The following is a 113461-nucleotide window of genomic DNA, read 5'->3' as shown; positions in this document are numbered from 1 at the left end:
TTCACGCCCCAATCGAGTTTCGCCAGGAAGCTGACCAGGTCTGGTTCATTGCTGGTGACCTGCACATGCGGACGCAGCGTTTCAAGCGTGTCTGCCGGGAGAGTAATATTGAACTGGCGGCCAAGATCGAGAATGGTTTGGGCACGGATGTTGCCGTCAAGATGGCGGTGAATGTCAGTTAAAGGCAAAGTTGAATCAATCATGGACGCACTCGTTTTTTAGTTGAAGTGCACGACATTATACATCAGCAGCGGAACTGTTTAAAAGTAGGGAAAAAATCCTGTTGATACAGAGAGATGACTTGAACAAAGTCTGTTTTTGCGCAAATAAAGAGCCATTTTTTCTTTTTGTTGCGCAATTCGGCTGATGGACTGCCCGCCACAAAACTAACTGCGGGCCGCCTGAATATCCGGATGAGCGTTTAATAATTTCTGCGATTAAAAGGGCAGAATCATATTTTCCATATGCAATAACGTATTATCTTTTGACCAGTAATGGCGCGTTTTTTCATTAAGATCAACCACCCACTTGAATACCCCTGCATTTGCCAATTCAGCGCAATAGATATCAAAAGGGGTGATACCGCTAAAGTGGCGTCGCGCAGCTTCTCGGGTAAGCGTTCTGCAGGCCTGCGAGTTAACACGCAGCAACTTTCTGTTGCTTTTCAGGGAAACGAAAGTATCTGATGACATAACAAAATTCACATTCCCGGTAGCGACAAAATAAATGTAATAAGAGACATTATTTTCAATAAGTACTTCAGTAAATGAAATAAAATCCGCATCAGTACGTACTCGCTCAAAAATGGTTCTGAGCAAATCCAGAAGCTCCATGGTTTTCCTTGTGGGTCGTGTGCGCGCGTGAGACGGCTTCATATACGGTTGGTGTATATAAAACGTTCACATATCTATTTATTATAATGCTAATTATATAGGCTTAATTTTAATGTGTGTAATGGTGTTGGAACAGTGTTTCAAGTGTTACAAAATATTGCTTCAGCGTCAGATATCGCGGTTGAACTGGCAGGGAGTAAAACAGCGCGGCGACTTATCAATAGCATTTCGCTATTAGTCATAGAGAATCAGTATTTAATCTTAATATTCCGCTTTTATATAGTATCACGGACTACTATTCCTGCCATCGTTAGCAGGCTATTTTATAAAGGACGCTGGGAAAATGGCATTTACTCTGAAAAATTTGACGCATTCATTGGTTTTCGCTGGCGCATTGCTGCTGGCGGGCTGTGGGCCAAAAGATCAGGATCCGAATCATATTAAAGTGGGGATTAGCGCGGGGATAGACCAGCAAGTCTGGGCGGTGGTGCAAAAGGTCGCCAAACAAAAATATAACCTCGATGTCGAGGTGGTGACTTTCAATGACTTCGTCCTGCCAAACGAGGCGCTGAACAATGGCGATCTCGATATCAATGCTTTCCAGCATAAACCTTATCTGGATAAACAGATTCAGGAGCGCGGCTATAAGCTGGTAGATGTCGGTACCACATTTGTCTATCCGATAGCCGCTTATTCAAAGAAAATCACCGCCATTTCACAGCTTCCGGACGGCGCCCAGGTGGCGGTGCCTAACGACCCAACCAACCTTGGACGCTCACTGTTATTGCTGGAGAAGCAGGGACTCATCACTCTGAAAGAGGGGGTTGGCCTGCTGCCAACCGCGCTGGATATCGTGAAAAACCCGAAGAAGCTGAAAATCGTCGAGATTGAAGCGCCGCAGCTGACCCGCGCGCTGGATGATAAACAGGTGACCATGGCTATCATTAATACCACCTTTTCCAGCCAGATTGGCCTGTCGCCGACGCGCAATGGTCTGTTCATTGAGGATAAAAATTCGCCGTACGTCAATATCTTCGCCAGCCGTGAAGATAATAAAGACAGCGCAAAGGTAAAGAACCTGGTGAAAGCCTATCAGACCGACGAAGTCGCCAATGCCGCCGCCGAATTGTATAAAGGTGATGCGGTGAAAGGCTGGTAGCTATTCTTCCCTCGCGGTCTGGTTCTGTGCATCCAGCACCTGAGTTAACACGCGCCGCGCATTAGCGGCGCAGTCAATGTCATCCGGCTTCTGTTGTATCTCATCAATAACGCTTATCAGCTGCGCTTTGCTGTGCGCGAGTTTCTGTTCCAGTTTTTCAATATCCGCCACTTTTTGTTGCAGGGTGGTGAGAAGCGTTTGTCGGTCCCAGTGGTTGAGATCGGACGGTAACAGGGCGGCGATTTCTTCAAGAGTAAATCCCGCCGCCTGTGCGGTAGTAATCAATCCCAGCAACACCAGCGCCTCTTCCGGATAGCTGCGATAGCCATTGGCTTTACGCTGCACGGTTTTGAGGATCCCGGCGCGCTCGTAATAACGGATCCGCGAAGGCGTAAGGCCGCTGCGTTTTGCCAGAGTACCGATGTTCATTTTTATTCCTCATAAGCTGCTTGACCTTAAACTTAACTTTAAGGTTATGGTTTGTCCAGTACACTGACTGGAGCCCTGACATGACACTCTTTACTCCGCTGCGACTGGCCTCTGGCGTCGTCATTAACAACCGCATCGCTAAAGCGGCGATGGAAGAAAATATGGCCGATGCCGATCATGCGCCGTCAACGGAATTACTCACTCTCTATAAGGCCTGGGCGCAGGGGGGCGCCGGGGTGATTATTACCGGCAATGTGATGGTGGACGCCAGGGCGATGACCGGCCCGGCGGGCGTGGTGCTGGAAGATGAACGACATCTCGACAGGTTTCGCGCCTGGTCGCAGGCGGCGCGGGCGAATGGCGCGCAGGTGTGGATGCAGATTAATCATCCTGGGCGACAGATGCCTGCGGGCCTGGGACAGGAGACGCTGGCCCCTTCGGCGTTGGCGCTGGATCTTGGCTCGCAATCTTCGCGCTTTCGCCTGCCGCGGGCCATGGATGAGAAGGATATCGCCGATGTGACGCGACGGTTCATCACCACCTCCCGGCTAGCGGAACGCGCTGGATTTCACGGCGTCGAAATCCATGCCGCCCACGGTTATTTGCTGAGCCAGTTCCTCTCGCCGCTCAGCAATCAGCGCACCGATCGGTATGGCGGGAGCATTGAAAATCGCGCCCGTCTACTGCTGGATATCGTGCGCGGCGTACGCGAGACCGTGGCGGCGGATTTTACCGTTGCGGTCAAACTCAATTCAGCGGATTTCCAGCGCGGCGGATTTTCGATTAACGATGCGAAGAGGGTGGTGCAAATGCTGGCGGAAAGCGGCGTCGATCTGGTCGAACTTTCCGGCGGCAGTTACGAAGCGCCGGCGATGATGGGCGCCATGCGCGATGAGCGGACGCTGGCGCGGGAAGCTTACTTCCTGCAGTTTGCCGAGCAGATCGCCGAAGTGGCGACGATTCCTTTAATGGTCACCGGCGGCGTGCGGCGGCGTGAAGTGGCGGAAAGGGTGGTGAATAGCGGGGTTGCGCTGGTGGGGATCGCCACGGCGATGGCGATTGTCCCCAGTCTGCCGCAGTACTGGCGTGAGGGGGAGTTCGATGCGCCACTGCTGCGTCAGGGTAACTGGAAGAACAAGGCCATTGCCGCCACCGCGCATATGGCGGCGGTGAAATATCAGCTGCAGCGGCTAAGCCGCCACCGCGCGGCGCGGCCGCAGGGCTCACCGCTATGGGCGCTGCTGACGGCGCAACTGACGGCGAAACGGCAGGCTAAACGTTATCGGCGCTGGATGGCGGGCAAGTAATGACAGCCGGTAGCGTGCTACCGGCCCCTCGCGTCACTTTTGAATCAGATAGCGGATTGTCGGCCCGTCCTGCTGAATATCCAGCACGGTATAGCCGTGATTTTTAGCATCGTGCGGGATGTTGTTGATTGACTGCGGACAGTCGCTCACCACTTCCAGTATTTCCCCTTTTTTTAGTGCCGGCATCGCTTCAAGCGTGGCCACGGCTGGGTAGGGGCAAGGTTCGCCAACCATATCGAGGCGGTAATCAGGAACGATCTCTTTCATGCGGTTTCCTTAATACGGATCGCCGAAGTGTTTTTCTGGCGAAAGAAGTGTTTTTCCCAGGCGATGACCAACATCAGCGCGATAAACAGCAGCAGGTAGGTGATAAGCAGGCCGCCGAACGGACCAAAAGTCGTCAGCAGGTTAATCTTATCCCAGTTGGTGGCAAGCGTCGGCGATAAATCATCCCAGAAGTAAGCCAGCAGGGTGGAGCCGATAACGTTGCCTAACCCGACCCACCAATAATGTACCTGGCCTTCAACGGCGCGATACATCCAACCGGTTTCACAACCACCGGCCAGTACGATGCCAAAACCGAACAGCAGGCCGCCAATTACCGCGTTCGGCCCGGCCCACATGATTTTGGGCTCCATGCCGAGCTGCACATAGCTAAAGATACCGATAGCGCTGGCCGCCATCCCGAAGATGATTGCTTTGGCCATATAGGTGCGCCCGGTCACCCACATATCGCGAAAGGCGGAGGTGAAACAGATTTGCGCTCGCTCGATGAGCAGGCCAAAAGCAACGCCGAACAGCAGGGCCAGGCCAAGTTTAGGCTGATTGGCGGCGGTCAGTAGCCCCCAGCCGATCATAGCGACAAATACCAGCATTCCCAGACGAAAGCGGCGACGCGCCTGCGCGGGTTTTTGAGTTAACGGTGAGGCCGCGGAGACTTTCTCAATTTTGACCGGAATACGGAAAACAGGCAGCAGCGTAAAACGCGCGCCGAACCAGGTCCCGATGGCGGTGGCGATGGCGAAGAACCATGCGTGCAGGGAAAACTGCGGGATCCCGGTGAAGAAAGCCGCCAGGTTACAACCCATTGCCAGCCGGGCGCCGAAGCCAGCGATAATGCCGCCGGCCAGCGCCTGGAAAATGCGAATGCGGCTACGCGGCATCCGCAGCTTGACGTTATTCGCCCACAGCGCGGCGGCCAGGCAGCCGCCAAACATGCCAAGGATCATCATGCCGTCGATACGCGTTAACGGCGTACCTTCGAGATGGATTAATTGGTAGTAACCCCAGTTTTCGGCCGGAACGCCCATCATCTGCAGCAGTTGGCCGCCCCAGCGGGTAAATTCGCCGGTGACTGCCCAGAATGTACCGGTAATGCCAAAATAGTAAGTAGAAAGAATACCGGCGGCGATCACCGCAGGCGCTGGCGCCCAAAACTTAATTAGCCAGGCTTGTTTGAATTGTTGCCATGTCATAGAAATGCCTCTGAACTCAGAAGGTAATTCGCCCCGAAAGGGCTTGAAGAGCCGCGATAATACGCCGCTTAGCTTTCAGAATCACTCGACGAGATCAAAAGCGGGAAGAATGCCTCATGAAAAAGGCCGCCAGTCAGGGCGGCCTTAAATCAACAACGCTGGAATTAATTAAAGCCCAGGCGAATAAGATTCAATGGGCAATACAATTCATGGCTACCGTCTAATTCTACGCAGTCACTGCGGCGCAGCTGTTCGCTGTTTTTATTGGCGCCATGAATAGCCTTAATCACTCCCGTCGCGCCGCTGTCGGCCACCATGACCCGGCTGCCGGCATCAATAGCATTACGGTTACGATCGTAGGTTTTCATCATTTCCTCCTCTGCATTGTCATTCGGACGTGATTGTTTAGCGTTGTTTTAATACTCCTGTGTGGTTAAAAAGTTTTTGAGATATATCAAAATTATTTTAATTCAGGGCGCAATGACCGCAGAGCGGCAATCAATCCTTGAACCCCTTTCTCAAGCTTCACCCGCGGGCATCCGGCATTTAGCCTGATGAAACCGTTACCCTCTTCGCCATAGGTATAACCCGGCATGATCGCGAGTTTTTGCTCTTCAATCAGCGCTTTTTGCAGCGCGCGATCGTCGATACCGAGTGGACGCAGATCGATCCACGCCAGATAGGTGGCCTGTGGCGGCTGCCAGTTTAGCTGCGGGAAGGCCTGATTCAGCTGCCCGGCGATATAGCGCATGTTTTCCTGCAGATAATCGCGTAGCGCATCCAGCCATGGCGCGCCCTGACGATAGGCGGCGATATGCGCGACCAGCGCCGGAACCGACGGAGAAGAGAGTCCATCGCGGCCTTTCAGCGCTTGCAGATAGCCATCGCGCGAAGCAGTATCGGCGATGAGCCCATAGGCGCCGGTAAATGCCGGGATATTGAAACTTTTTGAGCCCGACGTGAACAGCGCCCAGGACCCCTGCGCAACGGCGCACCAGGGGGTATGATGGTGTTCGCCCCAGGTCATATCCATATGAATTTCATCGCTAATAACCCGGACGTTATGCTTCGCGCACAGTTGCGCCATGGTAGTCAGTTCATCGCGGCTCCAGACTTTGCCCGTCGGATTGTGCGGGCTGCACAGCAGCAAAATGCGGTTGTCGGGATGGGCGAGCGCGGCTTCCAGTTCGTTCATATCGCAACGCCACTCACCCTCATCAAGCTTGAGCGCCACCGGGGCAATGCGGCGCTGGTTGCCGTCGATAGTTTTGTAAAACGCGTCGTAAGCCGGAGTATGGACCACGATGCCGTCCCCCGGATTCGACCATTGCCGAATCATTTCGGCCACCATGTAGATAACCGACGGGCCGTAAACGATGGCGTCGTGGTCGATGGGGCTATGAAAACGGCTGGCGAACCAGTGGCTGACGGCCCCGAGAAATTCGTCGTTTTTCCAGCGGCTATAGCCAAAAACGCCGTGCGCCAGGCGCTGGCTGACGGCGTCGATAATACAAGGGGCGGTAGCGAAATCCATATCGGAGATAGTGAACGGCAGGAGGTCGGCGGCGCCGAAACGGTCGGCAACGTAATCCCATTGGGTGCACCAGGTACCGTGGCGATCGACTGGCGTGGCAAAATCAAACATCTGAACGTCCTTCGAAAATGCCCCCTACGCGTGGAAGGGGGCGTATGTTTAGGCCTGAACGGTATTCATCAGGGTGGCCATTTCATCTTTTACCGACTGAACCTGTGGGCCGATGACCACTTGCAGGTTGTGATCGTTAAGCTGGACCACGCCGATTGCGCGGTTGGCTTTCAGCGCGGCGGTATCGACTTTGCTCATGTCGTTCACCGACAGGCGCAGGCGGGTAATGCAGTTATCGAGCGTGACAATATTGTCGGCACCGCCGAGCGCGGCCAGAATCGCCGGCACGTTATAACCTGATTTGCCAATCGTTCCGGCAACCGCTTTTTCGATGTTAGTCGCCGTTTCGATATCGCGGCCCGGCGTTTTCAGATTGAAGCGGGTGATGGCGAAACGGAAGATACCGTAGTACACCGCGAACCAGATGGCGGCGACAACCGGCACCATATACCACTTGGTCGACAGCCCGTGCAGGATGCCAAAGACCACGAAGTCGATAATGTTGCCGTCGGTGTTGCCGATGGTGACGCCAAGTACCGCCATGATAGTGAAACCAAGGCCGGTCAGCAGGGCGTGGATGACGTACAGTACCGGCGCGACGAACAGGAACAGGAATTCCAACGGTTCAGTGGTACCGCCGACTACGCAGGCAATCACGCCGGAAATGAGCAGCCCTTTAATTTTATGACGGTTTTCTGGGCGGGCGCAGTGGTACATCGCCAGCGCCGCGCCGGGCAGGCCGCCGAGGAAGGCTGGCATTTTACCCTGTGACAGGAAGCGGGTCGCGCTTTCAGAGAAGCCGTGCGTCGTCGGACAACTCAACTGCGCCTGGAAGATGGTCAGCGCGCCGCTGACGCTGTGGCCGCAAACGTCCATGGTGCCCCCCGCTTCGGTAAAGCGGATCAGCGCCACCAGAATATGATGCAGGCCGAACGGCAGCAGCAGGCGTTCTCCGGTGCCGAAGATCATCGGGCCAAAATCGCCGGCGCTATTAATAACATGTCCTAGTCCGTTGATACCCATCGCGAACACCGGCCACACCAGTGGAATAACCAGGCCGACCAGGCCTAACACCACGGTGGTAATGATCGGCACAAAGCGCGTGCCGCCAAAGAAGGCCAGCGCGTCCGGCAGACGGATGTTGTGGAAGCGTTCGTGCAGCATCCAGACGATAATCCCGGCGATCACCGCCCCGAGGATCCCGGTGTCGATCGACTGAATACCGATAATATTCTGAATGTTGTTGGCCTTGAGGATCGCCGCGTCGGTCGTTGGCAGAATGCCTTTCGCCGTCAGCCAGAAGTTAACCGCGAGGTTCATTACCGCGTAGCCGACGAAGCCCGCGAAAGCGGCGACGCCTTTGTTTTCACGCGCCAGGCCGAGCGGAATAGCGATACAGAACATGACCGGCAGGAAGCTAAAAGCAAATGAGCCGACTTTACTCATCCAGACAAAAATCGCCTGCAGCAGCGGCACGTTTAGCCACGGCAGCAGCGTAATCACATCGTGGCTGCTTAACGAGCTGCCGATCCCCAGCATGATCCCGCAAAACGAGAGCAACGCCACGGGCAACATAAAGGTTTTTCCTAACTGCTGGAAAAACTCCCATAAGGTAATTTTTGGTGCTGTTTTCGCCGTCATACACGAATCCTGGTTCTGAAAAGGGTCGATAGGATGTAACGTAGCGGCAAGATAAAACGTTTTATCATTTTTTAGTGCGATAAAAATCACATAATCAAGCGATAATAAGGTTTATAAAGATAACATACTGATAAAACGTTTTATCGAAAGGCAAAGGGAGTCAGCCAGTCGTTATGGCTATCGCAAAAAAGACAACCATCAATGATGTGGCGCTGGCGGCTGGCGTCTCGGTTAGTACGGTATCGCTGGTGCTCAGCGGTAAAGGGCGCATCTCTTCGGCCACCGGCGAGCGCGTCAATCAGGCCATTGAGCAACTCGGTTTTGTGCGTAATCGCCAGGCGGCGTCGCTCCGCGGCGGGCAAAGCGGGGTGATTGGCCTTATCGTTAGCGATCTGTCGAAACCGTTTTATGCCGAACTAACCGCCGGGTTGACCGATGCGCTGGAATCACAGGGTAAAATGGTATTTCTGACCCAGGGCGGGCATCGCGGCGAGAAAATGCTCCAGCGTTTTGAAACGCTGGTCTCGCAGGGGGTGGACGGGGTGATTATCGCCGGCGCTATCGACAAGGGCGGCGAACTGCGCGATCGTGCCGCCGAAGTGGGGATGCCGCTGGTTTTTGCCTCCCGCGCCAGCTACCTGGACGATATCGACCTGATCCGCCCGGATAACATGCAGGCGGCGCAAATGGTGACTGAACATCTGATTCGCCGCGGTCATCAGCGCATCGCCTGGCTGGGCGGACAAAGCGCGTCCCTGACCCGCGCCGAACGGGTGGGCGGCTATTGCGCCACCTTATTGAAGTACGGGCTGCCGTTTCATAGCGAATGGGTTGTCGAGTGTGGATCCAGTCAGCAGCAGGCTGCGGAAGCCATGATCGCGCTGCTGCGGCAAAACCCGACCATCAGCGCGGTGCTTTGCTATAACAGCGTCATCGCCACCGGGGCGTGGTTCGGTCTTCTGCGCGCCGGGCGGCAGAGCGGCGAGGGTAGCGTGGAAAGTTATTTTGAGCAACGCATCGCGCTGGCGGCCTTTGCCGAAGTGCCGGAAGCGGCGCTCGATGATGTTCCCTTGACCTGGGTGACCACCCCCGCGCGTGAGATGGGGAACAGTCTGGCGGAGTGTATTTTACGCCGCCTTGAGGAGGGGCAAGGCAGCGCGCGTAATCAGATTATGCCGCCGCGGCTGGTTATTAGAAAATAGGGGCCGCCATCGATTAAGGTGGTTCCCGGGCTGCGGCTTACGCCTTGCCCGGGCAACCTGATTGCAGCCCGGTATGTGTTTTTACTGCTGCGGTTCGGCGGTGGGGAGCGTCAGGCCGAACATGGCGGCGAAATCAGCCAGCGGCATTTTCTGCCCGTTTAGCGTGACCTGGCCGTCGGCGTACTGCAGGCTGGAGGTAATCGCGTTATCTTCCATCGTGGTCAGACGGAACATCTGGCCCATCGCCGCCAGCCCTTTAACCTGCTGATCGGCAAGTTTTGCCGCATCCTCCGGCTGATAGCCTTCCAGCCCGGCAATCTGCGTCATCAGAGCGGTGGCCATATCCACCGGGATCACCAGCTTGCCGTCCAGCGATTTCACGCTGCGGTCCAGTTCATCGGCGACGGTCTGCGGCGCGACGGTCGTTTGCGCCGGATCCTGCATCAGCACCGACAGATTCAGGGTGCTTTCGCCTTTCGCATTTTGCCAGCTCAGCGGGGAAATCGTCAGCGACGGATTACCTTTCAACAGAATCGGCAGCGAGCTAAAGAAGATTTCGCTTAACGCCTGCTGATAGAGTTCCGGATTCTGCGCCAGCTCTGGCTTCGCCATCAGCGCCTGTGCCTGGGCGTTATACTGCTGGCTGAATTGATGCCACGCCTGTCCGTCGAGATTATCCAGCTTAACGGTGAGTTTGCCGCGGCCCATATCCTGGTTTTGCAGTTTCAGGCTGTTAAGGTTGTAATCAAGCTGGCTATTGATACGCTTGCCGTCATCGGAGAGCGTAGAGCGGCCGTCGATATTCATGCCTTCCAGCAGCGCCAGCTCTTTACCTTCAACGCCGATCGCCAGTTTATCAAGCGAGATCTTCTGCTTGCCGATACGCTCCTCAAAAGCGGTCATTTCGGTGGCGCCGTCAGCCTTCAGGTTGCTGAAATTGAGCTGAACTTTCTGGTTGTATTCGTTGACCGCGTTGATCTGCCCGCTGGCCGCTTCGCCGCTCAGGCTGATAGTTTTGCCATCGCGATCGGCATTGAGCTGGAACTGGCCGCCGCTAAAGATAACTTTTTCATTGTCTTTAGCGTAATCCAGCGGGTTAAGGAAGATGGCCGACTGGGTATCGCCGCTGTAGGCAATACGGGTGTCGATGTTGAACGGCGCTTGCCCTTTAGCAATATCGAACAGCGCTTTGCTGGCGTCGTTATTCACGAGGGTGGTGTTGACGGAGGCCATTGCCGGCACGAGGTTAAAAGATTTTAACGAGGCAAGCGGGAAGGGACCATGATCGACCTTCTCGTCAAACACCAGGCTTTGACCGGCGGCCAACAGGCTGTGTTCTTTACCGGCCTGCGGCTTTACCACCAGTTGCAGATGGCTGCTGAATAACCCGCGCTGGTAGTCCTGATAGCTCAGCTCTACGCCCGCTTCCGGCGCGTTGCTCTGCAGTTGGGCATTCGCCTGCTGCACCATTTCGGCAATACGGTTTTCCAGTTGCTTACCGGTAAACCAGGCTCCGCCTGTCCAGACGACTCCGAGCGCGACGATAACTCCCGCGGCGACCAACGTTTTTTTCATAGCATTTGTCCATAAATGAAACCAGGCGGAACATGCCGCCTGGTTGTGTTGTCATGATGGGGGAAGTCTAGCAACTGCGGATTAAAAGTTCAGTAACTTACTTAAGCTTATTGAACACGCGCGCCAGACGACCGTTGCCGCTGACCTGTACCGGCGATTCGTTGCAGGCGATAAACGCCGATTCACCCGGCTGCAGGGTCAGACGCTGCTCGCCTTTACGCAGCGTTGCTTCGCCTTCCACACAGAACAGAATCGCGGCGCTCTCTTGCGCCAGAGAGGCCTCATTAGTGGTCAGATCGTGCAACGAGAAGGCGAAATCATCGACCGGGATTGGGAAATCCAGCTCGCTACCGCGTTGTTCCGGCTGGGTCAGCAGCTCAGCGGCCGGTTTGGCGACAAATTTCACGTTCGCCACCAGTTCCGGAATATCGATGTACTTCGGCGTCAGACCAGCGCGCAGCACGTTATCCGAATTGGCCATTACTTCCAGCGCCACGCCCTGCAGGTAGGCGTGCGGGGTCTCGGCGAACAGGAACATCGCTTCGCCAGGATTCAGTTTCACCACGTTGAGTAGTAGCGGGGAGAAGAGGCCGCTGTCATCCGGGTAGAATTCAGCGATCAGACGAATGGTCTGCCACGGCTCGCCCTGCTGGCGGTCGAGGGCGTTTTGCAGCACGCTGAGCGCATGCGCTTTTTCTTCACCTTTCATATTCAGCAGGCTGGCGAATAGCTGGCTTAAATGCGCGGCATCCGGCTGTTGAATGAATTCGCCAATTGCCGGATGCGCCTCGGCAACCGGCTGCAGCAGCGCGACAATTTCATTAAATTCGCGGAACGCGTTCATAGCGAGGAACGGCGTCAGGGCGAAGACCAGCTCCGGCTTGTGGTTGGGATCTTTATAGTTGCGCTCGGCGGCATCCAGCGGAATACCCGCGGCGTTCTCTTTGGCAAAGCCAATTTCCGACGCGCGTTTATTCGGGTGAACCTGGATGGAGAGCGGCTGGGCGGCGCACAGTACTTTGAACAAGAACGGCAGTTCGCCAAAACGCTCGGCGACGTTAGCGCCGAGGAGGGCATTTTTATCGGCTTCAATGACCTCGCGCAGCGACTGCGGCTGGCCGTCGGCGTTAAGGATCCGCGAGCTGCTTTTCGGGTGTGCGCCCATCCACAGTTCCGCCATCGGCAGGTTGTCCGGATTGGCGATACCGTAAAGGTCGGTTAACGCGGTGTGACTTCCCCATGCATAGTTTTGCACGGAGTTAATGAGCTTCTGCATTCTCAATCCCTGTTTCCACATAAAAATGTTGGCTCTATTAAACCAACAAATCGTCGAGAAGCAACTGCTGAAAGAAAAAGTCGTCCTTGTCTCAGTTTTTGTTAAAAAATTGTGTAAGATTGATCGACTCGCTTTTCTACAGGCAAATGGAGTGTCTGCCTGAAACATAATCAGCCAAGCAGTAAGTGAGAGTACAATGTCGAACAAACCGTTTGTTTATCAGGATCCTTTTCCGCTTAAAAAGGATGACACCGAGTATTATCTCCTCAGCAGTGATTACGTCTCCGTCGCCGAATTCGCCGGCCAGGAAGTTCTGAAGGTTGAACCTCAGGCGCTAACCTTACTGGCCCAACACGCGTTCCACGACGCCTCCTTTATGCTCCGCCCGGCACACCAGCAGCAGGTCGCGGATATCCTCAACGACCCGGAAGCCAGCGAAAACGACAAATACGTCGCGCTGCAATTCCTGCGTAACTCCGATATCGCCGCCAAAGGCATTCTGCCGACCTGTCAGGACACCGGTACCGCGATCATCATGGGGAAAAAGGGACAGCGCGTTTGGACCGGCGGCGGCGATGAAGCCGCGCTGGCGCAGGGCGTGTACAACACCTATATCCAGGACAACCTGCGTTATTCGCAGAACGCGCCGCTGGACATGTATAAAGAGGTCAACACCGGTACCAACCTGCCGGCGCAGATCGATCTTTATGCAACTGATGGCGATGAGTATAAGTTCCTCTGTATCGCCAAGGGCGGCGGCTCCGCGAACAAAACCTATCTGTACCAGGAAACGAAAGCGTTAATCACCCCGGCGAAGCTGAAAAACTACCTCGTCGAGAAGATGCGCACCCTCGGTACCGCAGCCTGTCCGCCTTACCATATCGCCTTTGTTATCGGCGGCACCTCAGCGGAAGCCACGCTGAAGACGGTGAAACTGGCCTCGACCAAATACTACGATGGTCTGCCGACCGAAGGTAACGAACATGGCCAGGCGTTCCGCGATGTGCAGCTGGAGCAAGAGCTGCTGCTGGAAGCGCAGAACCTCGGCCTCGGCGCGCAGTTCGGCGGCAAGTACTTCGCCCACGATATCCGCGTGGTCCGCCTGCCGCGTCACGGCGCCTCCTGTCCGGTGGGGATGGGGGTTTCCTGTTCCGCTGACCGTAACATCAAAGCTAAAATCAACCGCGACGGCATTTGGCTGGAGAAACTGGAGAGCAACCCAGGGAAATACATCCCTGAGCACCTGCGCCAGGCCGGCGAAGGCGAAGCCGTGAAGGTGAACCTCAATCAGCCGATGAGCGAGATTCTGGCGCTGCTGTCGCAGTATCCGGTGTCGACGCGTCTGTCGCTGAGCGGCACGATCATCGTGGCCCGCGATATTGCCCATGCCAAGCTTAAAGAGCTTATCGATAATGGCGAAGCGCTGCCGCAGTATGTCAAAGATCACCCGATCTACTACGCCGGCCCGGCGAAGACGCCGGATGGTTACGCTTCCGGTTCTCTGGGGCCGACGACTGCTGGCCGCATGGACTCATATGTCGATCTGTTGCAATCGCACGGTGCGAGTAAAATCATGCTGGCCAAGGGTAACCGCAGCCAGCAGGTGACCGATGCCTGCCACAAACACGGCGGTTTCTATCTCGGTAGTATCGGCGGCCCGGCGGCGGTTCTCGCGCAGCAGAGTATCCGCAGCCTCGAGTGCGTGGCTTATCCGGAGCTGGGAATGGAAGCTATCTGGAAAATCGAAGTGGAAGATTTCCCGGCCTTTATCCTCGTTGATGATAAAGGTAACGACTTCTTCCAGCAGATCCAGACGTCGCAGTGTTCGCGCTGCGTGAAGTGAACGATGCCGCCCTTCGGGGCGGTTTTTGTTTGTGCCGCTTTAGCGGCACGAACGACTAAAACAACTAATAATTCTGGTTAATACTTAATCCTTTAAGCAGGTGAGCTTTGTCGCTATGACGCACTTTGAATCCAAGGAGAAAGTAATGACAACGCATCGCAGTGAAAAAGACTCGATGGGCGCCATCGACGTCCCGGCCGATAAACTTTGGGGCGCGCAGACCCAGCGCTCGCTTGAGCATTTCCGTATCTCAACGGAGAAAATGCCTGGTGAACTGATCTACGCGCTGGCGCTGACCAAACGCGCGGCGGCGAAGGTTAACCAGGACCTGGGGCTGCTGGCGGCGGATAAAGCGGGCGCCATCATCGCCGCCGCGGATGAAGTCCTCGCCGGCAAGCATGCGCAGGAGTTTCCGTTAGCTATCTGGCAAACCGGCTCCGGTACCCAAAGCAACATGAATATGAACGAAGTGCTGGCTAACCGTGCGAGCGAGTTGCTTGGCGGCGAGCGCGGCATGGGGCGCAAAATTCATCCCAATGATGACGTCAATAAAAGCCAGAGCTCGAATGATGTTTTTCCAACGGCGATGCACGTCGCGGCGCTAATCGCGCTGCGCGAAAAGCTGATCCCGCAGCTACAGGCGCTGCAGGCCACGCTACAGGAAAAGTCGCTGGCCTTCGGTGACATCGTCAAAATTGGCCGCACCCACCTACAGGACGCTACGCCGCTGACGTTAGGGCAGGAGATCTCCGGTTGGGTCGCGATGCTGGAACATAATATCCGCCATATTGAACACAGCCTACCGCATCTCGCAGAGCTGGCGCTGGGCGGTACGGCGGTTGGCACCGGCTTGAATACGCACCCGGAATATGCGGTGCGGGTGGCGGCGGAACTGGCGTCGCTTAGCGGTCTGCCATTCGTCACCGCGCCCAACAAATTTGAAGCGCTGGCCACCGTGGATGCGCTGGTTCACGCCCACGGCGCGCTGAAGGGGCTGGCGGCTTCGCTGATGAAAATCGCCAACGATGTGCGCTGGCTGGCCTCCGGGCCGCGCTGCGGCATAGGTGAAATCGCCATTCCGGAGAACGAACCGGGATCCTCCATTATGCCCGGCAAGGTCAACCCGACGCAGTGCGAAGCGTTGACGATGCTGTGCTGCCAGGTGATGGGTAACGACGTGGCGGTGAATATCGGCGGCGCGTCAGGGAACTTTGAGCTTAACGTCTATCGGCCAATGGTCATCCACAACTTCCTGCAGTCGGTACGCCTGCTGGCGGACGGCATGGAGAGCTTTAATGAGCACTGCGCGGTGGGTATTGAGCCGAACCGCGAGCGAATCAACCAGTTGCTGAATGAGTCGCTGATGCTGGTGACCGCGCTCAATACCCATATCGGCTACGATAAAGCGGCGGAGATCGCCAAAAAAGCGCACCATGAAGGGCTGACGCTGAAAGCCGCGGCGCTGTCGCTTGGTTACCTGACGGAAGCCGAATTCGATAGCTGGGTTCGCCCGCAGGATATGGTTGGCAGCCTCGCTACTCGCTAGCCAGCCATAAATGCAGACGCGGGATCAGTAATCGTAACGACTGCGCCTGCGGCTTGTGGCGATACTGCACGTTATCAGCATCGTAATTCAAAAGTTCGCCGAGATCCGGCACGCTAACCCCGTGGGTGCCGGAGATTAGCGCAATCAGCGGGCCGGGGCAGGCGTACTGCACCTGCTTCTGCTCGCCGGCATACCACACCCGGGCAATCGGCTGTACCTTGACCGGGCGTTTGATTTTCAATTTTGCCCGCTGCGGCAGGGCGGCGATATCCTGAAATTCCCGTTCCAGCTTGCTTTGCCACTGTTCGCGGGTCCAGGGCGGCACCGCGCGCGGCGATTGCAGGCTCTTCTCTAACTGCATTAATACTTCATCGCGGGTCAGATTTTTAATCACATGCTTATTGGCCCAGCCGAAGCGGATGGTGCTGGGATCGAGCAGCGGCGTCAGAGTACGATAGGCGCTAAGGGTAATCAGGCCGGGCAGGTGGCGGTGAACCCATTCGAAACGCGCGGCGGCCGGCAATCCGGAATCGACGGTCACTATTTTCTCAAACGCCGATTTCAGCGCGTTAATGGCGCTGATTTTCTCCAGCAGGTCTGCCTGCTGTTGCGTATCAACCGCCAGGCAAATCGCCCCGGGGAGGCGTACCGCCGCCTTGCTGCTGCGGTTTTCCGACTGCTGCTGTATAAACAGATGGCTGTAGTGCCTGAGCGCCATCTCCAGCGCGCTTTGCCCGACGTGCTGGGTGACCTGAATGGTATCCAGCGGTGCGTGCTCCGCCTCTTTACTCACCGCCGGTAATTCGAAAACCCGCGCCGCCAGCAGACGGCAGCGGCTCAGCGACGCTTTGAAGGTTTGTAGTTCGCGCTCAAGCTCACGAAAGGTGTCATTTAAGCGCGCAACGAGGTCGTAGCTTGCCATGATTACCGCCTTAGTTACAACATACTGTTTGAATATAAACTATACGCAGGCCGTAACGCCTGCGCAAGTTCGGTTAAGCAGAAGTAAAAGCGGGAAGCTGGTGGTAAATAGGCCAGCTGAAAATGAACGCCGCGCCGCCGAGCGAGCTTTCGTCGCAGCGGACTTCACCGGCCATCGCCTGAGCAATACTGTGTACGATAGCCAGCCCCAGGCCGCAGCCGCCGGTGGCGCGATCGCGGCTGGGATCGAGACGGACAAACGGCTCGAATACCCGTTCGCGTTCCTCGAGGGCGATACCCGGGCCATCATCTTCCACTCGCAGCGTCGCCCGTGAACCGGCCAGCGACAGGCTGATATGAATATGTTGATGGCTGTAGCGCAGGGCATTATTGACCAGGTTATCCAGCACGCGCTCCATTAAACGCATATCCAGCGCGCCGTAGTCGCCGGCCGTCAGCTGGCGCAACGCGACTTCACGCTGCGGATTGACCAGTTGAATGTCCTCGACGTGCGCGCGGATCCAGGCCGGGAAATCCGGGGTGGTCAGGTTGAGTTCGTTCTGCGGGCGATCGAGACGAGCGTAGGTCAGTAATTCTTCAATCAGCGCTTCCAGTTGCCCGATATCGCGGTTGAGAGCCTGCGACTCGGCCTCGGTCAGATTTTCGCTCATCTCCAGGCGATAGCGCAGGCGCACCAGCGGCGTGCGTAGTTCATGAGCGATACCGTCAATAAGCTGTTTTTTACTGGCTATCAGGGCGTTGATATTATCCGCCATTTGGTTAAAGGCCACGCCGAGTCGCTCGAAGCTCGACATGCTATCGAAATGGATGCGCTCGCTAAAATGGCCTTCGCCGAAGCGCTGTGCGGCGGTTTCGATACGCAACATATCCTGCCAGTGCGGACGCATCCAGATAAACACCGGAAAAGCCAGTGAAATAGCGATAAACGCCATCAGCGCGACGTCCAGCAGGCGCATCTCATGCAAAAAATAGAGATAGGGCACCGGGCCGACTGATAATACGTAATGGCTGCGCGGAATGCGTTGAATGAAGGTGTACTGATCGTCCAGCGCCACGATATCCCCCGCGCGCAGGTGCTGCATCGAGCTTTCCGACAGCTTGAATTTGCTTAACGGTTCAATGTGCAGATCGAAAGAGAGGTTAAGGTCCAGTTCTTTCAGCGTGTTGCTCCAGTCGCGCGGCGGGATCTCACGCAGTTCGCTGCGCATCAGATACAGCGAGCTTTTCATCAGATCGTCCAGCGACTGGCGACCGGCGCGCTCGGCGGTGAATTTATACACCAGGCCGACCAGCATGGTCATGACCAGGAAGCAGACGAACAGCAAAAGGTAAAACTGCACAAACAGTTTTTTCATAAAAAATCACCGTTACTTCAGCACGTTAGTTATTCCGCTGTTCCCTTTGGGGGCATCTGGGGGACATTGTTGTATCCACCGATACGTTGGTTAAGAAATGCAATCCGATCACCATCCAGCGCGTTTATCCAGGCAGAGTACACTGTATAAACCATTTCTGCATTCTCATGGCCGAGTTGACTGGCAATGAATGCCGGGTTTGCCCCTGCTGATAGCATCCAGCAGGCGTAGGTGTGTCGAAGTAGGCAAGATAGTCGAAGGTGCCCAGTTGGATACAGGGCCAGAAGATTGGTGATCTCTTCCAGTTGCAGATTTGCTTCTTTAATGCCTGCTGCGATTGATAAGATGCTGCCTGTCAATGGAGAGGACGGTAGGAATTAATTCGCACTGGCGCTGTCACTCGGTGTTGGGGTTTGACTGGCAGGAATGAGGCGGGTGGCCAGAGTACCGATTTGGGACTTCAGAAGGCGGACTTCGTCGAATGCCTGATCTGCATGCTACGTTTACGGCCGTAGCTGCCCCTTCTAATTTATGCATACCTGCTAGCCTTATTTGTGTGAAACGCATTGCTGCGTCAGGATTTTCAGGCCCAGCTTGTACGCTAAGTTATATTTCGCAACGGTACCGTCGCTTGCATTCCTTCCAGCGAGCAGATAAATAGCCTCTGCGCGCTGGATTATCGCCATGCAAATGGACATGTAGTCAGGCCGTGATATGCCCTTCGGAAGAACTGCGGGGTTGAGAGGAGTGTCACCGGCGGCGCTAAACCGCTCAGCCGCGGCGAAAAATGGCGGGCGGTAGAGATGTGGCCGATTGGTCATCGGCCCCGCAATATACACGATCATTTGCTAACCTCGTGAAATTCAGGCATGCAAACCCACAACAAGCCACCCTTGGTTTATCGGAAACGGATGTGCATGCCTCAATAACACTAGAAAAAAATAAGCCTACCGTGATATAAGCGCTACTTCTAAAAAAAAGGAGGGGCTATGTCTCCAGATACAAAATTGATTGTTGATGCAATTGAAAGTTTACGACAATCCAGTTCGTTTATAAAAAGCTACATTATGCCGTTCACGCCTGCAGTAATAACTGCAGTAATTGGCTTTTTTATTGCAAGCTACAATTTTAAATCGCAAGAAAAAATGCGTGCAGATGCGCAGAAAATTGAAAGTGCAAACAGATTTATGATTCAGATTGAGAGTGCATATCAAGCAGTATCGTCTGCTAAGCACTTTGTGACAAATGGATTAAATAATGACCCTGTCGCTAGACTGTTTCATTCTGGTGATATTGAAATCGATTTTGTTCCTATATATGGTGTGGAGAATATGGTCTTTCTTGCTAATGGGAACAAAAAAAATGGCAATCATGGGTCCTCAAATTCATGGAATAATGTAACTCGCATAAACACCATGGCAAATAACTATCGGTATTTAATTCAGAGAATAAATGTAAGGGCAGAGAGAAAAAAAGAATTTGATAAATATGTTTCCATAAATAAGAATGGAAAGATAACATTAAAGCATGATGAGTTGGAGCAGGTCAACAACTTACCTTTAAAAGATTTCATTAGGGAAAATGAAGCTGTTTTTATTTTACTTGATAGTTTACTTGTGGAGTTTCATTCTTTTTTATGTGAAATGCCTGAGGCTATATGTAAATCTTTGGATGTGAAAAAAGTTAAGCACTTAGCCACGGTCATGTCTTTCGTTAAAGGTGATAATTTTGATGACAGTGATTTGAAGCCATCGTTGCCACCTGACGTAAACAAGCTAGCTAAAATCTTTAATATTAATGTTGAGCTAGTGAAAAAAATGCTTCCAAGAGACTATTAACCAATATTGATATTGGTGATATAGATTGTGTATGAATAAGGGAATAACAATGAGAACATACTGATTGAGCTTTTCTGAAAGTTGCTCATAACCAGATTCAGCAAAGATGGATGCTATAGCTGCACTTTTACGATTATTTGACGAGAACTACCATACTCATGCAATGCATATGTATGCCAATCCTGTCGAACACACAAAGGGTTAAAACTGCTGTTTCATCCAATTCGGCGAATCTGGTTTTGAGAACACCTTAATTAATGCTATTGATTGTTCGCATACAGGCATTTATTGAGAAAGATCTCAATTGCGTGATGAATGATTAGCAGTATAAACGCTCGAGAAGATAGCCTGAATCAAGATATTATTTTACTGTAAATTAAAACAGTATCATGCCTGACAATGTTGGGAAAAGGATTAGGCCGCCGCGGAATTTATTATTCCAGATAGTAGCGGCTGGAATTAACGATTGCAGAGATAAAATACACAGTATCGATACTGTCAGCTGGTACCAGCTCGGGCATAGCGGACTTACCAGTGATGTCGACAACTTGTACATCACTACGCTGGGATGTGAGCGTTTTGAAAAGGTAACTGCCGTCAGTGAGGAGTACAACCACGTCGTCGCCAGGTTCAGCAGTAACGAGCTTCTCAAGCACGACAAACTCGCCATTTTTGACACGCGGCCAGAGGCCATTGCCGGCTATCCCCAAGGCAAAGCTGGAGTTGTCGCTATCGACTTTGAGCCAGCCATTACAGTTCACGACCCCACCAGCGACACCTAATTCGTTTGGCGATAGTTTTCCAATCACCATTACACGGCGAGCCATTTCTTCCAGTGTAAGAGAGTCCTTTAGCGCGCTTGCCTGGCGAGCAATCTCTCGGGCAAGAGAAGGGCTGATTTGCTCAGCCCCCACACCAAGGATACGGGCGAAATCCGACACGACGGGCGCATTAAGTGGCTGGCGGCCGGTGATGTAATGCCCCACGGCGCTCTGTGTCATCCCCATCTGATCGGCTATCAGTGTCTGGCTAAGCTTTAGCTCTTTTTTCAGTGACTGATAAAGGGATTTAAGGCGAGCCGCGTCGGCTTTATGTTCGTCGGTCAGTATTCTGCTCATATCCCATTGTTTTTGAATTATATTACTGGTTTTAAAGAAAATTGCGGGAACTCCAGTACCTAAAACTGCACAAACAGTTTTTTCATTAATCATCACCGGTCATTAACTGGGTTATCTCGCGTCAAAAGATTCTACAGGAGAAGGATCCCGCTCGGCAAAGTTCTCACAGAGGCGCCAGGCCAAATGGCCGATGGCCGTATTGTGCCATTTCCCCGGTCTGCCAGACGCCAGCCTCTCTGTTAATTTAAGCGCCCCTTAAATGATGGAGAGCGCCAGATGACTAAGCCCGTGTATTTGCATACTGATAATGATGTTGAGATTTTAAAAACCTTCGATATGGTTCTGAGCCATATGCAGGCGATTGCCGACCCTTATCAGTGGAAGTGGGTGATTACCGGCTGGCACAGCATCCTGCAGAACGCGATGGTTTTGGCGCTGTGTCAGGGCAATGACTTTCAGGTCTACCTGGTCGACGGTAAAGCGTCTACTCGCGCGATCTACGAGCAAATTTATAACGACGATTTTTCCAACATCGACAAGCTGCAACTGCCGTCCTTTATGACGCTATACCGTGCGACAAGGGAGAACAGCGCATTCGCACCCAGCGAAGACTGTACGGCGGCGATGGGCAAGCTTCACCAGCTGCGCAATGATTTCATCCACTATCATCCCGGAGGCTGGAGCCTGCAGGTCGATGGTTTACCGCAATGGATTCTGGCGAGCGGCGAACTGCTGGATCATTTCCTCGCCAGCCGTGAGGTCGTACGCTGGTATGGCGAAGACGATGAAATGGCATTCAGAGAGAAATACGCTGAATTTCAAGACCGACTACACGGCGTGATATCGGTCTATTCCTGACACCGATTAATTATCCCAGGCGTGCGGAGCGAACAGATAACCTTTGTTGCGCACCGTCTTGATGCGGTAGGGCTCGTTGGCGTTGTCGAGCAACTTTTTACGCAGGCGTGAAATCGCGACATCGACGCTGCGATCCATGCCGTCGTAGCTGACGCCACGGAGATTTTTCAACAGCGCATCGCGATCCATAATCTGCCCGGCATGGGTCGCCAGCTCCCACAGCAGGTCGAAATCGGCGGTGGACAACGCAACGTTGTCGCCACCGAGCAATACCTGACGGTTAACCGGGTCGATCGACAGCGAACCAAAGACAATGGCTTTATGCGGCGTCAGGGTTGCGGGAGCGGGCATCGACGGCGAAGCCACATGCTGGCGCAGATGCAAACGTAACCGGGCCAGCAGCACCGCAGGCGGGGTGGTCTTGAGGATATAATCACTGGCGCCCATCTCCAGCGACAGAATATGGTTCATATCGCTATCGAGCGAGGTCAGCAACACAATCGGACCCTGCCACTGGCTGCGCAGGTCGCGGCACAGCGTCATTCCGTCTTTGCCAGGCAGCATGATATCCAGCAGTACCAGATCGGGTTGTTCACGAGCAATAACCTCTTCGGCCCGGTCGCCGCGCGGTTCAACGACCACGTCCATATCATGCTTTCCCAGATAGGCGGCGATAAGCGCGCCAACTTCGGGCTCATCCTCAACAAAAACGATCTTATTCATATCTTACGCGTATAAATTAAAAAGCTAACATACACCGCCCGCAAATTGCCCGCCATTAATCTTTCATAAACAAATGTTCTTCCGTTATGCTGGGGGAATTGTTGTTCAAATGTTAAGGCATAAAATGGGGCTGTTGATTAAAGCGCTGCTGGGAGCGCTGGTGGTGGTACTGATAGGCGTACTGTCAAAAACCAAAAATTACTATATTGCCGGTTTAATTCCGTTATTTCCGACCTTCGCGCTTATTGCCCACTATATCGTCGCCAGCGAGCGCGGCATTGAAGCGCTGCGCACAACTATCGTCTTCGGCATGTGGTCAATCATCCCGTATTTTATCTACTTACTTTCGTTATGGTACTTCACCGGCGTAATGCGCCTGCCTTACGCGCTGGCAGGCGCGGTGATCTGCTGGAGTCTGGCGGCCTGGCTGCTGATCCTCGGCTGGAGCCGTTTCCACTAGCGCAGCGGTCGGCCGCCGTCGACCGCGAAAGAGCGGCCGGTGACGTAGCAGCTGGTGAACAGATAATCGATGAGGTCGATAATCTCTTTTTCACCCGGCGCGATTTTCATCAGCGATTTATCCAGCGCCTGTTTACGATATTCAGCGTCATCATGCTCGTTAAACATAATCAGCGATGGCGCGATGGCGTTGACCTTCACCTCCGGGGCCAGCTTACGGGCGAAAGAGCGGGTCATATTATCAAGCGCCGCTTTACTGGCGGCATAGGCGATATGCTTATCGCTGCCGCGTTCCACCACGTAGTCGGTAATGTGAATAATATCGCTGGCCGCGTGACCAAAACCGCGCAGCAGGCTCTCCAGCGCGTGGTTAAGCAGATAGGGCGCGTGGACGTGAATTTGCATCATCCGCGATATCACCGTGGATAACGGCACCCCCGGTTTCTCCGCCATCCAATCACTGGCGTTATGAATAATCGCGCGCAGGCCGCTGGTCTGCGCTTTCACGGCTTCCGCGAAGGTAAGAATACCGTCGTCGCTGCTGAAATCGGCCTGCAGACACACCGCGCCGGCGTCGCGCAGGGTGTCAATCGATGGATAATGCTGGCGATAGCTGACGATCACCGGTTGCTGCTGGTTTAAAAAATGGTGTGCCAGAGCGAGGCCGATACGGCGGCCTGCTCCCGTGATCAGGACCGGACGAGGCTGTGCTTCAGCCATGGGTATCTCCTTTCAAGTTCAGCGGTAGGGCAACCGCTTACCCCACCAGCATCCACGTTGCCGGAACGGCGGCAACCAGCAAAAAACCAATTAGTGCCATTTCACGGCGTTTGAGCATGCGATCGTGCTGGTGCGTACGGCGGGCGTACAGGAAAACCAGAAGACCCGGAGCGTAAAGTACCACCGACAATAGCAAATGCACAGGACCGGACGCATACAATAACCATAAGCCATAAACGCACGCGCCGACACCCACGGCTTTGTGTAACGGACGTACGGCAATCTTAAGCAGGAAAGCGCCGACGAGGAAATAGGGCACCAGAATCATTTCTGAGGCGATGGTTAGCAGGGTGCCGTAGTCGGATCCGGTAAGCCAAATCAGCACCAGACAAATCTGCACGCTGATGTTGGTCAACCACAGCGAGGAAGAGGGGGCGTTATTCTTATTGGTTTTGGCGAACAGGCGTGGGAACGCTTTATGCGTCGCCGCCAGATACGGCACTTCAGCGGCCATAATGGTCCAGCTTAAATAGGCGCCGCAGACGGAGATAATTAATCCCGCGGCGATCACTACCTCGCCCCACGACCCCATCATCTTGACCATCAGGCCAGCCATTGACGGGTTGCGCATTTCAGCCAGTTCCGGGCGGGCGACAACGCCCAGCGACAGCAGGGTTACCAGCAGATAAACCGCCAGCGCCGAGACTACCGCCAGCAGCGTCGCGCGGCCAACGTCGCGCTTATGACGGGCGCGGGCAGAGACCACTACCGCGCCCTCCACGCCGATAAATACCCACAGGGTAATCAGCATGGTGTTTTTCACCTGTTCCCATACCGGTACGCCGAGCGCGATACCGCTGAAGTCGAGACGGAAAGTATCGAGCCGGAACGCGATAGCGGCCAGCGCCACAAACGCGCCGAGCGGCAACAGCTTCGCCAGCGTCGCCACCAGGTTAATGCCTGCCGCGGTCTGTACCCCACGCAGCACCAGAAAATGCACCACCCAGAGCAGCACGGACGCGCCGACGATCGCCTGCCAGGTGTTACCGTCACCAAAAATACTCATCTCCGGCGTATCGGTGAAGAAACTCAGGGCGGAGAAGACGATAACCAGGTAGGAGACGTTGGCAATCACCGCGCACAGCCAGTAGCCCCAGGCGGAACAGAAACCGATCAGTTCGCCAAAACCTTCCCGGGCATAGGTAAAGATGCCGCCATCCAGTTCCGGGCGGATACGGGTCAGCAATAGCATGGCGAATGCGAGGAATAAAATCCCGACGCCGGTGATGGCCCAGCCGATAAGCAGAGCGGATGGGCTGGCGACGGCAGCCATGTTTTGCGGCAAACTGAAAACGCCCGCGCCCAGCATGGAGCTGAGTACCAGTGCGGTCAGGGCGCTAAGGCCCAGTTTCTTTTCCATTGTATTCCCGAGGTGGCAACAGTGAATCAAGAATATTTATTTGGCGAAATCGCATAAAAATGGAGGATTACGCTAAGGCGCGGGATTTTACGGAGTGTCTTGTACGCATGCAATGGCGGCGGGCGAAAAAATGCAAAAAGGCGACATCATGTCGCCTTTTTGAGCAGCTGAAACCGATTACTTATACAGGTCGGCGCTAATGGTGATGTTACCGCCACGTTCCTGCCACTGGCGGGTGATGTGGTAGTATTTCGCTCCTTTCTTCGCCGCGCGTTTCGCGGTCTGATAGGAGATTTCCGTCATGTTGCCGTAGTTACCGGTGAATTTGATGCTATCAAACGGCACCATCTGCGCGGCGGTGATTTTGTTCACCTCTTCGACTTTCGTGCCGTCCGGCAGGGTGACAGTGTAACGTCCGCCTTTCGACGATTGGGTTTCGTAGAACAGACCTACGCCGGTACCGGCGCCGACCGCGGCAGAGGAGGCCACGCCTGGGATTTCGACGTTTTTAGCCGCCTCGCCGCCTTTAGCCAGAGCGGCGCGACCGGCTTCGGAATCAGCAGGAATCGCATCCGGGCTCTGCAGTACGCGCTTCTGCGCATCCTTTTTATAAATATAAGCGGTGATGCGCTGGTTGCCGCCCTGGTTGGCGTCAACCTGGCGGACGATGAAGAAGGCATACGCGCCTTTAGCTTTTGCCGCTTTGGCGATGGCGTCGTTGACTTCCGGCTGGCTACGGTAGAAGCCCTGCACGGTTACGGTGTCATACGGCATCAGCGCGACGGCCTGATCTTTCGGCAGTTCCATCACGCCGTTAATAATACGGTTTTTCGGGGTATCCGCCTGCGGGGCGTTTTCTTTATAAAAATCCGCCGTTACGCGCCAGTTGCCGCCGTTGCCGAAATCTGAGGTGTCGACAACATAAAAGGAAGCTGCGCCATCTTTATCCGCCTTGCGGGAAACCGCCTGTACGGCATCGCCAATCGCGTTAAAACGGCCAGTGACGACGACGCGGTCATAGGGCTTCAGCGCTGCCGCTTGCTCCGGAGTCAGCTCGGTCGCTGCATGGGCAGACAACGCGGTGGTAGCCAGAAGAGCAGACGCCAGGAGTGTGTTCTTAAGCTTCATAAAAATAATCCTTTGCCTTGCGCAAACCATGTACTGGTATTGTTGTTGACTGAAAACAGGTGATTATTGCATTTAAACAACGTAACTGTCTGCGTCATTTTTCACTTCCCGCCCGAATCGTTCGTTACAAAAATATAACAAATACTGATATGTTGAAAAAACAGCTTCTTGAACAGCAAAATCGATAATCAATATCACTTTTATAAGTTAACGTAATGTTAATGCAATGATACTGGCGGTAATAAATGGCGAATTAACCGCAAAGGTAAGCGAATTATCAGGTTCTGGCATAAAATTAAGGCAAATATTGCTGCCTGACGCAGTCAGGACTAATTTTTCTCAATAAAATCAAAAATTCTGTTTTAACGATGTAGATCACAATCGGTATTTTCAGTAGGTTATAAAAAGTTTGTTACTGTTTCATTTTCCAGATGAATACCTGTGCGGCGTTTTTGCGCCGCCGCTGGCGCATTTGTGAAAAAAATAAACCATCATCAAAAACCGATGGAAGGGAAAACTATGCGAATTGGGATACCAAAAGAGAGCTTAGCTCAGGAAACCCGGGCCGCTGCGACGCCGAAGACGGTCGAGCAGCTGCTTAAGCTCGGGTTTAGCGTGGCGGTCGAGAGCGGGGCCGGGAAACTGGCGAGCTTCGACGATGAAGCCTTCGAACAGGCGGGCGCAGAAATCGTCAGCGCGGATAACGTCTGGCACTCCGACGTTATCCTCAAGGTTAACGCGCCGAACGATGCGGAAATTGCGAAGCTCAACCCGGGCACCACGCTGGTGAGTTTCATCTGGCCGGCGCAGAATCCGGATCTCATGGAAAAGCTGGCCGCTCGCGGTATCAACGTCATGGCTATGGACTCGGTGCCGCGTATTTCCCGCGCCCAGTCGTTAGATGCGCTGAGTTCGATGGCTAACATCGCCGGTTATCGCGCGATTGTCGAAGCGGCGCACGAATTCGGCCGCTTCTTTACCGGCCAGATCACCGCTGCGGGTAAAGTACCGCCTGCGAAGGTGATGGTAATCGGCGCAGGCGTCGCCGGCCTCGCAGCGATCGGCGCGGCGAACAGCCTCGGCGCCATCGTCCGCGCCTTCGATACCCGTCCGGAAGTGAAAGAACAGGTGCAGAGTATGGGCGCCGAGTTCCTTGAACTGGACTTCAAAGAAGAAGCGGGCAGCGGTGACGGTTATGCCAAAGTCATGTCTGAAGCCTTTATCAAAGCCGAAATGGCGCTGTTCGCCGCGCAGGCTAAAGATGTCGATATCATTGTCACCACCGCGCTGATCCCGGGTAAACCGGCGCCGAAGCTGATTACCCGCGAAATGGTTGACTCCATGAAGTCGGGCAGCGTGGTCGTCGACCTGGCGTCGCAAAACGGCGGCAACTGCGAATACACCGTGCCGGGCGAAGTCGTGACCACCGCCAACGGCGTGAAAATTATCGGTTATACCGACCTGCCGGGTCGTCTGCCGACGCAATCTTCTCAGCTCTACGGCACTAACCTGGTAAACCTGCTGAAGCTGCTGTGCAAGGAAAAAGACGGCAATATCACCATCGATTTCGACGATGTGGTGGTACGTGGCGTTACCGTGGTCCGCGAGGGCGAAATTACCTGGCCGGCGCCGCCGATTCAGGTATCCGCACAGCCGCAGGCGGCGGCGAAAACCGTCGAAGCGCCAAAAGAAGAGGCCAAACCAGGCTCGCCGTGGCGTAAATACGCGCTGATGGCGCTGGCGATTATCCTCTTTGGCTGGCTGGCGAACGTCGCGCCTAAAGAGTTTCTGGGTCACTTTACCGTCTTTGCGCTCTCCTGCGTAGTCGGCTACTACGTTGTGTGGAACGTGTCGCACGCGCTGCACACGCCGCTCATGTCGGTAACCAACGCCATTTCAGGGATCATTGTCGTTGGGGCATTGCTGCAGATAGGGCACGGCGGCTGGGTCAGCTTCTTGAGCTTTATCGCGGTGCTGATCGCCAGCATTAATATTTTTGGTGGTTTCACCGTCACTCAGCGCATGCTGAAAATGTTCCGCAAAAACTAAGGGGTAGCACATGTCTGGAGGATTAGTTACAGCTGCATACATTGTTGCCGCTATTCTGTTTATCTTTAGCCTTGCGGGGCTGTCAAAGCACGAAACGTCGAAGCAGGGGAACCTGTACGGCATCGCCGGGATGGCGATTGCGCTGATTGCCACCATTTTTGGGCCGGACAGCGGTAACGTCGGCTGGATCATCGTGGCGATGGTTATCGGCGGGGCGATTGGTATCCGTCTGGCGAAGAAAGTCGAAATGACCGAGATGCCGGAGCTGGTGGCGGTGCTGCATAGCTTCGTTGGTCTGGCGGCGGTGCTGGTTGGCTTCAACAGCTATCTCGACCACGGACCGGGCCTCGATCAGGTGCTGGCGAATATTCACCTGACCGAAGTATTCCTCGGTATCTTTATCGGCGCCGTAACCTTCACGGGCTCGATCGTTGCCTTTGGTAAGCTGCGCGGCAAAATTTCGTCAAAACCGCTGATGTTGCCGAATCGCCACAAGCTGAACCTGGCGGCGCTGGTCATTTCCTTCCTGCTGCTGGTGGCCTTCGTGCGTACCGACAGCACCGGAACCCAGGTACTGTGCCTGCTGGTGATGACCATTATCGCCCTGGCGTTCGGCTGGCACCTGGTGGCGTCTATCGGCGGCGCGGATATGCCGGTCGTGGTATCGATGCTGAACTCCTACTCCGGTTGGGCGGCGGCGGCGGCGGGCTTCATGCTCAGCAACGACCTGCTGATCGTGACCGGCGCGCTGGTTGGTTCTTCCGGTGCCATCCTCTCCTACATTATGTGTAAGGCGATGAACCGTTCGTTTATCAGCGTTATTGCCGGCGGTTTCGGCACCGATGGCGGCAGTTCCAGCGGCGATGAAGAAGTCGGTGAGCATCGTGAAATCAGCGCCGAAGAGACGGCTGAAATGCTGAAAAACTCGCATTCCGTGATCATCACGCCGGGCTACGGTATGGCGGTGGCGCAGGCGCAGTATCCGGTCGCGGAAATCACCGAGAAGCTGCGCGCGCGCGGTATCAAGGTACGCTTCGGCATCCACCCTGTCGCCGGGCGACTGCCGGGGCATATGAACGTGCTGCTGGCGGAAGCGAAGGTACCTTACGACGTGGTGCTGGAAATGGACGAAATAAACGATGATTTCGCCGATACCGATACCGTACTGGTGATCGGCGCGAACGACACCGTCAACCCGGCGGCGCAGGACGATCCGAAGAGCCCGATCGCCGGTATGCCGGTGCTGGAAGTGTGGAAGGCGCAAAACGTGGTGGTCTTCAAACGTTCGATGAACACCGGCTATGCTGGCGTGCAGAATCCGCTGTTCTTCAAAGAGAACACCCACATGCTGTTTGGCGACGCTAAAGCCAGCGTGGATGCCATTCTGAAAGCGCTGTAATAGCGCAACGCTCTAAGCCGTCTCTGTTGAGACGGCTTTTTTATATAGACAGTGAAACCATGATTTTGCTCATAAAGTGAACGGCGATGGGTGTTATACTATGCCTGTTTTTTCACCACACTGAGGATATTATGGATACCGAGTTAACCCCCACGCAGATGGCCATCGAGTACCTGCGCCGCGACACTTCCGTTATGACCCCCGCGCAGTACCTGAAGAAGCTCAAACTCCTCGAGCTCGAGTTTGCCGATCTGATGTCGCTTTCATCAATGGAGCTGAAAGAAGAGATCGACCTGGCCTGGCGTTTAGGTATCCACTAACGCATTCTGTAAGTATGTTCAATTAGCGTTGATATCCCGGGCCGTATGGCCCTTTTTCTTTTTTAGCGGGCCGACAAAAAAATCCCCCGACGGGCGGGGGATGATTAGATAAAACTTCAGGGCTGATGAGACGCCGTTAGTCGTCGTCTTCATCGTCCAGTTCAACTGGAGTTTGATAGGCCTCCGGTTTCAGTACCAGCAGGTCGCAGCGCAGGTGGTCGATAACCTGTTCCGCGGTATTGCCGAGAAACGCGGCAGAGATGCCGGTGCGGCCAACGGTGCCCAGCACCACAATCCCGGCCTGCAGGTGTTCAGCTAAATCAGGAATAACCTCTTCCGGCAGCCCTTTTTCTACGTGGGTGCGGCTTTCATCGATGCTGAATTTCTGACGCAGCGCTTTCATTGCCAGCAGATGCTGGCCGCGAATCGCATCGTTATAGATGCTCGGGTCAAAATCAGGTAATTCAATGGCGATGTTAATAGGCGTCACCGGATAGGCGCCAACCAGATGTACTTCGGTATGGTTAACCTGATCGGCGAGGGCGATGGTCTCCCGCACCAGTTTTTCATTAAGGGCGTTGTGATAGTTCTCTTCACTGGCCAGATTAACCGCCACCAGCGCTTTACCGCCTTCCGGCCACGGCTGATCTTTAACCATCCATACCGGGCATGGACATTTGCGCAGCAGGTGCCAGTCGGTCGGGGTGAAGATGACCGCTTCGAGTTTGTCGTGCTGATGGGCCATTTTCAGCAGCAGGTCGTGTTTATCGCTGATGATTTCCTGAATGATGGCTTCAAAGGGGCGGTTGTGCCACACCACTTTGATATCGATTGGCACCCCGGATTCAATGTAAAACTTGGCCTGTTCACGGATCCAGGCGCTGCGTTGGCTAATCACGCCCTGGCGCATCGCCGTCCGCTCGTCGGGCGACAGCAGGGTAGTCATTTCGTAGGAAAAATCATAAATCGGCAAAAAGGCTTTGATGCGTCCACCAATCCGTTGGTGCAGATACACCGCGCGCCGTAATGCAGGCTGGTCGTCCTGGTTAGGGTCGATTACTACCAGCATGTTCTGATACTTCGCCATACAGGGTCTCCTTACAGCTGTAGCTACAGTCAGTATTTAAAAAGATAACCTATATGGATGAATTGAAACAGGGGATGACCCTGGCCAGATCAACAAATTAGAAAAAAATGTCGATCCGGCACAAGGTGGAAGAGAGTATAGCGGAGATAAATCAGGCGACGTTGCGCGCCTGGCCTGCCAGTTGCGCCAGCAGATCGCTGTTTTCGATGGTGATATATTTCCCTTTCACCGCCAGCATACCGCTTTTCTGGAAACGACCGAGCAGGCGGCTGATGGTTTCAACCGTCAGGCCCAGATAGTTGCCGATGTCGCCACGGGTCATGGTCAGACGGAACTCACGCGGTGAGAAGCCGCGCTGCGCGAAACGGCGGGACAGGTTGTAGATAAAGGCCGCCAGCCGTTCTTCGGCGTTCTTTTTGGAAAGCAGCAGGATCATGTCCTGATCGCCTTTGATCTCGCCGCTCATCAGACGCATCATCTGCTGACGCAGGTTCGGCATTTTACCGGAAAGATCATCCAACGTTTCGAACGGAATTTCGCAGACCATCGAGGTTTCCAGCGCCTGCGCGAAGCTTGGGTGCAGGGCGGTGCCAATGGCGTCAAAGCCGACCAAATCACCTGCCAGATGGAAGCCGGTAATCTGCTCATCGCCTTGTTCGGTGATGGTGTAGCTTTTGATGGTCCCTGAACGGATAGCGTACAGCGACTTCAGCTCATCACCCGCTTTGAACAGGGTTTGCCCTTTCTGAATAGGCTTTTTACGCTCGATGATATTATCAAGCTGATCCAGCTCATGTTCGTTCAAAGTAAAGGGGATGCAGAGCTGGCTAATGCTGCAATCCTGACAATGGATTGCACAACCACCAGACTGAATGCGTCGTATAATTCGCTTTTCCGGGATCATATGTCTGCTCAAGCTTTAATTGATATTGGTCAATTTTAACATCTTTTTGAGGAGCAAGTAAGTCTCGAAACCCGGAAAGACGTAATATTAGAAGGGTAAATATGTCGATCGCCATATCTCTTTGATAACAAGAAAATTATTAAGCGATTAATTATTGTAAAGTTACCTGTAATTTCCAAAAAAGGCATTATCTGTTAAAGCAGCAAATAGCCCTCATGGCGCAATAACCACTCTTTACGCTGTACGCCGCCGGCGTAGCCGGTCATGGTGCCGTTGCGGCCAATTACCCGATGGCAGGGAACCACAATGCTGACCGGATTGGAACCGTTTGCCGCGCCAACTGCACGGGCCGCGCCCGGACGGCCAAGAACCTCGGCTAACTGACCGTAATGCATCACCTGCCCGCAGGGAATCGTGCGCAGCGCTTGCCACACCTGACGTTGAAAGGGGGTACCGGCGGTTGCCGTCGGCAGGGTATCGATAATTGCGAGATCGCCGTCGAAGTATTGCTGCAGCTTCGCGCTCAGCCCGCCAGGATCGCGCGCATCAACGCGTTTATAACCCTCGTGACGGTAGTGGATGTCGAGCAGTTGCTCCATGCGGTCGCGGTGCTGATCCCACTCTACGGCGCGCAGGTTGAATTGTTCATCGCAAATGACCCACAGCGGCCCCAGCGGGGTGTCGATTTTATCTTGCAGCAGCGTCAGCATCGGGCGTCCTTCTACGAGGTTAATTCGGCAAGGGCACACCATATCATGACGTGCGGCCTGCAAACTATACCTCCGAAAGGTCAGCAAATAATGAAACCTGTACTATTAATTTATAAATACGAATCGCAGTCATTTAAATTCAGTCATTCCGTTGCCTGATGGTTAATCGTCGGAATAAAGGAAGGGGTGGAGCAATGTTTATTTTTGCATTAACTAGCAGGCGCGGCGTGATGGGCATTTTGCTACCTTTGTCTGGCGGCGAATTTCCCTGTGCGGAGGAGCGTTCAGTTCAAATCTCTATGCAGTTTGTCATACGCACGCGGATTAGTGTGAACTGGCTAATTCACCGGGAGGCACCCGGCGCCGCAGATAAATATACAGGCATTCCTTGAGTCAATTATTTTTTCCAGCGCTTTGGCGCTGGTTTTTTTTAACTACAAGAAAGGTGGCGATATGCAATACATGTTAACGGGAGTTGTTGTGTTGATTATCAGCGGATTAGCTATCAATTTGCTGTCGGTGGTCATCGAAAGTCTGTATAAAACGTTCCTGAACCGCACCACATCGCGTTAACTTACGCAGGCCATCCCTGGCCTGTCGCCGCGTTATGGCAAGCGTGGATAAATACCTGGGCCAATCGGTAGCCCTACCAGGTACCAACCCACCAGCAACAGCAGCCAGACGGCTAAGAAAATCAGCGGGTAGGGTAATACCAGCGAATAGTAGGTACCCAGTCTGGCATCGGGCCGGTAGCGCTGTAAAAAGCCGAGAAACAGCGGTACAAATGGCGATACCGGCGCGAGCGGCAGTACGGACGAATCGGCGATACGAAACAGGATCTGCGCAAACGCCGGGTGAAAGCCCAGCAGCATAAACATCGGTACAAAAATGGGCGCCAGAATCGACCAGATAGCCGAACCGCTGGCGATAAACATACACAGAAACGCCGACAGCAGCGCCAGACCGACAAACGCCGGCACGCCATTCATTCCCGCACTTTCCAGTATATCCGTTAATCCTACCGCCATGAATTTCCCCATATTGCTCCAGTTGAACATGGCGACAAACTGGGCCAGCGGGAAGACCATCACGATGAAGCCGGCCATCTCCTTCATCGGCTCGATCATTAACTGCGGCAGGTCAGCCTGACGGCGAATTTTGCCGGTGGCGATGCCGTAAGCTAAAGATACGACGAAAAAGAAAAAGATAATCAGCGGTACGATGCCTTTAATAAAAGGCGAGGGCATCACGGTATGTTTGATAGGATCGCGCAGGATGCCGTTTTCCGGCACCACCATCAGTGCGATAACCGCCACAAACAACAGCGCCGCAATACCGGCAATGCGCAGCCCGAAGCGCTGTTCCGCCGTCAGCGTCTGCAGCGTTTCATCGCTCTGGCCTTGCCACTTTCCTAGCCGCGGCTCGACCAGTTTATCGGTAATCAACCCGCCGACCAGCGTCAGAACGATGACTGAGGTGGCCATGAAGTACCAGTTGTCGATAACGCTAACATGCAGCGAGGCATCAAGCGTTTTCGCCGCTTCGGTACTAATACCGGAGAGCAACACGTCGGTAGTGACAATAAGTAAATTTGCCGTGAATCCGCAGCCGACGCCGGCGATTGCCGCCAACAACCCGGCTACCGGATGGCGGCCGACGGCGAGAAACATTAACGCCCCCAGCGGCGGCATAATGACCAGCGCCGCGTCGGAAGAGATGTGGCTGAAGAAGGCGATAAATAACACCATGTAACTGGCGTAACGCGCGCTAACGTGCGATGACATCTTGACCATCAGCGACGGCAGCAGGCCGACACGTTCGGCGAAACCGGCACCGAGCACCAGCGCCAGAATCGCCCCCAGCGGCGCGAAGCCGCTAAAGTTTTTAATCACGTTTGGCAGAAACCAGTGCAGCCCTTCTACGCTGAGCAGATTCTTTACCACCACTCGCGAACCGTCGGTGGGGTTCTGTACGCTGACGTTTAGCGCCGACAAAATGGCGGTGGCGGCCATCAGCGCGACGATCAGATAGATAAACAGCAAAAATGGATGCGGAACCTTATTACCTATTTTTTCAACCCAGCCATACAGCTTACCGGTGGGGGAATGCGACGGTATGGATGACATACTCATGGGCGTTCCTCAGTTGTCGTTGTTGTGTTGTTTGCGGCATGCCTCAGGGGTTGTCAGCTGTTATTTTTATTGGCGATTGCCATCACGCTGTACGCTATCCCAGAGGCTAATTTTTCTTATTTTAAAATTGATGGTACGACGTCACGCGGGATCGGGCTCTGGTATGGAGTTACCGCCAGTACCTGAGCCAGTTCCTGCTGGCTTGCTTCGAGTAACGGCCTGTCGCTGAACAAACGAATCGCCGTTGCTCCCAGAATTTTACCCGCCAGCAGCATCCCTTTATGGGCGATGGAGGTTCTTCCCTGGCTCACCAGTTGCCAGCTATGCAGCGGCGTACCGATGGCGAAACAGGGGCTAAAACACTGGGCCACCGGCGCTTTCCAGCTCACGTCGCCGACGTCGGTAGATCCCGCCAGCACGTTTTCCGTTGCCGCCCACGGCGCGACCTCATCGATCAACACCGTGTCGTGATGACGGCGGGCAAACGCTTTTCCTTCTTCACCGCTGGTACCGGCAATATTCTTCAGGCTGTTCTGTATATCGTTCACGCCGAGCGTGGCGCGAATATCCGCCGCGAAAGCGCGCTCTGCGTCACTCCACTGTGGCGTACCGTAATGACATACGGCCTGATACATTGCCGCTTCCAGCGTGCGATTGGGGAGATAGCTGGAACAGGCTTTTTCAAAACGGCAGCTGACGCTGGTTTCGGTCATCAGCGCGGCGCCCTGGGCGATTTTCTCAATACGGGCGAAGATTTGCTGCACATCGGCCATCTCCGGAGCGCGAATCAAATACAGCACTTCAGCTTGCGCCTGCACCACGTTGGGCGACACGCCGCCGGTATCGGTAATGGCGTAGTGCACACGCGCTTTCTCGATAATATGCTCATTGAGGAAATTACTGCCGGTGGTCATCAGCGTGACGGCGTCCAACGCGCTACGCCCCAGATGTGGTGAGTTTGCCGCGTGCGCAGCGGTTCCGGTAAAGCGCCACGCCGCCTGAATATTGGCCAGCGTGCTGGTACTGAACATCCCGGCCCAGGCTTCCGGATGCCACGTGAGGGCGGCGTCAATATCATCGAATAATCCCTCGCGCACCATAAAGGTTTTACCCGAGCCGCCTTCTTCCCCCGGGCAGCCATAAAAGCGCAGGGTGCCCGCTCCGCCTTGCTGCTGCAGCCACTGTTTCGCGGCGACGGCGGCGGCGAACGCCGCGGTGCCGAGGAGATTATGCCCACAGCCGTGGCCGTTTTCCCCCGGCGTCGCGGATGTTGGTTCAGCACTGTGCGCCTGTTGGCTGAGTCCTGCCAGCGCATCAAACTCGCCGAGCAGGGCGATGACCGGTTTACCCTCGCCGTAGCTGGCGATAAACGCATTGGGTATGCCGCCAGCGTGACGGGTTAGCTGAAAACCTTCCGTTTCCAGCGCATCGGCCAACCGCGCGGCAGACCAGAATTCCTGGAAGCGGGTTTCCGGATGATCCCAGATATCATCGGCAATAGCGCAAAAATCGTCGCGCCGTGACGTAATGATGTCATCGACAAATTGATAGATCTTTTCCATCACACACCTCGCTGCCAGGGAAAGTTGAGCGCGATGCGCGCCAGCGTCTCGACCGCGATGACCATCACGCCTTCGTCGAAATCAAATTTCTCGTTGTGATGTCCGGCGCTCAGTTCAGTACCGAAAATCATGTATGAAGCCAGTCCGCCGCGATCCTGTACCCGCGCCATCATCAAAGTGGCATCTTCGGATCCCGCCGGCGCGGCAATATGATCCACTGCTTCTACTACCCCCGGCACCTGCGCTGCCTGCTCACGCAGGTATTGCACCCACGCCGGAGAGGGGGCGCTGGAGGTTGCCGCGCCCATGAGCCGAAGTTCATAGCGGGCTTCATACATCGCTGCGGCGCCGGCAATCACGTTTTGCGCCTGCTCAAACACATACTGGTTGATAGCTTCCGTCTCGCCGCGGGTTTCCACTTTAATTAGCGCCGATGAGGGGACCACGTTACGCCCGGTGCCGGCCTGTATGACGCCGACGTTAACCCGCGAGGCGCCTGCGCTGTGCGGCGCGATGGCGTGTAATGCGAGGGCGGCCTGGGCGGCGGCCAGTAGCGCGTTGCGCCCATCTTCCGGTTTGCCGCCGGCGTGAGCGGCGACGCCCTCGAATTGCACGTCGAATTTGGTGGTCGCCATAAAGTTGTCACCGCCGCAGACCACGGTACCGTTGGGAACGCCGGTACCGATATGAATGGCGGTGAAGTAGTCCACGTTATCGAGCACGCCTGCCGCCACCATCGCGCGCGCGCCGCGGGTGCCTTCTTCGGCAGGCTGGAAAATCAGCTTGATGATCCCGTTGAGCCGATCGGCATACTGCTTTAGCACGTGCGCCAAACCCAGCCCAATGGCGGTATGTCCGTCATGGCCGCAGGCGTGCATCATCCCGGCGTTGCAGGAGGCGAAACCCGCGCGATGCGGGCGATGGCGATCGTCGTGTTGTTCGTTAAGATCGAGCGCGTCCATATCGACGCGAAACGCAAGCGTAGGGCCGGGGCGGCCGGTGTCCAGGGTGGCGACGACGCCGGCGAATCCGCCTTCAAAAGCCGGCAGCCAACGTTCCGGCGCTCCCTGTTCGCGGGCGCGCTGGAATGCCTGCTCCAGGGTAGCATCGTCGGGCAGCCCCATCCGGCTGTCGGCATCGATAACGTCGCGACCCAGCGCCAGTTGATAACCGAGGCCGTCTAAGATCTCGGCAACCTTGCTGGCGGTGCGAAATTCCAGCCAGCCGGACTCCGCGTGCAGGTGAAAATCACGACGCCATTGCGTCATTTCCGGCGCCAGCTGGCTTACCAATTCATGAAGTTGCGGCATAACCCTTCCTGTCATAATTAAAAAGTGTGACGGCGTTCACGGTGTGATAGCTTTTAATTATCACAAACGCCTTTCTGGCAATCTCACCCTTAACCTGCCACAGCATGATGGATTACAGTAGATGTCATTTTCTTCTGTCTGATAAACAATGGTTATCACCTAAAACATGTCATTTCAGATTAAATTTCATCAAATTCGCGCCTTCGTTGAGGTCGCTCGCGAGGGGAGTATTCGCGGCGCCAGCCGGGCGCTGGCGATCTCGCAGCCCGCGTTGACCAAAGCGATTAAAGAGCTGGAAGAAGGGCTTTCCGCCCAACTGTTTGTCCGCCGCAGCCAGGGGGTGGCGCTGACGGAAAACGGCGAAAGTTTTTATCAACATGCGAGCCTGATCCTTGAAGAGCTTCGGGCGGCGCAGGATGAACTGCTGCAGCGTCAGGGGGAGCAGGCCGGGCAGATTAATATTGGTCTCGGCGCCAGCGTCGCCCGTTCGCTGATGCCATCGGTTATCTGTCGCTTTCATCAGCAGCATCCGCTGGTGAAGGTTCGGATCATGGAAGGGCAACTCCTGGCGATGATTAATGAACTGCGCCAGGGTGAGCTTGATTTCACTATCAACACCTACTATCCCGGCCCGTACGATCATGAATTCAGCTTTGAAAAACTGTTTGAGAAACCGTTCGCGGTATTCGCCCGCGCAGGGCATCCGGCGGCGCGCGCCACTTCCCTGACTGAATTGCTCGCTCACCACTGGACGATGCCAACGCCGCGCGGTAGCTACTTCAAACAGTTGCAGGAGATGTTCAATCAGGCCGGGCTGGCGCCCAAGGTCGATATCGTTTGCGAAACCTTCTCTTCATGCATCAGTCTGGTGGTGAAGAGCGATTTCCTTAGTATTCTGCCGGTAGAGCTCGGAAACGATCCGATGATGGCGGATAAACTGGTGATGATCCCCATACGTGAGGTATTGCCCAGGGCAACTTACTACCTGATCCAGCGGCGCGACACGCGACCAACGCCGCTAACGGCTTCGTTAATCACCCTGTTTCGTCGTCAAAGCCGTCAATTGTTTCCTTAAATATCCCGCGTTGGTCTATTTGCCAGCAGTTGCGGCTAAACGCGTTGAGGGGTAGGCGTGAGGCGGCTATAGTAGCAGGCGATAGCCGCTGGAGGAGTGACCATGAACCTTGACGACAAATCCCTGTTTCTTGACGCCATGGAGGATGTCCAGCCTCTGAAACGCAATAATGACGTACACTGGCATCGTGAACGACCCGCGCGCGCGCCGCAGCGTATCGATACCCTACAGCTCGATAATTTTCTGACCACCGGCTACCTCGATATTGTGCCGCTCGCCGTGCCGCTGGAGTTCAAACGGGAAGGGCTGCAAAGCGGAGTGCTGGACAAGCTGCGGCGTGGAAAATACAGCCAGCAGGCAAGCCTGTCGCTGTTGCGCCAGCCGGTCGAACAGTGCCGGCAAATGCTGTTCGCCTTCGTGATACAGGCGCAAAAAGAGGGGCTGCGTAATTTACTTATCATCCACGGCAAAGGCCGTGATGACCAGGCCCACGCCAATATTATTCGCAGCTACCTGGCGCGCTGGCTGCCAGAGTTGCCCGAGGTACAGGCGTTTTGCGCCGCGCTACCGCACCACGGCGGCAGCGGCGCTTGTTACGTGGCGCTGCGTAAATCCGAACAGGCTAAGCAGGAGAACTGGGAGCTGCACGCTAAACGCAGCCGCTAGCGCAGCAGCAGCGTTAGCTCGCGGGCGGCTTTTTGTAATTCCGGCAGCACCCTGTCCAGCATTTCGCGGGTCGACATCTGGCCCGCGTGGACCCCGACGTTCAGCGCTGCTTCCACCTGTCCCTGTGGGTTATATAGCGGTACCGCCAGCGAACGCAGCCCCATTTCCAGTTCCTGATCGTTCAACGCATATCCCTGCTGATGCACACGTTTTAGCTCCGCGCGCAGCTTATTCACCGAATCTACCGTTTGCGGGGTGTAGCGAATCATCGTCACCCGGCCCAGCATGTCGTTCAGCCTTTCTTCCGGCTGATGGCTTAACAGCACGCGCCCCATGGAGGTCGCCCACGCCGGCAGACGACTGCCAATATCAAGATCGATCGTCATAATGCGCGAACTGGAGGCGCGGGCGATATACAAGATATCGTCGCCATCCAGGGTGGCGATTGAGCAGGACTCATTGAGCATTTCGCTCAGATGCTTGAGCACCGGCTGCGCCGAGCGCGCCAGCGGCGTTGAGGCCAGCCAGGCGTGGCCGAGGGCAAGTATCCGTGGTCGCAGCTGGAAATTCTTGCCGTCTTCGGCGTAGACGAAACCCAGCTTGCTTAGGGTGTACAGGCAGCGACGTACCGCCGCTCGGGGGATGCCGGTCTTTTGGCTGATCTGCGAAATCGACAGTACCGGGCGCTGCGGGGTAAAAGCCTGAATCACTTCCAGCCCGCGCGCCAGCGATGCCATAAAGTTCGGATCGCCCTTAAACGGATCGCCGTCGCCCGCCACTACATCATCTGGATGCTTGTCCATTTTGTTCTCCGTATTTGCCATCGATCACATTCTTTCGCTAAAGATATACGATGTTCGATTATCGCACCATATTTCGATTATCGCCCTTGACCAGCATCGTTAAGCAGGTCACATTTTGTGCGAACAACGCATATAAGTGCGATTACCGCACGTTAAGGAGCGACCTGATGATTGATAAAAGCGTGTCGACGCTGAGTAAGGCCATTGCCGGGATCCACGACGGCGCGACCATCATGATCGGCGGATTTGGCCCCGCCGGGCAGCCGACGTATCTGATTGACGCCCTGATTGACCAGGGCGCCCGCGACCTAACCATTATTAATAACAACGCGGGTAATGGCGAAGTGGGGCTGGCGGCGCTGCTTAAAGCCGGGCGGGTGCGCAAAATGATCTGCTCATTCCCGCGCCAGGTAGATTCACAAATTTTCGATGACCTCTATCGCCGCGGCAAAGTTGAGCTGGAACTGGTGCCGCAGGGCAACCTGGCGGCGCGGATCCAGGCCGCTGGCGCAGGTCTCGGCGCGGTCTTTACCCCTACCGGCTACGGCACGCCGCTGGCGGAAGGCAAAGAAACCCGGGAAATCGACGGCCGTCATTACGTGCTTGAATATCCAATTAAAGCCGATTTTGCGCTGATTAAAGCCCATCAGGGCGACCGCTGGGGCAACCTGGTCTACCGCAAAGCGGCGCGCAACTTCGGCCCGATTATGGCGACCGCCGCCAAAACCACCATTGTTGAAGTCTCGCAACTGGTCGCCCTTGGCGAACTCGACCCGGAAAACATCATCACCCCGGGGATTTTCGTCCAGCGCGTATTCTCGCTGGAAAATCTGTCCGCCGCGCAAAGCGCCTGAGGAGCCGAACATGCAAAAACTGACTCGTGACGAAATGGCCCAGCGCGTCGCCCGCGATATTCCGGAAGGCGCTTACGTAAACCTCGGTATTGGCCTGCCGACCCGTATCGCCAACTATCTACCTGCCGATAAAGAGGTGTTCCTGCACAGTGAAAACGGGCTACTGGGAATGGGGCCGAAGCCGCAGCCCGGCGAAGAGGACCCGGAGCTGATCAACGCGGGTAAAGAGTATGTCACCCTGCTGCAGGGCGGCTGTTTTTTCCACCATGGCGACTCCTTCGCCATGATGCGCGGCGGGCATCTCGATATCTGCGTGCTGGGCGCCTATCAGGTTTCCGCCAGCGGCGATCTCGCTAACTGGAGCACCGGCGCGCCGGATTCGATCCCGGCGGTCGGAGGGGCGATGGATTTGGCTATCGGCGCCCGCCAGGTGTTTGTAATGATGGACCATCTGACCCGCGATGGCGAATGCAAACTGGTCGAGCAGTGCAGCTATCCGCTGACCGGCGTCGGCTGCGTCAGCCGTATCTATACCGATCTGGCGGTCATCGATATTACCGACCGTGGTCCGGTGGTACGCGAAATCTTTAACGGCCTCTCATTTGAAGAGCTACAGCGCATCACTCCGGTGGCGCTGACTTTTGAACAACTGGCGGAAAGCGCGTGAGGAACCTATGATGAATCAGGCATTTATCTGTGATGCGGTGCGTACGCCGTTTGGCCGTTTTGGCGGCGCATTATCGAGTTTGCGCGCTGACGATCTGGCGGCGCTGCCGCTGAAAGCGCTGCTGGAGCGTAATCCGGGTCTCGATCCGGCGCTAATTGACGATGTGATCTACGGCTGCGCCAACCAGGCCGGAGAAGATAACCGTAACGTGGCGCGTATGGCGCTGTTGCTGGCCGGCCTGCCGCAGAGCGTTCCCGGCAGCACGATTAACCGCCTGTGCGGCTCGAGCCTTGATGCGATCGGCGTCGCGGCGCGGGCGATTAAAAGCGGCGAAACCCAGCTGATGATCGCCGGTGGGGTGGAGAGTATGTCGCGCGCGCCGTTTGTGATGGGCAAAGCCGAGAGCGCCTTTAGCCGCTCGATGCAGATGGAAGATACCACCATTGGCTGGCGTTTTATTAACCCGCAGATGAAAGCGCTGTACGGCGTGCACTCGATGCCGGAAACCGCGGAAAACGTCGCCGATGAGTTTGCCATTTCTCGCGCCGACCAGGATGCTTTTGCGCTTCGTAGCCAGTTGCGTACCGCTGCGGCGCAGGAAGCGGGGCGTTTCGCCGATGAACTGATCGCCGTATCGGTACCGCAACGCAAAGGTGAACCGCTGTGTTTCAGCCGCGATGAACACCCGCGCAGCACCTCGCTGGAGGCGCTGGCTAAACTGCGCGGCGTGGTCCGAGCCGACGGCAGCGTTACCGCCGGTAACGCCTCCGGCGTCAATGATGGCGCCTGCGCGCTGCTGTTGGCCAGTGAACAGGCCATGTCGGCGAATGATTTACAGCCGCTGGCGCGGGTTGTCGGCGTGGCGACGGCAGGGGTGGCGCCGCGAATTATGGGCTTCGGCCCGGCGCCGGCGGTGCGCAAAGTGTTAGCGCAAACCGGGCTGACGCTGGCGCAGATGGACGTCATCGAATTGAATGAGGCTTTTGCCGCACAGGCGCTGGCGGTTACCCGTGATTTAGGTCTGCCGGATGATGCCGCCCACGTTAACCCCAACGGCGGAGCCATCGCGCTGGGCCATCCGCTAGGCGCTTCCGGCGGTCGTCTGGCGATGACCGCCGCATATCAGCTGAAGCGTACCGGCGGCCGCTATGCGCTGTGCACCATGTGTATCGGCGTGGGCCAGGGGATTGCGCTGATTATTGAACGCGTTTAAGGAGTTGCGATGAGTTTGTTGACCCCCATGTTGCGCAGCAGTCCGCTAACCGACTGGTTTAGTGATGCGCAGCGGGTACAGGGCATGCTGGATTTCGAAGCCGCGCTGGCGCAGGCGCAGGCCGACTGCGGTCTGGTGCCGAAGGCGGCAGTCTCGCCGATAGTCAACGCCTGCCGGCATGCGCTTATTGATTTCGACGCGCTGGGACAGGCTGCGGCCAGCGCCGGTAATCTGGCAATTCCGCTGGTCAAACAGCTGACCGCGCGGGTGAAAGCGCAGGATCCTGACGCCGCGCGCTATGTCCATTGGGGCGCCACCAGCCAGGACGCTATCGATACCGGGTTTGTTTTGCAACTGCGCGGCGCGCTGGCGGCGACGGATAGCCTGCTACAAAGCCTGATTGATGCGCTTGCCGAACAGGCGCAGCGCTATCAGCATACGGTGATGCCGGGGCGCACCTGGATGCAGCATGCGCTGCCGGTCACCTTTGGCCTTAAACTGGCGGGGACGCTGGATGCGCTGCTGCGCTGGCAGCAGCGGTTGATTGAGATGCGCCCACGGGTGCTGGCGCTGCAGTTTGGCGGCGCGGCTGGTACGCTTGATTCATTGAAACAGCAGGCGCCGCAGGTCGCGCAGGCATTAGCGCAAACCCTCGAGCTGCAGTTGCCGGATACGCCATGGCATAGCCAGCGCGATCGTTTCCTCGAAGTCGGCGCCTGGTTCGCTGGCGTTTGCGGCACTCTGGGAAAATTCGCCAATGATTTTTCGCTGCTGATGCAAACCGAGGTTGCGGAAGTCGGCGAGCCGCTGGCGGAAGGGCGCGGGGGCTCCTCGACCATGCCGCACAAACGTAATCCGGTCTCCTGCGCGGCGATTTTAACCGCGGCGCAGCGCACGCCGGGGCTGGTCGCCACCCTTTACGCCGGTCAAATCCAACAGCATGAGCGCGCGCTCGGCGGCTGGCAGGCGGAATGGGAAACGCTACCGGAGCTGATTATGCTGGTGGGCGGGGCGCTGGCGCAAACTGACATGCTGGTGCGCGAGATGCAGGTTTTCGTGCATAAGATGCGTGCCGACCTTGATATTACCCACGGGCTGATTATGGCGGAAGCGGTGACCCTGGCGCTGGCGGAGTTTATCGGCAAAGCCGAGGCGCATCACCGTGTAGAAGCGCTGTGCCGCCAGGCTCTGGACAGTCACGGTTTACTTGTCGATCTGCTGGCGGCTGACCCGCTGGTCAGTCAGTTTCTCTCCCGCGAACGTTTAAACTCGCTACTGGATCCGGCAACGGCCACCGGTAGCGCCGAACGCTTTGTGCGCCAGGTACTGGCGCGTTATCAGGAGCAACGTCATGAATCTTGATTATCAACTCGACGGGCCAGAAGGCGCGCCGGTTATCGTGCTGTCGAACTCGCTTGGTACCACGCGCGCAATGTGGCAGCCGCAAATGGAGGCCCTGACGGCGAATTTTCGCGTACTGCGTTATGACACCCACGGCCATGGTAAAACGACGAAAAACGGCAAGGTGACCCTGGCGCAATTGGGTGAAGATGTGATTGCGCTGCTCGATCACCTAAATATCGACAAAGCGCTGTTTTGCGGTATTTCGATGGGCGGGCTGACGGGATTATGGCTGGCGCGCTTTGCGCCGGAACGTTTTTATGCGGTGGCGGTGGCCAATACCGCGGCGCGGATCGGCGATCAGTCGGGCTGGCTTTCTCGCGCCCGCGCGGTACGTCAGGAAGGGATGGATGTGGTTGCCGCGGGGGCGGCGGATCGCTGGTTCAGCGATGCTTTCCGCCAGCGCGCGCCGGAGGTGGTCGAGGCATTATGCCATCAACTGACTCATAGCGACGCCGAAGGCTACGCTGCCTGCTGTGAAGCCCTGGCGGCGGCAGACCTGCGGGGGGAGGTCGGGCAAATTGCGATTCCGGTGCTGATTATTGCCGGAGAAAGTGACCCTGTCACGACTGTCGCCGACGCTAACTTCCTGCATCAGCAGATCGCCACTTCACAGGTGGTGGTGTTGAAGGCGTCGCATCTGTCGAACATTGAAGCGCCTGCTGCCTTTAACGCCGCGCTGAACGGCTTTTTGCTGGGGGAGCAAAATGGAAGATAAACAACGTTATCAGCAGGGAATGGAGGTTCGCCGCAAGGTATTAGGCGATGCTCACGTTGACCGTACTCTGCAGAATCTGACGCCGCTGAACGAGGAGTTTCAGGATTTCATTACCCGTTACGCCTGGGGAGAAACCTGGACCCGTCCAGGGCTCGATCACCATACCCGCAGCATGATCACTATTGCGATGCTGATTGCGCTGAACCGCGAGGCGGAACTTAAGATGCATCTGCGCGCCGCCTTTAATAACGGTGTGACCCGTGATGAGCTGAAAGAGCTGATTATGCATTCGGCGCTGTACTGCGGCTTACCGGCGGCAAACGCCACGTTGCACCTCGCGCAGCAGGTGTTTGCCGAGATTGACGCCGCGCAGGCGTAGCGGGGCGGCGCATTGCGCCTTGTACGGGCTACTAAATCGCACAGCGCTGTAGCCCCGGTAAGCGGTAGCGCTACCGGGGATTTTGAGTTGTAGGCCGGATAAGCGCAGCGCCATCCGGCATTGCCTGATGACGCTGCGTCGGCGTGGGACGACGTTACCTGTCGCGCTCCTGCGGCGCGACCGCCGGGGCGGTATACCAATCCTCTTTGGCGACCACCACCGCGCTTTTCGGTTGCATGACAAAATTGGGCGACATAATCTGCACGCCAAATTCGTTAAATACATCGATAATGCTGCTGTGCAGCGCGTTGCGCCCCTCCGGCAGCGTCGTTTCCGGTAACAGCCGCACCTGCAGTTCATACGACGTATACCAGTCGAGCAATCCCAGTTTGCGAACCACCGGCGCCACCTGATGATCCACTCCCTGGGCGCGGTGGGCCGCCAGTTCCAGCATCGCCTGTACCTGCCGCCACGGCGTGTCGTAACCAATGGTCACGCCGGTGGTGAGGTTGATTCCCTGTTGCGGGTCGCTGGCGCTGAGATTGGTGATTTTACCGCTGACCACCACCGCGTTCGGCAGGGTGACAATATAGTTTTCGCGGGTCAGGATTTTGGTCGCCAGCATGCCGATCTCGCTGACCTGGCCTTCGTTATCGGCGATGCGGATCCAGTCGCCTTTATGCAGCGCGCGGGTATAAATCAGCACCAGGCCGCTCATGGCGTGATTCATCACCCCCGCTGAGCCCAGCGTCAACATCAGACCGAAGAACACGCTAATCCCCTTGAAGGCCAGAGAATTTGCGCCAGGCAGGAAAGGATAGGCGGCGGAGAGCGCAAAAAGCCAGATAACCACGGCGATAAGCTTTCGCGTGGCGCCGACGGTTTCCGGATGCAGACCGGGGATCTGCAGACGTCCGGCGGCGACCTGATCCAACACCACCTTCAGCAGGCGGATGATAAACCACGTAATCAGAAAGATAAGCAGTACGATCATCAATCCCGGCAGCGCCGACACGATGGACAGCGAAATATCGCGAATCACCCCTACCGACCACTCACCGAGCGACTCTCCCCATACCCGGGTCCAAGGAAACAGGCTGAATACCCAACTCAGCCAAACATAACCCGCCAGTACCCCAAGCAGTATGACCAGCAGCGCGTATAATCGGCTTTCAATGTTGCCGAGAAAACGCCGCCAGTTATGCGGGATCAGGCTGCGCTTTTCGAGGATCCGCAGATGGAAAAAGCGCCTCACTCGCCGCCACGAACGGAAAGCGAGATAGCAGGCCAGGGCGAGGAGCAACGCGCCGGCGGCGGATTTTAGCGCCGCCAGCAGCAGATAGCGGGTATTGTACTGTTCGCGCAGCGACGTCCGCTGCGCTTCCATACGGGCAAGAACGCGCTGCGCCGCCTGATCGAGGGTCAGATCGTCGCCTTCATCGAGGTCCGCCTGGCTGAGTAACATGATGGGTTTGCCATTCATCAGGAACAGCCGCCCCGGCTGGTTGTAGCGGGTGACAGGCACCACCTGTAGCGGCTGGCTGATATCGGCCTCGGTAAAGGCGCGTAGCGTATTGCGGATGCGCAGAACCCGCTCTTCCGGCGTGGTCTGGCCGAAGGTGGCCTGCAGCATGACGATCGGTTGATGGAAAATAGCGACGGTTCGCGCCTGCTCGCGAGCGGTGGGCAGCTGACGCGGTTCTGCCGCCGAAAGCGGGAAGGCCAGCCATAGCAGAAAACACGCCGTTAATAACGCCTGGATCCTGTTCATATGCGACACCGGAAAAGGGGGAATTATTGTTATTTTTCAGCTGGTCAAACTCTGAACGGCTGCTGGATTGAGCATAGTTCAGCGTCGGGTGAATTCAAGAGTAAAGGGGGAGAATACGCCCGACGATGAGCCGCCGGGCGTGGAGGGAATTAGCCGTGTTGTTTACAACCGGCGCACTGCTGATTTTGGATCTGTTGGAAGAAATCGTTACCTTTATCATCAACGAGAATAAAGGCCGGGAAATCTTCGACTTCGATTTTCCAGATAGCTTCCATTCCCAGCTCCGGATAAGCCACGCACTCGAGGCTCTTAATGCTCTGTTGGGCAAGGACTGCCGCCGGGCCGCCAATGCTACCGAGGTAGAAGCCGCCGTGTTTATGGCAGGCGTCGGTCACCTGCTGGCTGCGGTTGCCTTTGGCCAGCATCACCATGCTGGCGCCGTGCGATTGCAGCAGATCGACGTAGGAATCCATACGTCCCGCGGTGGTCGGGCCCAGGGAGCCGGAGGCGTAACCAGCCGGCGTTTTGGCCGGACCGGCGTAGTAGATCGGGTGATCTTTCACGTACTGCGGCAGCGCTTCGCCGTTATCGATAAGCTCTTTCAGTTTCGCGTGGGCAATGTCGCGGGCTACGATAATGGTGCCGTTAAGGCTCAGACGCGTGGAGACCGGGTGCGCCGACAGCTGTGCCAGGATTTCGCTCATCGGCTGGTTCAGGTTGATGCTAACCACATTGCCTTCGCCTTGCTGGCGCAGGTGTTCAGGAATGTATTTCCCCGGGTTGCTTTCCAGTTTTTCAATCCAGATGCCGTCGCGGTTGATTTTAGCTTTGATATTGCGGTCGGCGGAGCAGGAGACGCCCATGCCGATCGGGCACGAAGCGCCGTGGCGCGGCAGACGGATAACGCGAATATCGTGGGCGAAATATTTCCCGCCGAACTGCGCGCCGAGACCGAGATTTTGCGCTTCTTGCAGCAGCTCTTGCTCCAGCTGCACATCGCGGAAGGCCTGACCGTGCTCGTTGCCTGCGGTCGGCAGGTCGTCATAGTAGCGGGCGGAAGCCAGCTTAACGGTCTTCAGCGTGGCTTCCGCCGAGGTGCCGCCGATCACAAAAGCGATGTGGTAGGGCGGGCAGGCCGCGGTACCGAGGGTACGCATCTTCTCGACGAGATAGTTTTTCAGCTTCGCCGGGGTGATTAACGCTTTGGTTTCCTGGTACAGATAGGTTTTGTTGGCGGAACCGCCGCCTTTCGCCATGCACAGGAATTTATATTCATCGCCGTCGACGCTGTAGAGATCGATCTGCGCCGGAAGGTTGGTGCCGGTGTTGACCTCTTTATACATATCCAGCGGCGCATTCTGCGAGTAACGCAGGTTGTCTTCGGTATAGGTGTTATAGACGCCCTGCGCCAGCGCGGCTTCATCGCCGCCGCCGGTCCATACGCACTGGCCTTTTTTACCCATGATGATGGCGGTGCCGGTATCCTGGCAGGTTGGCAGCACGCCTTTGGCGGCAATTTCGGAATTACGCAGGAACTGCAGCGCGACGTATTTGTCGTTTTCGCTGGCCTGCGGGTCGAGCAGAATGGCCGCGACCTGCTGCTGATGCGAGACGCGCAGCATAAAAGCGGCATCGTGGAAGGCCTGTTGCGCCAGCAGGGTTAACGCCCGTGGTTCCACTTTCAATACTTCCTGACCATCGAATTCGGCGACGGAGACGTGCTCTTTGCTGAGCAAATAGTATTCGGTATCGTCATGCGCCATCGGGAACGGGTCTTGATAAACAAAGGGTTTCGTCGACATATTCACATACTCCATAAAGATAAAAACCGCCGGGGGAAGACCCGGCGGTTATGAATCAGAACATCATGGACATCCACGGATAGCCAATCAGCAGCAGGGCGGCCAGGAAGATGGCGCCGAAGATGGTGCCGAGGCGCCAGTAGTCTTTGGTCGGCAGATAGCCGCTGCCGTAGTAAATCGGGCTCGGACCGGTACCGTACGGGGTGATGATGCCCATCACGCCCAGCGAGGTCACCATCAGCAGGACGAAGACTTCCATATTCATTCCCGGGATAGTCGAAGCGATGGTCAGCATGGCCGGCAGCAGCGCGGTAGTGTGCGCGGTGGTACTGGCGAACAGGTAGTGCAGCAGATAGAACGCCAGCAGCAGGACGATGGTCGCAACGCCCGGAGAAATACCGCTCATCAGCGCGCCGCCTTCTTTACCCAACCAGGCGATGAAACCAGTGGAGGAGAGACCGTCAGCCAGCGCGACCAGCGTGGCGAACCAGACAAAGGTATTCCACGCCGCTTTGTTGTTGGTTATATCGCTCCAGGACAGCACGCCGGTCCACAGCATCAGCACGATAACCAGCAGGGCAGCCAGCGCCGGTTCAATCCAGTCGGCGGCGAAGATCCACATCATCAGCGCGAAGCAAACAAACACCAGCAGCAGGATTTCATTGCGCGACAGTTTGCCCAGTTTTTCCAGTTCACGAGCGGCCCAAAGCGGCACTTCGTTATTGATTTTTACTTCTGGCGGATAGAACCAGTACGCCAGCAGCGGCATGGCCAGAATCAACAGGATACCGAGCGGCAGGAAGGCGATAAACCAGGTCCCCCAGGAGATGTTGATACCAACGATGCTTTTTACCAGCGCCAGCGCCAGCAGGTTCGGCGCCAGCGCCGACAGGAACATAGAACTAGTGATACAGGCGGCGGTAATGGCTACCCACATCAGATAAGAGCCAATACGGCGTGCGCTCGGATCGTTAGGTTTAGAACCGTACAGCGGCGGCAGGTTAGCGATAATCGGGTAGATGGTCCCGCCGCTACGTGCGGTGTTGGACGGGGTAAACGGCGCCAGCAGCAGGTCAGCGAAGGTAATGGCGTAGCCCAGCGTCAGGCTGCGGCGGCCAAGATATTTTACCAGAATCAGCGCCAGACGGCGGCCGAACTGGGTTTTGTCATAGCCGGCGGCGAACATGAACGCGCCGAAGATAAGCCACACGGTAGAGTTGCCAAAGCCGCTGACCGCCCATTTAAATGACGCGCCGGCCAGCTTAAAGCTTGGCGCCGCCATCTGTTCCGGGCTGAACAGTAGCCACTGGCTACATAAAGCAATCACCACCACCCCGGTGATACCGATAACGGCGCCCGGCAGCGGTTCGAAGATAAGGCCGACGATGACGCCAACGAAGATAGCAAAATAGTGCCAGGCGAAAGGCGGTAAGCCGTCAGGCACCGGGACGAACAGCAGCAGTACGGCGACGATAATGGGCAATGCCATCATGATCAGACGTTTATACGCCGCGTTAGACGCGGCACCGGCAGGCGGTATGGTTGTCTTTTTCTCTTTCATAATGAGTATCTGCTAGTAGTTGAAAATACGGTTCCGTCTTCGCTTACAACGCTCGATTTTTTTAGTTGCGAAAGTTTCTTTAATTATTAATGGTCGAGATTGCTTATTGCTTAAACGGTTATTTAACGCGTTTTTCGCGGCGTTAAATTAAATTCATTGGGTATTTATATATTGCGCTTTCACGTTGCATTGCAATTGATCGAGATCAAAAAAAACAGGTGATCTGGATCTTTTTTTTCGTTTGGCAATAACCACATATGATGATGTGGTTATTATCCGCAAGAAACGTCAATTGTTAAGGGAACGCTTAAAAAATAATAAATGGCTAAAGCAATTAATTATTTAAGTTATTGAAATTACGTGTTTTATTTTTGTTTTGCGCGTTTTTCTAGCGTTAACAAAAGTGACCGAAATGTTATCATTCATTTGTATTATGTAAATGCGATATATAAATTTAATAATACAATAGAGGTATTGCTGTTATTGCAGGTATTAAATAGTTTTTTAACTAACGTAATTAATTTAGTAACTAAAAAACACGCTATATTATTGGCATGACAACAGGAATGAAAATAAACAATCAATAAAATTTCCGTCACCCAATTCTGAATTTCAATATTTAAAATCTGGAGTATTAATATGACCAGTAACGAACGAATTCTGCAGCCATTTACTTTACCGAATGGGACTGAACTGAAAAACCGTTTGCTAATGGCGCCAATGACCACCTGCACCGGTTATTTCGATGGTACCGTCACCAGCGAGCTCGTTGAATACTATCGCGCCCGCGCCGGCAGCATCGGGACTATCATCGTTGAATGCTGCTTTATTGATGATTATGGTCTGGCCTTCCCGGGCGCTATCGGCATCGATAACGATGAAAAAATCGCCGGGCTGGCGAAAATCGCCGAAGCGATTAAAGCGGAAGGCTCAAAAGCGATTTTGCAGATTTACCACGGCGGTCGCATGGTTGACCCGCAATTGATTGGCGGTCGCCAGCCGGTGGCGCCGAGCGCCATTGCCGCGCCGCGCGACGGCGCCGCTATGCCGCGCGCCCTCAGTGGTGAAGAAGTCGAAGGCATGATCGCCAAATTTGGCGACGGCGTACGCCGCGCGATTCTTGCCGGTTTCGACGGTGTCGAAATCCACGGCGCCAACACCTATCTTATCCAGCAGTTCTATTCGCCGAACTCTAACCAGCGTGACGACCAGTGGGGCGGCAGCCGCGATAACCGCGCCAGATTCCCGCTGGCGGTGCTGGACATCACGCATAAAATGGCCCGTCAGTACGCTGACGATGCCTTTATTATCGGCTATCGCTTCTCGCCGGAAGAGATGGAAGTCCCGGGGATCCGCTTCGACGACACCATGTATCTGTTGGAGAAACTGGCCGCCCGCGGCGTCGATTATCTGCATTTCTCAGTTGGCGCGACGCTGCGCCCGTCTATCGTTGATACCTGCGATCCGACGCCGCTGATTGAAAAATACTGCGCCATGCGTTCTGAAACGCTGGCGCAGGTGCCGGTGATGGGTGTCGGCGGAGTGGTTAACGCAGCCGACGCCGAACAGGGCCTCGATCACGGTTATGACCTGATGGCCGTCGGCCGCGCCTGCATCGCCTATCCGGACTGGGCTTCACGTATCGCCGCCGGCGAAGAGCTGGAACTCTTTATCGACAGCACCCAGCGCGAGGCGCTGCACATTCCGGAACCGCTGTGGCGTTTCTCGCTGGTCGAAGCGATGATCCGCGACATGAGCATGGGCGACGCGAAATTTAAACCGGGGATGTTTGTCGAAACCGTTCAGGACGATGCCAACGAACTGGTCATTAACGTCAGCCTCGAAAACGATCGCATTGCGGATATCGAGCTGGCCGCAAGCCCAGTACAGAGCGTTGAATTTACCACCAGCTTCGAAGAGATCCGCGAACGTATTCTGACCGCCAACACGCCGCACGTCGATGCTATCTCCGGCGCGACCAGCCAGAGCGAAGCGGTGAAAAAAGCGGTGTCCAAAGCGATGCTGAAATCCAGCAAAGCGCTGGCCGCGGAAGAGGGCGGCAACGATACCGCGCCGAAAAGCTATGACGTTGTGGTGGTGGGGAGCGGTGGCGCCGGTCTGGCTGCGGCGATTCAGGCCCACGACGAAGGCGCCAGCGTGCTGATCGTCGAAAAAATGCCGACTATTGGCGGCAACACCATCAAAGCTTCCGCCGGGATGAACGCCGCGGAAACCCGCTTCCAGCGCGTCAAAGGTATTCAGGACAGTAAAGAGTTGTTCTATCAGGAAACCCTGAAGGGCGGCCACAACAAAAACAACCCGCAGCTGCTGCGCCGTTTCGTTGAAAACGCGCCGCAAGCCATTGAATGGCTGGCGGACCGTGGGATTATGCTTAACGATATCACCACCACCGGCGGGATGAGTATCGACCGTACCCACCGTCCGCGCGACGGATCGGCGGTTGGCGGCTACCTGATTAGCGGTCTGGTGCGTAATATCACCAAACGCGGTATCGATGTGCTGCTGGATACCTCGGTAGAAGAGATCCTGATGCGCCACGACGAAGTGAGCGGCGTGCGTCTTATCAACGATGAACAAGAGGTCATCGAAGTGCAGGCCAAAAGTATTATCGTGGCGACCGGCGGCTTCAGCGCCAACAGCGCGATGGTGGTGAAATATCGTCCTGACCTCGAAGGCTTCGTGACCACCAACCATAAAGGGGCGACCGGTAGCGGTATCGCGCTGCTGGAACGTATTGGCGCCGGCACCGTGGACATGGGCGAAATTCAAATTCACCCGACCGTCGAGCAGCAGACCTCGTACCTGATTTCCGAATCGATTCGCGGCGGCGGCGCTATTCTCGTTAACCAGCAGGGGAACCGCTTCTTCAACGAGATGGAGACCCGCGATAAAGTGTCTGCGGCGATTATCGCGCTGCCGGAACACTATGCTTACATCGTCTTCGACGAGCATGTGCGGGCGAAAAACAAAGCCGCCGACGAGTATATCGCCAAAGGCTTCGTCACCAGCGCCAGCTCGCCGCGTGAACTGGCGGAGAAGCTGGGGATGGATTACCATGCGTTCCTCGCTACCCTGGAATGCTACAACGGCGCGGTGGAAAAACAGCACGATGAAGCGTTTGGCCGCACAACCGCGCTGCGCGCGCCGATTAACGAAGGCCCGTTCCACGCCATTCGTATTGCCCCAGGGGTGCACCATACTATGGGCGGCGTGACCATTAATACCGATGGCGAAGTGCTGAATGTGGCGCAGCAGCCAATTCGCGGCGCCTACGCCGCGGGTGAAGTGGTTGGCGGTATCCATGGCGGTAACCGCATCGGCGGTAACGCGGTCGCGGATATCATCATCTTCGGTACCCTCGCGGGCCATCAGGCGGCGAAACGTGCCAGAGGATAATAGGTAATTGCTGATGCCGGGCTGGCTTAGCCGCCCGGCTTATCCCTTCTAAGGAGAGCCCGATGTCCGATAACCGCGTCTATAGCTACTCCGCCGTGTTGATGGGCTCGCCCATCCTGCTCAAACTCTATTCCCACGATGAGGCGCTGGCCTCCCGCGTATTTCAGTTAATTAAACGCTACGAAGATCTGCTCACCGTTAACCGCGCGCAGTCGCAGGTGATGGATATCAACCATGCCGCCGGGCGTCATCCCGTTACCGTTAGCCGTCCGGTGTACCAGCTGATTAAGTGCGCTAAAGCCGCCAGTATGGTGCGTGACAGCGCCTTTAATCTGGCTATCGGCCCGCTGGTTAAACTGTGGCGCATTGGCTTTCAGGGGCATAGCGTGCCGTCGGCGGCGGATATTGCGGCGCGGCTGCCGTTAACCCGCCCGCAGGATGTCATTCTCGATGACGAAAAGCAGAGCGTGTGGCTGGCGCAGGCTGGAATGGAAATTGACCTTGGCGCAATCGCCAAAGGATATATCGCCGATCGGGTACGCGATTACCTGGGCCAGCAGGGGATCGAACAGGCGCTGATTAATCTCGGCGGCAATGTACATACGTTAGGGGAATGGGCGATTGGGCTGAAAAAACCCTTTGCCGCGGCGCAGGAACTTATCGGCTCGATTGCCGTTAGCGGGCAGTCGGTTGTCACTTCAGGCACCTATGAACGCTATTTCGAGCAGGATGGCAAACGCTGGCACCATATCCTCGATCCGCGCAGCGGCTATCCATTGGATAACGAACTCGACAGCGTCACGGTCATTTCCGCGGATTCACTGGACGGCGATATCTGGACCACGCTGCTGTATGGCCTTGGCGTGGAGAAGGGCTGCGCGGCGCTGCGCCAGCGGGACGACATTGAAGCGATTTTTGTCACCAAAAACCGCAACGTGATTCTATCGTCACCGCAGCGCATCCGCTTTCAGCTGCGCGACAGCGGCTACCAGATTACTGACTGTACTGCTTGAGCAGGCCGTACTGCTCGGCGACCAGGCGGTAGCGATACACCGGTCGGCCGGTCGCGCCGTAATGGATGGTCGTATAGAGAATATTGATCTGCGCGAGCCAGATCAGATATTTGCGGCAGGAGACGCGCGAGATATTCACCGCCGCCGCCAGCTCATCGGTAGAAAATTCCACATCAGGGTGGCTGTCAATCCACTGGCACAGCGTGCGTAGGGTTTGCGCCGTTAAGCCTTTCGGTAGCTTACGCGCGTCAGCCGCTTCCGGCGCGCCGCCGTGCAACAGACGATCGACATCCGCCTGCTCGTAATAGGGCTGGCCGGTCATCAGTTTGCGCTTTTCGCGCCATGCGGTCAGCGCCTCTTCAAAGCGCGGGAACTGGAAAGGTTTAATCAGATAATCCACCACGCCGTAGTGCATGGCGGTTTGAACGGTGGCGGCATCGGCGGCGGAGGTTATCATAATCACGTCGATGGCGCGGCCGCTGGCGCGAATGGTCGGCAGCAGATCCAGGCCGCTATCCTGCTGCATATAAACGTCCAGCAGTACTAAATCGATCGCCATCTGCGGGTCGTTAATCATCTCCTGGGCTTTGCCGAGCGTCGACGCGGTGCCGCAGCAGCTGAAACCGGGGATGCGCGCCACGTACAGGCGATTCAGCTCGGCAACCATCGCATCGTCGTCAACAATCAATACATTTATCACGCTTTTTTCCTTTTACTATCCCAGGGCAGGTGAACAAAAAATTGGGTAAATACGCCAGGCTCGGACTCAACGGCTAGCGTGCCGCCGAGTTCGTGGAGCTGCTGGTTGGCGAGAAACAGGCCGACGCCGCGATTCTCGCCTTTGGTGGAGAAGCCCTTATTAAAAATGGCGTCGATATTGGCCGCCGGGATCCCCGGGCCGTCGTCGCTGACTTCACCGCTTAGCCAGCCATCCTGATAGTGCAATAGCAGGCTCACTTCACCTTCCGCCTGGCCGCTCATCGCATCCAGCGCATTTTCAATGAGATTACCTAATACCGTTACCAGCACGGTGACCTGTTTTTCATTCGGGCAATCCGGCACCAGGCTTTCTTCGGCGAGGTTCAAGGTGAAGCCTCGCTCTTTGGCGCGCTGGATTTTACCAATCAGGAAGCCGGCGACCACCGGCGATTTTATCCGGTGCTGAATTTCGCCGATGTCGGCCTGATAGGCATGGGCGGTTTGCAGCACATATTCTTCCAGCTTGTCATAGCTTTTCATATTCAGCAGGCCGAGGATCACGTGCAGCTTGTTCATAAATTCGTGCGAAGTGGTGCGCAGGGCATCGACGTAGCTCATCATGCCATCCAGCCGTTGCACCAGTTGGCTCATCTCGGTTTTATCGCGGAAGGTGCTGATGGCGCCAACGATGGCGTTCTGGCTGCGCACCGGGACGGTATTGCTAATCAGCAACAAGCCATTACAGCCGAGCGCGCGGTCATAGATGGGCTCGCCGCTGCGCAGAACTTCCTGCAGGTCCGCCAGCAGCGGGGTGCGATCGATGCTTTTATCGGGCCCGCTAAGTAACATGCCGCGGGCGGCCGGGTTAATTAGCGTGACCTGGCCGCTGCTATCCACAGCGATCACGCCTTCTTTGAGCGAGTGCAGCATCGCCTGACGCTGTTGGAACTGGGTAGAGATATCCTGCGGCTCCAGCCCCAGCAAAATACGCTTCAAGCCGCGCACCAGGCTCCAGGTGCCGATTGCGCAGACCAGCGCGCTGAACAGAATGGTCAGCAGGACGTCCCAGCGGCTATTGGCGATCTGTTCGTCGACTTTACTCAGCGAAATCCCCACCACCACCACGCCTATCTGTTGATGCTGTTCATTGAATACCGGGGTGAACACGCGCAGCGCCGGCGCCAGTACGCCGTGGTTAATCGCCACGTTTTCGCGCCCGGCGAGCGTCGGGCGGATATCCTCGCCGATAAACGGTTTACCGATGATGGCGCTATCCGGATGCGAATAGCGGATACCGCGCATGTCGGTCACAATCGCGTAAAGCAGATCGTTACGTCGGGTAATGGCCTGCGCCAGCGGCTGAATAATATTGCTCTGCGGCGGCTCGCTGAGGCCGCGCTTCACCTGCGGCATATCGGCCATGGTGCGCGCCACCGCCAGCGCCGTCTCTTTTAAGCCGTCGCGGGTGGCGTTGCTGATCTGCATAAACCATAGCGCGTAGACCAGCAGCAGCACCGCGCCGATAACGCTGCCAATCATCAGCGTGACGGCGGTACTTAATTTCAGGCTGCGGGCGCGCTTACGTGCGGGCGGCTGTAGCTCGGCTTCCTTCATGACAACCCCGGTCAATTCGTTGAACGATCATTATCGCCGATAGGGCGGCTTTCATAAAGCCGTGTAATAACAGTAAAACCGGCTTACCGGATATCCGCTGCCTGACATGCGTAGCCCTCATGCTCGGATAACGCGCAATCGCGCCGCGATTAGGTGTCGAGTGAACAAACTGTGACCCCCGTGGCGGTAAAGCCGTGGATGAAGGCTTTACACTGGCCGCATCAATCAAATAGCCGTGATGAATGAATGGATATGTCATTGCTATTGATGTAGCCGCAGTGAGTTCGGTTTTAAATGGAGGTTTTATGAGCAGTAAGCCAACCGCATCAATGCTGGAACGACGCCACCCGCAAACGCGCCATATCGATACGCTCGCCACCCTCGATATGCTGACCCTGCTGCAGCAGGATAACAAACAGATAGCCATCGCCATCGATGCCTGCCTGCCGCAGATTACCCGGCTGGTGGATAACGCCGCGGCGACCCTGAGCCGGGGAGGACGGCTGGTGATCATTGGCGCCGGGGCATCCGGGCAGGCGGCGTTGCAAACGGTTAATGACTATTCCCCTGAAGCCAATCACTCACTGGTGGCGATTATCGCCGGCGGCGAAGAGAGCTCGCTGCAGGCGGCCGAGATGGCGGCTAATGATTATGACGCGGGCGTGCGCGATTTGCAGCTACATGCCTTCAGCGCCAACGATATGCTGTTGGCTCTTTCCGTCAGCGGCAAAACACCGTGGGTATGGGGAGCCATGCGTCACGCCTGGTCGCTGGGAGCGCCGATTGCGCTACTGACGCAGCTAAGCGACAGCGAGGCTGCGCAGCTGGCGGATATTATTATTGCGCCGCAGACCGGGCCGGAGGCGGTAGCCGGTTATGGCAACCCGAAAGCGCAACTGGCGCAGCGGCAGATCCTCACCCTGTTAACTACCGGCCTGGCGGTACGCAGCGGCAAGGTGTACGGCAACCTGCGCGTAGACCTCCAGGCAACCAGCCCGCGTTGGGAGGAGCGGCAAATCGCCATGGTGATGGCCGCCACAGAGTGTACGCGCGCGCAAGCCAAAGCCGCGCTGGCCAGTTGCAATCAGCATTGTCGGACGGCGATTCTGATGCTGATGACGGGGCTTGATGCCTGGCAGGCGCGGGATCTGCTAAGCGAAAACAACAACCATCTGCGTATCGCTTTGGGTGAAGCGCAAGAGAAAACGCCATGTAACGTCAATTAATTTCCTCGCCGCGCCGGTTTGTTAAATAACTAAATAAACCGGCGCTATATTTCTTATCGCCTGAATAATCCTGCTTTTTTTGCCGCAATTTTCACAATAACCGCCAGTGAAATAAATAAACTGCTTTTTTAAGTTAAAAAACTGTTTGCATTAAAATATCGAAGTGTAAATGATATTTTAAAATAAAGTAAAAGTGCGTTAATATGACGGCTCTTATTACACTTTTGCTACGCGATATTTCTATTATGCCTGCAATTAAAAAAACGATTATATCTATGACCGCATTAGCGATGTTCGTCAGTACGGCGACCTACGCGAATGGCGATACCTCGAAAAAAACTGATTTTCTGCTGATCGGCGGCGGCATCATGAGCGCTTCGCTGGGCACCTGGCTGCAGGAACTGCAGCCGGAGTGGAAACAGGTGATGGTGGAGAAACTCGACGGCGTCGCGCTGGAGTCCTCTAACGGCTGGAATAACGCCGGTACCGGTCACTCGGCAAATATGGAACTGAACTACACGCCGCAGCGTGCAGACGGTTCTATTGATGTCAGTAAAGCGCTGGATATCAATGAACAGTTTATGATTTCGCGCCAGTTCTGGTCGGCGCAGGTCAAACGCGGTATTTTGCACGACCCGCACTCGTTTATTAATTCCACGCCGCATATGAGTTTCGTGTGGGGCGATAATGTTGATTATCTGCAAAAGCGTTATAACGCGCTGCAGCAGACTACCTTATTCCAGGGAATGAAATTCTCCACCGATCACGCGCAAATTAAACAGTGGGCGCCGTTGGTCATGGAAGGACGCGATCCGCAGCAAAAAGTGGCCGCCACCTGGACGCCGGTCGGTACCGACGTGAACTACGGTGAAATCACCCGTCAGCTGATCGGCAGCCTGAAAAAGAGCAGCAATTTCTCGCTGCAGACCTCTTCTGAAGTCACCGATTTCAAACGCAATGCCGACAACTCCTGGCACGTGACGATTAAGAACGTGAAGAGCGGTGAAGAGCAGGCTATCGACGCCAAATATGTCTTCATCGGCGCCGGCGGCGGCGCGCTGAAGCTGCTGCAGAAAACCGGCATTCCGGAAGCGGACAACTATGCGGGCTTCCCGGTAGGCGGCTCGTTCCTGATGACCGAAAACCCGGAGCTGACTAAACTGCACCAGCAGAAAGTCTATGGTCAGGCCTCGGTTGGCGCGCCGCCGATGTCGGTACCGCACCTGGATGCTCGTTACCTCGATGGCAAGCGCGTGGTGCTGTTCGGACCATTCGCCACCTTCTCCACCAAGTTCCTGAAAAACGGTTCGTTCTTCGATCTGCTGAGCACCACCACCACCAGCAACGTACTGCCGATGACCCACGTTGGCCTCGACAACTTCGATCTGGTGAAGTACCTGATTAGCCAGGTTATGCTCAGCGATGATGACCGCTTTGCGGCGCTGAAAGAGTACTACCCGAACGCGCGCAAAGAAGACTGGAAACTGATTCAGGCCGGTCAGCGCGTGCAGATCATCAAAAAAGACGCGGAGAAGGGCGGCGTTCTGAAGCTCGGTACCGAAGTGGTGGTCGATCAGCAGAAAACGATTTCTGCGCTGCTCGGCGCATCGCCAGGTGCTTCCACCGCCGCGCCGATCACCCTGAACGTTCTCAAGCAGATGTTCCCGCAGCAGTTTAACTCGCCGGAATGGCAGAGCCGCATTCGCGCCATCGTGCCGAGCTACGGCGAGAAGTTAAACGGTAACGTGGCGCTGACCCAGCAGGTTTGGGATGACACCGCCGCGACGCTGCAGTTGACTAAGCCTCCGGTCATTCAGATGCCAGAGTCCGCGCCGACCGCGACCGCCAAACCGGCAGAGACGCCGCGCGAAGCCTCGCCGCAGCACGATATGGCGCTGTAACGACGCATCCAGGCAGTGAATAAAAGGGAAGACCATGGTCTTCCCTTTTTTGCGTTATTTACCGGCTGACGCCGCGCGCTGCCTGCAACTTTGGCCTCATAAAAGATATACTGGTTTGAATTGAAACAGAAAATTAAACCAGGAGTGTGGAAGGGCTATGAAAGACGATATCAACCAGGAGATCACCTTCCGCAAGCTGTCGGTCTTTATGATGTTTATGGCGAAGGGCAATATCGCCAGAACCGCCGAAGCCATGAAGCTCAGCAGCGTTAGCGTTCACCGCGCACTGCATACGCTCGAAGAGGGGGTCGGCTGCCCGCTGTTTGTCCACAAAGGGCGTAACCTGCTGCCGCTGCAGGCGGCGTGGACGCTGCTCGAATACTGCCAGGATGTGATGAGTCTGATGAGCCGCGGGCTTGAGGCGACGCGCAAAGTCGCCGGCGTTGGTCAGGGGCGGTTGCGCATTGGTACTCTCTATTCGCTGACGCTGGAAACCGTTCCGCGCATCATTATGGGGATGAAGCTGCGTCGCCCGGAGCTTGAACTGGATCTGACGATGGGCTCCAACCAGATGCTGCTGGATATGCTGGAAGACGATGCCCTTGACGCTATTTTAATCGCCACCAATGAAGGCGAGTACAATAATTCGGCCTTCGACGTGGTGCCGCTGTTTGAAGATGATATCTTCCTCGCCGCGCCGGCGACGGAACAGCTGGATACCTCGCAGCTCGCCGACCTGCGCGATTACGCCGATCGCAAGTTTGTCTCGCTGGCGGAAGGGTTTGCGACTTATGCCGGGTTTCAGGAGGCTTTTCAGGTAGCCGGTTTTGAGCCGGAAATTGTGACCAGGGTGAATGATATCTTTTCGATGATAAGCCTGGTGCAGGCGGGCGTGGGCTTCGCGCTGCTGCCGGGTCGCATGAAGAAAGTCTATGAAAACGATGTGCAGCTGTTAAAGCTGGCGGAACCCTATCAGATGCGCCAGCTGATCTCTATCGTCTATTCACACCATCGCGAGCGCGATGCCGACCTGCTGGCGTTGGCGGCGGAAGGGCGCATGTACGCCCGCAGTATTAATCGCTAAGCCGCTTTGCAAGATGGCGGGCGACGTCTACGCCGCTGCGCTCCAGCGCAATGGTCTCGCCGCGCCAGCCCGCCTGGCGGGTCAGGCAGGTGAGCACGCCGCCGGGCGGCATCTCGATTGCCAGTCTCGCGTCGCGTTCATCGGCGGCGATCATCGCCTCCTGCCAATGTACGGTGCGCGCCATGTTCATCGCCAGATCGTCGGCGATCCGCTGCGGATCCCACAGTACGCGCGCCGTCGAGCCGCTTAAATAGGCGCGCTGAGGGCGCGTTAAGGTGACCTCGGCGAAGGCTTTTGCGAGGGCGACGGCCGGTTTATCCAACAGCGCGCAGTGCGACGGCACGCTGACCGCCAGCCGTTGGGCTTTACTGGCACCAGCCTGCAGCGCCAGCTGCGCCACCTCGGCCATGGCGTCATCACGCCCGGCGATCACGATCTGCGTTTCGGCGTTCAGATTGGCGAGATACACCTCGTGGCCCTGCATCAGCGCCTCAATCCGCGGGCGTGTCAGCCCCATAATCGCCGTCAGCCCGTAACCTTCGGGATAAGCCTGCTCCATTAAATCGCCGCGCAGCGCCACCAGCCGCAGCGCGCTGGCGAAATCGAGTGCGCCGGCAATCACTGCAGCCGGAAACGCGCCGATGGACAGACCGCTGACCATCTGCGGATCCACGCCCTGACGCTGTAGCTCGCGCGCCCAGGCCACCCCGGCGATCAGCAGACAAAGCTGGACCGCACGGGTATGCTTTAGCGCATCGGCGCTATCGAGAGTATCGACTTCATCCCCCAGCACGGCGCGCGCCTGGGTGAGGATAGCCTCGCGATCGGGGATTGCCGCCAGCATTGCGGGGCGCTGGCCGCCCTGACCGGGAAAAGTAAATAAAATCTTCATCATTCCTCCCTGTGCCACGGCGTCGCGGTTAAGCGCGCGCCACGGGATGTTTTCAGCAGCGCGCGGCCATCGCGCAGCCACTCATTAAGGGCGAAGGCGCCGTAGGGGGTTTCTACCTGGGTATCGGCGCGGCACGGTAGTTGGGCCACCCGGGCCTGCCATTCCAGCAAGGCCTCACGGTCCAGCGGCTGCGGCGCGCGGATCAGCAGATCCAGATCGCTTGCCGCATGCAGCACCGGGATTTCGGTTGCCAGCGCGTAGCCGGTACTGCCGGTGACGCCCCAGCCCCAGGGCCAGCGGTGTAAGGTGAGGGCGATAGCCGCCTGGACCGGCGGCTGCGAGACAAACGGCGAGCAGAGTAATGCTTCGCGCTCGACAAGCATCTCCGGGGTGACGCTGCGCACGATATTGTGCGCCTGTACCCAGCCGGCGGCGCGCTGCTCGCGCTTCATGCCCCGCACTCCAACCGGGATGCGGGCCTGGTCGTCAACGTCGCGCCTCACCACCACCGGCAGCGCGGCTCGCCACTGCTGAGCCACCCACGGCTCGGCAATGTCTTCCAGAGCGCTGGCGTGGTTTAACCAAACTAAATCGTGGGGACGCGGCGTTGATGACATGGTTTACAGTCCTGAAGTCAAAGAGATAAACAGCGGTAGCGACAGGATACACAGAACCGAGCTTAACAGCAGCACGGCTTCAGCATCCGGAGACTGCACGCCGAAGCGGTTGCCGAAGACCACGCCGAAGAAGCCGGCGGCCAGCGCAATCATCAGGATCGCGGTAATGGCGATAGAGCCGTGCAGACCAAGTAACATCACCAGGCCCCAGGCAATAAACGGCTGTACCAGCAGTTTCACGATGGTTGAGGTAGCGATCAGCGCATTGAGCTGCAGTTTACGTGCCGACAGGATCACCCCGGTGAGGAACAGCGCGGCGGCGGTGGCGGCCAGGCCCAGCGGTTTGATCGACGCCAGCAGCAGGTCCGGCATTTTAATGCCGATAGCAGAAAGCACCACCCCAAGCAGCGGGCCCCAGACGATCGGTTTTTTCACCGAACGCCACATCAGCACCGGCAGCATCGCCAGCGTAGAACCGCTGTTTTCACCCGCGGCGCGGGCTTTTTCACGCTCCAGAATCAGCAGGCAGAACGGGGTCATCAGCACCGAGCCGCAGGCGATAGAAACCGCCACCGACAGCGAGGTTGACGCGCCTTCACCCAGCACGCTGCCGAGGATCGGCAGACCCAGCGCGGCATAGTTTGGCAGGGCGACGGTGAGGGTCAGCACCGCGGCATCCTGCGGCGTACGTTTGAACACGCTGGTGGCGAGGAAGTAGATTGCGGCATAGGTGATCCACATCGCGCCGGTCAGCACCAGCACCAGTGGCGACTGGGCGACGATACCGGCCCACGGCGTTTGTACCGTCGCGCTAAACAGCGTGGCGGGTAAGGCAAAATCCATTACAAAAATATTAAGCAGCGAGACGTTTTTGTTATCTACCATCCCGGCCTTTCCGGCCCAGAAACCCAGCAGCATAATGACGAAAATGGGCGCGAGAGCATGAATAATCACATAAGTCATAAATCACCTGTAAATAAAATAGAGTACTGGCGCGATTGTTATTTTTTCTAAAAGCCGTCCCTTCCCGGAGCGTTTATTCCGCGCTCCGGGAGACTGCTTCCGGCAGGTTTTCTTCTACTACTTACGTACGAACGTCTTACCAGCTGGCGCGCATGCGATCGCGAACCAGTTGTGAGCTGCGGCGGTTTTCCGCGCCCAGGCGGCACTTCAGTGAGGTATCGGTGCGCGCGTCAGCGATGGCGTCGCGCAGGGTACGGCTGACCAGCGACAGATCGCCTTCGTCTGGCGCATCCGGATGGTTGATATCGAGCAGGGCGGAGAGCAGGCCGAGCGTAGCGTAGTTGCTGACGTCGTAGGCCATCGGCGGGATCGTCGCCGCCAGTTTCTCCAGCGCTTCTACGGTACGCAGCGTAATACGCGCCGCCGATTCTTTACCCATCGCGTGAACCAGCACGCCGCTATCGTTAAAGGCGATCAGGCGGTTGGCCTGATAGCCGTGGGCCAGAAACGCCCCGGACATCGCTTTTCCGACAATCAGGCCAATCACCGGGTGGCCGGCAAGACGGGCTTTGGCGTAGGCGCCTGCCGCCCCGGCCAGGGCCAGGTGGATGCCAAAGGCTTCTTCGCGGCGGCCATAGGCCTGGCTCGGGACATCAATTACCGCGACGATCGGCCGTTTGACAGGCCGATCGGCGTCGGCGGCGATGGTTTCGTTGACCACTTTCGCCAGCGTCCAGCCTTCCAGCAGTCCGACTTCGCCGCCGGCGGCGCGCGGGTAGTGGTTGTTAGCGTCAGGCACCACGGCGATAAAGCGGACGTTTTCGCCATCAATCTGGCCATCTGCGACCTGCACTGAAGGGCACAGACCACTCATCAGCGGCGCGTTGGGCGCCAGTTTGTTCAGCCATAGCGCGGCGCGGTTTGGGAACTGACTCATTATTTATCCTCCCGGGCAAAAAGCTGTTTAATCTGCGCGGTATCCGCCTGCTGGCGGGTATCGAATTGGCTCAAGCGACGCAGATAATCGTCATAGTTGTCGCTGCGGTGTTGTGCCGGTACACCTTTGGCGATCGCCTCATTCATTGCGGTTTTAACGGCGTTAACGCCATCGTTAACTAGCGCGTCGACCAAGCCGCTGGCGGCGCGAATTTCGCCGCCGGTCATGCTCCAGATAAACGGACGGTTACGGGAGTCGTACTCTTCAATTCCGGCTTCCTGCTCGATAACCTGCGGGCCGTTGAGGCCGAGACGGGCTTCACGGGTGACGATAAGGTAGCTGCACAGCGCCGCGGCGATGGACATGCCGCCGAAGCAGCCGACGGTACCGGTAATAATGCCGACCACCGGGGTGTAGCGGCGCAGGTCGACAATCGCGGCATGAATATCGGCGATGGCGGCCAGACCGAGGTTGGCCTCCTGCAGACGTACGCCGCCGGTTTCGAGGCACAGTACCGCCTGCGTCGGGATACCGTTGCGGTTATCTTCCGCCGCCAGCTCCAGTGCGGCGGCCATTTTGGCGCCGGAGACTTCGCCCATGCTGCCGCCCTGGAAGGTGCCTTCGATGGCAATTACCACCGCAGGTTGGCCGTTGATAGTGCCTTTGGCGACCACCATACCGTCGTCGGACTGCGGGACGATGCCCTGCGCGCCGAGCCACGGCGACATAATGCCTTCAAACGGATCCAGCAGTTCGCGGTAGCTGCCGTCGTCCAGCAGGGCGTGGGCGCGTTCGCGAGCGCGCAGTTCAATAAAGCTGCGATCGTTACGCATGAGCAGCCTCCTCAAATACTTGTTCAATACGAATACGGGCGACGCCCGGCGTGGCGCCGAAGTCGTGGATAATCAACTGCCCGGCGGGCAGACCGTTGATCAGGTTCAACCTGTCGAACAGCGCCTGCCAGCGCGCCTGGCTGTTATCCACTGAGGTGGTGATTTGTACGTTGAGCGTGGCGCCCTGTGCGGCGGTATAAAGCACTTCCATATCGCCTGAACCTACGACCCCTGCCAATGCTTTGCCGCTGAGGGCGCGGTTGGCAGGAAATGACAATGTAATCTGTTCCATAACATCCTCTGAATGCGTTAGCCGGAAACCCGGTCGAGAAACAGGGTGGCGGCAAGGAGATCGGCCGCACCACCCGGCGAGGCGTTTTGCGCCAGCATCTGCGCATCGAGGCGCGCCAGCGCGGCGCGACCGGCGACGCTGGCGCAACCGCCCGCCGCCAGAACCTCACGGGCGCCTTGCTGCATGGCGTGCAGGCCGTTCATGCCGGCCCGCGACAGCACGCAGGTATCGCTCAGCGAGGTCATGATGGCCATCAGCGCGTCGAGGCGCGCCTGCGGCTCGCTGGCGCCTCGCGCCCGGCTTTGCTGCAGTTGCGGCAGCGCCAGGGCGGTAACATGCGGAAATCCGCGCTGCGCTTCCTCGCGTGCCCCCGGCACCTGCCAGCGACGGCTGGCGCGCAGCCCTTTACTAAAGCTTTTCGGCGCGAAGCCGTCAGGCAGGCGGGCGAGGGAGGCGGCAGCGGCGGCGATCGCCTGTGATTGACCCTCTCCACCCAACATCGCCACCGCGCTGACCAGCAGGCCCAGCGCCCAGATAGCGCCGCGGTGGGTGTTAACTCCACCCGTCGCCATCATCATCTGCGCTTCACCTTCGCGACCGAGGCGGCCGACGGTTTCGCGCAGGGCGATATCCGCCGGACGCTGCCAGCTTTGCTGCGCCAGCGCGTGAAACGTCGGCTGTAGGCTACGGGCGGAGCGTTCCATCAGGTCCAGATTGAGATCCTGATGCGCGCCGTTGCCGCGACTATCGACCAGACCCGGTTTCGGGCTCAGACGGGCTTCGTCAATCAGACACGCGCTGGCGGTATGCGCCAGCCAGCTGACGCGGCTTTCTGCGTGTAGGGGGGAGAGTTTTTTCATTACCAGCTCCGGAATTTTGCCGGTGGGTTATACAGTCCGTCGGACCATTCCACCAGCTCGGCGACGCTGCCGGCGGCCAGTAGTGAGCGGGTGGCATCGCTGCGGCGAATGCCGATATCTTCCGGGTACACCACTTTGCCGCTCTGGCGCAGCGCGGCGACGCGTTTGGCGTCCACGCCGAGGCCAATATCGGTGATCCCGGCCACCGCGGCGACCATCGCCCGGCGCTCTTCAAGGCTTTCCGCCCGGTACAGGTAAGCGATACCCTCTTCGGTCAGCACGTGGGTCACGTCATCGCCGTAAATCATCACCGGCGCCAGCGGCATGCCGGAAGTTTTGGCGACCTCGACCGCATCGAGCGTTTCAACGAAGGTCGGTTTCACGCCGGCCTGGAAGGTTTCGACCATCTGCACCACCAGTTTTTTACCGCGCTGCATCGGGTCTGGTTCAGTGATCATATTGAGCCAGGCCGGGGTGGCGTGGCGGCGACCGTGCGGGTCGTGGCCCATGTTCGGCGCGCCGCCGAAGCCGGAAAGGCGGCCGCGGGTGACGGTGGAGGAGTTGGCCAGACCATCAACCTGCAGGGTCGAACCGATAAACATATCTACCGCGTACTGACCTGCCAGCTGGCAGAAGGCGCGGTTAGAACGCATCGACCCGTCCGGGCCGGTAAAGAAGATATCCGGGCGGGCGCGGATGTACTCTTCCATCCCCAGTTCGCCGCCGAAGCAGTGCACGCTCTCCACCCAGCCGCTCTCGATGGCCGGGATTAAGGTAGGGTGCGGGTTCAGCGTCCAGTGTTTACAGATTTTGCCTTTCAGGCCGAGCTGTTCGCCGTAGGTGGGCAGCAGCAGCTCGATGGCGGCGGTATTAAAACCGATACCGTGGTTAAGCGACTGCACCTGATGCTCCGCGTAGATGCCTTTAATCGCCATCATCGCCATCAGAATGTGTTCTTGCTTAATCAGACGCGGGTCGCGGGTGAACAGCGGTTCAATAAAGAACGGTTTGTCGGCGACCACCACGTAATCGATCCACGAGCCGGGAATATCGACGCGCGGCAGATCGCATTCGTCGTCCACCAGTTCGTTGACCTGGGCTATCACAATGCCGTCGTGGAAGGCGGCGGCTTCTACCAGCGCCGGGGTATCTTCGGTACTCGGTCCGGTATACAGGTTGCCTTTACGGTCAGCTTTATAGCCGGCGATCAGCGCGACGTTTGGCGACAGATCGACATACAGGCGGGAGTAGAGTTCGATATAGGTGTGGATGGCGCCGATTTCGAGCAGACCATCTTCCAGCAGCTGCGAGATGCGCAAGCTTTGCGTGCCGGAGAAAGAGAAATCCAGTTTACGGGCAATGCCTTTTTCAAACAGGTCCAGATGCTCGCTGCGCCCGACGCTTGGCATAATCATATGCAGGTCGTGGATTTTCTGCGGATTGACCTCGGCGAGCATGCGGGAGAGGAAATCAGCCTGTTTCTGGTTGTTACCTTCCAGTACTACCCGGTCGCCAGGGGCGAGCAGATTTTCCAGTACGCTGACCAGTTGGTCAGTGGGGATGACTTTGCCGGCAATCTTCGTTTCGGCCAGCCGCCGCTGTTTTTCCGTCCGGCGACGGTTCCAGACCCGTCCCGTCGTTTGTTCAGCATTCATTGTTAACCTCCTGATTCGACAAATCGTTTCGTTTGTCCTGGTGGAAGTTAGTGTGCGATGCGCGGCGCTGCGCATCAATTAAGCACGCCGGCTAATCGTTAGCTTTAGAGTAATGATTGGATATGCCCATTTGTGATGGGGATCAATAATAAAAAAGGAGTAACGGTCTAAGCGGAAAAGATGAAAGGAGGGGAAGGCTGGCGGATAGGCCAGCCAGATTGCCGGTTATTCTTTACTTAAGTCGCTGAGTAAGAAAGCAATACTCTGCCCGCCGTTGGTTTGCTCAAGGGCGATTTTCACAATGATGGTCAACGGCACCGACAGCAGCATGCCGACCGGGCCAAGCAACCAACCCCAGAATATTAACGACAGGAATACCACCAGCGTGGAGAGCCCCAGCCCGCGGCCCATAACGCGCGGTTCGAGAATATTGCCGAACACCAGATTGATAATAAGGTAACCGGCAGTGACGATCAGCGCCTCATACAGGCCGCCAAATACCATTACCTGCAGAATCGGCGGGATGGCTGCCAGTACCGAACCGATATTGGGAATGTAGTTCAGCGCAAAAGCCAGCAGCCCCCACATAAAGGCGAAACGGACGTCCAACAGCGCCAGCATACCCCAGACCACCAGTCCGGTGACCAGGCTTATCGCGGTTTTCAGCACCAGATAGTGGGACACGCTATCAATCGCCCGCTGAATGGCGCCCATCCCCTCAACCGGCCGCGACATCAGCTGCTGGAGCTTGGCGGGCAGTTGCGGCACTTCCAACAGCATAAATACTACGGTGAGCAGCAACAGAAAAATGGACGACATCGCATTCGACAACTGGGTCAACAGGCTGGTAACGAGCGTCATCACCGCGTTGGGATCGATATACTTATTCAGCTCAATGGCGGAGACGGTAAAACCAAAGCGCTGTAGCCACGGCGTGACCGTTTTTAGCGGTTCGGCCAGCGACGTGCGGTATTGCGGCAGAGTGCGCGCCAGTTCGTTAAGCGAGGTGCCAAGCGACGCCAGCAGTACCACCGCCAGCAGGACGATAGCGCCCACCAGTAGCGAAATCGCCAGCACCCGGGGCACCCGACAGCGCACCATCAGCTGGACCAGCGGATTGATCACCACCGCAAGGAACAGCGCTAAGATAAAGGGGACGATAATGTCGGCGGCAAAACGGATGCCCGTAAGGATGATAACCAACATGCCCAGCATGATGACGATCTTGAGTCCATTAAGGGTGATGATGGGTTTGGCCATTGGGTTCCTTACGGTAAAGATGAAAACGTCCTTGATCATAGCGACTTTGCTATACACGTTTATGATGGAGATCAGTTTGAGAAAATACTAATTGAAATCGCGCCTTAGACGTAAAGAATTGCAAAGACTTTGAGTTAATATTAACACTATGGTACAAATTTACTTGTGTTTAACTACCGAGGACAATTTTTTTCCGCAATGACGAGAAGCAACACCGCGGATAATTGTAATTTTATGAACAATCAGTTCAGCCTTTATTTTTCGACTCATCACGCATTACCTTTCATCCTTTCCCGATTTGCTGGCGAACAGCACTGGCGCTCCGCGCTATAGTCCCATTCTCTCTGCCTGAGCTGGCGCACCGCGCACGGCTAAAACTACGTCAGAATTTTTTCGGTTTACCTTCGTAAGCCGTCATGGATTGTATTCTCAAGCAGGAGAAGGGATTATGTTTTATTGGATTTTATTAGCCTTAGCTATCGTTGCTGAAATAACCGGCACGCTGTCTATGAAATGGGCAAGCGTCAGCGGCGGTCATACGGGCTATATTTTAATGCTGGCAATGATTGCGCTTTCATATATTTTCCTGGCCTTCGCCGTTAAAAAGATTGCTCTCGGTGTGGCGTATGCGCTATGGGAAGGTATCGGTATTCTGTTGATTACCGTATTTAGCGTGCTGCTGTTCGATGAAAGCCTGTCTATCGTAAAACTGGCCGGGCTGGCAACGCTGGTCGCGGGTATTGTGCTGATTAAGTCCGGCACAAAGAAAGCGGTGAAACAGCGTGAGGAGACAGCTCATGCAACAGTTTGAGTGGATTCACGGCGCCTGGCTGGCGCTGGCTATCGTACTGGAAATTACCGCGAACGTATTTCTGAAATTTTCCGACGGTTTTCGTCGTAAAATCTACGGTATCCTGTCGCTGGCGGCGGTGTTAGGGGCTTTTAGCGCTCTTTCGCAGGCGGTAAAAGGTATCGATCTTTCCGTCGCTTATGCGTTGTGGGGAGGGTTTGGGATCGCGGCGACTATCGCCGCCGGTTGGATCCTCTTTGGACAACGCCTTAACCATAAAGGCTGGGTTGGCGTCGTGCTGCTGGTAGCCGGCATGGTATTGATAAAACTGGCTTGATATGATGCCGCCTGCGTAAGCTGGCGGCAAATTCTGTCCTCTGTATTACGCTTAAAAAGCAGATTCGGCCTGGTTTCGGTAGGCCGCTATGAGGACAGCGCATGATCCCTTTGCCAGGCTGGCGGAATATTCCCTCTGCCAAAATTCTTTCTGTACTGGTCTTTTTCGCCGGCCTGGGGCTGGTGGTCTCCGTTATTTCTCTTTTCTATTTGTCACAACACCTGGTCAGTATAAAAACCAATGAAATTGATAAGCACCGTTCGATGCTCTCGGTGCAAGGGGCCGTACAGACATCGGTCAATCGGGTGTTGTCTTTGGTATTGGATAATTCGATTTGGGATGATGCGGTTAAACAAACCTATACGCCCCATCTTGACCCACGCTGGCTGTATGATTCGTGGGGGTCGGGTTTTAAGATTAATAATCTCTACGACGGGACTTTTATCCTGGATGAAAACTACCGGATCCTGTGGGGCGCTTTTCGCAGCGAGCCATTTACCGAACCCGATATTGGTTTTTTTGGCAGCGGGCTGCAAGCCCTTATCGAGCAACACGCGAACGCGCTGAGACGTGGTGAAAATGCCTTTGCTGGTATTACCCGCACCCGGGAGGGTATCGCGTTTGTGGGTATCGGCTTGATTCGCCCGACGATCGGCCGCTTACCGGTTTATGACAAGACCCGTCGCTATCTGGTTATTACCCGCCACATTAATCCGACCATGCTGGAAAACCTGGGGAATACTTTCCAGATTAATCGCCTGCATACGACGCAGCTCGCCGGCGAATACAGCGTACCATTGCGCACAGAAGGCGGGGAAACGCTGGCATATCTGAGCTGGCAACCGCGTCTTCCTGGCGCGGAGGCGGCGCGAGCCGCGTCAAACAGCATCAGGCTCATCGCCATTCTGGCGGCGAGTTTGATTCTGCTATTTATTCTGCTCAGTAGCCTGGGGTTATACAAACTGGCGCGCGGCGAACAGCAGGCGCGAAAAAATGCGTTAATCGATTGGCTGAGCCGTTTGCCGAACCGTCGGGCGCTGATTGAACGCTTAAATGCGATGGGCGAATGCGGCAAGAATGAAATGCAGAGCGTGGTATTTATCGATCTCGATGGCTTCAAAGACGTTAATGACAACTATGGCCATGATGTTGGCGACGCGCTAATCGCACGCATTGCCCGCGAATTACGCGACCGTGTTCCGGCGGGGGCGATGCTGGCGCGGATGGGCGGTGATGAATTCGCCATGACCGTCAGCGGTGAACAAGCGGTTAATCAGGCTTCCGCGTTTGCCTGGGCGGTGCTTGAGTTATTAAAAGCCCCTATTGAACTCAGCGAGCGCAAAATATACATCAGCGCCAGTATCGGTATTGCCAGCGGCGTACCGGCATTATGCTCCAGTACCGAGTTATTCCGCCGCGCCGACATGGCTATGTATCACGCGAAGAAGAGCGGTAAGGGGAGAGCGGCCTGGTACGATGATACCCTCAACGAAACGCGTCAGCACCAGTTGCACATTGAAAATGGTATCCGGGAAGGGCTGGAAAGGGGCGAATTTGACGTCTGGTATCAGCCGATCGTCAACGCCGAAACGCTGGCGATGGAAGGAGTTGAAGCGTTACTACGCTGGCCGCGGCGGCCTGAAGGCCCACTTGCGCCAGATGCTTTTATTTCTATCGCTGAAAGCAGTGGTTTGATCTACGCGCTAGGTCAATTTGCCTTATCGCAAGCCTGTTACGACTTACAACCGATGGGGGATTTGTTGCTTTCCGTCAATATTTCACCGGCGCAATTCCGTGACCCGGAATTCGAAACGCGGGTGGTCCAAACCCTGGGACGCTGTCAGTTTCCTGCTCGCCGCCTGCAGCTTGAAGTGACCGAAAGCTATGTACTGGAAAACCCGGAGCGCGCCCGCGTGGCTATCGAGAACCTGAAAGCGTTGGGTATCGCCGTCGCGCTGGATGATTTCGGCATTGGCTATTCCAGTATTGGTTATCTACGCAGCTGTCGTTTTGATAGCCTCAAGATTGATAAGTCGTTAGCCGGGGTGGTGGATGTCGACCCACAGGCGGCAGAACTGGTGCGCGGCACGGTACGTATCGCTAATGCGCTGGGGATCACCGTGGTTGCAGAAGGGGTAGAAACTCAGCAGCAGCTGGCGCTGCTGCGGCGGGCGGGATGCGATCGACTGCAGGGATTTTATTTCAGCCAACCGATGCCTATCGACTCGTTGCTTCAACTGCGCCAGCAGCAGGGATAATTACTCTTTGGCCAGCGCTTCCAGCTTGTCGAGAAAACCGGTCACGGCAATGGCCCGGTTATCGGCGCGATAGCGATCTTTCGGCCCCGGCGCCGAGCTTTGCACCGCAATGACCTGCCAGCCGTTATCCGTTTTCAACAGCAGTGGAGAACCGCTGTCGCCCGGTAGCGTATCGCATTGATGCGATAACACCGACGTTTGCGCCCATCCCGTCACCAGACAATCCTGGTGGCTATAGAGGCTATCCAGATGATCTTCCGGGTAGCCGGATTGCGTCACTTTGCGGTCCGTGGCTTTTAGCGCCGCGGTCAGCGCTTCTTTATCACCACTAAAAACAGGAACAGGCGTAATACCGCCTGGCGCGTAGCGCAGGACGATCAGGCCAAAGTCCCAGGGGGCTGCGGAAGAGGGGACAATCCAGCCATCGCCGTCAGCTTTAAGCCGTTTGCCTAGCGATGGGTCGGTACGGCCGTCAATCCCGTGAATTTCATAGACCCAGTTGCCTTTACGCGAGATAAAACGCAACGCGACGGCCTTGTCCGGCTTGCCTTTCGGCGGCTGCAGCAAACAGTGACCGGCGGTGAGGGCCAGATGCGGAGAAATCAGCGTTGCGGTACACAGATTACCGCTGGCGGTTTCTAATTGACCGATGGCATCCCAGGGGGAACTGGCCGGATCGCTGACCGCTTTACGATCGTCATGGCCGAAAAAAAGCGTTTTGATATCTTTCGCGCTCATGCCGTCATCATCGGCGTGAGCAAACAGGGGAAATACACAAAACGAACACAGTAATAACAGTACGTCTCTACGCATATCACTCTCTGGGGAGATAATTATGTCTATTGAAAGTAGCAGGAGATTTAAGTTTATGAAAGTTAAGAATAATTTTTATTAAGCCAAACGGCAGATAAAACGACTCCTGAAGACATTTCATCTCTGCGAGAACCATGGTAATTCAGAGGGTTAACGCATAATCTCTGCTGTCGTCATTTCCGCAGAAAGCGGCGGGCAACGCAACATAATTCGTGTATCGGAACGTACGTAAAGCGCGGGAAAAATAATCACTTTGCCTTGCAGGACATTCGCAAAGCGCAATTTTTAGCGGGCGTTTTAGTTGCCTGAAGTACGCAAAAGTTCATCGTCATTGGCGTTTTTTTACCATCTTCTCAATTATTTTCACTACGAAACATTTTCTCACTGTAAACATTGTTTTCGCCGGTTCCCATTGAGTGAAATGTGAGGTTGACCCGGCCATCATAAGCACAAGGTCATTTCCCGCAGTGGGAGGGTGTATGTCTAAACAAGGTATTCGCGCGTTAGTTTATGTTTCGTTAGTTTCAATTTTTATGTGGGGAGCGATGGGTTATCTCGTGATTGAGGCGGTACATGCCCTGTAACGAGCCGCCAGCGCCGCTGAGGTGGCGTTGGCTATAATATCTGCCAGTGAATGCAGAACTGGCGGGCATGATGACTATCGATGAGACGCAATTACGGGCGGTGATTACAGGAGCGAAAACCGAAGTGTCGGCCGCTGAATTGGCGGTGGAGTTGCTGGCGGCGCGGCAAAAAATTAGCGAGCTGGAACGTCAACTGGCGACGCCGATTCGCTTGCCTTTCTCCAGCGCGAGCCCGGTATGTGAAATTGAAGCGGGATATGCTGCAGGAGTCAGCGATTGCCGTCAGGCTATTCGTGAAGCCGGTTTTCCCATTGAGGGGGAAGATTAGCGGCGCCTAATAGAGGAAAAAGCGGGTTGCCACCAGCGCGCAGATTATCAGCAGTATCAGGATGAGCTCAAAACGATAACGTCGCAGCATAGCGCTCTCCAGAAAAAAACGGCGCTGAAACAGCGCCGATTTATACAAGACCAGACTAACCGGAAAGATTATGCAGCCGGCTGAGCAGCAGGTTTAGCTGCGGTGTGTTTAGTGGTTTTGTGGTGTTTTTTGGCAGCCTGAGCTTTCTGCGCTACTGGTTTAGCGGCAGTTTTGTGGTGCTTTTTGGCAGCCTGAGCTTTCTGCGCAGCCGGTTTAGTGGCGGCTTTGTGGTGTTTTTTCGCTGCCTGAGCTTTTTGCTCTACAGCAGGTTTTGCCGCGGCTTTTTTGTGTTTCTTGGCAGCCTGAGCCTTCTGTTCTGCAGCTGGTTTGGCGGCAGCTTTGTGATGTTTTTTATGGTGAGTGGTCTTGGCAGTGGTGCTGTGAGTTGCAGCAGCAGGTGCCTGAGTGGTGCTTACTGCATCAGCAGCGAAAGCAGCGGAAGACAGACCCATAGCAGCGGCAACGACCAGAGCTAATACTTTTTTCATTCTGATATCCTCGAAAAGGTTTCTTCATTTCAACCCCACTGCGGGGCCGTTGAAGTAACTATATGCTTGTCTTTTCGAGCTTTCCGTGAGTGTTTGGTATCGGCGTGTAACCGTTTGTACAATACGAGCAAGGCGGGGGTAAAGCGCCGGAGCAGGCCCCGGCGCGCAGGCTTAGAGATAACGGGCGGTAAGGTGCTGGCGGAAATACTCGCTGTTGAGATCTTCACCGGTGGCATTCTTAATCAGCTGCGAAGTGGTAAAGCGGCTGCCGTGTTGCCAGATATTTTGCCGCAACCAGTCGAACAGGGCGTTAAAATCGCCGCCGGCGATATCCTGAGCGAGATTCGGTAGCGCGCGTCTGGCGGCCGCCATCAGCTGTGCGGCGTACATCGCCCCCAGCGTATAGGAAGGGAAATAGCCGAAACCGCCATCGGTCCAGTGAATATCCTGCATACAGCCGTCACGATAGTTGCCGAGGGTCGAAATACCCAGCCAGCTCTGCATTTTCTCATCCCACAGGGCCGGAATATCGTCTACTTCAATATCGCCGTCGATCAGCGCCCGCTCGATTTCATAGCGCAGAATGACGTGCGCCGGGTAGCTGACTTCGTCGGCATCGACGCGAATGAAGCCCGGCTTCACGCGCTGGTTCCAGGCGATAAAGTTTTCCGCGCTGAACGCCGGCTGGTCGCCAAAGCGCTGACGCACGGCGGGCAGCAGGCGGTTGAGGAAGGCTTCGCTGCGGCCAAGCTGCATTTCGAAGAACAGACTCTGAGATTCGTGAATCGCCGTTGAGCGAGCCAGCCCAACCGGCTGATCGACCCAGTTACGCGGGAGGTTCTGTTCATAGCGAGCGTGGCCGGTTTCGTGGATCACGCCAAATAGCGCGCTGAGCAGATCGTTTTCGTTATAGCGGGTGGTGATCCGGACGTCCTCTGGCACGCCGCCGCAGAAGGGGTGTGCGCTAATATCCAGACGCCCGCCGTCAAAATCAAAGCCTAAAACCCGCATCGCTTCCAGGCCCAGCTCACGCTGATCGGCGATGGCGAAGGGCCCCTGTGGCTCGAGCAGCGTCTTCTGCGCTTGCTTATCGACGACGTTTGCCAGCAGCGACGGCAGCCAGGATTTCAGATCGGCGAATAGCACGTCAAGACGCGCGCTGGTCATGTCGGGTTCAAAAATATCCAGTAGGGCGTCGTAGCGGGAACACCCTTTCGCTTCGGCTCGGATCTGCGCCTCTTCGCGACTGAGCTTAACGACTTCGCACAGGTTTTCGGCAAATCCCTGCCAGTCGTTAGCCGGACGCTGGCTGCGCCACGCGTGTTCGCAGCGGCTGCCGGCCAGTGATTTCGCCTCCACCAGGCTCTCCGGCAGTAGCGCCGCCTGCTGGTACTGCCGGGTCATTTCGCGCAGGTTAGCTTGCTCCAGATCGTTAAGATCTTCCTGCAGGGCGTTTTCCAGCCATTCGCCAACCTTCTTATCGGTCAAAATTTGGTGCTGCAGCACCCCGAGCTCCGCCAGCGCTTCGCCGCGCGCGCGGCTGCCGCCGGGCGGCATCATGGCGAACATATCCCAGCCGGCGATGGCGGCAAGGTGCGAGAAGCGGGAGAGCCGTTGGAAAGTGCGGGTGAGCTGCTGATAGTTGTTGTTTTCAGTCATAGTCTCTGCTGGCCTGTGGCGAGTGAAATAAATCTGTTGTCAGTGGGTACACTAGCGCGTCGGGGGGATTTGGTCGAGTCGTGGGCACGACATTTTGCGTGCGGCGAAAAATGCGCATGTGATGACTATAACGGACGGCGCGCCACGCCAGCGGCTACACTGATAACAGGCGCTGGCTGTCAGCGGAGGCGAGTATGAATCCGTTCACGTGGGTGTTTTTCGCACTGCTCTCTATGGATGCTCTCAGAGAACTGTTGGGGTTGCCGTCGGTGCTCGGGCTATGGTGAGCGGACGTGACCCGTAAGGTCACGTCGTTTAACGATTATTTCAGGCGGTTGTGCAAACAGGCGCCGGTCAGCAGCGCGGCCATTAACAGGAGCGCGATAAAGCCGCCGACGCCGTTCCAGCCGTAGTGATGCCAGAAGACCCCGCCCAGCGTCCCCGCAATACTGGAACCCAGATAATAGCTGAACAAATATAGCGAAGAAGCCTGGCCACGCGCGCGACGCGCCCGTGGGCCGATCCAACTGCTGGCGACCGAGTGCGCGGCAAAAAAGCCGGCAGAGAACAGCAACATGCCGATGAAAATCAGCCACAGCGGCGAGAATAGCGTCATCAGCAGGCCAAACAGCATCACCGCAATAAAGAACAGCATCACCGGTCCGCGGCCATAGCGCACCGTCAACGCGCCGGCTTTTGGCGAACTCCAGGTCCCGGTCAGGTAGGCGACCGACAGCAGACCGACCACTGCCTGGTTCAGCGACCACGGCGACATCATCAAGCGGTAGCCAATATAGTTAAACAGGGTCACAAATGCGCCCATCAGCAGGAAACCTTCGAGGAACAATAGCGGCAGGCCGCGATCGCGCCAGTGCAGATGGAAGTTAATCAGCAGCGTTTTCGGTTTCAACGAAATAGGGCGGAAGTGGCGCGACTCGGGAAGAATACGCCAGAACATGATTGCCGCCGCGAGGGCGAAGGCGCTTATCACCGCCAGCGCCACGCGCCAGCCGAAGAAATCGGTAAAGACCCCGGTGAGCAGGCGGCCGCTCATGCCGCCTATCGAGTTACCGCTGATATAAAGCCCCATTGAAAACGCCACCACGCTTGGGTGGATCTCCTCGCTGAGATAAGTCATCCCAACGGCGGCTACGCCGCTTAACGAAAGACCAATCAGCGCGCGCATGATCAGAATCCCGTGCCAACTGGTCATCATTGTTGATAAGAGGGAGCAGCACGCGGCCAGCAGTAACGCGGTGACCATCACCGGTTTACGGCCAATGGCATCCGACAGCGGGCCGGTAAATAGCAGGCCGACGGCGAGCATCGCGGTGGAAATCGATAACGAAATACTGCTGCTGGCGGGGCTTACGCCGAACTCGCCCGACAGCACCGGCAGAATGGGCTGCACGCAGTAAAGCAAGGCGAAGGTTGCCAGTCCGGCGGAAAACAGCGCCAGGGTGACGCGGATAAACGCCGGGGTACCGCGTTTAATAAATTGATTTGGCTGGTTTACCGCCTTATCACCGGCGCTGCTCGCCGGCGCGGTGCCGGCGGTTGTTGTGTTGCTCACGGAGAATTCCTTGCTTATATACAGCTGGATTACAAACAAACTGATGTGACCATTCAGCTCACATTTTTAGGGTATAAAATTGTAAATATTCCGTCTAATATATTAATAATCTCAAATAAGATGTTTTAAATATGAATATCGAGCTGCGTCATTTGCGTTACTTCGTCGCCGTGGCGGAAGAGCTACATTTTGGCCGTGCGGCGGCGCGCCTCAACATCTCTCAGCCGCCGTTAAGCCAGCAGATTCAGATTCTCGAACAGCAAATTGGCGCGCGACTGTTTGCCCGTACTAACCGCAGCGTCAGCCTGACGGCTGCGGGGAAGCAATTTCTCGCCGATAGCCGACAAATTCTGACGCAAGTTGAAGATGCCGCCGCCCGTGCCGGGCGCCTGCATCACGGCGAAACCGGTGAACTGCGCATTGGTTTCACCTCATCGGCGCCATTTATCAAAGCGGTTTCCGATACGCTTTCCACTTTTCGCCGCCGCTTTCCCGATGTCCATATCCAGACTCGCGAAACCAACACCCGCGAACAGATAGTGCCGTTAACTGAAGGGGCGCTTGACCTTGGCCTGATGCGCAACACGCAGCTGCCGGATACGCTGAGCTGGGAAAAAGTGCTGCGCGAACCGCTACTGGCGATGGTGCCCAGCGATCATCCTCTGGCCCGTCAGCAGGCGGTCAGTCTGCTTGAGCTGGCGCGCGAGCCGTTTGTCTTTTTCGACCCGCACGTTGGTACCGGCCTGTACGACGATATTCTCGGACTGATGCGCCGCTACGGTACCGCGCCGGTTATCACCCAGGAGGTCGGCGAGGCCATGACCATCATCGGCCTGGTGGCTTCTGGTCTTGGGGTATCAATCCTACCGGCCTCGTTTAAGCGGGTGCAGCTGAATGAAATGCGCTGGTTGCCGATTAGTGAACCCGATGCGGTGTCGGAAATGTGGCTGGTGTGGGCCAAACATCGCGAACAGGGACTGGCGGCGCAGCGTTTTCGCGATTATCTCCTCGCCGCCGCCGCGTTAGCAAAATGAGACAAAAAAGACCCAAAAACGTGCGGTAAATCACAAGGCTAAGTAAAAATTTGACGTGTACCATCGAAGTGCTTCACCATAGCCGAAAGTTTATTTCGAAGCGCGAAAATAAAGGGAGTCAACGGTGGTAGCGGACAGTCAACCAGGCCATATCGATCAAATAAAGCAGACCAACGCAGGAGCCGTGTATCGCCTGATTGATCAGCTTGGCCCGGTGTCGCGTATCGACCTTTCCCGATTTGCGCAACTGGCGCCGGCCAGCATTACCAAAATTGTTCGCGAGATGCTGGAAGCGCATCTGGTGCAGGAGACCGAAATCCAGGAGCCGGGGAGCCGCGGCCGCCCGGCGGTCGGGCTGATGGTTGAAACGGAAGCCTGGCATTATTTGTCGTTGCGCATCAGCCGGGGGGAGATTCATCTGGCGCTGCGCGATCTGAGCAGCAAACTGGTGGTGGAAGAACAACTGGAACTGCCGCTGCAGCATGCGCAACCGCTGCTGACGCGGATCATCGAGCATATCGACCAGTTTTTTATTCGCCATCAGCACAAGCTCGAGCGCCTTACCGCTATCGCCATCACCTTGCCAGGGATCATCGATACTGAAAACGGCATCATTCACCGGATGCCATTTTACGACGATGTGAAAGACATGCCGCTTGGTGAAACGCTGGCTAATCACACCGGGGTGTCGGTCTATATTCAGCACGATATCAGCGCCTGGACCATGGCCGAATCGTTGTTTGGCGCGTCACGCGGGGCGCGTGACGTCATCCAGGTGGTGATCGACCACAACGTCGGCGCTGGCGTCATCACCGATGGCCGCCTGCTGCATGCCGGTAGTAGTAGCCTGGTGGAGATCGGCCATACCCAGGTCGACCCTTATGGAAAACGCTGCTACTGCGGCAATCACGGCTGCCTGGAAACCATCGCCAGCATCGAAAGCGTGCTGGAACTGGCGCAGATGCGCATGGCAAAATCGATGAGCTCGATGCTGCATCAGCAGCAGTTGAGCGTTGAATGGTTATGCCAGGCGGCGCAGCAGGGTGATTTACTGGCGCGGGACATCATTACCGGTGTTGGTACGCACGTGGGGCGTATTCTGGCCATTATGGTTAACCTGTTTAATCCACAAAAAATCCTTATCGGTTCGCCGTTCAACCAGGCATCCGATATTTTGTTTCCGGCAATTTCTGACTGTATTCGGCAACAGGCGCTGCCAGCATATAGTCGTCAAATTGCGGTTGAGAGTACCCAGTTCTCAAACCGCGGCACGATGGCTGGCGCGGCTCTGGTGAAAGACGCCCTCTATAACGGATCGCTCCTTATCCGACTGTTACAGGGTTAACATTTTTTCATAGTCGCACCAAAAATTGCGCTATCTCAATCTGGGCCCCGACGGCTTCGCGTAGACTTTTCCCACTGTTGATTATTTCTCTTATGTATCTTTCGTATAGACAACTTTGGGGTTAGTGATGTTTAAGCGTTTCTTTATAACAGGTACTGACACTGCTGTCGGGAAGACGGTAGTTTCCCGCGCGTTGCTGCAGGCACTTGCTGCCAGCGGTAAAAGCGTCGCCGGGTATAAGCCTGTGGCGAAGGGCAGCAAAGAGACGCCGGACGGACTGCGTAATAAAGACGCGCTGGTATTACAGAGCGTGTCGACGTTGTCGCTGCCGTATGATGCTGTCAATCCCATCGCGTTAAGCGAAGAAGAAAGCAGCGTGGCGCACAGCTGCCCGATCAACTACGGTTTACTCAGCGACGGGCTGCAGCAGCTCAGCGGCAGGGTCGATCATGTCGTAGTGGAAGGTACCGGCGGCTGGCGCAGCCTGATGAACGATTTACGCCCGCTCTCCGAGTGGGTGGTACAGGAACAACTGCCGGTAGTGCTGGTGGTGGGTATTCAGGAAGGGTGTATCAACCATGCCCTGTTGACCGCTCAGGCGGTGGCTAACGACGGTTTGCCATTAATCGGCTGGGTCGCCAACCGCATTAATCCTGGTCTTGCGCACTACGCTGAAATCATTGATGTACTGAGCAAAAAGCTACCCGCGCCGCTTATTGGCGAGCTGCCTTATCTGCCGCGCGCCGAACAACGTGAACTCAGCCAGTATGTTGACTTAGACGTTCTCGGCAGCGTCATGGCGATAGATCGAATCCCGGCGTAACGTTCGCGACAGTACCGAGGCCAGTACGCAGGCGATCAATAAACCGGGCAGCAGCACATACTGCCCGGTCATCTCACAAATCATCAGCGTTGACATAATCGGCGCATGCGTTGTCGCGGCGAGAAACGCCGCCATCCCGGTTAACCCAATCATAATCGCCATGTTCTGATCGTTATCTAACCACAGCCCGCTAAAACTGGCGAACAGCATGCCCAGCGCCAGCCCGACGAAAAGCGTCGGGGTAAAGACGCCGCCCGGGGCGCCGGAGCCGCTGCTGGCCAGCACCGCCAACAGCTTACAGACAAAGACGATGATAATGACGCTAAATAGCGGCGGCGACAGCAGGTAGCTTTGCACCACACTATAACCGTTGCCCCACACCGCTGGGGTAATGAGCGATAACATGCCGACGATCAGTCCACCCATCGCCAGCTGCCACGGCGGTGACAGTTTCAGCCTCACGAAGCCACGGTGGCTGTAGTTCATCAGCCAGATAAATAGCGGCCCACACAGCCCGGCCAGCAGGCCGGTCGCCAGCATTAAAACGTAATGCAGCGCGTTAAGGTTTTGCTGAAAGACGACGTGGTACAGCGGCGCGGCGCCGCCGTTGAGCAGATTCGTTAGTAACAGGGCGATTACCGCCGAAATGACTACCGGGCCGAGCGAGGCCAGCATCAGAGTGCCAAAGAGGATTTCGGCGATAAACAGGCTACCCGCCAGCGGCGCATGATAGGCGCTGGCCATCCCGGCGGCGGCGCCGCAGGCGACCCACAGCTTCCATTCAGCGCGCGGGGTAAAGCGGCGGGCGAACAGCGAGGCGGCCAGCGCGGCCAGCAGGATCATGGCTCCTTCGCGGCCAATGGCGCTGCCGGTCACAACCACCAGCAGCGACGCCAGCGATTTCACGAGGCTTGCCGGCGTATCGAAACAACCATCGCCGGTTTCCAGCGCTTCCATGTAATCGGTCGGGGCGTGCGGACGCGACACGCTGCGCCGTTGCCATAACCACAGCAATGTCCCCGCGGCCAGTCCGCCAAGCGCTGGCGTCAGCAGCCGACGCCACCACGGCAGCGACTGTGCGGCGTTCACCAGGCTACCGCTATCGTTACCGAGAAATAATGTTTCCAGCACGACCATCGAGTGGCGAAACAGCGCCACGGCCAGCGCCGCAAAGATGCCGACGAGCGTGGCGATGAGCAGGCGACGGAACATCACCTGCACATCAGGATAGTTATGAAGACGGTGCATTAGCGGGCGTGAAATTGGGAGTCATGGCGTTATTGTGATAGGGAATAACCTTAGATGCAAAAGCTATAAGTGCCGCGCCGGGGATCGACGCGGCGGGTGAGTTAACGATACAGCTGCTTTTCTGCCACCGCGATGGGCAAATGTGCCTGCCAGTTAGCCAGCGTCGACTGCGCCAGTTGGCCCAGCGCCCGATAGAACGGATGCCCGGCGTTTTCCATAAAGACGCTCAGGAAACGCCCGGACCACGGCAGCAGATGCCAGGCCAGCAGTTGCGCAAACAACTCATCCTGATTTGTTTCGCACAGCCATGCAGCCAGCAGCAGCAAGGTGCCGAAGTGATCTTCGGGTTCGTTGCGCTCAAGAGCCAGCGCGATACCGCTGGCCCGCATCCATTCGCGCAGCGCAAGCGTCGAGTCGCCGAATAACACCGACTCTTTATCCAGCCACACCGAGCCCCACGGCGGAGCGGGCAGCGCCCATGGGCCGATAAACAGACGCTGCCAGGCTTGCGGCAGCGTCTCGTCGCTGCTGGCGGCGAATTCCATTGCCAGTGAATCGGAGACCGGGAACGGCCACTGCGGCTGCCAGCTACCATCGAGAAAAGCGGCGACCAGCGGCGCGTTTTGCTCGCTGTCCGGTACAAAAGAGAACAGCGCGCCCAGCGTACGGGCGCTTAGTGCGACGGCGTCGCGATTTGGGATCTGCATCATTACCCTATTCCTTACTGCGGCGCGCACAGGCGCGCCGTCTCGTTAACCCGCAACCGCCATACCTACGGTCATATGCAGGCCATAAAACAGGCCGCGGCCTATACACTCCGCGACTAAAACCATTATCAGCCCGATCAATAACCCGGCGGCGCGCGGCGGCTGGCGGCGGAGAAGCGGACACAGCCAGCAGCCGAGACCGAGCGCCAGCAGGATCAGCCGTAGAACCTGCAGTCTGCCGTAATCCGGAAGAAGGGCGTTCGCCTGTTGTACTGAACTGTGGATCGTGCCGAGGTCAGCGCTTTGCAAAACAACAACGGCTACGCTGATGATGAGGGCGGCGACGCTAATCGCGGCAAAAAACCAGCCGTTGAAGTCAACTTTCGCCAGCTTCAGCAGCAGGGCGGCGAACAGCGGCCCGCTGAGTAGTACCGTCAGGAAGAACGCGCTGGTAGTGTAGCCATTATACCACGTCGGCACGGTGTCAATTTGGTAGACGCGGGTCATCGCCATCACAAACAGCAACCCCAGTAGCATGGTGAGAAACAACCAGATTTTGCCGAGCGCCTCCGGCATTTTTCCTGGCACCGCCAGTAGCCACCAGAATCCGCCAACGGCGAAGAAGAGGGCGCCGCTGGCGATTTCATTACTGAGCGCTGAAGCGCCAATGCGGTTCAGTGAATTAAATGCGCGTAGCGGCGAGCCGAGATGGATTACGGAAGCGAGAAAACCTATTCCCATCAATAGCCAGATAAAGAACATGCTGCGCACCAGCCGCTCTCGCGCTTCGCGCTGACCGGAGAGCGACACCCAGCCCAGGCCGCTGACGATGACTGCGCCAGCGACGCATTGCCCCAGTACCGTAAACAGAACCAGCGGCCATTCATGCCATCCATTTCCCATTTCAGACCTCCTGCGGATTGGCCAGATAGCCGGTGGTATCGCCACACGGACGGCTGTTGGCGTTAGGTTTTATCACAATGCTCGGCCTGGTGAAGTGCGCTGAAGGCAGCGGCGCCACGGCGGCCAGCTGGCCGTGTTTTTCCCGCAGTTCGGCAATCGGCCCGAAGTCCAGCGCGCGCAGCGGGCAGGACTCGACGCAAATCGGTTTCTTGCCTTGTGCGACACGCTCGTGACAGCCGTCGCATTTGGTCATATGCCCTTTGGCGGCGTTGTACTGCGGCGCGCCATACGGGCAGGCCATATGGCAGTAGCGACAGCCGATGCACACCTCTTCATTGACCACCACAAAACCGTCTTCGCGCTTGTGCATCGCCCCGCTCGGGCAGACCTTGGTGCACGCCGGGTCTTCGCAGTGGTTACAGGCGATAGAGAGGTAATAGGCGAAAACGTTCTGATTCCAGACGCCGTTGTCCTCCTGCCAGTCGCCGCCGGCATACTCATAGATACGACGGAAGCTGACGTCCGGCGTCAGGTTCTTGTAGTCTTTACAGGCCAGCTCGCAGGTTTTGCAGCCGGTGCAACGGGCGGAATCGATAAAAAATCCGTATTGAGCGCTCATGGTTTACTCCTTAAACCTTCTCGATTTCGACCAGGTTGGTATGCTGCGGATTTCCCTTCGCCAGCGGTGAAGGCCGGTGGGTGGTGAGGGTATTCATGCAGGCGCCGTGGTCGACGCGATCGCCAGACATATTGGCATCGTGCCATGCTCCCTGACCCATCGCCGTCACCCCAGGCATAATACGCGGCGTGACCTTCGCCGGAATACGCAGTTCGCCGCGCTGATTAAAGACGCGCACCATGTCACCGTTGTTAATCCCGCGCTTTCCGGCATCGAGAGGGTTAAGCCACACTTCCTGGCGGCAGGCCGCTTGTAAGATATCGACGTTGCCGTAGCTGGAGTGGGTACGCGCCTTATAATGGAAGCCAAACATTTGTAGCGGGAACTGGCTGCGTAACGGATCGTCCCAGCCTTCAAAGGTGGAGGCATAGACCGGCAGCGGACTGATGACGTCGCCTTTTTCCAGCTCCCAGCGGGCGGCAATTTCGGCGAGGCGGCTGGAGTAAATCTCAATTTTGCCGGAAGGCGTTTTTAGCGGATGCGCTTCAGGATCGCGACGGAAATCGCGATAGGCGACGAAATGGCCGTTCGGGTCTTTACGCTTGTAAATGCCCATTTTTTTGAGCTCGTCATAGCCCGGCAGCGCCGGATCTTTAGCGACCATTTTGGCGTACAGGTACTGTAACCACTGCTCCTGAGTCCGGCCTTCGGTGAAGCGCTGATGCACGTCGTCGCCAAGGCGTTTTGCCACTTCACTTAGGATCCAGTAGATAGGTTTGCGTTCGAACTTCGCCGTGGTGGCGGGCTGGATGAAAATCAGATAGCCCATATTGCCGGCATAGTCGTTAGGAATGATATCTTCCTGTTCTACGGTCATCAGGTCCGGCAGCAGAATATCGGCATATTTTGCCGACGAGGTCATAAAGTTTTCGATAACCACGATCGTCGAGCATTTGCTCTCGTCCTGTAGGATATCGTGGGTTTTATTGATGTCGGAATGCTGGTTAATGATGGTGTTGCCAGCATAGTTCCACAGGAATTTGATGGGGACCGTCAGCTTCTCTTTGCCGCGCACGCCGTCGCGGGTGGCGGTCATCTCCGGCCCGCGGGCGATAGCGTCGGTCCAGCTAAAGCAGGAGATGGCGGTTTTTACCGGATTTTCCAGTACCGGCAGACGCTCAATGGTGATGGTATAGGTCGATTCGCGGGCGCCGCTGTTGCCGCCGTTGATGCCGACGTTGCCGGTTAAAATCGGCAGCATGGCGATAGCCCGCGCGGAGAGCTCGCCGTTCGCCTGGCGCTGCGGCCCCCAGCCCTGGCAGATATAGGCGGGTTTGGTCATACCGATTTCGCGCGCCAGTTTAATGATGCGATCGGCGGGAATACCGGTAATACGCGAGGCCCACTGTGGCGTCTTGGCGGTCGCGTCGTCCCCCTGGCCGAGAATATAGGCTTTATAGTGGCCGTTGGCCGGAGCATCGGCCGGCAAGGTTTTCTCATCGTAGCCGATGCAGTATTTATCGAGGAACGGCTGGTCTACCAGATTTTCATTAATCAATACCCAGGCGATACCGGCGACCAGCGCCGCATCGGTACCGGGACGAATGGGGATCCACTCATCTTCACGCCCGGCCGCGGTATCGGTATAGCGTGGGTCGATGACGATCATGCGGGCGTTGGAACGCTCACGGGCCTGCTCCAGGTACCAGGTAATGCCGCCGCCGCTCATGCGGGTTTCCGCCGGGTTATTGCCGAACATTACCACCAGTTTACTGTTTTCAATATCCGAAGTGCTGTTACCGTCGTTGCTACCGTAGGTATAGGGCATGGCGCAGGCGATCTGCGCCGTACTGTAGGTGCCGTACTGGTTGAGCGATCCGCCGTAGCAGTTCATCAGCCGCATCACCGGCGAGGCGGAAGGGGAAGAGCGGGTCATATTGCCGCCGACAATCCCGGAAGAGTAGTTAATATAGACCGCTTCGTTGCCGTACTCTTTTACCACGCGTTTCAGACTTTCGGCGATGGTATCCAGCGCTTCGGTCCAACTAATGCGTTCGAATTTTCCTTCGCCGCGTTTGCCTACGCGTTTCATTGGATAGTTAAGACGATCGGGGTGATTGATACGTCGGCGGATAGAACGCCCGCGCAGGCAGGCGCGAACCTGATGATCGCCGTAAATATCGTGGCCGGTATTATCGGTTTCCACCCACACCACTTCGTCGTCGCGAACGTGCAGGCGCAGCGCGCAGCGGCTGCCGCAGTTAACCGAGCAGGCACCCCAGACGGTTTTTTCTTCTGCTCCGGTGGCTTGCTGCACGGCGGCGGCCGCGGCGCGTAGACTGAAAGGCAACGACAGGCCGCCGGCGGCCAGGGCCAGGGAACCGATTGCTGAGGATTTTATGAGGGCGCGACGACTGACGCCGCCGGGATGTTCAGGGTTGGACATTGTGCTCACTCCATGATTTTTATTATGCGAAATGCCGCTGGCAACCGCAGGATTGCTGGCGCATGGGTGAGGAATAATACTTAAATAGGGGTAGGTGAATCTTATCTCCGGTCAACCAGAGATAAGATCCTTCACTCGAAAGCGGCGGTTATTGCCCGTCTGAATCGGTCGCCGTCGCGTCGCCGTTGCGGGTATAGATTATCTTGAAGGTGTCGTTAGCGCAGTGGCCAACCACCTGAGCGCCGGGCTGGTCAGGCTGATCGTTCGGTACAATGGCCAGGCTGAAACCAGAAGCCGGAACGCCGTTGTTGATGATCTTTTGCTGGATCTCGCCCTTTACCCGCTCGCAGGAGTCCGGCGCTGCCAGTGCGGATGCCGAACCCAGCAGCAGGACCGCGCACAACCATGGGGATAGTTTCATCATAAGCTCCTTATTGATGTCATCCATTTTTAAGCATAGCAGAATTGGTGTAAATAATTGTATTTGCTAAAATGATTGGAATATTCCCAAAAAGGTAGCGGCTGTGAATAAACTGTTTTTGCTGATCCCGGCAGCGTTGCTGCTCAGCGCCTGCGATAAGCCATCAACGCCGGCGGCGTTTACCCCGGAGATGGCCAGTTTTTCCAATGAGTTTGAGTTCGACCCGCTGCGCGGCCCGGTGAAAACGTTTACTCAGATCCTGTTCGACGACCAGGGGGAAATGGTGAAGCGGGTGCGTGCCCAGGTGTCGGCAGAAGGGTGTTTTGATCTGCTGGATTTTACCGACCTCGAAAATAAAACCGGCGCCACGCTGGTACTTGACGCGAATTACTATCTGGATGCGCAAACGCAGGAGAAACGCCTGCGGCTGCAGGGGAAATGCCAGCTCGCCGAGATGCCGGCGGCGGGCGTCAGCTGGGAGACCGATGACAACGGGTTTGTGGTGACGGCTCGCGGGAAAGAAAGCACTTCCAGCTATCGCTATGACAGCGAAGGTTATCCGCTGGGCAAAACCACCACCGCGAAAGATGAGCGCTTCAGCGTCGTATCGACGCCGTCCACCGATCCGCGTAAAAAGCTCGATTACAGCGCGGTGAGCGTATTTAACGACCGCGCGTTAGGTAAGGTGAAGCAAACCTGCGACTATGACGATCACGACAACCCAATCCGCTGCGAGATGCAGGTTGTCGATGAAAGCGTCCAGCCGGCGGTGACGCGACATTACAGCATCAAAAACACTATCGACTATTACTGAGCGGTGGGCTTGAGCAGCGTCTGGCCTTGAGGACGATGTTTCTCAAGGTACTGATGCTGGAACAGGCACATGCGAATGGTATTGCGGTATTCGCCGTTGATAAAGAACTCGTGAATCAGCTCGCCTTCGACCATGAAACCGAGTTTGCGGTAGATGTGGATCGCTTTTTCGTTTTCTTTATCAACAATCAGATACAGCTTATACAAATTGAGAACGGTAAAGCCGTAGTCCATTGCCAGCTTAGCGGCGCGCGTCGCCAGCCCTTTGCCCTGATATTCCGGGGAGATGATAATCTGGAACTCGGCGCGACGGTGAACGTGGTTTATCTCCACCAGTTCAACCAGCCCGGCTTTTTCGCCATCGCATTCGATAACGAAACGGCGTTCACTTTGATCGTGAATGTGTTTGTCGTAAAGGTCAGAGAGTTCGACGAAGGCCTCGTAAGGTTCTTCAAACCAGTAACGCATTACGCTGGCGTTATTATCAAGCTGGTGGACGAAGCGCAGGTCTTCGCGCTCAAGCGGGCGGAGTTTGACGTGAGGGGCGTCAGACATGGGAAATCCTGTGTGCATTAATAGAGGATGGCGCCCACGGGCGCCGGGGAATTATGGCGTAATAACGCGACCGGTGCGGCGGTCAAGACAGCGCAGGGTGTTAGGTTCCCAGTAGGCGTTGACGTTGGCGCTCTTCTGGCAGTTATCCTGCGCATCGAAGGCGACGTCGGTTTTGTCCCACTCTTTCTCCGCGCGTTTATTTACCTTCTGCCGTAGCGAGCGGGTATCGTTCCACTGCTCTTTTTCCATTGCGGCTTGCTGACGGCTCTGCGCGCTGTCGCCGGACTCGATCACCAGTTTGTCGGTTTGCGCGAAGGACGAAGCGGTATAGACCATTGCGCTTGCCGCCAGCAGGGCGGTCAGGCACCAGCGTTTATTGCGTGTCATTTTCATCACGATTTCCTTTGAGTGATAAAAAGGGTTAACCAGTTGGACAAGTTTACTACAACTCGCTACCCGCGCCTACCGGACAAAATGGCATGGGTACCTGCGCATTATCGCGTACACTAGTGCAACAAATTGTCTCATTTACCAAACTTTAATGCTGAAAACCACGTTACTTTTCTTTGCTACCGCGCTGTGCGAAATCATCGGCTGTTACCTGCCGTGGCTATGGCTGAAGCGGGGCGGTTCGCCGCTGCTGTTGATCCCGACCGCGATGGCGCTGGCGATGTTCGTCTGGCTACTGACCCTGCACCCGGAGGCCAGCGGCAGAGTCTATGCCGCTTATGGCGGCGTCTACGTCTGCACCGCGCTGCTGTGGCTGCGTTTCGTCGATGGTGTGAAGCTAAGTCACTTTGACTGGGCGGGGGCCGCGATTGCGCTATGCGGCATGCTGATCATCGTTGCTGGCTGGGGGCGGGCATAGCGTCTTGTAGCAGGATAAAAAATCGCCCTTTGTGATCTTCCACGCTAATTTCAACCTTAATTCTTGTATGGTAGCCGACTAGTTGCCTTACTTACCCTAAACGCATCGTGCTGTTTATCGTAAGAGGCAATTATGGCTACACAAACCCTTGCCAGCGAAGCTGGCGCCAAACCCGTGCGCATTGGCCGGGTGCAAAAAGTCACCCTGACGCTGCTGTTCATCGCCGGTATCGTCAACTTCCTCGATCGTTCGTCATTAAGCGTTGCCGGTGAGGCTATTCGCGGCGATCTCGGGCTTAGCGCGACGGAATTCGGCGTGCTGCTGTCGGCGTTCTCTCTGTCATACGGCTTTGCTCAACTGCCCTCGGGTATTTTGCTCGATCGCTTCGGCCCGCGAATTGTATTGGGGGCAGGGCTGATTTTCTGGTCACTGATGCAGGCGCTAACCGGGGTGGTGAACTCCTTTAGCCACTTTATTTTGCTCCGTATTGGCCTCGGGATTGGCGAAGCGCCGTTTATGCCGGCGGGGGTAAAATCCATTACCGACTGGTACGTACAAAAAGAGCGCGGCACCGCGGTCGGCATTTTTAACTCGTCAACGGTGCTTGGCCAGGCGATCGCGCCGCCGGCGCTGGTGCTGATGCAGATAGCCTGGGGCTGGCGCACCATGTTCGTGGTTATCGGCCTTGCCGGGATCGTTGTGGGCCTGTGCTGGTACGCGTGGTATCGCAACCGCGCGCAGTTCGATCTGCAACAGGAGGAGCGCCAGTATCTGGCGGCGCCGGAAAAAGCGCGCCCAACGCTGGTATTCAGCGAGTGGCTGGCACTGTTCAAACGGCGCACCACCTGGGGCATGATTTTAGGCTTCTCCGGGGTTAACTATACCGGCTGGCTGTATATCGCGTGGCTGCCCGGTTATCTGCAGGCGCAGCAGGGATTGAGCCTGGCGAAAACCGGCTGGGTGGCGGCAATCCCGTTTCTGGCCGCGGCGGTGGGCATGTGGGTCAATGGGCTGGTGGTCGATGCGCTGGCGCGCCGTGGGTACGATCTGGCGAAAACGCGCAAAACGGCCATTGTGGTTGGCCTGACGCTTTCTGCGCTCGGCACGCTGCTGGTGGTGCAATCGAGTTCGCCGACCCAGGCGGTGGCGTTTATCTCCATGGCCCTATTCTGCGTCCACTTTGCCGGGACCTCGGCCTGGGGGCTGGTTCAGGTGATGGTTAGCGAGAATAAAGTCGCGTCGGTGGCGGCGATCCAGAACTTCGGCAGCTTTGTTTTCGCCTCTTTTGCGCCGGTTGTCACCGGTTGGGTAGTGGACACCACGCACTCCTTTAACCTGGCCTTAGTCATCGCCGCCTGTGTGACCTTTACCGGCGCGCTGTGCTATTTCTTCATCGTAAAAGACCGCATTAATTAATCGCTAACGGGGGGACGCCTGGCGCCCCCCGCAACCACATCCGTTTGTGATCCTTCGCATCTTTTTTAAATATCATACTTGTATGGTAGTAGGTCTGGTGATTTAATTTTGATCACTAACCGCACAGATGTAAGGAATTACCCATGAAGATCGTTGCCGCCGACGTGTTCGTTACCTGCCCAGGGCGTAACTTCGTCACCTTAAAAATCACCACCGATGACGGGATTGTCGGCCTCGGTGATGCCACGCTCAACGGCCGTGAATTGTCGGTCGCCTCATACCTGAAAGATCACCTTTGTCCGCAGCTGATTGGCCGTGATGCTCACCGCATCGAAGATATCTGGCAGTTCTTCTACAAAGGCGCCTACTGGCGCCGCGGTCCGGTGACCATGTCGGCTATTTCCGCCGTTGATATGGCGCTGTGGGATATCAAAGCCAAAGCCGCCGGAATGCCGCTTTACCAACTGCTGGGCGGCGCCTCGCGCGAAGGGGTGATGGTCTACTGCCACACCACCGGTCATTCCATTGATGAAGTGCTGGACGACTACGCCCGCCATCAGGAAATGGGTTTTAAGGCGATCCGCGTGCAGTGCGGTATTCCGGGGATGAAAACCACCTACGGCATGGCCAAGGGCAAAGGTCAGGCATACGAGCCGGCGACCAAAGGCGTGTGGCCGGAAGAGCAGCTGTGGTCAACGGAGAAATATCTGGATTTCACCCCGCGGCTATTTGCCGCCGTGCGCGAACGATTTGGTTTCAACGAGCATTTACTGCACGACATGCACCATCGCCTGACGCCGATCGAGGCGGCGCGATTTGGTAAAAGCGTTGAGGAGTATCGTCTGTTCTGGATGGAAGATCCGACACCGGCAGAGAATCAGGCGTGCTTCCGCTTAATTCGCCAGCATACCGTCACGCCGATTGCCGTCGGCGAAGTCTTTAATAGCATCTGGGATTGCAAACAGCTGATTGAAGAACAGCTCATTGATTATATCCGCACCACTATTACCCACGCTGGCGGGATCAGCGGCATGCGGCGCATCGCCGATTTTGCTTCATTGTACCAGGTTCGCACCGGCTCTCACGGGCCGTCCGATCTCTCTCCGGTATGCATGGCGGCGGCGCTGCATTTCGATCTGTGGGTGCCAAATTTCGGCGTTCAGGAGTACATGGGCTATTCCGAACAGATGTTGGAGGTCTTCCCGCATAGCTGGCGTTTTGACAATGGCTATATGCATCCGGGCGATAAACCAGGGCTGGGCATCGAGTTCGACGAGAAGCTGGCGGCGAAATACCCCTATGAACCCGCCTGTCTGCCGGTGGCGCGCCTCGAAGATGGCACTTTGTGGAATTGGTAAGGAGAGAAAAATGAAAAGTATTGTTATCCAACAGCCGAACGCGCTGGCGATTGAAGAACGGCCATTGCCGCAGCCGGGGAACGGGGAAGTGCGGGTAAAGGTGAAACTGGCGGGAATTTGCGGCTCAGATAGCCACATCTATCGTGGACATAATCCGTTCGCCAAATATCCGCGGGTCATTGGCCACGAGTTTTTCGGCGTGATTGATGCCGTGGGCGAGGGCGTGACGGATAAAGTCGTGGGCCAGCGGGTGACGGTTGATCCGGTGATCAGCTGCGGCCACTGTTATCCCTGTTCGGTCGGTAAGCCCAACGTCTGCGCGTCGCTGGTGGTGCTGGGCGTCCATCGCGATGGCGGGTTTAGCGAATACGCGGTGGTACCGGCCAAAAATGCCTGGCCGGTGCCGGAGAACGTGAGCGACCATCATGCGGTAATGGTGGAGCCCTTTACTATTGCGGCGAATGTCACCGGCCAGGCTAAACCACGCGAACAGGATATCGCGCTGGTCTACGGCGCTGGGCCGATGGGGCTGACCACCATTCAGGTGCTCAAGCGCGTCTATAACGTGCGGCAGGTGATCGTCGCCGATCAGATCCCTGAGCGGCTGCAGATGGCGCAGCAAAACGGCGCCGACTGGACCATTAATAATAAGGAGCAACCGCTGGCGCAGGCGCTGGAAGCGCAGGGTATCCGACCGACGCTGATTATCGACGCCGCCTGCCATCCGGCGATTTTCCCAGAGGCCATCGCACTGGCTTCGCCGGCAGGCAGGATTGTGCTGATGGGCTTTTCTACCGAACCGTCAATGGTGGCGCAGCAGGGGATCACCGGCAAAGAGCTCACTATTTATTCGTCCAGGCTCAATGCCAATAAATTCCCGCTGGTTCTTGAATGGTTGGCAAACGGCTTAATTAATCCGGATCGGCTTATCACCCATCAGTTTGCTTTCGAGCATGTTGTCGATGCCATGACGTTATTTGAAGAAGACCGCAAGCATTGTTGTAAGGTGTTATTAACCTTCAACGCATAAATATAAATAACCTCGCTGTATCCTACTTTAGAGATTATTATTATGACGACAGCTAAAAATGAGAGAAGCACTACGGATCTTATCCGCGCCGCGGTATCCGGCTGGCTTGGCACGGCACTGGAATTTATGGATTTCCAGCTTTATTCTTTAGGCGCCGCGCTGGTCTTTCATGAGATATTTTTCCCGGAGCAGTCGGCGGCCATGGCGCTGATATTAGCGATGGGAACCTATGGCGCAGGATATATTGCGCGGATCGTCGGCGCTTTCATATTCGGTAAAATGGGGGATCGCATCGGGCGTAAAAAGGTTCTGTTTATTACCATCACCATGATGGGCATTTGCACCACGTTAATCGGCGTATTACCCACCTATGCGCAGATTGGTATTTTTGCGCCGGTGTTACTGGTGACCCTGCGTATTATTCAGGGGCTGGGAGCGGGCGCCGAAATTTCCGGCGCCGGTACCATGCTGGCGGAATATGCGCCGAAAGGGAAACGCGGCATCATCTCTTCTCTGGTGGCGATGGGCACCAACTGCGGGACGCTGAGCGCCACGGCCATCTGGGCAGTGATGTTCTTCCTGCTCGATCGCGAACAACTCATCGCCTGGGGCTGGCGTATTCCGTTCCTTGCAAGCGTCGTGGTAATGATCTTTGCCATTTGGCTGCGTTTAAATCTGAAAGAGAGCCCGGTATTTGAACAGGTCAACGAAGCCGATGAAGTTAAGGCTAAAGCCGCCGCCGCGCAAAATACCTTCGGCGCGATGTTAAAAAGTAAATCATTCTGGCTGGCGACCGGTTTACGCTTTGGACAGGCCGGTAATTCCGGTTTATTGCAAACATTTCTCGCGGGATATCTGGTTCAAAGTCTATTATTTGATAAAGCGATTCCGACCGATGCCTTAATGATTAGCTCAGTGATTGGCTTTATTACTATCCCACTGTTAGGCTGGCTATCGGATAAAGTTGGGCGCCGTTTACCTTATATTATCGTCAATATTTCCGCCATTATTCTGGCCTGGCCGATGCTGGCTATTATTGTCGATAAAAGCTATAGCGCCAGCACCATTATGCTGTCCCTGATTGTTATTCATAACGTGGCGGTACTGGGTCTGTTTGCGCTGGAAAATATCACCATGGCGGAAATGTTCGGCTCGCGTAATCGCTTTACCAGAATGGCTATCTCAAAAGAGGCCGGCGGCCTGGTGGCGGTGGGATTCGGACCGGTGCTGGCCGGTATCTTCTGTAACGTAACCGGTTCGTGGTGGCCGATTGTCGCGATGCTGATCTGTTATTCAGCTATCGGTCTCATCTCGTCATTACTGATGCCGGAAGTGTGTGACCGTGACCTGAGTCTGGACCACGATGCGGCGGACGCCGGTACGCGTCAGGCGCTAAACGCGAATGGCCAATACGCGAAATCATAATCTCATCGTTAACGTTATCTAGCCGGGATACTCCCGGCTCATCCCCGCCATTGCGCGCAGGATCACGAAACGCGACAGCGCCGGATCTTCTTGTATGGTAGTTGATGAAAATCAAAGATGTCATACCAATTGCGTGCGATGGTTTACCTCACCAAAACATTCTGTTTGAGAATGATTTATCAGTCATCATAAAAATGAGAGACACCATGGAAAACACGCTTTTAAACGCTAGGGCAACGCTTCCTTCTTACGATCGCAGCAAGCTGGTTTCTCGCATCGTTCATCTCGGTTTTGGGGCTTTTCACCGCGCCCATCAGGCGGTGTATGCCGATATCCTTGCCGCCGAACACGGCAGCGACTGGGGCTATACCGAAGTGAACCTCATTGGCGGTGAGCAGCAGATTGCCGATTTGCAACAGCAGGACCTGCTCTATACGGTGGCTGAAATGTCCGCCGATGCCTGGACCGCACGCGTCGTCGGCGTGGTGAAGCAGGCGATGCATGCGCAGGTCGATGGCCTGGAAAGCGTGTTGGCGAAAATGTGCGAGCCTCAGGTAGCGATTGTCTCGCTGACCATCACCGAAAAAGGCTACTGCCACTCTCCGGCCACCGGTCAGCTGCAGCTTGATAACCCGCTGATTGCCGCCGATCTGCAAACTCCACACCAGCCGAAATCGGCGCCGGGCGTGGTGGTAGAAGCGCTGGCGCGCCGTCGCGCCGCCGGTCTGCCGGCTTTCAGCGTCATGTCCTGCGACAATATGCCGGAAAACGGCCACGTAATGCGAAACGTAGTTTGTGCGTATGCCCGCGCCGTGGATGACGAACTGGCGCAGTGGATTGAGCAGAACGTGACGTTCCCTTCCACAATGGTCGACCGCATCGTTCCGGCAGTGACCGCTGATACGCTGGATAAAATTGAACAACTCACCGGGGTGCGCGATCCGGCCGGTGTGGCCTGTGAACCGTTCCGCCAGTGGGTTATCGAAGATAACTTCGTCGCCGGTCGTCCGCAGTGGGAGAAAGCCGGCGCGGAGCTGGTCACTGACGTCGTGCCGTTTGAGGAGATGAAGCTGCGAATGCTCAACGGCAGCCATTCGTTCCTCGCTTATCTGGGCTATCTCGCCGGTTATCAGCATATCAATGATTGCATGCAGGATGATAACTACCGCCGCGCCGCGCAGGCGTTAATGTTGCAAGAGCAAGCGCCGACGCTGAGTGTACAGGGCGTGGATCTGGCGCGTTATGCGGGTTTGCTCATTGAGCGTTATAGCAATCCGGCGCTTAAGCACCGCACCTGGCAGATTGCGATGGACGGTAGCCAGAAGCTCCCGCAACGTATGTTGGACTCCGTGCGCTGGCACCTGGCGCATCACAGTGATTTCAGCCTGCTGGCGCTGGGTATTGCCGGCTGGATGCGCTACGTGAGCGGTGTCGATGACAAGGGGCAGGCGATTGAAATCAGCGATCCGCTACTGCCGGTCATTCAACAGGCGGTGCAGGGTAGTAAAGAGGGTAGCGAACGCGTGCAGGCGCTGCTGGGTATTAAGGCCATTTTCGGCGAAAGTCTGCCGCAGGAACCGCGTTTTGTCGATGCGGTGACGGCGGCGTATCTCTCTTTACAGATTCACGGCGCCAAGGCGACCGTCGCCGAATGGGCTAAAGGCCAGTAAAAAAACATCATTCCATTCATAGCCCGGCATCGCATAGCGAGTCGGGCTATTTTTGTATTAGCAATACGAATAGCCTCTGATATTTCCCGTCTATACATAACTCTAACTTTCCATAATTAATTATATATTGTTGATGTTTATTTTTATCTCTGAAGTATTTATTTGGGTGATTGATCGTATTCCCGCACGCTTAAATATGGCAGAATAAAATCCCCCCAACGGTTTCTTCAGGACTAAGGAGCTCAGGCTATGTACAAAAAGATATTATTGCCGGTCGATGTGTTTGAAATGGATTTAAGCGATAAGGCCGTTCGTCACGCGGATTTTTTAGCATCTGCCGAAGAAGGTGAAATCACGTTGCTGAACGTGCTGCCAAACAGCACCAGTTCTTTGCTGCGCGGCTTTACGGCGGATATTCGTAAATTTGAAGCCTTCATGAAAGAGGAGTCGGAAAAGAAAATGCGCGATCTGTCGCGATTGTTTTCAATCCCGGCGTCGCGGATCCATACCCGCATTGTTTTTGGCAATGTGCGTGATGAAATATTAGCGCTGAGCGAAAAAGAGAATTTTGACGTTATCGTTATTGGTTCACGCAAGCCGGGGATATCAACTCATCTCCTCGGTTCTAACGCCGAATCCGTTTTACGCTATGCCAAAATTCCGGTGTTAGTGGTTCGGTAATCTATTTTACGGCAGCTGACGCAACGTTGGCTGCCGCTTAACCCATTATTCTTCGCTGAACCACTCGCTATTTTCCTGACGAATCAACAAAACCGACTCGCTAATTTCATGCAGGTGAATATTCATCGCCTTTTCTACGGCATCAAGATCGCGTTTTTCCAGTGCCTGAAAAATATCGAGATGCTGACGCAGCAGCATATCGGGCGGAGTCACGTGGTCAAGGCTCATATAGCGTACCCGATCGATGGTCGCCTTGATATTTTCAATGGTGTCCCACGCCAGCTGGCAGTCGGCGATAAGGGATAATTTCTGGTGAAATTCATCATCGAGCTGGAAAAAATCATTGAGCTGCTGACGTTCAACCGCCACCCGCTGCTGGTTGAGGTTTTGTTCCAGCTGATAGAGCTGTTCATCGTTGATCATCGTTCCTGCGCGGCGCACTACCGCGCACTCAATGGCCTGACGTACGAAACAGCCGTTGCGCACCTGGGTCATTGAGATTTTATTCACATAGCTGCCGCGCTGGGGACGGATCTGAATCAACCCGTTTTCCGCTAATTTGATGAAGGCTTCCCGTACCGGCTGGCGCGAAACATCAAACCGCACCGACACCTCTTTCTCTGACAGCGGGGTTCCCGGCGGGATCAGGCAATGGACAATATCCCGACGAAGGATGCGATAGATTTGCTGATTGACGGGCTGGGTCGGATTCAGTTGCGTTTCTGCGGCCATTGATGATTACTTTTTAATGGGTTATGAGCATTATTTTACTCGTTTTTTGCCGTTCCGCCCAGACCTGGCCCGCAGGCCAGGCCGCTGAGAGCGTTAGCCCTGACGATGGACGCTGAGCCCGGCGAAGCTCTGGCTGACCGGCATCATTTCCAGCGTGTTAATGTTGACATGTTTCGGCAGATTCGCGACCCACCACACCGCTTCGGTGACATCTTCCGGCGTCAGCGCCTGGGTGTTCTCGTAAGTTTTACCGGCTTTCGCATCGTCGCCTTTAAAACGGACGTTGGAGAACTCGGTGCCGCCTACCAGGCCCGGCTCGATATCGGTGACGCGAACCGCGGTGCCGTGCAAATCAGTGCGCAGATTCAGGCTGAACTGGCGTACGAAAGCTTTGGTCGCGCCGTAGACGTTGCCGCCGGCGTAGGGCCAGCTACCGGCGGTCGAACCGATATTAATAATATGGCCGCGATTACGCTCCACCATCCCCGGCAACACCGCGCGGGTCATGTACACCAGGCCTTTATTATTGGTATCGATCATGTCTTCCCAGTCTTCGACGCTGGCGCGATGAGCGGGTTCCAGACCCAATGCCAGGCCGGCGTTATTCACCAGAACATCGATAGACTGCCAGTCCGCGGGCAGCCCGGCAATCATCTCTTCGATGGCGGCGCGATTACGCACGTCGAGTTGCGCGGTATACAGGTTATCGCCAAGCTCCTCTTTGAGCGTCTTCAGGCGCTCTTCACGACGCCCGGTGGCGATCACTTTGTGGCCGTTAGCGATAAAACGACGAGTAATACTTTCGCCAAATCCAGCAGTTGCACCAGTCACCAGAATAATCATCTTACTGTTCCTCAAAGCTTTTTGTGTTGTCATAACATAGCACGCGTTAACGCCGCGCGGTAAAGGAAAATCGTATCGTCATCTGTTGGTATAGCGCGCTGGCTGGATAAATCATTGCGGCCAATCAATGAGTTGCCTAATCTTAGTGGATACCCGCGTTCAGGAGAGAATGATGACGGACAATAATCCCTTTTTACACGTCAGCCTGCTGCCGTACCAGGCGCCGCATTTTGATTTGATTGCAGATAGCCATTATCGCCCGGCTTTTGATGAGGGCGTTCGGCGCCAGCGCGAGGAGATTGCGGCAATCGTCAACAATCCGGCGCCGGCGGATTTTGACAATACCCTGGTCGCGCTGGAGCAGAGCGGCCAGCTCCTGGGCCGGGTGACCCGGGTCTTTTTCGCTATGGCCGGGGCGAATACTAATCCGCTGATACAGCAACTGGATGAACAATTCTCCGCCGAGCTCGCCGAGCTTGGCAACGATATCTGGCTCAACGATGCGCTGTACCAGCGAGTCAAACAGGTCTGGCAGCAGCGCGACGCCCTGAATCTGGATCCGGAGTCGCGGCGTCTGCTTGAGGTGAGCTGGCAGCGTTTCCAGCTGGCGGGAGCCGCGCTGGCGCAAGAGCAGAAAACCGCGCTAAAAGCATTGAATACCGAGGAGGCGTCGCTGCAAAGTCAGTTCCAGCAGCGTCTGCTGGCGGCGGTGAAGTCCGGCGGTCTGGTTGTCGATTATCAACACCAGCTCGACGGGCTGGCCGCGGATGAGATTGCCGCCGCCGCCGATGCCGCGCGCGATAAAGGCCTGCAGGACCGTTGGCTGCTGGCGCTGACCAATACCACCCAGCAACCGGCGCTACAGGCCCTTGCCGATCGCCAGACCCGGCACAATCTATTCACTGCAGGCTGGACGCGTAACCAGAAGGGCGATGCCAACGACACCCGTGAACTGGTTTTGCGGCTGGCGGAAATCCGCGCGCGTAAGGCCGCATTGCTCGGCGTCGCAGATTACGCGAGCTGGTCGATGGCTGACCAGATGGCGAAAACGCCGTCTGAGGCTTTGGCTTTTATGCGCCGCATCGCGCCGGCGGCCCGCCGTCGCGCCGAACAGGAGCTTGCCGATATCCAGCAGGTTATTGATGAAGAGGGTGGCGATTTTCAGGCTGCGGCCTGGGACTGGTTATATTACGGCGAGCAGGTGCGGCGCGCTAAATTCGCCATCGATGAAGCGCAGCTAAAACCCTATTTCGCCCTGGATCGGGTGCTGGAAGATGGCGTGTTCTGGACCGCCTCCCAACTATTTGGCATTCGTTTTGTCGAACGTTTTGATATTCCGCTTTACCATCCCGATGTACGGGTATGGGAAATCTTTGATGCCAACGGCGAAGGAATGGCGCTGTTTTACGGCGACTACTTCTCGCGTGACAGCAAAAGCGGTGGCGCCTGGATGGATGTGTTTGTCGAGCAATCGACGCTGCGTGCCCAGCGTCCGGTGATTTACAACGTTTGCAACTACCAGAAACCAAAAGCCGGCGGCTGCGCGCTGCTATCGTGGGATGACGTCATCACGCTGTTCCACGAATTTGGCCATGCGCTGCACGGCCTGTTCGCTAACCAGCGCTATGCGAGTCTTTCAGGCACCAATACGCCGCGTGATTTCGTGGAATTCCCGTCGCAGATTTATGAACATTGGGCCAGCGAGCCGCAGGTCTTCGCCCATTATGCGAAGCACTACCAGACCGGCGAAGCCATGCCCGATGATCTGCGCGACAGCATGTTCCGCGCCTCAACGTTCAATAAGGGTTATGACATGAGCGAACTGCTGGCGGCGGCGCTGCTTGACATGCGCTGGCACAGCGTCACCCCGCAGGCGCTGCCGCAGGATGTCGATGCTTTTGAACAGCAATCGCTGCGCGAGGAGCAGATGGATCTGGCGGCAGTTCCGCCGCGCTATCGCAGCAGCTATTTCTCGCATATTTTCGGCGGCGGTTATGCGGCGGGCTACTATGCCTATTTGTGGACGCAAATGCTTGCCGACGATGGTTATCAGTGGTTTGTCGAGCAGGGGGGATTAACCCGGGAAAACGGTCAACGTTTCCGCGAGGCGATTTTGTCGCGCGGTAATAGCTGCGATCTCGAAGCGCTGTATCGCGACTGGCGCGGGCACGATCCGCTGATCGAGCCGATGTTGAAAAATCGCGGCTTGTAGATACTGTGCTATTCGTCGCCGCCCGGTTTTTTCTCCGAGGCGGCGCATCGCGTCTTGTCCGGCTACCAAATAGCTCAGCATCCCACTGTAACCAATGTACATTTTGCGACCATTCTCAACGCCCTGAGCAACAAATAAGAGTTGTTAAGATTCACAATTCCACTTTTTTCCTTCATCATTTGTCGGCCTTTACTACTAATAATGCGTGCTTACAAAGTGCAATTCGTTTTTTTTTATACTCCAGGCCGCTATGAACTATAAAAAAGTACATACGACGATTTTTTTTCCTGCGGCGCTTCAGCGTGGCCAGGGACTTGTTCAATGACATTTTTGACCCCACTCGGGAGGAATACAGTGCACCCGTTAATTAAGGTCATGCTGGTGGGCGGCAAAGCAGATGGTCTGCTGGTTAGCGTCGCCGACACCGCGACGGAAGTTTCCGTCACTCCTGCGCAGTACGGCGCGCCATCCGGACAGCCGTTGAACTACCGGGTCGTGTCGCAGGTTATTGATGATGAACGCCTGTTTTTCGGCGTCTTTAGTGATTCACATCTGGATGCCGATAAACTCGCCAGAGTCGCGCTAACGCGCGGGATGAAAAAATCGCTCAGTTGAGCATCGGCGCGCCAGAGGAAAGGTATGATTAACCGCATTCGCATTAACAATTTCCGTTCAGTCAGGGCGATTGAACTGGAACTCGGGCCGCTGAATATCGTGTTTGGCCCCAACGGTTGCGGAAAATCGAACATCTACAAAGCGATTCACCTGTTAACCGCCTCGGCCAGCGGCCAGTTTTCCAGCTATGTCAGCGAGGAGGGTGGGCTTGAGAATATCATGTGGTCGGGGAAACAGGCGCCGACCGACCGCCACCCACGGCGTCTGCAAATCGCCTGCCTGACCGACGAATTTGAATACGAATTGCAGGTCGGGTTTCCGGAAAAACTGCCGTATCCAACGCAATTTATGCTTGACCCGATCGTTAAAGAAGAGAATATCTGGCTATCGGGTTTTAACCGCCGGCCATCGTCACGGGTACTGCAGCGGAAAAACCAGGCGGCGTTTCTGGTTGATGTCAATGGCGAAAAAAGTACCTTCACCGATACTATTTACGAAAACGAGTCTATTTTCGGCCAGCTAGGCGAACCGCATCGTTTCCCGGAAGTGTCGCGCGTGCGGGAGACCATGCGCCGCTGGCGTTTTTACCATGAGTTTGCCATCGGCAGGCTTTCACCGCTCCGCCAGCCGACGGTCGGCTACCGTTCACCGGTGCTCGATAGCGATGGCGGCAATCTGGCGGCGGCCTTTCAGACTATCGTCGAAATCGGCGCTGAGGAGTTGCTGCACGAAATCCTCGGCGAAGCGTTCCCCGACTGTACCTTTTTCTGCGAGAACGACAACTCGCGTTTCGTGATGAAGATGCGCCGGGAGGGGATTTATCGGCCGCTGCTGGCGGCGGAGATGTCTGACGGCACCCTGCGTTTTTTGTGCCTGGCGGTCGCGTTACTCAGCCCACGGCCACCGGCGTTTCTCGCCATTAATGAGCCGGAAAACAGCCTGCATCGCCAGATGTTCCCGGCGCTGGCGCGTCTGATTGTCGAAGCGTCACGCTATAGCCAGATCTGGCTTACCAGCCACTCGGCAGAACTGGCGCAATTGATCTCAGCGCGAGCGGAGTGCCGCCTCTACGAACTGGAGAATAGCGGCGGGCAAACGCAAATCAAAGCGGCGTCTCCGTCATCCGTGACGGAAGGATAATCTCAGGACGCATTGTTATACTCTGCTGTAGGCAGCAGTGTCTTACTACCTTTTAAGGTAAATAGCGATATCAGGGTAAAGCTCAGGGTGATTGAGCCGAGGATCAGGTAGGCCTGGTGAAAACCTACGGTGTCGTACATCCGTCCCACCCAAGCCGAAAGCACTACCCCGGAAAGCTGTTTCGACAGGTTAAAGCCGATTAAAAATAGGGTGGCGGAAAGCTTAGGGTTAAATGCGGAAGAAATATATTTGAAAGTGCCGACCAGCAGGAACGGTAATTCAAACATATGCAGCATTTTTAAAATGACCACTTCCACCGCCGAAGTCGCAAAAGAAGATCCGAGGATGCGCATCGACATAATTATGCCGGCGGTCAGCAGGGCGTTTTTCGCGCCGATGCGGTTAATAATTGCCGGTGCGCAGAACATAATCAGCGCGTTGAGTAATTCACCGCCGGTGGTGACAAAGCCGAAGACCTCGGTTCCACGCTGCGGCGTGGCGAAAAAGCCTTTAAAAAAGTTAGCGAACTGCTGGTCGAAAACGTCATAGACGCTGGCGACGCCTACCACATAAATAATAAATCCCCAGAAGCGCGGCATTCGCAGCAGTTCGGCCGCCGTACGCAGTGAAAAGGCCTGGCGGTTGGCGCCGATGGCGTCGATAACCTGCGCGCTGCTGCTGGCCTCCGGGCGCGATAGCCATAACAACACGCCAAGCACCAGCGCAAAACCGGAGGCTATCCAGAAGGTAATGTTAGGGTCGATACCGAACAAGATGCCGGTAATTGACGCGCACAGCGCCCAGCCGACGCAGCCGGAGACGCGTACTTTGCCGTATTCGAAACGGTTGGCGCGGCTGACGCGTTCAATATAGGCCTCGACCGCGCCGGAACCGCTGGAAAACACTACGCCTAAATAAATACCTCCCACCAGCGCGCCGGCGATAATGTTCATTTGCAGCAGCGGCGAGAAGACAAAAATAAAGAACGGGGCGAACAAAATAAGCAGTACGGTAATGGTCCACAGCAGATGTTTACGCAGCCCGAGCTTATCGGAAATCAGACCAAACACCGGTTGGAATATTATCGCGAACAGCGAAATGGAGGAGAAAACAATCCCCGTTTCGGTTTTCGTTAAATGATTTACTTCCGCCAGCCACACCGGAAAAAAGGGAAAGTAAGCCGACATAATGAAATAGTAAAAGAAAAAGAACAGCATGAAATAGATAAAATTATGCCGTTCGCGGGGCGTGAGTTCAGAGAGTTTCATATCTTATTATACCTGTGCGGTGGGGGCCGAAGCCCCCGTTATTATTGACAATGAAGCGTAACCTGATAGTGCCATTGGGCCTCGAGCAGCAGCCACTGTGACAGAACGCTTGGTGTCCAGGAATCATCGCCGCCAACGCCCATATGCTGGCCGTCGAGCGTGATCCAGACGCCTTTTTCCGGCGTCATACGATGCCAGTGATCGGTCGTCATCAGCTGTTCCGTACTGTACGGCTGCACCGAGAAGTGGAACTGGCCTGCGACGTGCCAGCATCCCCAGTCCAGCGCTTTGCAATCGCAGCGCAGACCGTTTTCGCTGGGGAAGATATAGGGCGTGCTCATCTCGCGCAGCGGCTGTTGCCAGCGCGAAAAACAGGCGCTGCTTTTGCGATCCGGATAGTTTTCGTGCGGCCCTAATCCCAACCAGCTGACTTCGGCATGTTGATCGGCGACCTGGAAGCGCAGCCCGACGCGCGCCAGCGGCGGTAACGTTGCGGCACGTTCGCCATCAACGGTGATCTGGAGCCCGCCGTCGGCCGTGAAGGTCATGCGCCAGTGGCTGGCAATGACCGTCTCCTCGCCGCGCAGATAGTGCCAGTGGCTATCAACGATCACCTCCCGCACCAGCTGCTGCGCCTCGCATTTCACGCAGCGGGTCGTCAACGAATACAGACCGGCGCTCTTCCAGCGCTCGACCCAGGCGTTCGGATCGATACGTTCGACTTCGCTGACGCCAATATCATTGTCCAGCGGCGCACGGATAAACTGATCCGCCAGCGGGGTCAGCAACTGCTGTTTGCCCGCGGCATACCATTCGCTTAAACGTCCGCTCTGACGGTCGATAATCCAGCGCTGGGATCCGACGCTGACCTGATAGAACGTGGGTTCGATCGTCAGGACCGGCGCCGGGCCTTCGGCGGACGTCTCAGATAGCGCCAGCGGCGCGGCAAGCGCTAGCTGCTGCCAGGCGACGCGGTGACCGGGCTCAGACCATGACGTCGCCTGCGGCTGGATCACTTCGAGCTGCAGCCAGACATCACGGGCGCCGCGCGGCAGGGCCAGGCCGTCGCTAAGAATCAATTCCGCCCGTCCTTGCGGCTGCAGCGCCAGCGCTAAGTCGCCGCTGGCTATCGTTTCTCCCGCGCACTGAACCTGCCAGCGCAGCATTTCGTTATCGGTGACGCGGAACAGATATTCGCTGGTGATAGCAATCCGCAGCGGACTTTGCTCCAGCAAGGCGAACTGGAAATACTGTTGCGCATGTTTGGCCTCGATGAGCGAAGGATGGGCGCGCCGGTCGGGGAATACCAGGCCATTCATGCAGAACTGCCGGTCGTTAGGTTTATCGCCGAAATCGCCGCCATAGGCCCAGCCGACGCTACCATCCGGGAACGTTTTCTCGATTGCCTGGTCGGCCCAATCCCAGATAAAACCGCCCTGCAGGCGAGGATAGTCGCGGAAAGCCTGCCAGTAATCGGCGAAATTGCCCAGGCTATTGCCCATCGCGTGGGCGTATTCGCAGAGGATCAGCGGGCGTTGTTCGCCGGGCATCCCGATCCACTTCTTGATCGACCATTTGGGTACCGCCGGGAAGGGCTGGTCGCGCTCGACGCGGGCGTACATCGGGCAGATAATATCGGTGGCGCTGCTGTCGGCGCCGCCGCCTTCATACTGTACCGGACGCGAAGGGTCGTTATGCTTCAACCACTGGTACATGGCCTGATGGTTGTCGCCGCAGCCGGACTCATTACCCAGCGACCAGATAATGATCGAGGGATGATTGCGGTTGCTCTGCACCATACGGGTGACGCGCGCGCTGTAAGCGGCAAGCCAGGCCGGATCGTCAGACAGCCGATTCATCGGTACCATGCCGTGAGTTTCGATATTGGCTTCGTCCACCACGTACAGGCCGTAGCGGTTGCATAGCTCGTACCAGCGCGGGGCGTTGGGGTAGTGCGAACAGCGCACGGCGTTGAAATTGTTCTGCTTCATCAGCAGAATGTCCTGCACCATATCCTCTTCGTTGACCACCTGGCCGCGCTGATGATGATGTTCGTGGCGGTTGACGCCGCGAATCAATAGCGGCTTGCCGTTGAGCAACAGTAGCCCGTCGCGGATTTCTACCTGGCGAAAACCAATATCCCAGCCTTCCGCTTCAAGCAACGTCTCGCCGCGCCATAGCGATACCACCGCGCGGTAACAATGCGGCTGCTCGGCGCTCCACAGCCGCGGGCGCTCAATATCGAGATTGACAATTGCCCGCTCGCCGTAGCTGCCGCGTTCATCGATAATCGGCGTACCCAGCGGCTGGCGCTGGCTGGCAAGGCGCGTTTTGCCATCCCACAGCGCGACGTTAATTTCCAGCGCCGCCAGCGCTTCAGGCGCGGCCTCGACGCTAAGCTTGACCTGTAATCGCGCGTCGCGATATAGAGCATCGAGCTGCGGGGTTAATTGCACATCGCTGAGGCGGGCCTGCGGTTTATGCAACAGCCACACCGAACGGAAGATACCGCTCATGCGCCACATATCCTGATCTTCAAGCCAGCTGCCCGCGCTCCAGCGCATCACCATCACGCACAGGCGGTTGGCGCCTTGCTGCAGAAACGGGCTTAAATCAAAGGCGGCGGGAAGACGGCTATCCTGGGAGTAGCCGACCCACTCGCCGTTGCACCACAGATGAAACGCGGAGTTAACGCCGTCAAAGATAATTTGCGTTTGCCCTTCGACCCGCCACGCCTCATCGACGGTCAACTGTAGCGAATAGCAGCCGGTAGGGTTGTCTTCGGGCACCCGCGGCGGCACGGTATCAATCGGATAGCGGACGTTGCTGTAAATCGGCGCGTCATAGCCCTCCATTTGCCAGTTTGAAGGCACCGGCGTCGGGCGGCTGTCGGGCAGGTCATGCTGCAGCCAGTTGGCATCCACCTGAAACGGACTACGGGCATAGGAAAATTGCCATTCGCCGTCCAGCTGACGGCGGCGGTCGGAAGGGCGGTTGTCGCGCGCCGCATCGGCATCGCGCCAGCTGGCAAAAGAGGGATGGGCGGGCAGGCGGTTGAGGTGAGTGATAGTCTGGTTTTGCCAGTCCTCGCGGGCCAGAACTTCGTGAAAAGCGGGGCCGCGAGCGGCGCCTGAATCATATCGTTGCATACGCATACCTGACGGATAATGGTAATAAATGTTATTCGCTAAACAATCTCATCGGGTTATCGGGTATTTTCCACAGACCCGCAATGTTGGCGAAAATGAAACCCATTCACGATCACGAATCACGGCGCAAATAGCAGATTTTTGTCGTAAGGAAGACATAAAATGTTAGCGTAAGACATTACGCCGTTTTCACTGACAGGAGTACGCGATGCAGCGCCGTTCAGCCACTTTAGAAGATGTCGCCCGCGAGGCGGGCGTTTCGCAGCAGACGGTGTCGCGGGTGGTGAATAACCCACAGATTGTGGCGCAGCGCACCCGTGAAAAGGTGCTGCGTGCGATGCAGACGCTGCACTATGTACCTAACCGTTCGGCACAGCTATTGGCGGGCAAAGCGGCGGCATCGATAGGGCTTATCACCGCGTCGTTGACCTTACACGCGCCGTCGCAAATTGCCGCGGCGGTGAAAAGGTATGCCGGTGAGCAGGGGCTGGAGGTCGCCATCGCCATGCCGGCGCAAAGTGATTACCCGGCGCTGCAGGCGCGGCTGGATGAGTTTCGCGCCCAGCATATTCGAGGCACCATTATCAGCCTGCCGCTGGAGAGCAGCGTCGCCGAACGGCTGGCGGCGGAAAATACGGATATCGCCTGTTTGTTTCTCGATGTCTCGCCGGAGACAGATGTCTCCTGCGTGCGTTTCGATCATCGCGATGGCTGCGGCGCCTGCGTGCGCCACCTTTGGGAATTAGGGCACCGAGAGTTTGGCCTGTTGGCCGGGCCGGAAAGCTCGGTGTCGGCGCGGATGCGCCTCGGCAGCTGGCGCGAGACGCTGCACCGGCTTGGGGTCAGTCAATCGATCACGGTGTTCGGCGACTGGAGCGCCGCCAGCGGCTGGCAAAAAACCTTCGAGTTGCTGCATAAAAACCCGAAATTAAGCGCGATCGTGGTCGCCAACGATCAGATGGCACTCGGGGTGCTAAGCGCGCTGGCGCAGCTTAATCGACGCGGCAGCCAGGCGATTTCGGTGACCGGCTATGACGATACGGCCGATAGCCTTTACTTTCAGCCGCCGCTTACCACCGTCGCCCAGGATTTTGATCTGTTAGGCCGGCGGGCGGTGGAATTACTGATGCAGCAGATGGCGGCGCCGACCGGCCGCCTGCGCGAGCTGCTGCCGGCGCGGCTGGTGGTACGTCAGTCGACCTGGCCGCTCGCGACGCAGGATAATACCGCGCCGCTGATCGCGGAACTTAAAGCGCTGGTGGAGAAGCTCTGAGTACGTCTGCGGTTTAAGATTTATTGAACAAGGGCGTGCTAGCCTGCGAGTCAGACGTAGGAAGTCCCGACGCTTTTCTACGAAAACGCTAAATACAATCTACGATCTATCCATGCAAGCATTTATTCACCGCCAGTCACATGGCGGTTTTTTTTTGCCTATTCACCCCTGGCTCGTCGCTGGCGATTTTATTATCTTCTGCTAATTGCCGATAATTTGCGCTGATAACAGCATAAACGCATTGTTTTTCATGGCGTGGGTCTCGGCGCTTCCCTGGGCCGTATTTTTTAAGCCAGCATAAAATGCGGATAGCTATTGGGATGGAAAAAACGGCCAGGGCTAACCATACTGATGACATTGCGACAGGAGGTGGTGCTTTCAATGAACGATGATTTTCAGGCGATTAAGAACGAATTTGCTAAATACGCCGATGCGGCGCAAGGGACCGCGGTGGCTTTCGCCATGTATGAAGATTTAGCCCGACGGCTGGCGAATTACTTTCATAACCTCGATCAGCTCAACAAACGACGTTTTCTGCTGAAGCTGGAAGAGGGGGAACGCGAAATTGGTACCCAGGGCAGCTATGACTGGTATGGGGCGCTGACGCGCTTTTCATCGGCTGCTCATTAATCCCGCCATCTGATTTTTTCGCTTTATTGCAATGAGGCTTTATGAAATTCCCAGGCGTACCGGAAAATGAAGAAGAAAGACTGAAATCGCTGTATCTGGCGGACCTGCTCGATACCCGTGATGATGAGCGTTTCGAACGCCTCACCCGGCTGGCTAAAAGAATTTTTCAGGTGCCGGTGGTACTCATCAGCCTGCTCGACCGTGAACGGCAGTGGCTGCTCGCCTGTCAGGGGTTGGGGATTCGCCAGACCCGGCGCGATATCTCTTTTTGCGCCCACGCCATCTTGCAGGACGGCGCATTCATCGTTAACGATGCGGTCAATGACGATCGTTTTTATGATAACCCGTTGGTGACGGGCGAACCCTATATCCGCTTCTACGCGGGCTATCCTGTCCATCTGCCCGATGGCGCCGTGGCCGGCACGCTATGCCTGATTCATACCACGCCGCGCGAGTTCAACGATGAAGAGATCGCCGTCCTCAAGGATCTGGCGTATATCGTCGAGGATGAGTTCCAGGTGATTGGCATGGCGATGACCGACAGTCTGACCGGCATCGCTAACCGGCGCGGCTTTTACCGTATCGGCGATAAACGTTTCCGTACGCTGACTAGCAACGCAACGCCGTTTAGCCTGGTCTTTTTTGATCTCGATAAATTCAAACCCATTAACGATCTGTGGGGGCATGCGGAGGGGGACGAGGTGCTAAAAACCTTCGCGGCGTTTCTGGCGCAACATCTGCTGCCAGGCGAGGTTGTCGGCCGTTTAGGCGGCGATGAGTTCGCCGCCATCATTACCCGCAACGGGCGTGCCGACACATTCTTGCAAAAGCTGCGTGAGAGTGTCGATCATTACAACCAGACGTCAGGAAAACCCTATAACATTAATTACTCTTACGGCGAGCTACAGAGCGATGTCAGCCGTTATCCTACGCTCGGGGATATGCTCAAACAAAGCGATGAAGTGATGTATTCGCGCAAGCGTAGAAAGACCTTATAAGCGGCAGTAAACAGGCAGTGGGGATGATGTGCCAGGCGTTCAAAGAAGTGACTTAACGCAGAACGCCCCCTGGTGCAACAGCAGCAGGGGGCGCTTACGGGTGGGGATTATCGTCGTTCATCAGTCATCCCATTTGTGGCTTAGATACGCGGCCAGAAAACCAAAGAACAGGATGGTTCCCAGTACGGCCATGAAAACATGCATATTTCCCAGCATGATCTACCTCCATCTTATTTATGCGCTAATGTTGTCCTCATTGAACAGGGTTTACGGTTGTTGAATAGATAATATCCTGGTCAATCTAAACAAAAGATTAACCAGAATAGCGTTATGTTTATGAAATAAATTAACGCATCAGATGGCGCGTTCGAGCACAAATAAATAGGCTTCGCGCGACCAGAACAGGGCGCTGCGGCGGCGTTCGACCGCCATGGTTTTGACTTCCCAGCCCTGCTGCGTGTACTCAGTGAGGAACCGGCTCATTTTATCGGGATCGGCTTTCGCTTCGCCAAAAAACATACTGCCCAGCAGCCCCTCTTTATAGATAACGACGCGACACTCTTTTTTCATCAGCTTAATCCTTGCAGGTGTAATTCAACGACGTGAATTATTGTCGCTGGCCATCTTAATATGACTACTGACGGGGGAAAACTTTTTTCGATATTGCAGCGGACTCACGGCGAAATGCTGGCGAAAGTGGTGACGTAGCGTACTGGCATTAGCGAAACCGCAGATTTCGGCGATTCTGTCGATGCTGAGACGGCTATCGGTGAGCTGCTGGCGGGCGCGAAGCAACCGCTCATCAAGCAGCCAGCGGGCCGGCGATTTACCGGTCGCCTGCTGAAAACGACGCAAGAAAGTGCGCGGGCTCATATCCATTCGCTGCGCCAGCGAGGCAAGGGTATGGCTCTCAGCGAGATGCTGATGTAGATAATCAAACAGCTGGCCGAGGCGCTGGCTTTCACGCGCTGTTGCTACCGGGCGGATCACCTGCTGCGCCTGCCCGCCGTCGCGGTGCGGCGACACCACCAGCCGCCGGGCGACGATGTTCGCCGCTTCGTGACCGAAATCTTCGCGCACCAGATGCAGACAAAGATCGATGCCCGCGGCGCTGCCGGCGGAGGTCATCAGCCGCGCATCGCCGACGTACAGCACGTCTTCCACCACTTCAATCAACGGAAAACGCTCCTGCAACCGGGCTGTGTAACGCCAATGGGTGGTGGCCTGCCGGCCGTTAAGCAATCCGGCGGCGGCGAGCACAAATACCCCGGAACAGATAGAGACGATTCTGCAGCCGCGCGCATACGCTGCCGCCAGCGCCTGGCACAACGCCTGAGGAACCTCGCTTTCTATGCCTCGCCAGCCGGGTACGACGATGGTGTCCGCTTCGTTAAGCAGCGCCAGCCCGCCGTCGCTGACGATGCGAATACCGCCGGTGGCGCGAAGCTCGCCATCATCGACGGCGGCGACCGCGAACCGATACCAGCTATCGCCCATTTCCGGGCGCGGGAGACCAAAAATCTCGACCGCCACGCCGAACTCGAAGGTACACAGGCCGTCATAGGCCAGAACGACGACTTTTGGTGGTGACAGTGTCACATTGTTGGTTGTCAGGATTTCAGCGTTTTCTGTCATCAATGGGGGCGGTGGTCCGGGTCGGGTGGTGGTTAAAGTAGTGTTACCACAGACAAGGAGAATACGCCATGAGTGTTGTAAGCCAATTTACGCCAGCCGCCCCGGCCGATGCCGCTGCCTGGTTTGCCCATAAACTGAGTGTCGAAACCGACTGCGCCGATGTCCATCACGCTTTGCAGCACGGTGAACAGGACTTTGTGCTGCTGCATGTGATAGGCAGTCATGATGTTTTCGCCCGTCGTCACCTGCCTGGCGCGCTGCATCTTCCGCATCGCGAGATCAATGCCGCGCGAATGGCGCAGTGGCCCGCGGAAACGCTGTTTGTCGTGTATTGCGCTGGGCCGCACTGCAACGGCGCGGATATTGCCGCCTTAAAGCTGGCGCAGCTTGGCCGGCCGGTAAAAATGATGCTCGGTGGCCTGACCGGTTGGGCGGATGAGGGGTTCGCATTTAGCGTCAGCGAAGCCAGCAACATGAAATAAATTCAACAGCTATGAATTTTTCTCGTTTGCCGATGCTCCTTCTGCATGACAGTATCTGGACATA

At 56.1% G+C, this 113461-nt stretch carries 107 protein-coding genes and 2 pseudogenes (1 of these 109 cut by a window edge); 49 read left to right on the top strand and 60 right to left on the bottom strand.

From position 1 onward, the window contains the following. Positions 1–203, bottom strand: partial view of an adenosine deaminase gene (gene add / locus ABLV78_RS13765; protein WP_045392433.1) — the beginning only. Its footprint begins 802 nt before the window's first position; 203 of the gene's 1005 nt are visible here — the first part of the coding sequence; its start codon is at positions 201–203; its stop codon lies beyond the left edge, outside the window. A 234-nt stretch (positions 204–437) separates the two neighbouring features. After that, positions 438–833 carry a DUF1398 domain-containing protein gene (locus tag ABLV78_RS13760; RefSeq protein ID WP_045392431.1) on the bottom strand — a complete coding sequence of 132 codons (396 nt, stop codon included), beginning with the start codon at positions 831–833 and terminating at the stop codon, positions 438–440. A 343-nt stretch (positions 834–1176) separates the two neighbouring features. Between ABLV78_RS13760 and metQ the strand changes: the two genes are divergently transcribed. After that, the gene (gene metQ / locus ABLV78_RS13755) at positions 1177–1992 is read left to right on the top strand and encodes a methionine ABC transporter substrate-binding lipoprotein MetQ (RefSeq protein WP_047042811.1); all 816 of its coding nucleotides are present in this window, start codon (positions 1177–1179) and stop codon (positions 1990–1992) included. Here the strand turns inward: metQ and ABLV78_RS13750 are convergent, their stop codons facing one another. Continuing rightward, entirely contained in the window at positions 1993–2421 is a 429-nt protein-coding gene (locus ABLV78_RS13750; RefSeq protein WP_047042814.1) for a MerR family transcriptional regulator, read from the bottom strand. It lies immediately after the preceding gene. A gap of 80 nt (positions 2422–2501) precedes the next feature. Here ABLV78_RS13750 and ABLV78_RS13745 point away from each other — a divergent pair, with 80 nt between their 5' ends. Beyond that, positions 2502–3728 (top strand): NADH:flavin oxidoreductase/NADH oxidase family protein, encoded by a 1227-nt coding sequence (locus ABLV78_RS13745; RefSeq protein WP_047042817.1) that lies wholly within the window; start codon positions 2502–2504, stop codon positions 3726–3728. Positions 3729–3761: 33 nt separating this feature from the next. On the opposite strand, the gene yedF is transcribed toward ABLV78_RS13745, so the two are convergent. From yedF to malX, 5 genes are all read right to left on the bottom strand, one after another. Then, positions 3762–3995, bottom strand: coding sequence for a sulfurtransferase-like selenium metabolism protein YedF (gene yedF, locus ABLV78_RS13740; protein ID WP_015366840.1), 234 nt, complete (start codon positions 3993–3995; stop codon positions 3762–3764). Continuing rightward, a complete protein-coding gene (gene yedE / locus ABLV78_RS13735) occupies positions 3992–5203 on the bottom strand; it encodes a selenium metabolism membrane protein YedE/FdhT (protein WP_047042821.1) in 1212 nt (403 codons plus the stop codon). Before yedE ends, yedF begins: the two co-directional genes overlap by 4 nt. A 164-nt stretch (positions 5204–5367) precedes the next feature. Further along, positions 5368–5571, bottom strand: a complete 204-nt coding sequence (gene ydfZ / locus ABLV78_RS13730) for a putative selenium delivery protein YdfZ (protein WP_015705242.1) — start codon at positions 5569–5571, stop codon at positions 5368–5370. A gap of 92 nt (positions 5572–5663) precedes the next feature. Then, on the bottom strand, positions 5664–6848 hold the full coding sequence (locus tag ABLV78_RS13725; protein ID WP_047042823.1) for a MalY/PatB family protein: 1185 nt from the start codon (positions 6846–6848) through the stop codon (positions 5664–5666). A gap of 48 nt (positions 6849–6896) precedes the next feature. Next, a complete protein-coding gene (gene malX / locus ABLV78_RS13720; RefSeq protein ID WP_045392419.1) occupies positions 6897–8489 on the bottom strand; it encodes a maltose/glucose-specific PTS transporter subunit IIBC in 1593 nt (530 codons plus the stop codon). Positions 8490–8662: 173 nt separating this feature from the next. Between malX and ABLV78_RS13715 the strand changes: the two genes are divergently transcribed. Next, a complete protein-coding gene (locus ABLV78_RS13715) occupies positions 8663–9691 on the top strand; it encodes a Mal regulon transcriptional regulator MalI (RefSeq protein WP_015705245.1) in 1029 nt (342 codons plus the stop codon). 81 nt (positions 9692–9772) lie between these two features. On the opposite strand, the gene ABLV78_RS13710 is transcribed toward ABLV78_RS13715, so the two are convergent. Beyond that, positions 9773–11266, bottom strand: a complete 1494-nt coding sequence (locus ABLV78_RS13710) for a YdgA family protein (protein ID WP_047042826.1) — start codon at positions 11264–11266, stop codon at positions 9773–9775. 97 nt (positions 11267–11363) lie between these two features. Next, positions 11364–12542 (bottom strand): mannose-6-phosphate isomerase, encoded by a 1179-nt coding sequence (gene manA / locus ABLV78_RS13705; protein ID WP_047042830.1) that lies wholly within the window; start codon positions 12540–12542, stop codon positions 11364–11366. A 196-nt stretch (positions 12543–12738) separates the two neighbouring features. Here manA and fumA (ABLV78_RS13700) point away from each other — a divergent pair, with 196 nt between their 5' ends. Next, positions 12739–14385: a class I fumarate hydratase FumA gene (fumA, locus tag ABLV78_RS13700; RefSeq protein WP_032714392.1), complete on the top strand. Its 1647-nt coding sequence runs from the start codon at positions 12739–12741 to the stop codon at positions 14383–14385. Positions 14386–14530: 145 nt separating this feature from the next. Beyond that, entirely contained in the window at positions 14531–15931 is a 1401-nt protein-coding gene (gene fumC / locus ABLV78_RS13695; protein ID WP_047042833.1) for a class II fumarate hydratase, read from the top strand. Here the strand turns inward: fumC and tus are convergent. From tus to ABLV78_RS13675, 4 genes and pseudogenes are all read right to left on the bottom strand, one after another. Further along, positions 15921–16853, bottom strand: coding sequence for a DNA replication terminus site-binding protein (gene tus, locus ABLV78_RS13690; RefSeq protein WP_047042835.1), 933 nt, complete (start codon positions 16851–16853; stop codon positions 15921–15923). The two genes, fumC and tus, sit on opposite strands and share 11 nt — an antisense overlap. Positions 16854–16926: 73 nt before the next feature. Then, the gene (gene rstB, locus ABLV78_RS13685; protein ID WP_015705253.1) at positions 16927–18228 is read right to left on the bottom strand and encodes a two-component system sensor histidine kinase RstB; all 1302 of its coding nucleotides are present in this window, start codon (positions 18226–18228) and stop codon (positions 16927–16929) included. Between the two features lie 29 nt (positions 18229–18257). Beyond that, positions 18258–18467: pseudogene (locus ABLV78_RS13680) on the bottom strand (site-specific integrase); the annotation flags it as partial. Between the two features lie 309 nt (positions 18468–18776). Continuing rightward, positions 18777–19073, bottom strand: a complete 297-nt coding sequence (locus tag ABLV78_RS13675) for a DUF4406 domain-containing protein (protein ID WP_047042839.1) — start codon at positions 19071–19073, stop codon at positions 18777–18779. 144 nt (positions 19074–19217) lie between these two features. Between ABLV78_RS13675 and ABLV78_RS13670 the strand changes: the two genes are divergently transcribed. Beyond that, positions 19218–20066 (top strand): hypothetical protein, encoded by an 849-nt coding sequence (locus ABLV78_RS13670; protein ID WP_047042841.1) that lies wholly within the window; start codon positions 19218–19220, stop codon positions 20064–20066. Between the two features lie 434 nt (positions 20067–20500). On the opposite strand, the gene ABLV78_RS13665 is transcribed toward ABLV78_RS13670, so the two are convergent. Further along, positions 20501–21277: an XRE family transcriptional regulator gene (locus ABLV78_RS13665; RefSeq protein WP_052766956.1), complete on the bottom strand. Its 777-nt coding sequence runs from the start codon at positions 21275–21277 to the stop codon at positions 20501–20503. A 183-nt stretch (positions 21278–21460) separates the two neighbouring features. Here ABLV78_RS13665 and ABLV78_RS13660 point away from each other — a divergent pair, with 183 nt between their 5' ends. Beyond that, on the top strand, positions 21461–22042 hold the full coding sequence (locus ABLV78_RS13660) for a hypothetical protein (protein WP_047042844.1): 582 nt from the start codon (positions 21461–21463) through the stop codon (positions 22040–22042). A 6-nt stretch (positions 22043–22048) separates the two neighbouring features. On the opposite strand, the gene rstA is transcribed toward ABLV78_RS13660, so the two are convergent. Then, a complete protein-coding gene (gene rstA, locus ABLV78_RS13655) occupies positions 22049–22765 on the bottom strand; it encodes a two-component system response regulator RstA (RefSeq protein ID WP_015366827.1) in 717 nt (238 codons plus the stop codon). 124 nt (positions 22766–22889) lie between these two features. On the opposite strand from rstA, the gene ABLV78_RS13650 reads away from it, so the two are divergent. Continuing rightward, a complete protein-coding gene (locus ABLV78_RS13650; protein WP_015366825.1) occupies positions 22890–23225 on the top strand; it encodes a GlpM family protein in 336 nt (111 codons plus the stop codon). Here the strand turns inward: ABLV78_RS13650 and folM are convergent. The 3 genes from folM to ydgH form a co-directional block, all read right to left on the bottom strand. Then, positions 23222–23944: a dihydromonapterin reductase gene (gene folM, locus ABLV78_RS13645; RefSeq protein WP_045392402.1), complete on the bottom strand. Its 723-nt coding sequence runs from the start codon at positions 23942–23944 to the stop codon at positions 23222–23224. The two genes, ABLV78_RS13650 and folM, sit on opposite strands and share 4 nt — an antisense overlap. 37 nt (positions 23945–23981) lie before the next feature. Next, complete coding sequence (locus ABLV78_RS13640) at positions 23982–25364, bottom strand: amino acid permease (RefSeq protein ID WP_047042846.1); 1383 nt, start codon at positions 25362–25364, stop codon at positions 23982–23984. 177 nt (positions 25365–25541) lie between these two features. Further along, entirely contained in the window at positions 25542–26492 is a 951-nt protein-coding gene (ydgH, locus tag ABLV78_RS13635) for a DUF1471 family protein YdgH (RefSeq protein ID WP_032711543.1), read from the bottom strand. A 519-nt stretch (positions 26493–27011) separates the two neighbouring features. Here ydgH and pntA point away from each other — a divergent pair. The 3 genes from pntA to ABLV78_RS13620 all read left to right on the top strand — a co-directional run bounded on the left by pntA (position 27012) and on the right by ABLV78_RS13620 (position 30260). Next, positions 27012–28541 (top strand): Re/Si-specific NAD(P)(+) transhydrogenase subunit alpha, encoded by a 1530-nt coding sequence (pntA, locus tag ABLV78_RS13630; protein ID WP_045392560.1) that lies wholly within the window; start codon positions 27012–27014, stop codon positions 28539–28541. Between the two features lie 10 nt (positions 28542–28551). Continuing rightward, positions 28552–29940 (top strand): Re/Si-specific NAD(P)(+) transhydrogenase subunit beta, encoded by a 1389-nt coding sequence (gene pntB / locus ABLV78_RS13625; RefSeq protein ID WP_020078971.1) that lies wholly within the window; start codon positions 28552–28554, stop codon positions 29938–29940. Between the two features lie 131 nt (positions 29941–30071). Further along, positions 30072–30260: a YdiH family protein gene (locus ABLV78_RS13620; protein WP_045392396.1), complete on the top strand. Its 189-nt coding sequence runs from the start codon at positions 30072–30074 to the stop codon at positions 30258–30260. Positions 30261–30396: 136 nt separating this feature from the next. Here ABLV78_RS13620 and uspE read toward each other — a convergent pair whose 3' ends face one another. From uspE to ogt, 3 genes are all read right to left on the bottom strand, one after another. Further along, positions 30397–31347: a universal stress protein UspE gene (gene uspE / locus ABLV78_RS13615; RefSeq protein ID WP_045392393.1), complete on the bottom strand. Its 951-nt coding sequence runs from the start codon at positions 31345–31347 to the stop codon at positions 30397–30399. Positions 31348–31498: 151 nt separating this feature from the next. Further along, entirely contained in the window at positions 31499–32251 is a 753-nt protein-coding gene (fnr, locus tag ABLV78_RS13610) for a fumarate/nitrate reduction transcriptional regulator Fnr (protein ID WP_004862555.1), read from the bottom strand. Positions 32252–32445: 194 nt separating this feature from the next. Then, positions 32446–32961, bottom strand: a complete 516-nt coding sequence (ogt, locus tag ABLV78_RS13605) for a methylated-DNA--[protein]-cysteine S-methyltransferase (RefSeq protein WP_045392390.1) — start codon at positions 32959–32961, stop codon at positions 32446–32448. A gap of 453 nt (positions 32962–33414) precedes the next feature. Here ogt and ABLV78_RS13600 point away from each other — a divergent pair, with 453 nt between their 5' ends. Next, positions 33415–33534: a hypothetical protein gene (locus ABLV78_RS13600; RefSeq protein ID WP_045392558.1), complete on the top strand. Its 120-nt coding sequence runs from the start codon at positions 33415–33417 to the stop codon at positions 33532–33534. Positions 33535–33566: 32 nt separating this feature from the next. On the opposite strand, the gene abgT is transcribed toward ABLV78_RS13600, so the two are convergent. The 3 genes from abgT to ABLV78_RS13585 form a co-directional block, all read right to left on the bottom strand. Beyond that, entirely contained in the window at positions 33567–35093 is a 1527-nt protein-coding gene (gene abgT / locus ABLV78_RS13595; protein WP_045392384.1) for a p-aminobenzoyl-glutamate transporter, read from the bottom strand. Between the two features lie 116 nt (positions 35094–35209). Then, complete coding sequence (locus tag ABLV78_RS13590; protein ID WP_047042853.1) at positions 35210–36655, bottom strand: M20 family metallopeptidase; 1446 nt, start codon at positions 36653–36655, stop codon at positions 35210–35212. Continuing rightward, positions 36655–37965 carry a M20 family metallo-hydrolase gene (locus tag ABLV78_RS13585; RefSeq protein ID WP_047042856.1) on the bottom strand — a complete coding sequence of 437 codons (1311 nt, stop codon included), beginning with the start codon at positions 37963–37965 and terminating at the stop codon, positions 36655–36657. Before ABLV78_RS13585 ends, ABLV78_RS13590 begins: the two co-directional genes overlap by 1 nt. Before the next feature lie 166 nt (positions 37966–38131). On the opposite strand from ABLV78_RS13585, the gene ABLV78_RS13580 reads away from it, so the two are divergent. Both ABLV78_RS13580 and smrA read left to right on the top strand, forming a co-directional pair. Beyond that, on the top strand, positions 38132–39040 hold the full coding sequence (locus ABLV78_RS13580) for a LysR family transcriptional regulator (protein ID WP_047042859.1): 909 nt from the start codon (positions 38132–38134) through the stop codon (positions 39038–39040). Positions 39041–39142: 102 nt separating this feature from the next. Next, entirely contained in the window at positions 39143–39706 is a 564-nt protein-coding gene (smrA, locus tag ABLV78_RS13575) for a DNA endonuclease SmrA (RefSeq protein ID WP_045392373.1), read from the top strand. Here smrA and ABLV78_RS13570 read toward each other — a convergent pair. Beyond that, on the bottom strand, positions 39703–40509 hold the full coding sequence (locus ABLV78_RS13570) for an IclR family transcriptional regulator domain-containing protein (RefSeq protein WP_015366809.1): 807 nt from the start codon (positions 40507–40509) through the stop codon (positions 39703–39705). The genes smrA and ABLV78_RS13570 overlap by 4 nt on opposite strands. 167 nt (positions 40510–40676) lie before the next feature. On the opposite strand from ABLV78_RS13570, the gene ABLV78_RS13565 reads away from it, so the two are divergent. Genes ABLV78_RS13565 through pcaC form a run of 6 tightly spaced genes read left to right on the top strand, consistent with a single transcriptional unit; the run spans position 40677 to position 45741 of the window. Then, positions 40677–41363: a 3-oxoacid CoA-transferase subunit A gene (locus ABLV78_RS13565; RefSeq protein WP_047042863.1), complete on the top strand. Its 687-nt coding sequence runs from the start codon at positions 40677–40679 to the stop codon at positions 41361–41363. Between the two features lie 10 nt (positions 41364–41373). Then, positions 41374–42030: a 3-oxoacid CoA-transferase subunit B gene (locus ABLV78_RS13560; protein ID WP_015705262.1), complete on the top strand. Its 657-nt coding sequence runs from the start codon at positions 41374–41376 to the stop codon at positions 42028–42030. A 10-nt stretch (positions 42031–42040) separates the two neighbouring features. After that, positions 42041–43243, top strand: a complete 1203-nt coding sequence (gene pcaF / locus ABLV78_RS13555) for a 3-oxoadipyl-CoA thiolase (protein WP_047042866.1) — start codon at positions 42041–42043, stop codon at positions 43241–43243. A 9-nt stretch (positions 43244–43252) separates the two neighbouring features. Continuing rightward, positions 43253–44605: a 3-carboxy-cis,cis-muconate cycloisomerase gene (locus tag ABLV78_RS13550; RefSeq protein ID WP_047042871.1), complete on the top strand. Its 1353-nt coding sequence runs from the start codon at positions 43253–43255 to the stop codon at positions 44603–44605. Then, positions 44595–45362: a 3-oxoadipate enol-lactonase gene (gene pcaD, locus ABLV78_RS13545; protein WP_045392362.1), complete on the top strand. Its 768-nt coding sequence runs from the start codon at positions 44595–44597 to the stop codon at positions 45360–45362. The genes ABLV78_RS13550 and pcaD overlap by 11 nt, the downstream gene beginning before the upstream one ends. Next, on the top strand, positions 45352–45741 hold the full coding sequence (gene pcaC / locus ABLV78_RS13540; protein ID WP_015705266.1) for a 4-carboxymuconolactone decarboxylase: 390 nt from the start codon (positions 45352–45354) through the stop codon (positions 45739–45741). The genes pcaD and pcaC overlap by 11 nt, the downstream gene beginning before the upstream one ends. Positions 45742–45895: 154 nt before the next feature. On the opposite strand, the gene ABLV78_RS13535 is transcribed toward pcaC, so the two are convergent. The 3 genes from ABLV78_RS13535 to ABLV78_RS13525 form a co-directional block, all read right to left on the bottom strand. Then, positions 45896–47512 carry a mechanosensitive ion channel family protein gene (locus tag ABLV78_RS13535; protein ID WP_088389923.1) on the bottom strand — a complete coding sequence of 539 codons (1617 nt, stop codon included), beginning with the start codon at positions 47510–47512 and terminating at the stop codon, positions 45896–45898. Between the two features lie 149 nt (positions 47513–47661). Then, on the bottom strand, positions 47662–49314 hold the full coding sequence (gene fumA / locus ABLV78_RS13530; protein WP_088389924.1) for a class I fumarate hydratase FumA: 1653 nt from the start codon (positions 49312–49314) through the stop codon (positions 47662–47664). Between the two features lie 55 nt (positions 49315–49369). Further along, complete coding sequence (locus tag ABLV78_RS13525) at positions 49370–50875, bottom strand: anion permease (RefSeq protein WP_032707943.1); 1506 nt, start codon at positions 50873–50875, stop codon at positions 49370–49372. A 639-nt stretch (positions 50876–51514) separates the two neighbouring features. Between ABLV78_RS13525 and ABLV78_RS13520 the strand changes: the two genes are divergently transcribed. Both ABLV78_RS13520 and ABLV78_RS13515 read left to right on the top strand, forming a co-directional pair. Beyond that, the gene (locus ABLV78_RS13520) at positions 51515–54292 is read left to right on the top strand and encodes an NADH-dependent fumarate reductase (protein WP_047042876.1); all 2778 of its coding nucleotides are present in this window, start codon (positions 51515–51517) and stop codon (positions 54290–54292) included. 62 nt (positions 54293–54354) lie between these two features. Continuing rightward, a complete protein-coding gene (locus tag ABLV78_RS13515) occupies positions 54355–55305 on the top strand; it encodes an FAD:protein FMN transferase (protein ID WP_045392351.1) in 951 nt (316 codons plus the stop codon). Here the strand turns inward: ABLV78_RS13515 and dcuR are convergent. Further along, the gene (gene dcuR, locus ABLV78_RS13510) at positions 55286–56005 is read right to left on the bottom strand and encodes a two-component system response regulator DcuR (RefSeq protein ID WP_047042881.1); all 720 of its coding nucleotides are present in this window, start codon (positions 56003–56005) and stop codon (positions 55286–55288) included. The two genes, ABLV78_RS13515 and dcuR, sit on opposite strands and share 20 nt — an antisense overlap. Then, positions 56002–57618 (bottom strand): sensor histidine kinase, encoded by a 1617-nt coding sequence (locus ABLV78_RS13505; protein WP_045392345.1) that lies wholly within the window; start codon positions 57616–57618, stop codon positions 56002–56004. The genes dcuR and ABLV78_RS13505 overlap by 4 nt, the downstream gene beginning before the upstream one ends. Before the next feature lie 305 nt (positions 57619–57923). Here ABLV78_RS13505 and ABLV78_RS13500 point away from each other — a divergent pair, with 305 nt between their 5' ends. From ABLV78_RS13500 to ABLV78_RS13490, 3 genes are all read left to right on the top strand, one after another. Continuing rightward, the gene (locus ABLV78_RS13500) at positions 57924–58844 is read left to right on the top strand and encodes an N-acetylmuramic acid 6-phosphate etherase (RefSeq protein WP_047042885.1); all 921 of its coding nucleotides are present in this window, start codon (positions 57924–57926) and stop codon (positions 58842–58844) included. 290 nt (positions 58845–59134) lie between these two features. Continuing rightward, the gene (gene mqo, locus ABLV78_RS13495) at positions 59135–60745 is read left to right on the top strand and encodes a malate dehydrogenase (quinone) (RefSeq protein WP_242436987.1); all 1611 of its coding nucleotides are present in this window, start codon (positions 59135–59137) and stop codon (positions 60743–60745) included. A gap of 157 nt (positions 60746–60902) precedes the next feature. Further along, complete coding sequence (locus ABLV78_RS13490; RefSeq protein ID WP_045392340.1) at positions 60903–61829, top strand: LysR family transcriptional regulator; 927 nt, start codon at positions 60903–60905, stop codon at positions 61827–61829. On the opposite strand, the gene mdcH is transcribed toward ABLV78_RS13490, so the two are convergent. The 9 genes from mdcH to ABLV78_RS13445 form a co-directional block, all read right to left on the bottom strand. Further along, positions 61819–62721, bottom strand: coding sequence for a malonate decarboxylase subunit epsilon (gene mdcH, locus ABLV78_RS13485; protein WP_047042888.1), 903 nt, complete (start codon positions 62719–62721; stop codon positions 61819–61821). The genes ABLV78_RS13490 and mdcH overlap by 11 nt on opposite strands. Further along, positions 62721–63338: a malonate decarboxylase holo-ACP synthase gene (locus ABLV78_RS13480; protein ID WP_047042891.1), complete on the bottom strand. Its 618-nt coding sequence runs from the start codon at positions 63336–63338 to the stop codon at positions 62721–62723. The genes mdcH and ABLV78_RS13480 overlap by 1 nt, the downstream gene beginning before the upstream one ends. A gap of 3 nt (positions 63339–63341) precedes the next feature. Then, a complete protein-coding gene (locus tag ABLV78_RS13475) occupies positions 63342–64301 on the bottom strand; it encodes an AEC family transporter (protein ID WP_004148291.1) in 960 nt (319 codons plus the stop codon). Positions 64302–64437: 136 nt separating this feature from the next. Beyond that, entirely contained in the window at positions 64438–65238 is an 801-nt protein-coding gene (mdcE, locus tag ABLV78_RS13470; protein WP_047042894.1) for a biotin-independent malonate decarboxylase subunit gamma, read from the bottom strand. After that, positions 65238–66071: a biotin-independent malonate decarboxylase subunit beta gene (locus ABLV78_RS13465; protein WP_012541866.1), complete on the bottom strand. Its 834-nt coding sequence runs from the start codon at positions 66069–66071 to the stop codon at positions 65238–65240. The genes mdcE and ABLV78_RS13465 overlap by 1 nt, the downstream gene beginning before the upstream one ends. After that, positions 66064–66363 carry a malonate decarboxylase acyl carrier protein gene (mdcC, locus tag ABLV78_RS13460; protein WP_008805033.1) on the bottom strand — a complete coding sequence of 100 codons (300 nt, stop codon included), beginning with the start codon at positions 66361–66363 and terminating at the stop codon, positions 66064–66066. The genes ABLV78_RS13465 and mdcC overlap by 8 nt, the downstream gene beginning before the upstream one ends. Positions 66364–66380: 17 nt before the next feature. Then, the gene (locus tag ABLV78_RS13455; protein WP_047042900.1) at positions 66381–67223 is read right to left on the bottom strand and encodes a triphosphoribosyl-dephospho-CoA synthase; all 843 of its coding nucleotides are present in this window, start codon (positions 67221–67223) and stop codon (positions 66381–66383) included. After that, a complete protein-coding gene (mdcA, locus tag ABLV78_RS13450) occupies positions 67223–68878 on the bottom strand; it encodes a malonate decarboxylase subunit alpha (protein WP_045388299.1) in 1656 nt (551 codons plus the stop codon). The genes ABLV78_RS13455 and mdcA overlap by 1 nt, the downstream gene beginning before the upstream one ends. Positions 68879–69103: 225 nt before the next feature. Continuing rightward, on the bottom strand, positions 69104–70138 hold the full coding sequence (locus tag ABLV78_RS13445) for an AI-2E family transporter (RefSeq protein ID WP_047042905.1): 1035 nt from the start codon (positions 70136–70138) through the stop codon (positions 69104–69106). A gap of 198 nt (positions 70139–70336) precedes the next feature. Here ABLV78_RS13445 and ABLV78_RS13440 point away from each other — a divergent pair, with 198 nt between their 5' ends. From ABLV78_RS13440 to ABLV78_RS13425, 4 genes are all read left to right on the top strand, one after another. After that, a complete protein-coding gene (locus ABLV78_RS13440; protein WP_463731291.1) occupies positions 70337–70471 on the top strand; it encodes a protein YdgV in 135 nt (44 codons plus the stop codon). A gap of 115 nt (positions 70472–70586) precedes the next feature. Continuing rightward, positions 70587–70949 carry a multidrug/spermidine efflux SMR transporter subunit MdtJ gene (gene mdtJ, locus ABLV78_RS13435; protein ID WP_021463805.1) on the top strand — a complete coding sequence of 121 codons (363 nt, stop codon included), beginning with the start codon at positions 70587–70589 and terminating at the stop codon, positions 70947–70949. Next, positions 70936–71265, top strand: a complete 330-nt coding sequence (gene mdtI / locus ABLV78_RS13430) for a multidrug/spermidine efflux SMR transporter subunit MdtI (protein WP_045392324.1) — start codon at positions 70936–70938, stop codon at positions 71263–71265. Before mdtJ ends, mdtI begins: the two co-directional genes overlap by 14 nt. 101 nt (positions 71266–71366) lie before the next feature. Continuing rightward, on the top strand, positions 71367–73523 hold the full coding sequence (locus ABLV78_RS13425; protein WP_047042908.1) for a putative bifunctional diguanylate cyclase/phosphodiesterase: 2157 nt from the start codon (positions 71367–71369) through the stop codon (positions 73521–73523). Here the strand turns inward: ABLV78_RS13425 and ABLV78_RS13420 are convergent, their stop codons facing one another. Beyond that, entirely contained in the window at positions 73524–74336 is an 813-nt protein-coding gene (locus ABLV78_RS13420; RefSeq protein ID WP_047042911.1) for a trypsin-like serine peptidase, read from the bottom strand. A gap of 654 nt (positions 74337–74990) precedes the next feature. On the opposite strand from ABLV78_RS13420, the gene ABLV78_RS13415 reads away from it, so the two are divergent. After that, entirely contained in the window at positions 74991–75248 is a 258-nt protein-coding gene (locus ABLV78_RS13415) for a hypothetical protein (protein ID WP_052667954.1), read from the top strand. Between the two features lie 6 nt (positions 75249–75254). Here ABLV78_RS13415 and ydgU read toward each other — a convergent pair whose 3' ends face one another. The 3 genes from ydgU to ABLV78_RS13400 all read right to left on the bottom strand — a co-directional run bounded on the left by ydgU (position 75255) and on the right by ABLV78_RS13400 (position 77485). Continuing rightward, complete coding sequence (gene ydgU / locus ABLV78_RS13410; RefSeq protein WP_095103248.1) at positions 75255–75338, bottom strand: small membrane protein YdgU; 84 nt, start codon at positions 75336–75338, stop codon at positions 75255–75257. A 68-nt stretch (positions 75339–75406) separates the two neighbouring features. Continuing rightward, positions 75407–75826, bottom strand: a complete 420-nt coding sequence (asr, locus tag ABLV78_RS13405; protein ID WP_045392316.1) for an acid resistance repetitive basic protein Asr — start codon at positions 75824–75826, stop codon at positions 75407–75409. Between the two features lie 171 nt (positions 75827–75997). Further along, the gene (locus tag ABLV78_RS13400) at positions 75998–77485 is read right to left on the bottom strand and encodes a carboxypeptidase M32 (RefSeq protein WP_047042915.1); all 1488 of its coding nucleotides are present in this window, start codon (positions 77483–77485) and stop codon (positions 75998–76000) included. 194 nt (positions 77486–77679) lie between these two features. On the opposite strand from ABLV78_RS13400, the gene ABLV78_RS13395 reads away from it, so the two are divergent. Then, the gene (locus ABLV78_RS13395; protein ID WP_020078946.1) at positions 77680–77772 is read left to right on the top strand and encodes a KPN_01571 family protein; all 93 of its coding nucleotides are present in this window, start codon (positions 77680–77682) and stop codon (positions 77770–77772) included. Positions 77773–77807: 35 nt separating this feature from the next. Here the strand turns inward: ABLV78_RS13395 and ynfM are convergent, their stop codons facing one another. Further along, entirely contained in the window at positions 77808–79058 is a 1251-nt protein-coding gene (gene ynfM / locus ABLV78_RS13390; RefSeq protein WP_045392312.1) for a multidrug efflux MFS transporter YnfM/SxtP(Kp), read from the bottom strand. Between the two features lie 131 nt (positions 79059–79189). On the opposite strand from ynfM, the gene ynfL reads away from it, so the two are divergent. From ynfL to bioD, 3 genes are all read left to right on the top strand, one after another. Beyond that, on the top strand, positions 79190–80092 hold the full coding sequence (gene ynfL, locus ABLV78_RS13385) for a multidrug efflux transcriptional activator YnfL/SxtR(Kp) (RefSeq protein ID WP_047042919.1): 903 nt from the start codon (positions 79190–79192) through the stop codon (positions 80090–80092). 124 nt (positions 80093–80216) lie between these two features. Next, the gene (gene mlc, locus ABLV78_RS13380) at positions 80217–81437 is read left to right on the top strand and encodes a sugar metabolism global transcriptional regulator Mlc (RefSeq protein ID WP_047042922.1); all 1221 of its coding nucleotides are present in this window, start codon (positions 80217–80219) and stop codon (positions 81435–81437) included. Between the two features lie 127 nt (positions 81438–81564). Further along, positions 81565–82260, top strand: coding sequence for a dethiobiotin synthase (gene bioD, locus ABLV78_RS13375; protein ID WP_045392306.1), 696 nt, complete (start codon positions 81565–81567; stop codon positions 82258–82260). On the opposite strand, the gene clcB is transcribed toward bioD, so the two are convergent. The 6 genes from clcB to ABLV78_RS13345 form a co-directional block, all read right to left on the bottom strand. Then, positions 82213–83508, bottom strand: coding sequence for a voltage-gated ClC-type chloride channel ClcB (clcB, locus tag ABLV78_RS13370; protein WP_047042925.1), 1296 nt, complete (start codon positions 83506–83508; stop codon positions 82213–82215). The genes bioD and clcB overlap by 48 nt on opposite strands. Positions 83509–83609: 101 nt before the next feature. Continuing rightward, positions 83610–84218: a Tat proofreading chaperone DmsD gene (gene dmsD, locus ABLV78_RS13365; protein WP_045392302.1), complete on the bottom strand. Its 609-nt coding sequence runs from the start codon at positions 84216–84218 to the stop codon at positions 83610–83612. A 42-nt stretch (positions 84219–84260) separates the two neighbouring features. After that, on the bottom strand, positions 84261–85118 hold the full coding sequence (locus ABLV78_RS13360) for a DmsC/YnfH family molybdoenzyme membrane anchor subunit (protein ID WP_047042927.1): 858 nt from the start codon (positions 85116–85118) through the stop codon (positions 84261–84263). A gap of 1 nt (position 85119) precedes the next feature. After that, a complete protein-coding gene (locus tag ABLV78_RS13355) occupies positions 85120–85737 on the bottom strand; it encodes a DMSO/selenate family reductase complex B subunit (protein WP_101704515.1) in 618 nt (205 codons plus the stop codon). Positions 85738–85747: 10 nt separating this feature from the next. Beyond that, the gene (gene ynfE, locus ABLV78_RS13350) at positions 85748–88183 is read right to left on the bottom strand and encodes a selenate/tellurate reductase subunit YnfE (protein ID WP_047048069.1); all 2436 of its coding nucleotides are present in this window, start codon (positions 88181–88183) and stop codon (positions 85748–85750) included. Between the two features lie 148 nt (positions 88184–88331). Further along, the gene (locus ABLV78_RS13345) at positions 88332–88604 is read right to left on the bottom strand and encodes a DUF1161 domain-containing protein (RefSeq protein ID WP_047048073.1); all 273 of its coding nucleotides are present in this window, start codon (positions 88602–88604) and stop codon (positions 88332–88334) included. A gap of 103 nt (positions 88605–88707) precedes the next feature. On the opposite strand from ABLV78_RS13345, the gene ABLV78_RS13340 reads away from it, so the two are divergent. Next, positions 88708–89418, top strand: a complete 711-nt coding sequence (locus ABLV78_RS13340; protein ID WP_045394624.1) for a YnfC family lipoprotein — start codon at positions 88708–88710, stop codon at positions 89416–89418. On the opposite strand, the gene speG is transcribed toward ABLV78_RS13340, so the two are convergent. Together speG and ABLV78_RS13330 are read right to left on the bottom strand one after the other, a co-directional pair. Then, complete coding sequence (gene speG, locus ABLV78_RS13335) at positions 89412–89972, bottom strand: spermidine N1-acetyltransferase (RefSeq protein ID WP_015366764.1); 561 nt, start codon at positions 89970–89972, stop codon at positions 89412–89414. The two genes, ABLV78_RS13340 and speG, sit on opposite strands and share 7 nt — an antisense overlap. A gap of 51 nt (positions 89973–90023) precedes the next feature. Beyond that, positions 90024–90365 carry a DUF1283 family protein gene (locus ABLV78_RS13330; protein WP_015366763.1) on the bottom strand — a complete coding sequence of 114 codons (342 nt, stop codon included), beginning with the start codon at positions 90363–90365 and terminating at the stop codon, positions 90024–90026. An 86-nt stretch (positions 90366–90451) separates the two neighbouring features. On the opposite strand from ABLV78_RS13330, the pseudogene ABLV78_RS13325 reads away from it, so the two are divergent. The 7 genes and pseudogenes from ABLV78_RS13325 to ABLV78_RS13295 all read left to right on the top strand — a co-directional run bounded on the left by ABLV78_RS13325 (position 90452) and on the right by ABLV78_RS13295 (position 98420). Further along, positions 90452–90840, top strand: a pseudogene (locus ABLV78_RS13325) (YnfA family protein). 132 nt (positions 90841–90972) lie between these two features. Further along, complete coding sequence (locus ABLV78_RS13320) at positions 90973–92256, top strand: MFS transporter (protein WP_047048077.1); 1284 nt, start codon at positions 90973–90975, stop codon at positions 92254–92256. Between the two features lie 143 nt (positions 92257–92399). Further along, positions 92400–93614, top strand: a complete 1215-nt coding sequence (manD, locus tag ABLV78_RS13315) for a D-mannonate dehydratase ManD (RefSeq protein WP_047048080.1) — start codon at positions 92400–92402, stop codon at positions 93612–93614. A gap of 10 nt (positions 93615–93624) precedes the next feature. Further along, positions 93625–94644: a Zn-dependent oxidoreductase gene (locus ABLV78_RS13310; protein WP_047048082.1), complete on the top strand. Its 1020-nt coding sequence runs from the start codon at positions 93625–93627 to the stop codon at positions 94642–94644. Between the two features lie 42 nt (positions 94645–94686). Further along, a complete protein-coding gene (locus ABLV78_RS13305) occupies positions 94687–96069 on the top strand; it encodes an MFS transporter (protein WP_047048083.1) in 1383 nt (460 codons plus the stop codon). 206 nt (positions 96070–96275) lie between these two features. Continuing rightward, complete coding sequence (locus ABLV78_RS13300; RefSeq protein WP_047048084.1) at positions 96276–97739, top strand: mannitol dehydrogenase family protein; 1464 nt, start codon at positions 96276–96278, stop codon at positions 97737–97739. A 249-nt stretch (positions 97740–97988) separates the two neighbouring features. Beyond that, positions 97989–98420 (top strand): universal stress protein, encoded by a 432-nt coding sequence (locus ABLV78_RS13295; RefSeq protein ID WP_047048088.1) that lies wholly within the window; start codon positions 97989–97991, stop codon positions 98418–98420. A gap of 45 nt (positions 98421–98465) precedes the next feature. Here ABLV78_RS13295 and ABLV78_RS13290 read toward each other — a convergent pair whose 3' ends face one another. Then, positions 98466–99152, bottom strand: coding sequence for a GntR family transcriptional regulator (locus ABLV78_RS13290; RefSeq protein ID WP_045394600.1), 687 nt, complete (start codon positions 99150–99152; stop codon positions 98466–98468). 93 nt (positions 99153–99245) lie between these two features. After that, positions 99246–99995, bottom strand: coding sequence for a bifunctional NADP-dependent 3-hydroxy acid dehydrogenase/3-hydroxypropionate dehydrogenase YdfG (gene ydfG, locus ABLV78_RS13285; RefSeq protein ID WP_045394599.1), 750 nt, complete (start codon positions 99993–99995; stop codon positions 99246–99248). A gap of 172 nt (positions 99996–100167) precedes the next feature. Here ydfG and dcp point away from each other — a divergent pair, with 172 nt between their 5' ends. From dcp to ABLV78_RS13270, 3 genes are all read left to right on the top strand, one after another. After that, entirely contained in the window at positions 100168–102207 is a 2040-nt protein-coding gene (gene dcp / locus ABLV78_RS13280) for a peptidyl-dipeptidase Dcp (protein ID WP_045394597.1), read from the top strand. Positions 102208–102561: 354 nt separating this feature from the next. Then, positions 102562–102822: a hypothetical protein gene (locus ABLV78_RS13275; RefSeq protein WP_045394594.1), complete on the top strand. Its 261-nt coding sequence runs from the start codon at positions 102562–102564 to the stop codon at positions 102820–102822. A 24-nt stretch (positions 102823–102846) separates the two neighbouring features. Beyond that, positions 102847–103962, top strand: a complete 1116-nt coding sequence (locus ABLV78_RS13270) for an AAA family ATPase (protein ID WP_045394592.1) — start codon at positions 102847–102849, stop codon at positions 103960–103962. A gap of 2 nt (positions 103963–103964) precedes the next feature. Here the strand turns inward: ABLV78_RS13270 and ABLV78_RS13265 are convergent, their stop codons facing one another. Together ABLV78_RS13265 and ABLV78_RS13260 are read right to left on the bottom strand one after the other, a co-directional pair. Beyond that, entirely contained in the window at positions 103965–105230 is a 1266-nt protein-coding gene (locus ABLV78_RS13265) for an MFS transporter (protein WP_045394589.1), read from the bottom strand. Between the two features lie 41 nt (positions 105231–105271). Next, positions 105272–108379: a beta-galactosidase gene (locus tag ABLV78_RS13260; RefSeq protein WP_047048091.1), complete on the bottom strand. Its 3108-nt coding sequence runs from the start codon at positions 108377–108379 to the stop codon at positions 105272–105274. A 208-nt stretch (positions 108380–108587) separates the two neighbouring features. Here ABLV78_RS13260 and ABLV78_RS13255 point away from each other — a divergent pair, with 208 nt between their 5' ends. From ABLV78_RS13255 to ABLV78_RS13245, 3 genes are all read left to right on the top strand, one after another. Next, positions 108588–109652: a LacI family DNA-binding transcriptional regulator gene (locus tag ABLV78_RS13255; protein WP_047048093.1), complete on the top strand. Its 1065-nt coding sequence runs from the start codon at positions 108588–108590 to the stop codon at positions 109650–109652. 381 nt (positions 109653–110033) lie between these two features. Further along, positions 110034–110282 (top strand): hypothetical protein, encoded by a 249-nt coding sequence (locus ABLV78_RS13250; protein WP_045394583.1) that lies wholly within the window; start codon positions 110034–110036, stop codon positions 110280–110282. A 41-nt stretch (positions 110283–110323) separates the two neighbouring features. Continuing rightward, on the top strand, positions 110324–111280 hold the full coding sequence (locus tag ABLV78_RS13245; RefSeq protein WP_045394581.1) for a sensor domain-containing diguanylate cyclase: 957 nt from the start codon (positions 110324–110326) through the stop codon (positions 111278–111280). 120 nt (positions 111281–111400) lie between these two features. Here the strand turns inward: ABLV78_RS13245 and mgtS are convergent, their stop codons facing one another. From mgtS to ftrA, 3 genes are all read right to left on the bottom strand, one after another. After that, positions 111401–111496: a protein MgtS gene (gene mgtS, locus ABLV78_RS13240; RefSeq protein ID WP_004102377.1), complete on the bottom strand. Its 96-nt coding sequence runs from the start codon at positions 111494–111496 to the stop codon at positions 111401–111403. Positions 111497–111634: 138 nt separating this feature from the next. Further along, positions 111635–111850, bottom strand: a complete 216-nt coding sequence (locus ABLV78_RS13235; RefSeq protein ID WP_015366741.1) for a DUF4177 domain-containing protein — start codon at positions 111848–111850, stop codon at positions 111635–111637. 24 nt (positions 111851–111874) lie between these two features. Beyond that, positions 111875–112915 carry a transcriptional regulator FtrA gene (gene ftrA / locus ABLV78_RS13230; RefSeq protein ID WP_045394579.1) on the bottom strand — a complete coding sequence of 347 codons (1041 nt, stop codon included), beginning with the start codon at positions 112913–112915 and terminating at the stop codon, positions 111875–111877. 68 nt (positions 112916–112983) lie between these two features. On the opposite strand from ftrA, the gene ABLV78_RS13225 reads away from it, so the two are divergent. Beyond that, positions 112984–113397 carry a rhodanese-like domain-containing protein gene (locus ABLV78_RS13225; protein WP_047048097.1) on the top strand — a complete coding sequence of 138 codons (414 nt, stop codon included), beginning with the start codon at positions 112984–112986 and terminating at the stop codon, positions 113395–113397. Positions 113398–113461: the final 64 nt, after the last annotated feature.

The sequence above is a fragment of the Klebsiella sp. CN_Kp075 genome (genome assembly GCF_040065055.2).
In the GTDB taxonomy this organism is placed as follows: Bacteria; Pseudomonadota; Gammaproteobacteria; order Enterobacterales; family Enterobacteriaceae; genus Klebsiella; species Klebsiella aerogenes.
The sequence above is the reverse complement of the archived record's forward strand: the minus strand, read 5'-3'. Positions and strand labels throughout refer to the sequence as shown.

Bases quoted from the DNA above. Each gene is read 5' to 3' on its own strand.
- pcaC (WP_015705266.1), top strand. From the start codon at position 45,352: ATGGAAGATAAACAACGTTATCAGCAGGGAATGGAGGTTCGCCGCAAG.
- ABLV78_RS13590 (WP_047042853.1), bottom strand. From the start codon at position 36,655: ATGGAAAAGATCTATCAATTTGTCGATGACATCATTACGTCACGGCGC.
- ABLV78_RS13260 (WP_047048091.1), bottom strand. From the start codon at position 108,379: ATGCAACGATATGATTCAGGCGCCGCTCGCGGCCCCGCTTTTCACGAA.
- smrA (WP_045392373.1), top strand. From the start codon at position 39,143: ATGAACCTTGACGACAAATCCCTGTTTCTTGACGCCATGGAGGATGTC.
- ABLV78_RS13300 (WP_047048084.1), top strand. From the start codon at position 96,276: ATGGAAAACACGCTTTTAAACGCTAGGGCAACGCTTCCTTCTTACGAT.
- ABLV78_RS13640 (WP_047042846.1), bottom strand. From the start codon at position 25,364: ATGGAAAAGAAACTGGGCCTTAGCGCCCTGACCGCACTGGTACTCAGC.
- ABLV78_RS13580 (WP_047042859.1), top strand. From the start codon at position 38,132: ATGTCATTTCAGATTAAATTTCATCAAATTCGCGCCTTCGTTGAGGTC.
- yedF (WP_015366840.1), bottom strand. From the start codon at position 3,995: ATGAAAGAGATCGTTCCTGATTACCGCCTCGATATGGTTGGCGAACCT.
- ABLV78_RS13535 (WP_088389923.1), bottom strand. From the start codon at position 47,512: ATGAACAGGATCCAGGCGTTATTAACGGCGTGTTTTCTGCTATGGCTG.
- ydgU (WP_095103248.1), bottom strand. From the start codon at position 75,338: ATGCTGCGACGTTATCGTTTTGAGCTCATCCTGATACTGCTGATAATC.
- ABLV78_RS13520 (WP_047042876.1), top strand. From the start codon at position 51,515: ATGACCAGTAACGAACGAATTCTGCAGCCATTTACTTTACCGAATGGG.
- ABLV78_RS13750 (WP_047042814.1), bottom strand. From the start codon at position 2,421: ATGAACATCGGTACTCTGGCAAAACGCAGCGGCCTTACGCCTTCGCGG.
- ABLV78_RS13500 (WP_047042885.1), top strand. From the start codon at position 57,924: ATGAGCAGTAAGCCAACCGCATCAATGCTGGAACGACGCCACCCGCAA.
- ABLV78_RS13550 (WP_047042871.1), top strand. From the start codon at position 43,253: ATGAGTTTGTTGACCCCCATGTTGCGCAGCAGTCCGCTAACCGACTGG.
- ABLV78_RS13490 (WP_045392340.1), top strand. From the start codon at position 60,903: ATGAAAGACGATATCAACCAGGAGATCACCTTCCGCAAGCTGTCGGTC.
- ABLV78_RS13560 (WP_015705262.1), top strand. From the start codon at position 41,374: ATGCAAAAACTGACTCGTGACGAAATGGCCCAGCGCGTCGCCCGCGAT.
- ABLV78_RS13400 (WP_047042915.1), bottom strand. From the start codon at position 77,485: ATGACTGAAAACAACAACTATCAGCAGCTCACCCGCACTTTCCAACGG.
- mdcE (WP_047042894.1), bottom strand. From the start codon at position 65,238: ATGAGTCAGTTCCCAAACCGCGCCGCGCTATGGCTGAACAAACTGGCG.
- ABLV78_RS13330 (WP_015366763.1), bottom strand. From the start codon at position 90,365: ATGAAAATGACACGCAATAAACGCTGGTGCCTGACCGCCCTGCTGGCG.
- ABLV78_RS13480 (WP_047042891.1), bottom strand. From the start codon at position 63,338: ATGTCATCAACGCCGCGTCCCCACGATTTAGTTTGGTTAAACCACGCC.
- rstB (WP_015705253.1), bottom strand. From the start codon at position 18,228: ATGAAAAAACTGTTTGTGCAGTTTTACCTTTTGCTGTTCGTCTGCTTC.
- rstA (WP_015366827.1), bottom strand. From the start codon at position 22,765: ATGAATAAGATCGTTTTTGTTGAGGATGAGCCCGAAGTTGGCGCGCTT.
- asr (WP_045392316.1), bottom strand. From the start codon at position 75,826: ATGAAAAAAGTATTAGCTCTGGTCGTTGCCGCTGCTATGGGTCTGTCT.
- ABLV78_RS13725 (WP_047042823.1), bottom strand. From the start codon at position 6,848: ATGTTTGATTTTGCCACGCCAGTCGATCGCCACGGTACCTGGTGCACC.
- dcp (WP_045394597.1), top strand. From the start codon at position 100,168: ATGACGGACAATAATCCCTTTTTACACGTCAGCCTGCTGCCGTACCAG.
- ABLV78_RS13310 (WP_047048082.1), top strand. From the start codon at position 93,625: ATGAAAAGTATTGTTATCCAACAGCCGAACGCGCTGGCGATTGAAGAA.
- ABLV78_RS13360 (WP_047042927.1), bottom strand. From the start codon at position 85,118: ATGGGAAATGGATGGCATGAATGGCCGCTGGTTCTGTTTACGGTACTG.
- uspE (WP_045392393.1), bottom strand. From the start codon at position 31,347: ATGGCGAAGTATCAGAACATGCTGGTAGTAATCGACCCTAACCAGGAC.
- ABLV78_RS13660 (WP_047042844.1), top strand. From the start codon at position 21,461: ATGACTAAGCCCGTGTATTTGCATACTGATAATGATGTTGAGATTTTA.
- pcaF (WP_047042866.1), top strand. From the start codon at position 42,041: ATGAATCAGGCATTTATCTGTGATGCGGTGCGTACGCCGTTTGGCCGT.
- ydgH (WP_032711543.1), bottom strand. From the start codon at position 26,492: ATGAAGCTTAAGAACACACTCCTGGCGTCTGCTCTTCTGGCTACCACC.
- ynfL (WP_047042919.1), top strand. From the start codon at position 79,190: ATGAATATCGAGCTGCGTCATTTGCGTTACTTCGTCGCCGTGGCGGAA.
- ABLV78_RS13665 (WP_052766956.1), bottom strand. From the start codon at position 21,277: ATGATTAATGAAAAAACTGTTTGTGCAGTTTTAGGTACTGGAGTTCCC.
- ABLV78_RS13585 (WP_047042856.1), bottom strand. From the start codon at position 37,965: ATGCCGCAACTTCATGAATTGGTAAGCCAGCTGGCGCCGGAAATGACG.
- ABLV78_RS13305 (WP_047048083.1), top strand. From the start codon at position 94,687: ATGACGACAGCTAAAAATGAGAGAAGCACTACGGATCTTATCCGCGCC.
- mqo (WP_242436987.1), top strand. From the start codon at position 59,135: ATGTTCGTCAGTACGGCGACCTACGCGAATGGCGATACCTCGAAAAAA.
- manD (WP_047048080.1), top strand. From the start codon at position 92,400: ATGAAGATCGTTGCCGCCGACGTGTTCGTTACCTGCCCAGGGCGTAAC.
- fumA (WP_032714392.1), top strand. From the start codon at position 12,739: ATGTCGAACAAACCGTTTGTTTATCAGGATCCTTTTCCGCTTAAAAAG.
- dmsD (WP_045392302.1), bottom strand. From the start codon at position 84,218: ATGATGCAGATCCCAAATCGCGACGCCGTCGCACTAAGCGCCCGTACG.
- fumA (WP_088389924.1), bottom strand. From the start codon at position 49,314: ATGTCGACGAAACCCTTTGTTTATCAAGACCCGTTCCCGATGGCGCAT.
- ABLV78_RS13650 (WP_015366825.1), top strand. From the start codon at position 22,890: ATGGGGCTGTTGATTAAAGCGCTGCTGGGAGCGCTGGTGGTGGTACTG.
- mdtJ (WP_021463805.1), top strand. From the start codon at position 70,587: ATGTTTTATTGGATTTTATTAGCCTTAGCTATCGTTGCTGAAATAACC.
- mdcA (WP_045388299.1), bottom strand. From the start codon at position 68,878: ATGAATGCTGAACAAACGACGGGACGGGTCTGGAACCGTCGCCGGACG.
- ABLV78_RS13295 (WP_047048088.1), top strand. From the start codon at position 97,989: ATGTACAAAAAGATATTATTGCCGGTCGATGTGTTTGAAATGGATTTA.
- ABLV78_RS13415 (WP_052667954.1), top strand. From the start codon at position 74,991: ATGACTATCGATGAGACGCAATTACGGGCGGTGATTACAGGAGCGAAA.
- pntA (WP_045392560.1), top strand. From the start codon at position 27,012: ATGCGAATTGGGATACCAAAAGAGAGCTTAGCTCAGGAAACCCGGGCC.
- ydfG (WP_045394599.1), bottom strand. From the start codon at position 99,995: ATGATTATTCTGGTGACTGGTGCAACTGCTGGATTTGGCGAAAGTATT.
- ABLV78_RS13225 (WP_047048097.1), top strand. From the start codon at position 112,984: ATGAGTGTTGTAAGCCAATTTACGCCAGCCGCCCCGGCCGATGCCGCT.
- ABLV78_RS13455 (WP_047042900.1), bottom strand. From the start codon at position 67,223: ATGAAAAAACTCTCCCCCCTACACGCAGAAAGCCGCGTCAGCTGGCTG.
- fnr (WP_004862555.1), bottom strand. From the start codon at position 32,251: ATGATCCCGGAAAAGCGAATTATACGACGCATTCAGTCTGGTGGTTGT.
- ogt (WP_045392390.1), bottom strand. From the start codon at position 32,961: ATGCTGACGCTGCTGCAAGATAAAATCGACACCCCGCTGGGGCCGCTG.
- ABLV78_RS13355 (WP_101704515.1), bottom strand. From the start codon at position 85,737: ATGAGCGCTCAATACGGATTTTTTATCGATTCCGCCCGTTGCACCGGC.
- yedE (WP_047042821.1), bottom strand. From the start codon at position 5,203: ATGACATGGCAACAATTCAAACAAGCCTGGCTAATTAAGTTTTGGGCG.
- tus (WP_047042835.1), bottom strand. From the start codon at position 16,853: ATGGCAAGCTACGACCTCGTTGCGCGCTTAAATGACACCTTTCGTGAG.
- ydfZ (WP_015705242.1), bottom strand. From the start codon at position 5,571: ATGAAAACCTACGATCGTAACCGTAATGCTATTGATGCCGGCAGCCGG.
- ABLV78_RS13715 (WP_015705245.1), top strand. From the start codon at position 8,663: ATGGCTATCGCAAAAAAGACAACCATCAATGATGTGGCGCTGGCGGCT.
- ABLV78_RS13250 (WP_045394583.1), top strand. From the start codon at position 110,034: ATGAACGATGATTTTCAGGCGATTAAGAACGAATTTGCTAAATACGCC.
- ABLV78_RS13515 (WP_045392351.1), top strand. From the start codon at position 54,355: ATGTCCGATAACCGCGTCTATAGCTACTCCGCCGTGTTGATGGGCTCG.
- ABLV78_RS13565 (WP_047042863.1), top strand. From the start codon at position 40,677: ATGATTGATAAAAGCGTGTCGACGCTGAGTAAGGCCATTGCCGGGATC.
- ABLV78_RS13255 (WP_047048093.1), top strand. From the start codon at position 108,588: ATGCAGCGCCGTTCAGCCACTTTAGAAGATGTCGCCCGCGAGGCGGGC.
- ftrA (WP_045394579.1), bottom strand. From the start codon at position 112,915: ATGACAGAAAACGCTGAAATCCTGACAACCAACAATGTGACACTGTCA.
- clcB (WP_047042925.1), bottom strand. From the start codon at position 83,508: ATGCACCGTCTTCATAACTATCCTGATGTGCAGGTGATGTTCCGTCGC.
- mdtI (WP_045392324.1), top strand. From the start codon at position 70,936: ATGCAACAGTTTGAGTGGATTCACGGCGCCTGGCTGGCGCTGGCTATC.
- ABLV78_RS13290 (WP_045394600.1), bottom strand. From the start codon at position 99,152: ATGGCCGCAGAAACGCAACTGAATCCGACCCAGCCCGTCAATCAGCAA.
- ABLV78_RS13505 (WP_045392345.1), bottom strand. From the start codon at position 57,618: ATGAAGGAAGCCGAGCTACAGCCGCCCGCACGTAAGCGCGCCCGCAGC.
- ynfE (WP_047048069.1), bottom strand. From the start codon at position 88,183: ATGTCCAACCCTGAACATCCCGGCGGCGTCAGTCGTCGCGCCCTCATA.
- metQ (WP_047042811.1), top strand. From the start codon at position 1,177: ATGGCATTTACTCTGAAAAATTTGACGCATTCATTGGTTTTCGCTGGC.
- abgT (WP_045392384.1), bottom strand. From the start codon at position 35,093: ATGAGTATGTCATCCATACCGTCGCATTCCCCCACCGGTAAGCTGTAT.
- mdcC (WP_008805033.1), bottom strand. From the start codon at position 66,363: ATGGAACAGATTACATTGTCATTTCCTGCCAACCGCGCCCTCAGCGGC.
- ABLV78_RS13675 (WP_047042839.1), bottom strand. From the start codon at position 19,073: ATGATCGTGTATATTGCGGGGCCGATGACCAATCGGCCACATCTCTAC.
- ABLV78_RS13235 (WP_015366741.1), bottom strand. From the start codon at position 111,850: ATGAAAAAAGAGTGTCGCGTCGTTATCTATAAAGAGGGGCTGCTGGGC.
- mgtS (WP_004102377.1), bottom strand. From the start codon at position 111,496: ATGCTGGGAAATATGCATGTTTTCATGGCCGTACTGGGAACCATCCTG.
- ABLV78_RS13475 (WP_004148291.1), bottom strand. From the start codon at position 64,301: ATGACTTATGTGATTATTCATGCTCTCGCGCCCATTTTCGTCATTATG.
- ABLV78_RS13600 (WP_045392558.1), top strand. From the start codon at position 33,415: ATGCAATACATGTTAACGGGAGTTGTTGTGTTGATTATCAGCGGATTA.
- manA (WP_047042830.1), bottom strand. From the start codon at position 12,542: ATGCAGAAGCTCATTAACTCCGTGCAAAACTATGCATGGGGAAGTCAC.
- ABLV78_RS13270 (WP_045394592.1), top strand. From the start codon at position 102,847: ATGATTAACCGCATTCGCATTAACAATTTCCGTTCAGTCAGGGCGATT.
- ABLV78_RS13425 (WP_047042908.1), top strand. From the start codon at position 71,367: ATGATCCCTTTGCCAGGCTGGCGGAATATTCCCTCTGCCAAAATTCTT.
- ABLV78_RS13570 (WP_015366809.1), bottom strand. From the start codon at position 40,509: ATGGACAAGCATCCAGATGATGTAGTGGCGGGCGACGGCGATCCGTTT.
- ABLV78_RS13745 (WP_047042817.1), top strand. From the start codon at position 2,502: ATGACACTCTTTACTCCGCTGCGACTGGCCTCTGGCGTCGTCATTAAC.
- ABLV78_RS13445 (WP_047042905.1), bottom strand. From the start codon at position 70,138: ATGGCCAAACCCATCATCACCCTTAATGGACTCAAGATCGTCATCATG.
- ABLV78_RS13620 (WP_045392396.1), top strand. From the start codon at position 30,072: ATGGATACCGAGTTAACCCCCACGCAGATGGCCATCGAGTACCTGCGC.
- ABLV78_RS13420 (WP_047042911.1), bottom strand. From the start codon at position 74,336: ATGCGTAGAGACGTACTGTTATTACTGTGTTCGTTTTGTGTATTTCCC.
- ABLV78_RS13710 (WP_047042826.1), bottom strand. From the start codon at position 11,266: ATGAAAAAAACGTTGGTCGCCGCGGGAGTTATCGTCGCGCTCGGAGTC.
- malX (WP_045392419.1), bottom strand. From the start codon at position 8,489: ATGACGGCGAAAACAGCACCAAAAATTACCTTATGGGAGTTTTTCCAG.
- mdcH (WP_047042888.1), bottom strand. From the start codon at position 62,721: ATGAAGATTTTATTTACTTTTCCCGGTCAGGGCGGCCAGCGCCCCGCA.
- folM (WP_045392402.1), bottom strand. From the start codon at position 23,944: ATGGCTGAAGCACAGCCTCGTCCGGTCCTGATCACGGGAGCAGGCCGC.
- pcaD (WP_045392362.1), top strand. From the start codon at position 44,595: ATGAATCTTGATTATCAACTCGACGGGCCAGAAGGCGCGCCGGTTATC.
- ABLV78_RS13440 (WP_463731291.1), top strand. From the start codon at position 70,337: ATGACGAGAAGCAACACCGCGGATAATTGTAATTTTATGAACAATCAG.
- fumC (WP_047042833.1), top strand. From the start codon at position 14,531: ATGACAACGCATCGCAGTGAAAAAGACTCGATGGGCGCCATCGACGTC.
- ABLV78_RS13760 (WP_045392431.1), bottom strand. From the start codon at position 833: ATGGAGCTTCTGGATTTGCTCAGAACCATTTTTGAGCGAGTACGTACT.
- ABLV78_RS13465 (WP_012541866.1), bottom strand. From the start codon at position 66,071: ATGCGTAACGATCGCAGCTTTATTGAACTGCGCGCTCGCGAACGCGCC.
- bioD (WP_045392306.1), top strand. From the start codon at position 81,565: ATGTTTAAGCGTTTCTTTATAACAGGTACTGACACTGCTGTCGGGAAG.
- ABLV78_RS13525 (WP_032707943.1), bottom strand. From the start codon at position 50,875: ATGAAAGAGAAAAAGACAACCATACCGCCTGCCGGTGCCGCGTCTAAC.
- ABLV78_RS13245 (WP_045394581.1), top strand. From the start codon at position 110,324: ATGAAATTCCCAGGCGTACCGGAAAATGAAGAAGAAAGACTGAAATCG.
- pntB (WP_020078971.1), top strand. From the start codon at position 28,552: ATGTCTGGAGGATTAGTTACAGCTGCATACATTGTTGCCGCTATTCTG.
- ABLV78_RS13395 (WP_020078946.1), top strand. From the start codon at position 77,680: ATGAATCCGTTCACGTGGGTGTTTTTCGCACTGCTCTCTATGGATGCT.
- ABLV78_RS13345 (WP_047048073.1), bottom strand. From the start codon at position 88,604: ATGAAACTATCCCCATGGTTGTGCGCGGTCCTGCTGCTGGGTTCGGCA.
- ABLV78_RS13670 (WP_047042841.1), top strand. From the start codon at position 19,218: ATGTCTCCAGATACAAAATTGATTGTTGATGCAATTGAAAGTTTACGA.
- ABLV78_RS13265 (WP_045394589.1), bottom strand. From the start codon at position 105,230: ATGAAACTCTCTGAACTCACGCCCCGCGAACGGCATAATTTTATCTAT.
- ABLV78_RS13320 (WP_047048077.1), top strand. From the start codon at position 90,973: ATGGCTACACAAACCCTTGCCAGCGAAGCTGGCGCCAAACCCGTGCGC.
- speG (WP_015366764.1), bottom strand. From the start codon at position 89,972: ATGTCTGACGCCCCTCACGTCAAACTCCGCCCGCTTGAGCGCGAAGAC.